The following is a 112,262-nucleotide window of genomic DNA, read 5'->3' as shown; positions in this document are numbered from 1 at the left end:
TGTCCTCCGGTTCCTGGAGGCATGATCGCGCCGCGTCGTACAGCCGCTGGAAGCGGAACCAGCCCCGCTCGTCCGTCGCCCGCAGCTTCGGGGACTCCCCGCGGCCCAGCGCCTCGGTCAGCGTCTCGGGCAGACGCACGCCGTGCTTGTCGGCCAGTTCCAGCAGGGTCGCGGGCCGCATCGACCCGGTGAAGTGCAGGTGGAGATGGGCTTTCGGCAGTTCAGAGACATCACGTACACGCTCCATTCCGTGATCCTGCCGCACGACACGCCCGGCCCGACAGCACTTTCCCCGTACGTGGTCTTGCTCGCACAAAGAAACAGGGCCACACCTCGACGTCGAGGTGTGGCCCTGCTCAAGGAGCGGCGGTCAGTCCCGCGCCTCCGCCAGCAGCTTCTGGATCCGGCTCACGCCCTCGACGAGGTCCTCGTCCCCGAGCGCGTACGACAGCCGCAGGTACCCGGGCGTGCCGAACGCCTCGCCGGGCACCACCGCGACCTCCGCCTCCTCCAGGATCAGCGCGGCCAGCTCGACCGTGTCCTGCGGACGCTTGCCGCGGATCTCCTTGCCGAGGAGCGCCTTCACCGACGGGTACGCGTAGAACGCGCCCTTGGGCTCCGGGCACAGCACGCCGTCGATCTCGTTGAGCATCCGCACGATGGTCTGACGGCGCCGGTCGAAGGCCTCCCGCATCTTCGCCACGGCGTCCAGGTCGCCGGAGACCGCGGCGATCGCCGCCGCCTGGGCCACGTTGGACACGTTGGACGTGGCGTGCGACTGGAGGTTCGTCGCGGCCTTGACGACGTCCTTCGGGCCGATGACCCACCCGACCCGCCAGCCGGTCATCGCGTACGTCTTCGCGACACCGTTGACCACGATGCACTTGTCGCGCAGCTCGGGCAGCAGCGCGGGCATGGACACGGAGAAGGCGTCGCCGTAGACGAGGTGCTCGTAGATCTCGTCGGTCAGCACCCACAGACCGTGCTCGACGGCCCACTGGCCGATCGCCTCGGTCTCGGCCTCGCTGTACACGGCACCCGTCGGGTTCGACGGCGACACGAAGAGGACGACCTTCGTCTTCTTGGTGCGCGCGGCCTCCAGCTGCTCCACGCTCACCCGGTAACCGGTCGTCTCGTCGGCGACGACCTCGACGGGGACACCGCCGGCCAGCCGGATCGACTCCGGGTACGTCGTCCAGTACGGCGCCGGGACGATGACCTCGTCGCCCGGGTCGAGGATCGCGGCGAAGGCCTCGTAGATCGCCTGCTTGCCGCCGTTGGTGACCAGGATCTGCGACGGGTCGACCTCGTAGCCGGAGTCGCGCAGCGTCTTCGCGGCGATCGCGGCCTTCAGCTCGGGCAGGCCGCCGGCCGGCGTGTAGCGGTGGAACTTCGGGTTCTTGCAGGCCTCGATCGCGGCCTCGACGATGTAGTCCGGCGTCGGGAAGTCGGGCTCACCGGCGCCGAAGCCGATCACCGGTCGCCCGGCGGCCTTGAGGGCCTTGGCCTTGGCGTCCACGGCGAGGGTGGCGGACTCGGAGATCGCGCCGACTCGGGCGGAGACCCGGCGCTCGGTGGGAGGGGTTGCAGCGCTCATGACCCCATCGTTTCAGACCGGAAACCTCCCCGGCACAGCGGTTTCACGGACTGGGCAGGAGCGGGTCAAGCCCTGAACATCAGTCCGGATGTGCTTTCTGTTCGACGCCCGGCCCGGGAGCACGTACACTCTCACCTCGTTGGCCTTCAGCGGCCCGCGATCATCCGGTGCACTCCAAGCACCCGGGCGGATGCGGTACGTTGGGGGACACACAAAGGGTCGTAGCTCAATTGGTAGAGCACTGGTCTCCAAAACCAGCGGTTGGGGGTTCAAGTCCCTCCGGCCCTGCTACACACACCTTCGCCAGGATGTGTGCGCATGTACGTACAGCAATGCACCGCCGTGCGGCTCCAACCGGGCGCGGCACGGCCACGACCCGGAATCAGGTGAGGACGAGTGACGGACGCCGTGGGCTCCATCGACATGCCTGATGCCCAGGACGAGGCGCCGGACTCCAAGAAGTCGCGCAAGGGTGGCAAGCGCGCCAAGAAGGGCCCGCTGAAGCGCCTCGCGCTCTTCTACCGCCAGATCGTCGCGGAGCTGCGCAAGGTTGTCTGGCCGACCCGCAACCAGCTGACGACGTACACCACCGTCGTGATCATCTTCGTGGTCATCATGATCGGTCTGGTGACTTTGATTGACTATGGCTTCTCTCACGCCGCCAAGTACGTCTTCGGCTGAGTCGAGAGCGAAGGGCGCCGAGGTACCCGGCGCCCCTTTCGCGTGTTCCACCCCTATGTATCCAGGAAGAAGCAGCCACCGTGTCTGACCCGAACGTGAACGACGCCATCGAGCCGGTCGAGTCCGTCGAGGACGAGCCCGGCATCGTCGAGGGCGCCGACAACGAGGACACCGAGGCCTCCGCCGAGGCCGAGGCTGCCGACGACGCCGTCGTCGCGGACGCGGACGAGACCGCCGAGGCCCAGGAAGAGACCGCCGAGCAGGCGGGCGAGGACGCGGAGGCCGAGGACGCCGACGCGGAGACCGCCGAGGCCGCGGAGCCCGAGCCCGAGATCGACCCGATCGAGAAGCTCCGCCAGGAGCTGCGCGTCCTGCCCGGCGAGTGGTACGTGATCCACACGTACGCCGGTTACGAGAACCGCGTGAAGACCAACCTCGAGCAGCGCGCCGTCTCGCTCAACGTCGAGGACTACATCTTCCAGGCCGAGGTGCCGCAGGAAGAGGTCGTCCAGATCAAGAACGGCGACCGCAAGACGATCCGGCAGAACAAGCTGCCCGGCTACGTCCTCGTCCGCATGGACCTGACCAACGAGTCCTGGGGTGTCGTCCGCAACACCCCCGGCGTCACCGGCTTCGTCGGCAACGCCTACGACCCGTACCCGCTGACGCTGGACGAGATCGTCAAGATGCTCGCCCCGGAGGCCGAGGAGAAGGCCGCCCGCGAGGCCGCCGAGGCCGAGGGCAAGCCGGCGCCGCAGCGCAAGGTCGAGGTCCAGGTGCTGGACTTCGAGGTCGGCGACTCGGTCACCGTCACCGACGGCCCGTTCGCGACGCTGCAGGCCACGATCAACGAGATCAACGCAGACTCGAAGAAGGTCAAGGGCCTCGTCGAGATCTTCGGCCGCGAGACCCCGGTCGAGCTGAGCTTCGACCAGATCCAGAAGAACTAGTACCTCTCGCCGGTACTTCTCTGGACGTACTGCTTCCGAGCAGGTCAGGCACCCGCGTGAGCGGGTGCCTGACCTGCTCGGTTTTGGCCGCACATCCATACCCGTTATCGTTGTGCGGTATGCCTGTGTCCGGGTCGCCCCCGGATGCGGGCAGGACCCGAATCGAAAGGACCCGGAGAGCTATGCCTCCCAAGAAGAAGAAGGTCACGGGGCTCATCAAGCTCCAGATCCAGGCCGGTGCCGCGAACCCGGCCCCGCCGGTCGGCCCCGCGCTGGGTCAGCACGGCGTCAACATCATGGAGTTCTGCAAGGCCTACAACGCCGCGACCGAGTCGCAGCGTGGCTGGGTCATCCCGGTGGAGATCACGGTCTACGAGGACCGCTCCTTCACCTTCATCACCAAGACGCCGCCGGCCGCCAAGATGATCCTCAAGGCCGCGGGCGTGGAGAAGGGCTCCGGCGAGCCGCACAAGACCAAGGTCGCGAAGATCACGCGTGACCAGGTCCGTGAGATCGCCACCACCAAGATGCCCGACCTCAACGCCAACGACCTGGACCAGGCGGAGAAGATCATCGCCGGTACCGCGCGTTCCATGGGCGTCACGGTCGAGGGCTGACCTCCACCTCCGTAAGCAAGCAGAAGTGGCGGGGCCTGCTCGGCCCGGACCACGACTCCTAAGAAGCAACAGGAGCAGTAGTGAGCAAGCGCAGCAAGTCTCTCCGCGCTGCGGACGCCAAGATCGACCGGGACAAGCTCTACGCCCCGCTCGAGGCCGTCCGTCTCGCCAAGGAGACCTCCACGACCAAGTTCGACGGCACCGTCGAGGTCGCCTTCCGCCTGGGTGTCGACCCGCGCAAGGCCGACCAGATGGTCCGTGGCACCGTGAACCTCCCGCACGGCACCGGTAAGACCGCCCGGGTCCTGGTCTTCGCGACCGGTGACCGTGCCGAGGCCGCGACCGCCGCGGGCGCCGACATCGTCGGCTCCGACGAACTGATCGACGAGGTGTCGAAGGGCCGTCTGGACTTCGACGCCGTCGTCGCCACCCCGGACCTCATGGGCAAGGTCGGCCGCCTCGGCCGCGTCCTCGGCCCGCGTGGTCTGATGCCGAACCCGAAGACCGGCACCGTGACCCCGGACGTGGCCAAGGCCGTGACCGAGATCAAGGGCGGCAAGATCGAGTTCCGCGTCGACAAGCACTCGAACCTGCACTTCATCATCGGCAAGTCGTCCTTCGACGACACCAAGCTGGTGGAGAACTACGCCGCGGCGCTGGAGGAGATCCTCCGTCTGAAGCCGTCCGCGGCCAAGGGCCGTTACATCAAGAAGGCCGCCATCAGCACCACGATGGGCCCCGGCATTCAGATCGACTCCAACCGCACCCGGAACCTCCTCGTCGAGGAGGACCCGGCGGCGGTCTGAGCCCACGGCTCGCCCAACCGGTTCACGGGCCCCGCACCTTCCGAGGTGCGGGGCCCGTTCCCTTTTCCCGTACGGGTGTCGCGGCGCTGGGTTAGCGTGCGGGCAGCGCGGAATCGCGCGCGGGGGCACACGGGGACAAGGGGTGGGCGCATGACGGGCACGACGGCACGCCGTACGGTCGCCTCGATCGCGGTGACGGCCGCGCTGGCGTGCGTCACCGCCTGCACCTCGGCCGACGGGCCGACCGACGCCACCGACGCCACCGACCCGTCGACGCGGTCGCTTCGCTCCGTTGAGCGGGCCACCGGACGGGCGGGCTCGGCGAGGGTCGAGTCCACGACCGTCATGGGGCGCGAGCTGTCCCTGGAGGCCGTCGGCGCCCTCGGCTGGCGCGACGGCCTCACCGGCACGCTGACGATCACGTACACCGGCGGGACGACCGCCGAGACCATGCGCCGGCTCGGCACCACCGCCATGGAGGCCCGGTACCTGCCCGACGCCTACTACGCCAGGATGGGCGACGAGTTCGCCGACCAGGTGGGCGGCAGACACTGGATCAAGTACGTCTACGCCGACCTGGAGGGCCTCGGCGGCGGCACGGGCGCCGGTTTCGCGGACCAGATGCGCAAGACCACGCCCCACCAGGCGGTGAAGCAGCTGATCGCCTCCGACGACGTACGCAGGGTCGGGGAGGAGACGACCCGCGGCCGGCGCACCACGCACTGGACCGGCACGGTCGGCGGCGCCACCGAGCAGACCGTCGACATCTGGGTCGACGACCGCGATCTGCTGGTGAAGAAGGTCGAGCGGGGGCGGACGGAGACCGGGGAGCTGAGCCAGACCGCGTACTACAGCGACTACGGCGTCGCCGTCTCCGCCGAGCGTCCTCCGGCCGCCGACACGGCGGACTTCAGGGAGCTGCTGAAGGCGCAGGAGAGCGGCTGATCCACAGAATTCACAAGACCGTTCGAACCGTCTTGGGTACGCTCGCGTCCTGCTGTGTAAATGCTGTTTCTTTCTGTGTTCCGTGGGGGGACTCCATGAAGAATTCCGTGCGCATGCCCGTGGGTGCCGGGCTGGCCGCGCTGCTGCTCGCCGCCGGCGCGGTGGGCTGCTCCAAGGGTGACGGGGCCGAGGAGTCCCCGAAGATGACTCCGGCGGCGGCCGTCGCCAAGGCGGCGAAGAACACGGAGGAGATCGATTCCCTCCGCTACCGCATGACCGGACGGACCCCGGAGGAGGGCCGGATCAAGGCCGAGGCCGAGATGCAGATCAAGCCCACGCTCGCCATGAGCATGAAGATGACGGCACTCGACCAGGGCGCCGACGCCAAGGGGGAGATCCGGCTCGTCGACAAGGCCATGTACATCGGCGGTGGCGCCGAGGCGGCCAAGGAGATGGACGGCAAGAGCTGGATCAAGTTCGATCTGGCCGCGCTGGGCGCCGACAAGGAGCTGAACCAACTCGGCGGCGCCTCCCAGGCGGACAAGAACCCGGCGACCGAGTCCACCTTCCTCACCGGCGCCAAGGACGTGGAGAAGGTCGGCACCGAGACCGTCGACGGTGTGAAGACCACCCACTACAAGGGCACGGTCACTCTCGCCGACCTGGAGAAGTCCATCGGGGACGAGGGCGCGGCCACCCGGGAGAAGCGCCAGAAGAGCCTTGAGCAGTACGAGAAGATGGGCCTCGACAAGCTCACGATGGACATGTGGGTCGACGGCGACGACCAGACCAAGCAGTTCCGCATGCGCGGCGACGCCGACAAGGGCCCGCTGGACATGACCATCACCTTCCTCGGGGTCAACGAGCCCGTGAAGGTCACCGCCCCGCCCGCCAAGGACACCGTCGACCTGGCCGAGATGATGCAGGAGTCCCAGCAGGGCTGAGTCGCCGTACGGGTGGATTTGCTTGACACTGCCCCGTTCACGTACGCTCTCCCAGAAGCCAAAGACCGCTGGTCGTTGCCGTGTGCTCGCGAGAGTCACGGTGGCCGAAGGATCCGCTGAACTGCGGACGACCCGCGCAGGTGACTGTGGATGAGCTCCCTTCAGTCCGCGCCTCGTGCGTGTGACCGACGGTCGAGCCACGCCCCGTGCGCCTGCGCCGGGGCGTTTCGTATTCCCCAGTCCTCCTTCGGGTCCGCGCGGTCCGAATCACCCGGAAGGAGGCCGAGGCTCTATGGCGACGCCCGAAAAGGCTGCCGCGGTTGCCGAGCTGACGGACAAGTTCCGCAGCTCCAACGCCGCTGTGCTGACCGAGTACCGCGGTCTCACCGTGGCGCAGCTCAAGACGCTGCGCCGGTCGCTCGGTGAGAACGCCCAGTACGCCGTGGTGAAGAACACGCTGACCAAGATTGCGGCCAACGAGGCCGGGATCACGCTCGACGACCAGCTCTTCGCTGGTCCGACGGCCGTCGCCTTCGTCACCGGTGACCCGGTGGAGTCGGCGAAGGGTCTGCGCGACTTCTCCAAGGACAACCCGAATCTCGTCATCAAGGGCGGTGTCCTTGACGGCAAGGCGATGACCGCCGACGAGATCAAGAAGCTTGCGGACCTCGAGTCCCGCGAGGTTCTGCTCTCCAAGCTGGCGGGTGCCTTCAAGGGCAAGCAGTCCCAGACTGCGCAGCTCTTCCAGGCGCTTCCCTCGAAGCTCGTCCGCACCGTGGACGCGCTCCGTGCCAAGCAGGACGAGCAGGGCGGTGCCGAGTAATTCGGCTCGCTTTCCGATCCTCGCCGCATGAACCGCATGAGGTGAGGGTCGACGCGGGCCCGACGTACGCCCGCCTCACCCCGTACATCCGGCACCTGCCGAATTAGTGGAAGGACCGCCATCATGGCGAAGCTCAGCCAGGACGACCTGCTCGCCCAGTTCGAGGAGATGACCCTCATCGAGCTCTCCGAGTTCGTGAAGGCCTTCGAGGAGAAGTTCGACGTCACCGCCGCCGCGGCCGTCGCCGTCGCCGGCCCGGCCGGCCCGGCCGCCCCGGCCGAGGCCGCCGAGGAGAAGGACGAGTTCGACGTCATCCTCACCGGTGCCGGCGACAAGAAGATCCAGGTCATCAAGGTCGTGCGCGAGCTGACCTCCCTGGGTCTGAAGGAGGCCAAGGACCTCGTGGACGGCGCCCCGAAGCCCGTCCTCGAGAAGGTCGCCAAGGACGCCGCCGAGAAGGCCGCCGAGTCCCTCAAGGGCGCCGGCGCCTCGGTCGAGGTCAAGTAAGACCGCGAAGGCTCCACGGATCCGTCAGGATCTGTAACGCCACAGCACCGAAGAGCGATCATCCATCCGGGTGGTCGCTCTTCGGCGTATCAGGGGGTCCGGCGGTGGCTGCCTTGCACGCGCGACGGCGAAGAGTATGGTGATCTTCGTCGTGCCGTCGCCGAGGCCCTGAGAGCCCCCAGGCGGCAGGCGGTTCGGGCAAGGGGGGCCTTGACGAACCGCACGCAGCGCGCGATTCTCAGGACGCGTCGTCACACGGATCCGAATCCGAGGCATGGATCCACGGCGAAGAGGGCAGTATCACGGTGCGTTGAGGGCGAGGCCTTGCCGCAGGTGGTGAGAACAACGAGGAGCGAACACGGTCATCGAGACCCGCACTGGACATCAGTGTGCCATGTGGCTACACTGACCCTTTGCGCTGCCTGTTAGTTGCCCCCTGCCCGTCACCAGGGGTCTGCCCTCGCCCGAGCACCGACGACCAGAGCCTGCCTGACCTGGCTTTACAGCCACATCAGGCGCCCCCTGTCTTCGTGCACGGAAGAGGGGCCGGTACGCGCGTAGTGAGTCCGAGCCCTCGGAAGGACCCCCTCTTGGCCGCCTCGCGCAATGCCTCGACCGCGAATACGAACAACGCTGCCAGCACCGCCCCGCTGCGCATCTCCTTTGCAAAGATCAAGGAGCCCCTCGAGGTTCCGAACCTTCTCGCGCTGCAAACCGAGAGCTTTGACTGGCTGCTCGGCAACGACGCGTGGAAGGCTCGCGTCGAGTCGGCTCTGGAGTCCGGACAGGACGTCCCCACCAAGTCCGGTCTGGAAGAGATCTTCGAGGAGATCTCGCCGATCGAGGACTTCTCCGGGTCGATGTCGCTGACGTTCCGCGACCACCGCTTCGAGCCCCCCAAGAACAGCATCGACGAGTGCAAGGACCGCGACTTCACGTACGCGGCCCCGCTCTTCGTCACCGCCGAGTTCACCAACAACGAGACCGGCGAGATCAAGTCCCAGACGGTCTTCATGGGCGACTTCCCGCTCATGACCAACAAGGGCACCTTCGTCATCAACGGCACCGAGCGTGTCGTGGTGTCGCAGCTGGTCCGTTCGCCGGGTGTCTACTTCGACTCCTCCATCGACAAGACGTCCGACAAGGACATCTTCTCCGCCAAGATCATCCCGTCCCGGGGTGCCTGGCTGGAGATGGAGATCGACAAGCGCGACATGGTCGGTGTCCGCATCGACCGCAAGCGCAAGCAGTCCGTGACCGTCCTCCTCAAGGCCCTCGGTTGGACCACCGAGCAGATCCTCGAGGAGTTCGGCGAGTACGAGTCCATGCGCGCCACCCTGGAGAAGGACCACACCCAGGGCCAGGACGACGCGCTGCTCGACATCTACCGCAAGCTGCGTCCGGGCGAGCCCCCCACGCGTGAGGCCGCGCAGACGCTGCTCGAGAACCTCTACTTCAACCCGAAGCGCTACGACCTCGCCAAGGTCGGCCGCTACAAGGTGAACAAGAAGCTCGGCGCCGACGAGCCGCTGGACGCCGGCGTCCTCACCACCGACGACGTCATCGCCACCATCAAGTACCTGGTGAAGCTGCACGCCGGTGAGACCGAGACAGTCGGCGAGTCGGGCCGGGAGATCGTCGTCGAGACCGACGACATCGACCACTTCGGCAACCGCCGCATCCGCAACGTCGGCGAGCTGATCCAGAACCAGGTCCGTACGGGTCTCGCCCGTATGGAGCGCGTCGTGCGCGAGCGCATGACGACCCAGGACGTCGAGGCGATCACGCCGCAGACCCTGATCAACATCCGGCCGGTCGTCGCCTCCATCAAGGAGTTCTTCGGCACCAGCCAGCTGTCCCAGTTCATGGACCAGAACAACCCGCTGTCGGGGCTGACGCACAAGCGTCGTCTGAACGCCCTCGGCCCGGGTGGTCTCTCCCGTGAGCGGGCCGGCTTCGAGGTCCGTGACGTTCACCCGTCGCACTACGGCCGCATGTGCCCGATCGAGACGCCCGAAGGCCCGAACATCGGTCTGATCGGCTCGCTCGCCTCGTACGGCCGGATCAACCCGTTCGGCTTCATCGAGACGCCTTACCGCAAGGTCGTCGACGGCCAGGTCACGGACGACGTGGACTACCTGACCGCCGACGAGGAGGACCGCTTCGTCATCGCGCAGGCCAACGCCACGCTCAACGACGACATGCGCTTCTCCGAGGCCCGCGTCCTGGTCCGCCGCCGTGGCGGCGAGGTCGACTACGTCCCCGGTGACGACGTCGACTACATGGACGTCTCGCCGCGCCAGATGGTGTCGGTCGCGACCGCCATGATCCCGTTCCTCGAGCACGACGACGCCAACCGTGCCCTCATGGGCGCGAACATGATGCGTCAGGCGGTGCCGCTCATCAAGAGCGAGTCCCCGCTGGTCGGCACCGGCATGGAGTACCGCTCCGCCGCCGACGCCGGCGACGTGGTCAAGGCCGAGAAGGCGGGTGTGGTCCAGGAGGTCTCCGCGGACTACATCACCACCACCAACGACGACGGCACGTACATCACGTACCGCCTGGCCAAGTTCTCCCGGTCCAACCAGGGAACCTCGGTCAACCAGAAGGTCATCGTCGCCGAGGGCGACCGGATCATCGAGGGCCAGGTCCTGGCCGACGGTCCGGCCACCGAGAACGGCGAGATGGCGCTCGGCAAGAACCTGCTGGTCGCGTTCATGCCGTGGGAGGGCCACAACTACGAGGACGCGATCATCCTGTCGCAGCGCCTCGTGCAGGACGACGTCCTCTCCTCGATCCACATCGAGGAGCACGAGGTCGACGCCCGTGACACCAAGCTCGGCCCCGAGGAGATCACCCGGGACATCCCGAACGTCTCCGAGGAGGTCCTCGCCGACCTCGACGAGCGCGGCATCATCCGCATCGGTGCCGAGGTCGTCGCCGGCGACATCCTCGTCGGCAAGGTCACGCCCAAGGGCGAGACCGAGCTGACGCCGGAGGAGCGCCTGCTCCGCGCGATCTTCGGTGAGAAGGCGCGCGAGGTGCGCGACACCTCCCTGAAGGTGCCGCACGGCGAGATCGGCAAGGTCATCGGCGTCCGCGTCTTCGACCGCGAAGAGGGCGACGAGCTGCCGCCGGGCGTGAACCAGCTGGTCCGCGTCTACGTCGCGCAGAAGCGCAAGATCACCGACGGTGACAAGCTCGCCGGCCGGCACGGCAACAAGGGCGTCATCTCCAAGATCAACCCGATCGAGGACATGCCGTTCCTTGAGGACGGCACCCCGGTCGACATCATCCTGAACCCGCTGGGTGTCCCGTCCCGAATGAACCCGGGACAGGTCCTGGAGATCCACCTCGGCTGGCTCGCCAGCCGCGGCTGGGACGTCTCCGGCCTCGCGGAGGAGTGGGCCGAGCGCCTGCAGGCCATCGGCGCCGACAAGGTCGAGCCCGGCACCAACGTCGCCACCCCGGTCTTCGACGGTGCGCGTGAGGACGAGCTGGCCGGTCTGCTCCAGCACACCATCCCGAACCGCGACGGCGAGCGCATGGTGCTCCCGTCCGGCAAGGCACGGCTGTTCGACGGCCGCTCCGGTGAGCCGTTCCCGGAGCCGATCTCGGTCGGCTTCATGTACATCCTCAAGCTCCACCACCTGGTCGACGACAAGCTGCACGCCCGGTCGACCGGTCCGTACTCGATGATCACCCAGCAGCCGCTGGGTGGTAAGGCCCAGTTCGGTGGCCAGCGCTTCGGTGAGATGGAGGTGTGGGCGCTGGAGGCTTACGGCGCCGCGTACGCCCTCCAGGAGCTGCTGACCATCAAGTCCGACGACGTGACCGGCCGCGTGAAGGTCTACGAGGCCATCGTCAAGGGCGAGAACATCCCTGAGCCCGGCATCCCCGAGTCCTTCAAGGTGCTCATCAAGGAGATGCAGTCCCTGTGCCTCAACGTGGAGGTGCTGTCCTCGGACGGCATGTCCATCGAGATGCGTGACACCGACGAGGACGTCTTCCGCGCAGCGGAGGAGCTCGGCATCGACCTGTCCCGGCGCGAGCCGAGCAGCGTCGAAGAGGTCTGACGGGAGTCCGGCGGGGCTCATGCCCATGAGGTCCATGAGCCCCGCCGGCCCCAGGACCCCCGTTTCAGACCCCAAGACTTACAACCCTGAGAGGGATTGACGCATAGTGCTCGACGTCAACTTCTTCGACGAGCTCCGGATCGGTCTGGCCACCGCTGACGACATCCGTCAGTGGAGCCACGGCGAGGTCAAGAAGCCCGAGACGATCAACTACCGCACGCTCAAGCCCGAAAAGGACGGACTCTTCTGCGAGAAGATCTTCGGTCCGACCCGGGACTGGGAGTGCTACTGCGGCAAGTACAAGCGTGTCCGCTTCAAGGGCATCATCTGTGAGCGGTGTGGCGTCGAGGTCACGCGCGCCAAGGTGCGCCGTGAGCGGATGGGCCACATCGAACTGGCCGCCCCCGTCACCCACATCTGGTACTTCAAGGGCGTTCCGTCGCGGCTGGGCTACCTGCTCGACCTCGCCCCGAAGGACCTGGAGAAGGTCATCTACTTCGCGGCGTACATGATCACGTACGTCGACGAGGAGCGCCGCACCCGCGACCTGCCCTCGCTGGAGGCCCACGTCTCCGTCGAGCGCCAGCAGATCGAGCAGCGCCGCGACTCCGACCTGGAGGCCCGCGCCAAGAAGCTCGAGACCGACCTGGCCGAGCTGGAGGCCGAGGGCGCCAAGGCCGACGTGCGCCGCAAGGTGCGCGAGGGTGCCGAGCGTGAGATGAAGCAGCTGCGCGACCGTGCGCAGCGCGAGATCGACCGCCTCGACGAGGTGTGGAGCCGGTTCAAGAACCTCAAGGTCCAGGACCTGGAGGGCGACGAGCTGCTCTACCGCGAGCTGCGCGACCGCTTCGGCACCTACTTCGACGGCTCCATGGGTGCGGCTGCCCTGCAGAAGCGCCTGGAGTCCTTCGACCTCGACGAGGAGGCCGAGCGCCTCCGCGAGATCATCCGTACCGGCAAGGGCCAGAAGAAGACCCGTGCGCTCAAGCGCCTCAAGGTCGTCTCCGCGTTCCTGCAGACCAGCAACAGCCCCAAGGGCATGGTGCTGGACTGCGTGCCGGTCATCCCGCCGGACCTGCGTCCGATGGTGCAGCTGGACGGTGGCCGCTTCGCGACCTCCGACCTGAACGACCTGTACCGCCGCGTGATCAACCGCAACAACCGCCTGAAGCGGCTTCTCGACCTCGGCGCGCCCGAGATCATCGTGAACAACGAGAAGCGCATGCTCCAGGAGGCCGTCGACGCGCTCTTCGACAACGGCCGTCGTGGCCGCCCGGTGACGGGCCCCGGCAACCGTCCGCTGAAGTCGCTGTCCGACATGCTCAAGGGCAAGCAGGGCCGCTTCCGTCAGAACCTGCTCGGCAAGCGAGTCGACTACTCGGCGCGTTCCGTCATCGTCGTCGGTCCGCAGCTGAAGCTGCACCAGTGCGGTCTGCCCAAGGCCATGGCGCTGGAGCTCTTCAAGCCGTTCGTGATGAAGCGCCTGGTCGACCTGAACCACGCGCAGAACATCAAGAGCGCCAAGCGCATGGTCGAGCGCGGCCGCACGGTCGTGTACGACGTGCTGGAAGAGGTCATCGCGGAGCACCCGGTTCTGCTGAACCGTGCGCCCACGCTGCACCGCCTCGGCATCCAGGCCTTCGAGCCGCAGCTGGTCGAGGGCAAGGCCATCCAGATCCACCCGCTCGTCTGCACCGCGTTCAACGCGGACTTCGACGGTGACCAGATGGCCGTGCACCTGCCGCTCTCCGCGGAGGCGCAGGCCGAGGCCCGCATCCTGATGCTGTCCTCGAACAACATCCTGAAGCCGGCCGACGGCCGTCCGGTGACGATGCCGACCCAGGACATGGTCCTCGGTCTGTTCTTCCTCACCACCGACGGCGAGGGCCGCGACCTCAAGGGCGAGGGCCGCGCCTTCGGGTCCGCCGCCGAGGCGATCATGGCGTTCGACGCGGGCGACCTGTCGCTCCAGTCGAAGGTCGACATCCGCTTCCCGGTGGGCACCATCCCGCCCCGCGGCTGGGAGCCCCCGGCCCGCGAGGAGGGCGAGCCGGAGTGGCAGCAGGGTGACACCTTCACCCTGAAGACCACGCTGGGCCGCGCGCTCTTCAACGAGCTGCTGCCCGAGGACTACCCCTTCGTCGACTACGAGGTCGGCAAGAAGCAGCTCTCCGAGATCGTCAACGACCTCGCCGAGCGCTACCCGAAGGTCATCGTGGCGGCGACGCTCGACAACCTGAAGGCGGCCGGCTTCTTCTGGGCGACCCGTTCCGGTGTCACCGTGGCCATCTCCGACGTCGTCGTTCCCGAGGCGAAGAAGGAGATCGTCAAGGGCTACGAGGCGCAGGACGAGAAGGTCCAGAAGCAGTACGAGCGCGGTCTGATCACCAAGGACGAGCGCACGCAGGAGCTCATCGCGATCTGGACCAAGGCGACCAACGAGGTCGCCGAGGCGATGAACGACAACTTCCCGAAGACCAACCCGATCTTCATGATGGTGAACTCGGGTGCACGAGGCAACATGATGCAGATGCGTCAGATCGCCGGTATGCGTGGTCTGGTGTCGAACGCGAAGAACGAGACGATCCCGCGTCCCATCAAGGCCTCCTTCCGTGAGGGCCTGTCCGTGCTGGAGTACTTCATCTCCACGCACGGTGCCCGTAAGGGTCTGGCGGACACCGCTCTGCGTACCGCCGACTCGGGTTACCTCACGCGTCGTCTGGTCGACGTCTCCCAGGACGTCATCATTCGCGAGGAGGACTGCGGCACCGAGCGCGGTCTCAAGCTGCCGATCGCCTCGCGTGACGCCGACGGGACGCTGCGCAAGACGGAGGACGTCGAGACCAGCGTGTACGCCCGCATGCTCGCCGAGGACGTCGTCATCGACGGCAAGGTGATCGCGCCGGCCAACGTCGACCTCGGTGACGTGCTCATCGACCAGCTCGTGCGCCACGGTGTCGAGGAGGTCAAGACCCGTTCGATCCTGACCTGCGAGTCCCAGGTCGGCACCTGCGCCATGTGCTACGGCCGCTCGCTGGCCACCGGCAAGCTGGTCGACATCGGTGAGGCGGTCGGCATCATCGCCGCCCAGTCCATCGGTGAGCCCGGTACCCAGCTGACGATGCGTACCTTCCACACCGGTGGTGTGGCCGGTGACGACATCACCCAGGGTCTGCCGCGTGTCGTCGAGCTCTTCGAGGCCCGTACCCCGAAGGGTGTCGCCCCGATCTCCGAGGCCTCCGGCCGCGTCCGGATCGAGGAGACCGAGAAGACCAAGAAGCTCGTCGTCACCCCGGACGACGGCAGCGACGAGACGGCGTTCCCGATCTCGAAGCGCGCCCGTCTGCTGGTCGGCGAGGGCGATCACGTCGAGGTGGGCCAGAAGCTCACCGTGGGTGCCACCAACCCGCACGACGTGCTGCGCATCCTGGGTCAGCGTGCCGTCCAGGTCCACCTGGTCGGTGAGGTCCAGAAGGTCTACAACTCGCAGGGCGTGTCGATCCACGACAAGCACATCGAGATCATCATCCGGCAGATGCTGCGCCGCGTGACGATCATCGAGTCCGGCGACGCCGAGCTGCTGCCCGGCGAGCTGGTCGAGCGTACGAAGTTCGAGACCGAGAACCGTCGTGTGGTCCAGGAGGGCGGTCACCCGGCCTCCGGTCGTCCGCAGCTGATGGGTATCACCAAGGCCTCGCTGGCGACGGAGTCCTGGCTGTCGGCCGCCTCCTTCCAGGAGACGACCCGAGTCCTGACGGATGCGGCGATCAACGCCAAGTCCGACAGCCTCATCGGCCTCAAGGAGAACGTCATCATCGGTAAGCTCATCCCGGCCGGTACGGGTCTGTCCCGCTACCGCAACATCCGGGTGGAGCCGACCGAGGAGGCCAAGGCCGCGATGTACTCGGCCGTCGGCTACGACGACATCGACTACTCGCCGTTCGGCACGGGCTCCGGCCAGGCCGTTCCGCTGGAGGACTACGACTACGGTCCGTACAACCAGTAAGCGAGTCGCCTGAGAAGGCCGCTACGACCGAAGGGCGGTCACCCCGTGGGGTGGCCGCCCTTCGGCGTGCGTGCGGAGGGGGGCTACGGCACGCCCAGCTCGAAGATGACGTAGTGCGCGTACCAGCCGGAGGCGAGCGCGGCCGTGGAGAAGAAGACCACCAGGCTCGGGAGCTTCAGGCGGCTGAGGGCCGCGGCGGGGGCGAGGAGCAGGGGGAAGGCGGGCAGCAGGTAGCGCATCGTGTTGCCGAACATCTGCTGGGTGCCGAGGACGGTGACGATCGTCGCCAGGGTGTACGCGACGAGCACCAGCGGGGGCTTCTTGCGCAGCATCAGGGCGATGAGGAACGGCAGCGCCAGGACCAGCTGGAGGGAGAGCAGGTCCGGGGTGGAGAAGGCGAAGTGGTAGTCGCCCCTGCCCACCGCGAGGTTGCGCAGCACGTCCAGGGTGTAGGCGCCGTAGTCGAAGAAGTGCGCCCAGCCCTCGCGCTGGAGCGTGAAGTACGCCGTGGCCTCACCGGTGCTGTAGCCGACCCAGGCGATGTAGGAGAGCAGGCCCAGGGGAGCGACGACCATCGCGTACACGGGGCCGCGCACGCCGTGCTCGCGTCTGGTCGCGGGGCGGGCGAGCGTCACCAGCGCGGCGAGTCCCACGGCGCCTATGAGCACGGCGGACGTGGGGCGGTTCAGGCCCGCGGTGAAGGCGAGCAGGCCGGCCACCACCCAGCGCTTGGTCATGACGGCGTAGCAGGCCCAGGCGGCGATGGCGACGAACAGGGACTCGGAGTACACCGCCCACTCGACGCCCGCACCCGGTGCCACGGCCCACAGCCCCGCGGCGATGGTGCCCGCGCGGGCGCCGGCGACGAGGCGGACCACGGCGAAGATGCCCGCCGCCGCGACGAACGAGAAGACGACGGAGACGAGGATGCCGGAGCCGTACAGGCCGAGGCCCGTGGTCTCCGAGACCATGCGGATCAGCGCCGGGTAGAGCGGGAAGAAGGCGACCGAGTTCTGCTGGACGGTGAACAGGCCGTCCGAGTCGAGCCGCACCAGGGAGGGGCTGTAGCCGTGCTCGGCGACCTGGAGGTACCACCAGCCGTCCCAGGTGGCCAGGACGTCCCACCAGTGGGCGCCGCCGCCGAAGCGCGGGTTCTTCCCCCTGTAGTCCCCGGCGTACTTCAGCAGGGAGGCGAAGACCGTGAGGCCGACGAGTTTCGTGGTGCCGTAGAGGACGAGCGCGGGCAGGTAGGGGCGGGCGCCGTCCGGCAGCGTCGGACGCCAGGTCCGCCAGGTCTGCCAGGTCCGCCAGGAGCGTTCCGGGCGGTCGTCGGGCTGCCCGTCCGGTGCGCCGCGCGACCCGTCGGTCACCGTGTCGTCGGCAGCCGTGTCCATGGCTGTCATCCCCCTCAGTCCACCCTCAACCGTCAATTGCTGCCATAAGATCGCACAAGAGTCGCACATCTGTGCTCGGTGTTCGGGGGAGGGGAGGCGCGGTGCCCGAGGAACGGGACGAGGAACTGCACGAACCGATCGTGCTGTCGGTCGTCATTCCGATGTACAACGAGGAAGAGGTCCTGCCCGCGCTGGTCAGCAGGCTGCGGCCGGTCCTGACGGAGCTGGGCGTCCCCCACGAGGTCGTGGCGGTGGACGACGGCAGCGGGGACCGTACGGCGGAACTGCTCGCCGCCTTCCGGCTGGGCTGGCCGGAACTGCGCGTGGTCGCGCTGCGGCGCAACTCCGGCCACCAGGCCGCCCTCACCGCCGGTCTGGACCGGGCGTCCGGGGCCTACGTGGTGAGCCTGGACGCCGACCTCCAGGACCCGCCGGAGAAGATCCCCGACATGCTGGCGCTGGCCCGCGCCGAGGGGCTCGACATCGTGTACGGCGTCCGCGCCGACCGCAGCAGCGACACCGGGTTCAAGCGCTGGAGCGCGGGCCTCTACTACCGCCTCATGCGGCGCCTGGCGGGCCCGTCGGTCCCCGCGCAGGCGGGCGACTTCCGGCTGCTCAGCCGAGCCGCGGTGGACGCCCTGAAGGCTCTGCCGGACCAGCAGCGGGTCTACCGGCTCCTCGTGCCCTGGCTGGGCTTCCCGAGCGGGCAGGTGACGTACGAGCGCGCGCCGCGCACCGCGGGCCGCACCAAGTACCCGCTGGGCCGGATGATCCGCCTCGCGGTCGACAGCGTCACCGGCTTCTCCGCGGCCCCGCTGCGCATCGCCACCTGGCTGGGCGCCGGCGCCTTCGTGGTCTGCCTGGCGCTGCTCGTCTACACCCTCACCGCCTTCGCCCTGGGCCGCACGGTGCCCGGCTGGACGTCGCTCTTCACCGGCATCGTCTTCATCGGCGGCGTGCAGCTGATCTGCGTGGGCCTGCTCGGCGAGTACGTCGGCCGCATATACACGGCCGTGCAGAACCGGCCCACGTACTTCGTCCGCGACGACACGGCAGCCCGGCCACCGGTCGGGGACGCCGCCACCGACGCGGCCTCGGGCGGGGCGTCCGACCGGCGGTCCGAGTCGGCCGGCGCTGTCTCGGGCGGGGTGTCCGACCGGCGGTCGGAGTCGGCCGGTGGGGCTTCGGGTGGGGCTTCCGACCTGCGGTCCGAAGCGGCCCGCGCTGTCTCGGGTGGGACGTCCGACCGGCGGTCCGAGCCCGCCCCTGGCGCCCCGGGTGCGACGTCCGGCCCGCGATCGGAGTCGGCCGGCGGCGCTTCGGGTGGTGCTTCCGACCGGCGGTCCGAGTCGGTCCGCGCTGTCTCGGGCGGGGTGTCCGACCGGCGGTCGGAGTCGGCCGGCGGCGCTTCGGGTGGTGCTTCCGACCGGCGGTCCGAGTCGGTCCCCGGCGTCACGGACGGCGCCTCCGCCTCGCGGTCCGAGCCCGTCCCCGGCGGCACCGCGGAGTCCGCGTCGGCCGGTGCCGGGCGGGCCGCCGGCGATGCGGACGGCGCCGGCGGCTTCGCGGTCGAGGCGTCCGCACGCGGCGCCGCCACCCGCTCGCCGGGGCCTCGGGAGGCCCCGGCCGTCCCGGCGGCGGGAGCGCGCGTTCCGGTGCCGCGGGTCTGAGGCACGAGGCGGCGGCGCCCGCGTTCCGGCGCCCGGCCCCGTGCGGGACGAGGGCGCCGTCCGTCGTGGCCGGTGCGCGCGTGGCGAAGGGCCCGCGTGGCGGAGAGGCGGCGTGGTGGAGGGCCTGCGTGGTGGAGGGTCCGGGTGGCGGAGGGCCTGCGTGGTGAAGGGTCCGGGTGGTGGAGAGGCCGCGTGGCGGAGGGCCTGCGTGGTGAAGGGCCCGCGTGGTGGAGAGGCCGCGTGGCGGAGGGCCTGCGTGGTGAAGGGCCCGCGTGGTGGAGAGGCCGCGTGGCGAAGGGCCCGCGTGGTGATGGGCCCGCGTGGTGGAGAGGCCGCGTGGCGAAGGGCCCGCGTGGCGGAGAGGCCGCGTGGCGGAGGGCCTGCGTGGTGAAGGGTCCGCGTGGCGGAGAGGCCGCGTGGCGAAAGGCCCGCGTGGCGGGGGGCCGCGCGGGATCCTGGTGGCGCCGGCGGAGCTCCTCGTGTCGAACGGGCGAAACCGGGGCGATCCGGGCGCGGCTGCCGGTCTCGCCCATTTGTTTTGACCGCAGCGAATGCGATAGGTACGCTCAGACCTTGTGCCTGGGGTGTGCCCTGGCCCTCGTGCGTGCCTTCAACCGCAGTGAGGGTCGTGACCGGCCACCGCAATCCGCGCTTTCCTCCGCCTGGCGGCAGGGGTTCGCGGCTTCGACACACCCGACCGCGTGGGTCGGAGATGTTCCAGGTTAGCTTCACCATTCGGCACACAGAAACCGGAGAAGTAGTGCCTACGATCCAGCAGCTGGTCCGGAAGGGCCGGCAGGACAAGGTCGAGAAGAACAAGACGCCCGCACTCGAGGGTTCGCCCCAGCGTCGCGGCGTCTGCACGCGTGTGTTCACGACCACCCCGAAGAAGCCGAACTCGGCCCTGCGTAAGGTCGCGCGTGTGCGTCTGACCAGCGGGATCGAGGTCACCGCTTACATTCCGGGTGAGGGGCACAACCTGCAGGAGCACTCCATCGTGCTCGTGCGCGGCGGCCGTGTGAAGGACCTGCCGGGTGTTCGCTACAAGATCATCCGCGGTTCCCTCGACACCCAGGGTGTCAAGAACCGCAAGCAGGCCCGCAGCCGCTACGGCGCCAAGAAGGAGAAGTAAGAATGCCTCGTAAGGGCCCCGCCCCGAAGCGCCCGGTCATCATCGACCCGGTCTACGGTTCTCCTCTGGTGACCTCCCTGATCAACAAGGTGCTGCTGAACGGCAAGCGCTCCACCGCCGAGCGCATCGTCTACGGCGCCATGGAGGGCCTGCGCGAGAAGACCGGCAACGACCCGGTCATCACGCTGAAGCGCGCTCTTGAGAACATCAAGCCGACCCTCGAGGTCAAGTCCCGCCGTGTCGGTGGTGCGACGTACCAGGTGCCGATCGAGGTCAAGCCCGGTCGCGCCAACACCCTCGCGCTGCGCTGGCTGGTCGGTTACTCCCGCGCCCGTCGCGAGAAGACCATGACCGAGCGTCTGCTCAACGAGCTCCTCGACGCCTCCAACGGCCTCGGCGCCGCTGTGAAGAAGCGCGAGGACACGCACAAGATGGCCGAGTCCAACAAGGCCTTCGCGCACTACCGCTGGTAGTCGCTACCCACATCGAGACCGAGAGAAGACTGAAGCCTTATGGCTACCACTTCACTTGACCTGGCCAAGGTCCGCAACATCGGGATCATGGCCCACATCGACGCGGGCAAGACGACCACCACCGAGCGGATCCTGTTCTACACGGGCGTGTCGTACAAGATCGGTGAGGTCCACGACGGCGCCGCCACGATGGACTGGATGGAGCAGGAGCAGGAGCGTGGCATCACGATCACGTCTGCTGCGACCACCTGTCACTGGCCGCTCGAGGACAACGACTACACGATCAACATCATCGACACCCCGGGGCACGTCGACTTCACCGTCGAGGTGGAGCGCTCCCTGCGTGTGCTCGACGGTGCCGTGACCGTGTTCGACGGTGTCGCCGGTGTCGAGCCGCAGTCCGAGACGGTGTGGCGCCAGGCCGACCGTTACGGCGTGCCGCGTATCTGCTTCGTGAACAAGCTGGACCGTACCGGCGCCGAGTTCCACCGCTGCGTGGAGATGATCTCGGACCGCCTGGGCGCCCAGCCGCTCGTCATGCAGCTCCCGATCGGTGCCGAGGCCGACTTCAAGGGCGTCGTGGACCTGGTCCGCATGAAGGCGCTCGTGTGGTCCGCCGAGGCCGCCAAGGGCGAGATGTACGACACCGTCGACATCCCGGCCACGCACACCGAGGCCGCCGAGGAGTGGCGCGGCAAGCTGGTCGAGGGCGTCGCGGAGAACGACGAAGAGATCATGGAGCTGTTCCTGGAGGGCCAGGAGCCCACCGAGGAGCAGCTGTACGCCGCGATCCGTCGCATCACCATCGCCTCCGGCAAGTCCAGCGACACCACGGTCACCCCGGTGTTCTGCGGCACCGCGTTCAAGAACAAGGGCGTCCAGCCCCTGCTCGACGCGGTCGTGCGCTACCTGCCGACCCCGCTCGACGTCGAGGCCATCGAGGGCCACGACGTCAAGGACCCCGAGGTCGTCGTCAAGCGCAAGCCGTCCGAGGACGAGCCGCTGGCCGCGCTCGCGTTCAAGATCATGAGCGACCCGCACCTCGGCAAGCTCACCTTCGTCCGGGTCTACTCGGGCCGCCTGGTGTCCGGCACCGCGGTGCTGAACCCCGTCAAGGGCAAGAAGGAGCGCATCGGCAAGATCTACCGTATGCACGCCAACAAGCGTGAGGAGATCGAGTCGGTGGGCGCCGGTGACATCGTCGCCGTCATGGGCCTGAAGCAGACCACCACCGGTGAGACGCTGTCCGACGACAAGAACCCGGTCATCCTGGAGTCCATGGACTTCCCGGCGCCGGTCATCGAGGTCGCCATCGAGCCCAAGTCGAAGGGCGACCAGGAGAAGCTCGGCGTCGCTATCCAGCGCCTGGCCGAGGAGGACCCCTCCTTCCAGGTCCACTCCGACGAGGAGACCGGCCAGACCATCATCGGTGGTATGGGCGAGCTGCACCTCGAGGTGCTGGTCGACCGTATGCGCCGTGAGTTCCGGGTCGAGGCCAACGTCGGCAAGCCCCAGGTCGCGTACCGTGAGACGATCCGCAAGGCCGTCGAGCGCGTGGACTACACCCACAAGAAGCAGACCGGTGGTACCGGTCAGTTCGCCAAGGTGCAGATCGCGATCGAGCCGATCGAGGGTGGCGACACCTCGTACGAGTTCGTGAACAAGGTGACCGGTGGCCGTATCCCGAAGGAGTACATCCCTTCGGTGGACGCCGGTGCCCAGGAGGCCATGCAGTTCGGCATCCTGGCCGGCTACGAGATGACGGGCGTCCGCGTCACGCTCATCGACGGTGGCTACCACGAGGTCGACTCCTCCGAGCTGGCGTTCAAGATCGCCGGTTCGCAGGCCTTCAAGGAGGCCGCGCGCAAGGCTTCGCCGGTGCTCATGGAGCCGATGATGTCCGTCGAGGTCACCACGCCCGAGGACTACATGGGTGAGGTCATCGGCGACATCAACTCCCGCCGTGGCCAGATCCAGGCCATGGAGGAGCGGGCCGGTGCCCGTGTCGTGAAGGGCCTCGTGCCCCTCTCGGAGATGTTCGGCTACGTCGGCGACCTCCGCAGCAAGACGTCGGGTCGCGCAAGCTACTCGATGCAGTTCGACTCCTACGCCGAGGTTCCCCGGAACGTCGCCGAGGAGATCATCGCGAAGGCCAAGGGCGAGTAACGGACTACTCCGTTTAACGGACCCCGTTCTCACGCTTTAGGCTTGACCCCGGAGCCTGCATGGGGCATTCCGCCGTAAACCCGGCGGAATGCCCCCGGCACCCGGGCTTTCCAGCAAAGATCACCTGGCGCCGATGAGTAAGGCGTACAGAACCACTCCACAGGAGGACCCCAGTGGCGAAGGCGAAGTTCGAGCGGACTAAGCCGCACGTCAACATCGGCACCATCGGTCACATCGACCACGGTAAGACGACCCTCACGGCCGCCATTACCAAGGTGCTGCACGACGCGTACCCCGAGCTGAACGAGGCCTCGGCCTTCGACCAGATCGACAAGGCTCCCGAGGAGCGCCAGCGCGGTATCACGATCTCGATCGCGCACGTCGAGTACCAGACCGAGACGCGTCACTACGCCCACGTCGACTGCCCCGGTCACGCGGACTACATCAAGAACATGATCACGGGTGCGGCGCAGATGGACGGCGCCATCCTCGTGGTCGCGGCCACCGACGGCCCGATGCCGCAGACCAAGGAGCACGTGCTCCTGGCCCGCCAGGTCGGCGTTCCGTACATCGTCGTCGCCCTGAACAAGGCCGACATGGTGGACGACGAGGAGATCCTGGAGCTCGTCGAGCTCGAGGTGCGCGAGCTCCTCTCCGAGTACGAGTTCCCGGGCGACGACCTGCCGGTCGTCAAGGTCTCCGCTCTGAAGGCCCTTGAGGGCGACAAGGAGTGGGGCAACTCGGTCCTCGAGCTCATGAAGGCCGTGGACGAGTCCATCCCGGAGCCCGAGCGCGACGTCGACAAGCCGTTCCTGATGCCGATCGAGGACGTCTTCACGATCACCGGTCGTGGCACCGTCGTCACCGGCCGCATCGAGCGTGGTGTCCTCAAGGTCAACGAGACCGTCGACATCATCGGCATCAAGACCGAGAAGACCACCACCACGGTCACCGGCATCGAGATGTTCCGCAAGCTGCTCGACGAGGGCCAGGCCGGTGAGAACGTCGGTCTGCTCCTCCGTGGCATCAAGCGCGAGGACGTCGAGCGCGGCCAGGTCATCATCAAGCCCGGTTCGGTCACGCCGCACACCGAGTTCGAGGCCCAGGCCTACATCCTGTCGAAGGACGAGGGTGGCCGTCACACCCCCTTCTTCAACAACTACCGTCCGCAGTTCTACTTCCGTACGACGGACGTGACCGGCGTCGTGACCCTCCCCGAGGGCACCGAGATGGTCATGCCGGGTGACAACACCGAGATGAAGGTGGAGCTCATCCAGCCCGTCGCCATGGAAGAGGGCCTGAAGTTCGCCATCCGCGAGGGTGGCCGGACCGTGGGCGCCGGCCAGGTCACCAAGATCAACAAGTAAGCTCCGCTTGCTTGTCGGTCGACTGACCTGACATGGGTTGATGCCTGAACAGAGGGGCCCGTACGACTTCGGTCGTACGGGCCCCTCTGCCATGCCCCGTTGCCGTGGTCACTCCCGCACGCCCGCGGACTCCACCGGGCGGCGCCGCAGATGGCGTCGGGGCCCGCTCCGGTCGGCCCGCCGTCCAGCCGGCCGTTGACGGGGAAGACCACCCGGTCGGCCTCGGACGGCGCAGCAGTTCTGTCACGAATTCCCCACGGCGGTGCACTCCTCCGCCACGCGACGCCACCATTGATCGTCAGATCGTCGAAAACCCCAGCCCCGCGCCGCCACCCGGAAGTGAGTCCGTGAGTACCGTTCCGCCCTCCGACCGCCCCGACGACGAGTCGGCCTCCTCCCTGTCCGACGAGGAACTGGAGTCGTTCCTGCGGGAGGCCGCCGAGGGCGGTGGCACCTCCGCGCCCAAGGAACCATCCGCGCGGGCGCGGATGGTGGCCCGGCGGTTGCGGGAGGAGGACGAGGCGGCGCGGCGCGCTCACCCCGGCGGCGGTCGTGGTGGCCGGAAGGGGAAGGCCCAGGGGCCGCCGCCCGGCACCCCGCCGGGATGGCGTACGGGCCCGGCAACGCGGGTAGGGAAGGGCGGCGGCTCGCGCCGGCGCCGCTTGGGCGTGGTCGCCGGCGTGGCGGCGCTGGTGGCGCTCGCGGTCGTCGCCGTACGGCCCTCGCTGGTGCTGGACCGGCTGCCCGGCGGGGACGGCGGATCCGAGCAGCCGTTGGCGGCCGAGACCGCGCGACCGACCGGTGCCCCGGGCGACCCCGCTCAGTCCGGGCGGGCCACGCTCGAGCACCCCTTCCGCGGCTCGCCGGCCGAGCGGTGGGCCGAGGGCGCCGACGCCATCGAGATACCGGAGGCGAAGGCACTCTCCGGCATGAGCGAGGAGGACGTGGCGTTCGCGCTGCGCCGCACCAAGGAGCTGCTGGTCGCCGCCAACCTCGACCCCGGCGTACTGCGCGGGGAACGGCCGGACAAGGCGCTGGCCGTCCTCGACCCGAAGCAACCGGAGCTGCTGCCCAAGCTGCGCCGGTCGCTGCGCGCACCGGACGAGGAGCACGACCCGCTCAAGCTCTTCACCCGCTTCGACCCGGACGAGACCCGCCTGGCCGGCGACGTGGTCAAGGTCCGTGGCCGGATGACGTTGGCCGCGGGGAAGCCGGGCGTGGTGAAGGTGAACGCGGACTACACCTTCGTCTACCCGCTGGTGCGGGCGGAGGGAGGCGACGGGGAGGTGGCGCGCACGATCGTCCGCCGCGTGCTCACCCTGACGCTGAACGACCCGGCCACGTGGGACGTGACCGAGGGCAAGCTCCTGCTGGAGAAGTACTTCACGGAGCACGGCAACACCGCCTGCGGCGTCCACGACGGCTTTCTGCACCCCGGGTTCGCCGACGACGGTCCCAGCGGTGAGCGGCCGACCGGGCCTCTGACGGACCCCTACGACCGCAGTCAGCCCCTCACCGGGTCCGAGTCGGAAGACTGCGGGCGGGTCACCCGCACCTGACCCGGACGCCTCCCGCGTACCCGACGACGTGCCCGGGCCCGGGTGCTCTCCCACTGCGCACCCGGGCCCGTCCCGTCGTCCCCGTGGGACGCCCCCCGCGGGTCGTCCCGGGGGCCGTCCCCCGTGGGTCCCTCAGCCGCTCAGACCCGCTGCCACAGCGCCGGGACGTTCGACGGCTCCCAGCCCTGCTGGGCCTGGTGGCCCTGGAGGCAGCGGTAGGTGGCGCCGCCGTACGTCACGGTGTCGCCCGGCTGGTAGACGGTGCCGGCCGCCCAGGTGCCGCCGGGCTCTCCGGGCTCGCCCGGGTCCTCGCCGCCGTCACCGTTCGTCTTCAGGGTGAGGCCGTAGTTCTGGAGCAGCGGGTTGATCGGCTGGTAGAACGTCGTACCGCCGCTGCGGCAGTTGCCCGAGCCGCCCGAGGTGACGCCCTGCGCCTGGCTGCCCGAGATGTACGAGCCACCCGAGTCGCCGGGCTCGGCGCACACCGTGGTGCGGGTGACGCCGCTGATGGTGCCCTCGGGGTAGGTCACGCTGGTGTTGTGCTGCTGGATGGTGCCGCAGTGCCAGCCGGTGGTGGAACCGGAGCGGCACACGGACGCGCCGACCGGGGCCTGGGTGGACCCGGTGACCTGGACGTTCTGGCCTCCGGCGCCGCTGACGTACGGAGTCGCGGTCCACTGGGAGTTGGTCGCCACCCACGCCATGTCACGCCCGGGGAATATGGACCCCTGGAAGGTCCCCTGCGCCACTCGGTTGGCGCCGCTCGTGCTCGCCCCGGCCCGCCCGCAGTGACCGGCGGTGGCGAAGCCCTGCTGGCCGCCCTTGGTGACGGGGAAGCCGATCGAGCAGCGCCCGCTGTTGTTGATGTAGTACGCCTCGCCGCCCCGCAGGTCGTAGAACGGACGGGGCTTCTCGGCCGACTTCTCGACCCGGGCGAGCCCGGCGTCGACACCGGCCGCGTCGAGGAGCGTGCGTGCCGCGGACGGGCGTACGGCCTGCACGGTGACGGTGTTCGTCCGCACGTCGACGTACCGGACCGGCGCGTCGGTGGTGTTCCGGTCGGCGGCGGCCCGGTCCAGCCGGGACTTGGCCGCGTCCAGGTCGGCCAGCGAGTGCCGCACGACCTTCGCCACGGCGCCCTCGGCCTCGATCGTCGCGGCGTCGCCCGCGTCCGTCGTCGCCACGGTCAGCGTGCCGGACTCGGCGCCCCGCACCCACGCGCCCGCGAAGTCGCCGCCGAGCGCGGCACGCAGCCGGCCCGCCGTGGCGCCCGCGTCGGCCTCGTTGACGAGACGGCGTTCGGCCTGCTCCCGGTCGAGGCCGAGGTCGCGCTGCATGGCCCGGAGCAGAGCGGGCGGCGCGGCGTCGGCACGGAGGCTCTCGGCGGCGGTGGGGGCGGTGGGGGCGCCGGATGCGGGGCCGGTGGGTGCCGTCCCGGCGCTCGCGGAGCCGCTGAGCCCGGCCACGAGCAGGGCGGCCGTCGCGGCGACGGCGGCACCCATGGCTCTGGTGTGTCGGTGTCGGTGGGGCATGGGGGATCTCCTCGGTCTCGGTGGGGAGGTGCCGAAACCGTAGGGAGGGACGACCGGCGGCCATAAGACGTCGGTTGGCCCTCTCCCCGGCGTTATGGAAGGCGGGCGAGGGAAGCCAGGGGGGTGATGGGTTGATCAGGGCACGCGGTGCGCCGCCATCCACTCCGTGTAGCTGTCGCTGCTCGCCGCCACCCCCGCGTGCGCCATGCGCGCCTGCGCCAGCACGGTCGCGGCGGTGTCCTGCCGCTGCGTCACGGCGTGCCAGCCGAGCAGGTGCCGCCAGGCCAGCGGCGTGCCGGTGAGCGGCCGGGTGACGATGCCGGGCGTGGTCGGGAACGTCGCCCGGCACAGCCCGACCGCCCGTCCCACCTGCACCAGATGCACCAGGGACGCGGTGTCGGTCTCGTACATGCGGCGCGGGGTGAACCCGGCGCGGGCGCACGACGCGGAGAAGCAGTCGCCGAAGCAGCCGTCGCCGGGTACGCAGGCCCACTCCTCGCCCGCCAGCTCGGTCAGGTCCACCTCCGGCCGGTGGGCGAGCGGATGACCGGCGGGCATCATCACGAACACCGGGTCGACGGCGACCTCCCGCCAGACCAGCCCCTCGGCGCCGGGCGGGGCGGCGGAGCCGCAGGTCCCGGCGAGCGCGAAGTCCAGCCGTCCCTCGGCGAGCTGCTCGGCCAGCTCCCGCTCCGACCAGGAGGTGCAGGTCGTCATCCGGGCGTCGGGCGCCACATCGGCCAGCCGGTCGACCAGCGCGCCCAGCAACGGACCGTGCGTACCGCCCAGCCGAAGCCGCTCGGCGGTGCGCGGCGCCCGCGCGAACCGGGCCGCCTCCTGCTGCAACTCGGTCACCGCGGGCAGCACGATCCGGCTGCGCTCCAGCACCAGCTCGCCCAGCGCGGTGGCCCGCACGCCGTGCCGGCCGCGCACGAACAGCGGGCCGCCCAGGGCTCGTTCGATCCGCTTGAGCTGTGCGCTCAGCGCGGGCTGCGCGAGCCCGAGAGCCGTCGCCGCCCTGGTGAGGCTCCCGGCGTCGGCGATGGCCCGTACCGTCTTGAGATGCCGCAACTCCAGCTCCATGAGGGGAGCTTGCGACGAGGTAGGGGCGGGGGCAAGAGGTTGGTCCGGACCTGTGACGGTGAGGCCCCCCTGCCAGGGGGCCGGCTCAACCGCGTACTGCCTTCATCGCCTCGTCGCGCGGCCCTCAGAGCGTCCGGGGTCTGCTCGGGACCGCCACGCGGGCTCATTCCTCTTCGATCGAGGATCTCTTCGGCCTTCGGCGCGGTGACGGCGCGGGTGAGCCAGTGGCGGAGGACCTCGGGGTCGTCGCAGTCGGTGACGCGCCTGCGGACATCGTCGGAGACGTCGAGGCCCCGCTGCTCCAGGACGAGGAGGATGTCCTCGGCGCGGCCCTGGGCGCGCCCCTGCTCACGGCCTTCGTCGCGGATCTCTTCGGAGATGTAGGACTTGTAGGACGAGAGGTCCACGGCCACCAGTTTCCTCCAGAGATATTGGGCCGGGCGGTTACCCAGGCCTTGAGCGGTGAATTCGACGAGGGGGTCGGCCACGTCTTCGGGAACGTCCCGCAGCGCGGTGGACAGGGCTTTCTGTATGGCACCGATGTCCGGGTCCGCCGCGTGCGTGATGGCCGCCAAGGCGGTCGGAGCGAGGTCGGTACGTGCCTCGTCGGGGTCGGTGATCACCGGCATGTTGTGGGGTCCGGCGACGATGGGCCGTACGGTCAGAGAGGGCCACGAACAGAACCCCATGGGCTGCGGCCGGGTCGCCCACTCGGCCGTGGCGCGGTCCTGGCAGACCACGAGCAGCAGTGGCGGCAGTCGGTACTTGCTGCGCAGGTACGCGAGGTAGTAGCCCCAGCCGGCCGGTTTCTCCGGGTCCTTCTTCCTCTGCGCCTCGACCGCGAGGAGAATGGGTACCCATCGGGAAGGTCCGTTCGTCCTTGGTGATCAGGCCCTCGCATTGGGATGGCAGTCCCGGCGAGGGCCGATGCATGTCTGCGGTTGTTTGCGCTGGGCGTAGGGGAGTTGAGAGTTCCTAAATCCAGCTGAGCCGGTGATGTTTACCCGCCCGAGTGATTACGTGCCTCGGGCGGAAAGGTTGGGCCTGGTCGGGTTCTTTCTCCCGAGTTCTTTCCTTGGTAGGGCGCCGGCGGCACCGAAACCTCAGAAGGTGGGTTCCGGTGGTGTGCAGCGCAGTTCGGCCCACACGGTTTTGCGCGGGAAGCGGCCCTCGGTCACTCCCCAACGGCCCGCCAACGCCTCGACGAGCAGCAGGCCACGGCCGGATTCCGCGTCGGGCGGGGGTGTCCGGACGTCGGGGAGCCGCTCACCCCGGGTGTCGGTGACCTCGATACGGAGGGTCTCGCCGACGACGTAGAGCGTGAGCCGGAAATCGCGGCCGGGGACGCGTCCGTGGGCCGCCGCGTTGCTCGCCAGTTCGGCGACGAGTTGGCGGGCCGGGTCCAGAGGGAGGCCCCAGGTGCGGAGCTGCTCGGTCGCGAGCAGGCGGGCGAGGCGGGCGCCGCGTGGCGTGGGGGAGAGCTGCACGCTGAAGTTGCGGACGGGCGTCGTGAGTTCGGCGGATTTCTGGTTCACGTCACTCAGCGTGGTGGTGCTTGCGTACGGTGAGAAGTGACTCAGCGGGTACGTACGGTGACTGTCCGGTTGTTGTCCGGTGGTGTCGGTGCTGTCGGGAGGGGCCTGCGGGTAGGGCGCTGGGGCAACGCCGTGAGTACGACGAAGGGGCGCGGGATGACGGTCGAGACGGATGAGCCGGGGTGGGAGGTGGACCCTGACGACGAGTGGGGCGTCGCGGTCATCGCCACGGTGGGACGACAGTTGAAGCTCCGCCGTGAGGCGGTGGGGATGCGGGCTGCCGACTTCGGAGTGGCGGTCGGTTACGGGGAGGATCTCGTCTACAAGGTCGAGGGTGGCAAGCGGATCCCCCGGCAGGAGTACCTGGACAGGGCCGACGAGGTTCTGGAGGCGGATGGGCTGATCTCGGCGGCCTGGGAGGACGTGAAGAAGGTCCGGTACCCGAAGAAGGTGCGGGAGCTTGGGAAGCTGGAGGCGAAGGCGGTTGAGATCGGTGTGTACGAATGCAACATCATCGCGGGCTTGTTGCAGACGCCGGAGCACGCGCGGGTCTTGATCGAGGCGGCACAGCCGCCCTACTCACCCGACGATGTCGAACGCATGGTGGCCGCGCGGTTGGCCCGGCAATCGGTGTACGAGCGCGATCCGGCTCCATCGATGCACTTTGTGCTGGAAGAGGCGCCCCTGCGTCGGCAGGTCGGGGGCACAATGGAGTGGCGACGGCAGCTCGAACGTCTGTTGGAGGTTGGGCGGTTGGCCAGTGTCACGTTGCAAGTCATGCCGACCGACGTTGACGCCCACCCAGGGCTTGACGGCAGGATCGAGTTGCTGAAGTTCCCGGACGGTACAGCGGTGGGGCGCGCCGACGGCTTGTTCAACGGACGTCCCGTCTCTGAACCGAGGCAACTCCGCATCCTGGAGCTGCAGTATGGAACCATCCGGGCGCAAGCGCTCCCCCCTCGGGAGTCGCTGGCCTTCATCGAGAAACTGCTGGGAGAGACATGATCCGCGAGGCCGAACTGGTCTGGTTCAAGAGCAGCTACAGCGGCGGTACCAACGGCGAATCCTGCGTCGAGATCGCGGCCACCCCCGGCACCGTCCACATCCGCGACTCCAAGCACCTGGCAGACGGCCCCCGCCTGGCCCTCACCCCGACCGCGTGGACGAACTTCCTCCCGTACGCCTCGGAGAGCTGACGACCTCCTGCGTCCCGACGACCGCCAGCAGATCCAGCAACCCCGCGCTGTCGGTCCCCACGGCCGGCGTGAACCAGAGCAACCGCTGCCGCCCGTCCTCGCTGAAGAGGTTGAGGCAGTTGACCTCGATGACGCCGAGCGTCGGGTGGACGATCCGCTTGCGGTCGTCCCGGCGGAACGCCACGTCGTGGTCGGCCCACAGCGCGGCGAACTCTGGCGACACGTCGAGCAGCGTACGGATCATGGACCCGGCCTCCGGGTCCTTTGCGTCCCTCCGCGCCGCCGCGGCCCGAAGGTCGGCGACGAAGGCACGGGACTGCCTCTCGTGGTCGGCCTCGGGATGCAGGCGCCGGGCGTCCGGCTCGGTGAACCACCGGTGCACCAAGCTGGCCCGGGGCCCCCGGAGACCGGACTGGTCCCCGACCAGCGCCACGGCCAGCGGATTCTGTACGAGGGTGACGTGCAGGTCGGTGATCACCTGCGCCGGAGTCGAGGGCATCCGCCCGAGCAGGTCGAGCATCCCGGGGTGCACGTGCGAGGCGGCCCCGCCCTGCACCGGCACCGGCCGGTCCGCGAGCCGGTACAGATAGTCCCGCTCGTCGGCGGACAGCCGCAGCGCACGCGCCAGCGCGGCGATCATCTGCTCGGACGGCTGCGACCCGGCCCCGCGCTCCAACTCGTTGTAGTAGTCCACCGACGCCCCGGCGAGCTGGGCGACCTCCTCACGCCGCAGCCCCGGCACCCGGCGCCGAGGCCCGGCCGGAAGCCCGACGTCGGCCGGGCGGATGCGCTCCCGCCGCGACCGCAGGAACGCTCCCAGCTCGGCGTACTTCACAGCGCTCATGCCCCCCATTCTGCGCCGGGCAGGGCCGGTGACCCATGGGATGACATCCCCTGGCTGCGCAGGCGGAGGCGGCGCATCGTGGACGCATGACCACGAACACGAACACGAACACAGCGGCGGGCACTCGCGTCGCCGTCGTCACCGGCGGATCACGAGGCATCGGCCGCGCGGTCTCCGAGAAGCTCGCCCAGGACGGCCTGGCGGTCGTCGTGAACTACGCCCGCGACGAGGCCTCCGCCAAGGAGACGGTGGCGGCGATCACCGAGGCCGGCGGACGGGCGGTCGCCGTAGCGGCGGACGTGGCGGAGGAGAAGCAGGTCGCCGCGCTGTTCGACCGCGCGGAGGAGGAGTACGGCGGCGTCGACGTGGTGGTGAACTCGGCCGGCCGGATGACCCTGTCACCCATCGCCGACCTGGACCTGACCGCCCTGGACGCAATGCACCGCACCAACATCCGCGGCACTTTCGTGGTCGCCCGGGAGGCGGCCCGGCGGCTGCGGGCGGGAGGAAGCTTCGTAGGCTTCTCGACCTCCGTGGTCGGCACGCAGTTCCCGACCTACGGGGCGTACGCGGCGAGCAAGGGCGCGGTGGAGGCGATGACCCTGATCCTCGCCCGTGAACTGCGCGGACGGGACATCACCGTGAACACGGTCGCGCCCGGCCCCACGGCCACGGATCTCTTCCTCACGGGCAAGACCGCCGAGCAGATCGACCAGCTCGCGAAGACCCCGCCCCTGGAGCGGCTCGGCACCCCCGAGGACATCGCCGCCGTGGTCGCCTTCCTCGGCAGCCCCGCCGGTCACTGGGTGAACGGCCAGGTCCTGCGGGCCAACGGAGGGATGATCTGACATGCCCTTCGCCCACTTCAAGGTCCCCGAGGGCACCCTCACCCCGGAGGACAAGCAGAAGATCATCGAACGCACCACCGACCTCTACGCGGAGATCTACGGCGACCGGGCCCGCCCCACCACCGTCGTACTCGTCGACGAAGTCGCCGACGGCGGGTGGGGCGTCGCCGGGAACGTCCTCACGGCTGCGATGCTGAACGGCGACGCGTGATGCCTGACGCCTCATGCCTGACGTCTGACGTCTGACGTCTGACGCCTTTCGCCTGACGCCTGTCGGAGCAGCCCGAGCCATCCGGGTGACCTTCGTCTCATACGTCACGAAAGCCCCCGAAATGCGAAAGCGCGGTCTCACATAGTGGTCGCACGGGGCGCCCGGTGCTGGCCAGGTCGTTTACATGCGCGTAACACTGAGGTGTCCCGCGCGCGGCAACGGCGCCGAGCGCCCACCACCGGACCGACCGGACCGCGGCCTGCCCCGGGCCCCGCCCCCGTCTCCGGTGTCAGCCGTGCCAGAAAGGGCCTTTGTGACGACGCGAAGCGAGACCAGGACCGCGCTCGACCACCTGCTCACAGAGATCGAACACCGCAATCCGGCCCAGCCCGAGTTCCACCAGGCCGCCCACGAGGTCCTGGAAACGCTGGCGCCGGTGCTCGCGGCCCGCCCCGAGTACGCCGAGCCGGGGCTGATCGAGCGGCTGGTCGAGCCGGAGCGGCAGGTCGTCTTCCGGGTGCCGTGGCAGGACGACAGGGGGCGGGTCCACGTCAACCGCGGCTTCCGGGTCGAGTTCAACAGCGCGCTGGGCCCGTACAAGGGCGGCCTGCGCTTCCACCCGTCCGTCAACCTGGGCGTCATCAAGTTCCTGGGCTTCGAGCAGATCTTCAAGAACGCGCTGACCGGCCTCGGTATCGGCGGCGGCAAGGGCGGCAGCGACTTCGACCCGCACGGGCGGAGCGACGCGGAGGTCATGCGGTTCTGCCAGTCGTTCATGACGGAGCTGTACCGGCACATCGGCGAGCACACGGACGTCCCGGCCGGGGACATCGGCGTCGGCGGCCGGGAGATCGGCTACCTGTTCGGCCAGTACCGCCGCATCACCAACCGCTGGGAGGCCGGCGTACTCACCGGCAAGGGCGCGGGCTGGGGCGGCTCGCTGATCCGCCCGGAGGCGACCGGCTACGGCAACGTCCTCTTCGCGGCGGCGATGCTGCGCGAGCGCGGCGAGGACCTGGAGGGCCAGACGGCGGTCGTCTCCGGCTCCGGCAACGTGGCGATCTACACCATCGAGAAGCTGACCGCCCTCGGCGCGAACCCCGTCACCTGCTCGGACTCCTCGGGCTACGTCGTCGACGAGAAGGGCATCGACCTCGACCTGCTCAAGCAGATCAAGGAGGTCGAGCGCGGCCGCGTCGACGCGTACGCCGAGCGCCGCGGCTCCTCGGCCCGCTTCGTGCCCGGCGGCAGTGTCTGGGAGGTCCCGGCCGACCTCGCCCTTCCGTCGGCCACACAGAACGAGCTGGACGAGAACGCCGCCACCGCCCTCATCCGCAACGGCGTCAAGGCGGTCTCCGAGGGCGCGAACATGCCGACGACCCCCGAGGCCGTCCACCTCCTCCAGCGCTCCGGCGTCGCCTTCGGCCCCGGCAAGGCCGCCAACGCGGGCGGCGTCGCGGTCAGCGCCCTGGAGATGGCGCAGAACCACGCCCGCACGTCGTGGACGTCGGCACGGGTCGAGGAAGAGCTGACGGACATCATGAACAACATCCACACCACCTGCCACGAAACCGCCGAGCGCTACGACGCCCCCGGCGACTACGTCACCGGCGCGAACATCGCGGGCTTCGAGCGCGTGGCGGACGCGATGCTGGCGCAGGGGGTCATCTGACGGGTCCGGCGTCCCGGTCTCCCTGTTCGCCATTCGTTCGATGGGACGATGTCGGAAAACCTGATCGAGTGACGAACGGGGAGACCGGGAACGACATGGCCCGTTACACGGAGGCACTGACCGTCGAGCGCGGCGGATTCCGCATCAAGGTGCCGGAATCGTGGTGGGAGTTCGACGTACGCCCGGAGTCGCGGGACGACTCGATCCGCCGCATGGTCGACGACCGCGTCCGCCGGCACCCGGAGTTGGAGCCCTCCCGCTCCGCCTACGTCACCTTCCTCCAGAAGGCGGCCTCCGACGCGTGGAAGTCCGGCGCGCTGTACTGCGGTTGCATGGCGGAGAGCTTCGGCGGCGACACCCCGATCACCGGCTCGGTGACGGTGTCGCTGGTCGGCGGCCGCACGTCGTCCGGCGACCCGCTCCCCACCGAACCGGCCGCCATCGCCGGCCAACTCGCCGTCAAGGAGGCGAAGAAGCCCGGCGACTCCTGGCGCAAGGTGACGACGGTCGACATCCCCGGGGTGGGCCCCGCCGCCCGCACCCAGGGCATCGAGGACATCCCGGTCCCCGGCGACGCCCTGAACCGCACCGTCCGCGCGGTCCTGATGCAGACGTACATCCCGGTCCCCGGCCAGGAGGGCAAGGTCGCCCTGGTCGCGGGCAGCAGCCAGGTCCTCGACCTCGCGGACTCCTTCTTCGACATCTTCGACGCGATCACGTCGACGTTCCGGTTCGTGGGCTGAGGGCGGAAGGGGGCCCTGGCGCGCCGTGACCGCCGAGTTCGTGCTCGACCTCGACGAGGGGATGCTGGAGTACTTCCGGGAGGTGGCGAACGTACTCGGCGATCCTCTGACCAGTTCGGCGCGACAGTGATCCGATCGGTGCCTCAGCGCTCCGTCTCGGGACCGGACGCCTCCACCGTCTCGGGACCGGACGCCTCCGCCAGGCGGGACAGCAGCTTGGCGTAGACCGTCGTCGCCGCCGCGACCACGGTCGCGATGCTCGACAGGGCCAGGATGCCGAGGAGTGCCGGCCATTGGCGTAGCTCGCTGTCACAGAAGTAGCCGTCCCGCTGAAGCGGGGCGATCAGCGGGCCCTCGCAGCGCGGCACACCGTCGTAGGACTCGGGGCCGTACGAGGAGAGCATCAGGAACGCGAACCACATCCACAGCCCGACCGCCACCAGGATCCACCCGACCGACCACTTGTCCGCACGGCCGGCGTCCCGAAGCGTCTGGGACTCCTGGTCCCCGTCGGCCTTCGCCCCACCTGGGTCCACTGCCGTCACGTCATCCCCCACTTGTTCGACGGTCCCCTGCCGGAAGACCCTAATCCGAGGGCGCGGTCGTCGAAGCTCAGCGGGCTCTGCGCAAGCACTGAAGGCCGTGGACGTGAACAGGCGGCTCCCGTCGATCGTGGAACGACTCCTGGAATCCGTCTGACAGAAGTACGTCCATGCCGCCCTCCGCGCTGATCACGCAGCGAGCCGGTCCGAGCGGCCACGCCCCGGCCTTTTCGTCGAACGCTCGTGCCTTGTAAGTTCACGTGTGCATACGGGCTGTTGATGATGCGTAAGTGGCGACGGGGGTTGCGGGATGGCGGGCCACAGGCCGAGTGACTGGCATGTCCTGGACCTGGACAAGGATCCGACCCCGGGTGACCCGCAGCGGGTTCGCACGCTCGCCAAGACGCTGCACGACTTCGCGGACGACGTGTCGGACGCGCTGCGTCTGGTCAAGGGCATGGCGGGGGAGACCACGCTGGCGGAGTGGGCGGGCAAGTCCGCGACGGTCTTCAAGGAGGAGTTCTCGGGCGTACCGAAGAATCTCACCAAGCTCGAGAAGTCGTACGGGATGTGCGGCGACGCCCTCGCGGACTTCTGGCCGAAGCTGGAGCGTGCGCAGGCCCTGGCGGACAAGGCGTTGCGCAAGGCGCGGGAGGCGCGTGAGGACCTGTCCTCGGCGCAGTCGAAGCTGACCTCGGCGGACTCGTGGGTGACGCGGGCGTCGAAGGAGGCCGACAAGTACAAGGACGACCCGACGGGCAGCAAGTCGGACGCGGACAAGCCGGACGAGGGCAAGGTCCGCGCGGCCACGCGGGACGTCCAGCACGCCAAGACCGCGCAGTCCAACGCCCAGTCGGCCGTCGACTCCGCGCAGAGCGCGCTGGACGCGGCGAAGAAGATGGCCGAGGACGCGCGCAAGATGCGCGAGGACGCGGCCCGGGAGGCCAAGAACAAGATCGACGAGGCGTCGGACGCCGGTATTCAGAACCGGTCGTGGTGGGAGGACATCGGCGACTGGTTCACTGACAACTGGGACTCGATCGTCACCGTGTGCAAGGTCGTCGTCGCGATCGTCGGTATCGTGGCGATGATCATCGGCGGGCCGATCCTGGGCGCGATCGTGCTGGTCGCGGGGCTCATCGTGCTCGCCGACTCGCTCTACAAATACAGCAAGGGCCAAGCGTCGCTATGGGACGTGGGACTGGCCGCGCTGGACTGCATACCCGGCATGAAGGGCCTGACCACCCTCGGCGGACTCGCCAAAGGGCTGAAGGCTCTTGGGAAGACCGGCCTGAAAGGAATGGCCTTCGGCGTCAAGGGCCTCGGTAAGAGCGCCAGGGGCATGCTGGCCGATGCGGCCAAGGGCTCCTACAACCGTCTCAAGACCAAGATCTTCGGATGCGGTGACCCGGTGGACGTCGCCACCGGGGCGATGTATCTCGACCAGACGGACCTGGAACTACCCGGTGTGCTGCCTCTGGCATTCACTCGTCGCGCCGCCTCGAACTACCGTTGCGGCTGGTGGTTCGGCCCGTCCTGGGCGTCGACGCTCGATCAAAGACTGGAGACGACAGACGACGGTCTCGTGTTCGTCACCGAGGACGGCATGCTGCTCGTCTATCCGGACTCGTCGGCGACGAGCGCCCGCTGTCCAACGCAGGGTCCACGCTGGCCACTCAGCGAGCTGGACGGTGGTGGGTACGAGGTTCACGATCCCGAGTCCGGGAACACGCGGACCTTCGGACCTGTGGTGAATGGCTTGGCACCGCTGGTGTCCATCACTGACCGTAACGGCAACTCGATCACCGTGGAATACGGTCCGGACGGCACCCCGCAGGGCATGCGCCACTCCGGTGGCTACCGTCTCCTGTTCGACGTGGCCGACGACAGGGTGACCGCACTGCGTCTCACCGACGCGGCCGACGACGGGACCAGTCACGCGGTCAAGCATTTCACCTACACAGACGGCCACCTGACAGGAATAGCCGGGTCGTCCGGCGCACCGGTGCGCCTCTCCTACGACACGCGGTCACGCATCACCACATGGACCGACACCAACGGCAGTTCCTACCAGTACGCGTACGACGAACGAGACCGCTGCACCGCCCAGGGTGGCGACGCAGGGCACGTCGCCTTCGATTTCACCTACGACGGCTCCGACGACGACTGGCCTGGCCACCGGCTCACCACGGCGACCAGTGGCACGGGCACCGTCACCCGGTACGCGATCAACGCGAATTGTCAGGTCGTCGCCGAGTGGGACCCGGTCGGCGGTCTCACCAGGATGACGTACGACGCCGATCACCACGTGCTCTCCCACACCGATGCCCTGGGACGCACAACGCGGGTGGACTACGACGACCACGGGCGACCCAAGACGGTCATACGCCCCGACGGCGCTCGCACCGAGTACACGTACAACGCACTCGGCCTGCCCGTGAGTATCGTCCTGCCCGACCTCGGCACCGTCCGGTGTACCTATGACGAGAGAGGAAATCGCACCGCGATCACGGACGCCGACGGCGCCGTGTTCCGTTACGCCTACACGGCCGAGGGGCACATGTACGCCCTGACGGACCCGTTGGGCCACGCGACCACTATCCGCACCGACGGCGCCGGACTGCCGCTTGTGATCACGGACCCGATCGGTGGCACCGTCCGGCATGAACGGGACTCCTTCGGCCGCACGGTGAGGCTCACGGATCAGCTGGGCCACCAGACCCGGCTCGAGTGGACGGTGGAAGGGAATCTGACACGCCAAGCCGATGCCGACGGCGACGAGACGTGGGAGTACGACGGCGAGGGAAACTGCCGACGCCACGAGGACAGCGCCGGCAACGTCACCACGTACGAATACACACACTTCGACCTGCTGGCGGTCAGAACCGACCCGTCGGGAGCCCGCTTCACCTACGCCTACGACGCCGACCTCCGTTTGATCGAGGTCGGCGCCCCGACCGGCGAGGCATGGCGGTACTCATACGACGCCGCAGGTCGCATGGTTTCCGAGACCGACTTCGACGGCGTAACGACTCACTACACCTACGATCTCGCCGGTCAGCTGGTCATGCGGACCAACGCCCTCGGACAGACCGTATGCACCGAGCACGACGTACTGGGCCGCGTGGTCCGCAAGCGGGTCGACGGATCGGACATGGCGTTCCGATACGACCTTGGCGGCCGACTCGTCGAGGCAGTCGGCCCTCATGCGACGATCACCATGACCCGGGACGGAGGAGGTCGGCTCCTCGCGGAGACGACGAACGGTCGATGCCTGGCGCATACCTTCGACCCGGCAGGGCGTCGACTCACCCGCGTCACTCCCGGCGGAGCGGAGAGCCGCTGGAGCTATGACGCCGCGGGCAGTGCCGTGCAACTCGTCAGTTCCGGGCGGACCGTCCGGTTCGACCGGGACGGAGCGGGGCAGGAACTCGCCCGTCATGTCGGCGGCAACGTCGTCTTGACACAGACGTACGATCCGCTCGGGCGCCTGCTTTCCCGCTCGCTCGCCCACGGGCGGAGCCAGGACCTCCTGCGCCGGTACAGCTACGGGTCCGACGGGCACCTGCGCGCCGTCGACGAGGCCGGCGGGGCGTCCAGCCGCTACGAGTCGGATCCGGTGGGACGTGTCACCACCCTCCACGGACCGCACGGCACCGAGCGATACAGCTACGACCCGAACGGCAATCAGACACGCGGGCACTGGCCTGAGCGCTTCCCGGGGCGGGAAGCGGTGGGCGAGCGCACATACCGGGGGACGCGGTTGGACCGAGCCGGCGCGGTGCGCTACGAGTACGACGCACAGGGCCGCGTCACCCTTCGGCAGAAGACACGGCTGTCGCGCAAACCGGATACCTGGCGCTACGAGTGGGACGCGGAAGACAGGCTGACGGCGGTCACGACGCCGGACGGAACACGATGGACGTACCTCTACGACCCACTCGGACGCCGTATCGCCAAACGGCGCCATGGCGCGGACGGCGCCACGGTCGTCGAGGAGACCGTCTTCGTCTGGGACGGCACCGCTCTTTGCGAACAGACGACCACCTCTGTACAGCAGCCCTGCCCAGTGACGCTGACCTGGGAGCACCAAGGCCTGTGCCCCCTCACCCAGGCCGAGCGCATCACTAGCTCAGATGCCTCACAGGAAGAGATCGATCAGCGCTTCTTCGCCATCGTCACCGACCTGGTGGGGACCCCCACGGAGCTCGTCGACGAAAGCGGGGAGATCGCTTGGTACGGGCGATCGACGCTGTGGGGCAGCACGATGTGGAGTCGCTCCGCGCGGGCGTACACGCCGCTTCGCTTTCCAGGCCAGTACGCCGACCCGGAAACAGGTCTTCATTACAACCTGTTCCGCCACTACGACCCCGAGACCGCGCGCTACCTCACTACCGATCCGCTCGGACTCGCGGCAGGCGGAAATCCTGTTGCCTACGTGCACAACCCGCTTACCTGGGCCGACCCCCTGGGGCTGACTCCGTGCGAGGCGGCGGCCAAACTGGCGGCGGCCCGGAAAGAGACAGTTCTGGGTAAAGACGTCCCGACGCGAGCTGATGCTGCCGTCGGAAAAACAACGAGTCACAATTACAAGAAGACGTTTTTCGCGGCACACCCCGGTCTGAAGGGTAAGGTGGTTGTCCACCACGCCATCGAGCAGCAGGTTCTCAAGCGGTACCCGGGGCTGTTCTCCGCCGATGAAATGCACTCCCTGGAAAATCTGCGCGGTATTCCCAAGGGGGATATCAACAGCAGAATCCATCTCAGTCAGATACGCGTTGAATGGAATAAGTTCTATGACGCTAATCCGAACCCCACGCGGCAGGAGGTACTCAAGCAAGCGACACTTGTCGATGATATGCTCGGCAACTGGTTCAGTCCGCGGATAAGATAGCGGTACTCGAAGAGATTGGTTCACACGATGTGGCGCGAGATCATCGCCGAATTCCCGTCGGCGGAGCCTCGTCAACCTGCGGCGCCTCAGAAAATCGAGAGGATCGAGGCGGCACTCGGACTGGCCTTGCCGGCTGAACTCCGCTCGCTTCTGCTTGAGAGTGACGGGGTGCTGGACGAATACGGCACCGAAGTCATCTGGTCCGCAGAACGGGTCCTCGATGACAATGTGGTCTTCCGCAGTGATGAGCAGTACCGGTCGCTGTACATGCCCTTTGATCCACTTGTGTTCTTCGGTGACAACGGGGGCGGCGACCAGTTTGCCTTTGTCTGTCGGCCATCACGGAAGGAGGTCTTCGTGTGGGACCACGAAACGGACAGTCGCAATCTCGTGGCGCCGACCCTGGAATCCTATGTGCGCAGCGCATTGGGGAGTGATGGGGAAGACTGGTACCGGTAGGCCCCGCAGGCACTCCGCCACGTGTACCCCCCACGGTGACGTGGGGTACAGTCATCCGCCCCGATTCGCCAGCCCCCCGCCCCGTATGGCAGACTAACGGGGTTGCTCGGTCGAGTGCCGATGCTGCGCGCCTCCCGCCGGGAGGACCGGAAGCGAGTCCCACAGTACTCGTCGCCCCTGATCAGGGGCGGACGTACGGGAATCTTCCGGGAAGTGTCAGCGGGGTGCAGACCAGGCACCCGGTGGGCCTCTCGCCCCCGGTCCGCGGTTCCGGAAGGGCCCGCACTCCCCATGCAGGGAAGTCCCGAAGAGGGACATCCATGTCAGCGAGAGTGCGACACGCCCGACCGCGTGGGTCGGAGGGGGAGTGGAATGACAAGGGATCACCGGGTCCAGAGCGTTTCGAGAGACAGGACTACTGAGTAGCCATGGCGGGACAGAAGATCCGCATCCGGCTCAAGGCCTACGACCACGAGGTCATCGACTCTTCGGCGAAGAAGATCGTCGAGACGGTGACTCGCACTGGTGCGTCGGTCGCGGGCCCGGTGCCGCTGCCCACTGAGAAGAACGTGTACTGCGTCATCAAGTCGCCGCACAAGTACAAGGACTCGCGCGAGCACTTCGAGATGCGCACGCACAAGCGCCTGATCGACATCCTCGACCCGACCCCCAAGACCGTTGACTCTCTGATGCGACTCGACCTCCCGGCCGGTGTCGACATCGAGATCAAGCTCTGAGGGCGGTGATCTGAAGATGACCAAGCAGATCAAGGGCATCCTGGGCGAGAAGCTCGGCATGACGCAGGTGTGGGACGAGAACAACCGCGTTGTTCCGGTCACCGTCGTCAAGGCCGGCCCCAACGTCGTCACCCAGGTCCGTACGAACGACGTCGACGGCTACGAGTCCGTCCAGATCGCGTTCGGCGAGATCGACCCGCGCAAGGTGAACAAGCCCCTCAAGGGCCACTTCGCCAAGGCCGACGTCACCCCCCGCCGCCACCTCGTCGAGATCCGCACGGCCGACGCCGCCGAGTACACGCTCGGTCAGGAAGTCACCGCCGAGGTCTTCGAGTCCGGCGTGAAGGTCGACGTCACCGGCAAGAGCAAGGGCAAGGGCTTCGCCGGTGTCATGAAGCGTCACAACTTCAAGGGCCTCGGCGCCGGACACGGCACCCAGCGCAAGCACCGCTCCCCCGGTTCCATCGGTGGCTGCGCCACCCCGGGCCGCGTGTTCAAGGGCCTCCGCATGGCCGGCCGCATGGGCAACGAGCGGGTCACCACCCAGAACCTGACCGTCCACGCCGTTGACGCGGAGAAGGGCCTGCTGCTCATCAAGGGCGCGGTTCCCGGTCCGAACGGCGGCCTCGTCCTGGTCCGCACTGCGGCCAAGGGGGCCTGAGGTAACCGATGAGCACTGTTGACATCCTTTCGCCTGCCGGCGAGAAGACCGGAAGCGTCGAGCTCCCCGCGGAGATCTTCGGCGTGGAGAAGATCAGCATCCCGCTGATCCACCAGGTCGTCGTCGCGCAGAACGCCGCTGCCCGCCAGGGCACGCACAAGACCAAGCGTCGTGGCGAGGTCCGTGGTGGCGGCAAGAAGCCGTACCGCCAGAAGGGCACCGGCCGCGCCCGCCAGGGTTCGACCCGTGCGCCGCAGTTCGCCGGCGGTGGCGTCGTCCACGGCCCGCAGCCGCGTGACTACTCGCAGCGGACCCCGAAGAAGATGAAGGCCGCGGCCCTGCGCCACGCCCTCACCGACCGGGCCCGCCACAACCGCATCCACGTCGTCTCCGGCGTCATCGAGGGCGACAGCCCGTCGACGAAGGCCGCCCGGACGCTGTTCGGCAAGATCTCGGAGCGCAAGAACCTGCTCCTGGTCGTCGACCGCGCCGACGAGGCCGCGTGGCTGTCCGCCCGCAACCTGCCCCAGATCCACATTCTGGAGCCGGGCCAGCTGAACACGTACGACGTTCTCGTCTCGGACGACGTGGTCTTCACCCAGGCCGCTTTCGAGTCCTTCGTGTCTGGCCCCAAGGCCGCTGACACCGAAGGGAGCGAAGCCTGATGGCTACGCGTCACCCGAGCATCGCCTCCAAGGCGGCCAAGGCCGCCAAGGCCGCGCGCGTCGCCAAGGCGCGTCGCCACGAGGCCGAGGGCAAGAACACCGTCGTCACCCCGGCCAGCAAGGCGTTCACGGACCCCCGTGACGTGCTGCTGAAGCCGGTCGTGTCCGAGAAGAGCTACGCGCTCCTCGACGAGAACAAGTACACGTTCATCGTCGCGCCGGGCTCCAACAAGACCCAGATCAAGGAGGCCGTCCAGGCGGTCTTCTCGGTCAAGGTCACCGGGGTCAACACGATCAACCGCCAGGGCAAGCGCAAGCGGACCCGCACCGGCTTCGGCAAGCGTGCCGACAGCAAGCGCGCGATCGTGACCCTTGCCGAGGGCGACCGTATCGACATCTTCGGCGGTCCGACCTCCTGACGGAGGTCCGGATCGTCCGGAATCGGACGAGGACTGAGAAATGGGAATCCGCAAGTACAAGCCGACTACGCCGGGCCGTCGTGGCTCGAGCGTCGCCGACTTCGTCGAGGTCACGCGGTCCACGCCGGAGAAGTCGCTGGTCCGCCCGCTGCACAGCAAGGGCGGCCGTAACAACGCCGGTCGTGTGACCGTTCGCCACCAGGGTGGCGGACACAAGCGCGCCTACCGCGTGATCGACTTCCGTCGTCACGACAAGGACGGCGTGCCGGCGAAGGTCGCGCACATCGAGTACGACCCCAACCGCACCGCGCGCATCGCGCTGCTGCACTACGCCGACGGCGAGAAGCGCTACATCCTCGCCCCGCGCAACCTGCAGCAGGGCGACCGCGTCGAGAACGGTCCCGGGGCCGACATCAAGCCGGGCAACAACCTGGCCCTCCGCAACATCCCGGTCGGTACCACGATCCACGCGATCGAGCTCCGTCCCGGTGGCGGTGCCAAGTTCGCCCGCTCCGCCGGCGCCTCCGTGCAGCTGCTCGCGAAGGAGGGCTCGATGGCCCACCTCCGCATGCCGTCCGGAGAAATCCGCCTGGTCGACGTGCGCTGCCGCGCCACCGTCGGCGAGGTCGGCAACGCCGAGCAGAGCAACATCAACTGGGGCAAGGCAGGCCGCAAGCGGTGGCTGGGCGTTCGCCCGACCGTCCGTGGTGTGGTCATGAACCCGGTGGACCACCCGCACGGTGGTGGTGAGGGCCGGACCTCCGGTGGTCGCCACCCCGTGTCCCCGTGGGGCAAGAAGGAAGGCCGTACTCGTTCGCCCAAGAAGGCGTCGAACAAGTACATCGTCCGCCGCCGCAAGACGAACAAGAAGCGCTAAGGACGGGTTGAGATGCCTCGTAGCTTGAAGAAGGGACCCTTCGTCGACGACCACCTGATCAAGAAGGTGGACACGCAGAACGAAGCCGGTTCCAAGAACGTCATCAAGACCTGGTCCCGTCGCTCGATGATCGTCCCGGCGATGCTCGGCCACACGATCGCGGTGCACAACGGCAAGACCCACATCCCGGTGTTTGTCACCGAGTCCATGGTCGGCCACAAGCTCGGCGAGTTCTCGCCGACGCGCACCTTCCGGGGTCACGTCAAGGACGACCGGAAGTCGAAGCGCCGCTAGTCAGCGGGGTGTGAAAGATCATGACAAACACTGAAGGGACAACCATGGAAGCCAGGGCCCAGGCGCGGTACATCCGCGTCACGCCCATGAAGGCCCGCCGCGTGGTGGACCTCATCCGTGGCATGGATGCCACGGAGGCTCAGGCGGTCCTGCGTTTCGCCCCGCAGGCCGCGAGCGTGCCGGTCGGCAAGGTGCTGGACAGCGCCATCGCCAACGCCGCGCACAACTACGACCACACCGACGCCGACAGCCTCTTCATTTCCGAGGCCTACGTCGACGAGGGCCCGACCCTGAAGCGGTTCCGGCCGCGCGCCCAGGGCCGCGCCTACCGGATCCGCAAGCGGACCAGCCACATCACCGTGGTCGTCAGCAGCAAGGAAGGAACCCGGTAATGGGCCAGAAGGTAAACCCGCACGGGTTCCGGCTCGGTGTCACGACCGACTTCAAGTCGCGTTGGTACGCCGACAAGCTGTACAAGGACTACGTCAAGGAAGACGTCGCCATCCGTCGGATGATGACGTCCGGCATGGAGCGCGCCGGCATCTCGAAGGTGGAGATCGAGCGCACCCGTGACCGCGTGCGTGTGGACATCCACACCGCTCGTCCGGGCATCGTCATCGGCCGCCGCGGCGCCGAGGCCGACCGCATCCGCGGTGACCTGGAGAAGCTGACCGGCAAGCAGGTCCAGCTGAACATCCTCGAGGTCAAGAGCCCGGAGACGGACGCTCAGCTGGTGGCCCAGGCCGTCGCCGAGCAGCTCTCCTCCCGCGTCTCCTTCCGTCGTGCCATGCGCAAGAGCATGCAGGGCACGATGAAGGCCGGCGCCAAGGGCATCAAGATCCAGTGCGGTGGCCGCCTCGGTGGCGCCGAGATGTCCCGCTCGGAGTTCTACCGCGAGGGCCGTGTGCCCCTGCACACCCTCCGCGCGAACGTGGACTACGGCTTCTTCGAGGCCAAGACGACCTTCGGCCGCATCGGTGTGAAGGTCTGGATCTACAAGGGCGACGTCAAGAACATCGCCGAGGTCCGCGCCGAGAACGCAGCTGCCCGCGCCGGCAACCGCCCGGCCCGTGGTGGCAACGACCGCCCGGCCCGTGGTGGCCGCGGTGGCGAGCGTGGCGGTCGCGGTCGCAAGCCGCAGCAGCAGTCCGCGCCGGCTGCCGAGGCCCCCAAGGCCGAGGCTCCCGCCGCCGCTGCCGCTCCGGCTGAGAGCACCGGAACGGAGGCCTGACCGAAATGCTGATCCCCCGTAGGGTCAAGCACCGCAAGCAGCACCACCCGAAGCGCCGTGGTCAGGCCAAGGGCGGTACGACGGTTGCGTTCGGCGAGTACGGCATCCAGGCCCTCACGCCGGCGTACGTGACCAACCGCCAGATCGAGGCGGCCCGTATCGCGATGACCCGCCACATCAAGCGTGGCGGCAAGGTCTGGATCAACATCTACCCGGACCGCCCGCTCACGAAGAAGCCGGCCGAGACCCGCATGGGTTCCGGTAAGGGTTCCCCCGAGTGGTGGATCGCGAACGTGCACCCGGGCCGGGTCATGTTCGAGCTGTCCTACCCCAACGAGAAGATCGCCCGTGAGGCGCTGACTCGTGCGGCCCACAAGCTGCCGATGAAGTGCCGGATCGTCAAGCGCGAGGCAGGTGAAGCGTGATGTCGGCCGGTACCAAGGCGTCCGAGCTGCGCGAACTGGGTGACGAGGAGCTTCTGGCGAAGCTCCGCGAAGCCAAGGAAGAGCTGTTCAACCTCCGCTTCCAGGCGGCGACGGGTCAGCTCGAGAACCACGGTCGGCTCAAGGCCGTCCGCAAGGACATCGCGCGGATCTACACCCTGATGCGTGAGCGCGAGCTGGGCATCGAGACGGTGGAGAGCGCCTGATGAGCGAGAGCAACGTGACTGAAGAGACGAAGGCCGGCCGCGGCTTCCGCAAGACCCGTCAGGGTCTGGTCGTCAGCGACAAGATGGACAAGACCGTCGTCGTCGCCGTCGAGGACCGCGTGACCCACGCGCTGTACGGCAAGGTCATCCGCCGTACCAACAAGCTCAAGGCTCACGACGAGCAGAACGCCGCGGGTGTCGGCGACCGTGTCCTCCTCATGGAGACCCGGCCGCTGTCCGCGACGAAGCGCTGGCGCGTCGTCGAGGTCCTCGAGAAGGCCAAGTAGGTAATTCGCGCAAGCGAATTCCAAAAGATCCGCCCTGCGGGCAAACCCGCAGGTCAGTTCCGCCAGGCTCGGCGAGAAGCGTGAGTACTTCACGCTTCTCGCCGGGAACCGGCAGACAATCAGGAGATAGACGTGATCCAGCAGGAGTCGCGGCTTCGTGTCGCCGACAACACGGGTGCGAAGGAAATTCTCACCATCCGTGTGCTCGGTGGCTCGGGCCGCCGCTACGCGGGTATCGGTGACGTCATCGTCGCCACCGTCAAGGACGCGATCCCCGGTGGCAACGTGAAGAAGGGTGACGTCGTCAAGGCGGTCATCGTTCGCACCGTCAAGGAGCGCCGCCGTCCCGACGGCTCGTACATCCGCTTCGACGAGAACGCCGCCGTCATTCTGAAGAACGACGGCGACCCTCGCGGCACCCGTATCTTCGGCCCGGTGGGCCGTGAGCTGCGCGAGAAGAAGTTCATGAAGATCATCTCCCTCGCGCCGGAGGTGCTGTGAGCATGAAGATCAAGAAGGGCGACCTGGTCCAGGTCATCACCGGTAAGGACAAGGGCAAGCAGGGCAAGGTCATCGCGGCCTTCCCCCGTGAGGACCGTGTCCTGGTCGAGGGTGTCAACCGGGTCAAGAAGCACACCAAGGCCGGGCCGACCGCTCGCGGTTCGCAGGCCGGCGGCATCGTGACCACCGAGGCCCCGATCCACGTCTCCAACGTCCAGCTGGTCGTGGAGAAGGACGGCAACAAGGTCGTCACGCGCGTCGGTTACCGCTTCGACGACGAGGGCAACAAGGTTCGCGTTGCCAAGCGGACGGGTGAGGACATCTGATGGCTACCACCACCACTCCGCGTCTGAAGACGAAGTACCGCGAGGAGATCGCGGGCAAGCTGCGTGAGGAGTTCTCGTACGAGAACGTCATGCAGATCCCCGGCCTCGTCAAGATCGTGGTCAACATGGGTGTGGGCGACGCCGCCCGCGACTCCAAGCTGATCGACGGCGCGATTCGCGACCTCACCACGATCACCGGTCAGAAGCCGGCCGTCACCAAGGCCCGCAAGTCCATCGCGCAGTTCAAGCTGCGTGAGGGCCAGCCGATCGGTGCCCACGTCACGCTCCGTGGCGACCGCATGTGGGAGTTCCTGGACCGCACCCTGTCGCTCGCGCTGCCGCGCATCCGCGACTTCCGTGGTCTGTCCCCCAAGCAGTTCGACGGCCGTGGCAACTACACCTTCGGTCTCACCGAGCAGGTCATGTTCCACGAGATCGACCAGGACAAGATCGACCGCACCCGGGGTATGGACATCACCGTGGTGACCACGGCGACCAACGACGCTGAGGGCCGCGCGCTCCTTCGTCACCTCGGCTTCCCCTTCAAGGAGGCGTGAGCGAGATGGCGAAGAAGGCTCTGATTGCCAAGGCTGCTCGCAAGCCCAAGTTCGGTGTACGTGGCTACACGCGCTGCCAGCGCTGCGGCCGCCCGCACTCCGTCTACCGCAAGTTCGGCCTGTGCCGCGTGTGCCTTCGTGAGATGGCTCACCGTGGCGAGCTGCCGGGCGTGACCAAGAGCTCCTGGTAATCCGGTAATTCCGGGTTATTCAGGCTCTCGGTAAGCATCTGGGTCGGCAGGGGCCCACCCTCGCATGCATTAGGCTTGTGGGGTTGGGCGTCTGCCGCCCGTACGACTTACTACGCCGTAGGTCCACCGCGCCGCACCCGTCCCGTCTCGGATCGGGGAGAGGGATGGCGCACCAGGAAACCCCGGCGAGAGAGGCCGAAGGCCAATTCATGACCATGACTGATCCGATCGCAGACATGCTTACGCGTCTGCGGAACGCGAACTCGGCGTACCACGACTCCGTGACGATGCCGGCGTCCAAGATCAAGTCTCACATCGCGGAGATCCTCCAGCAGGAGGGCTTCATCACGGGCTGGAAGACCGAGGACGCCGAGGTTGGCAAGAACCTCGTCCTCGAGCTGAAGTTCGGCCCGAACCGTGAGCGCTCCATCGCGGGCATCAAGCGGATCTCCAAGCCCGGTCTCCGGGTGTACGCGAAGTCCACCAACCTGCCCAAGGTGCTGGGTGGCCTCGGCGTGGCGATCATCTCCACGTCGCACGGGCTCCTCACCGACAAGCAGGCCGGCAAGAAGGGCGTGGGTGGGGAAGTCCTCGCCTACGTCTGGTAGCGGAAGGGAACGGAGGAAACAGCTATGTCGCGCATCGGCAAGCTCCCCATCGCGGTTCCCGCCGGCGTGGACGTCACCATCGACGGCCGTACGGTTTCGGTCAAGGGCCCGAAGGGCTCGCTGACTCACACCGTCGTGGCGCCGATCGACATCGCCAAGGGTGAGGACGGCGTTCTGAACGTCACCCGCCCCAACGACGAGCGTCAGAGCAAGGCCCTGCACGGCCTGTCCCGCACGCTGGTGGCGAACATGATCACCGGCGTGACCCAGGGTTACGTGAAGAAGCTCGAGATCAGCGGTGTCGGTTACCGCGTGCTCGCCAAGGGTTCGAACCTGGAGTTCTCCCTCGGCTACAGCCACCCGATCCTGGTCGAGGCCCCCGAGGGCATCACCTTCAAGGTGGAGAACCCGACCCACTTCTCGGTCGAGGGCATCGACAAGCAGAAGGTCGGCGAGGTTGCGGCCAACATCCGCAAGCTGCGCAAGCCTGACCCGTACAAGGCCAAGGGCGTCAAGTACGAGGGCGAAGTCATCCGCCGCAAGGTCGGAAAGGCGGGTAAGTAAGCCATGGCATACGGACAGAAGATCCTCAAGGGCGACGCCTACAAGCGCGCCGCGATCAAGCGCCGTCACATCCGGATTCGCAAGAATCTCTCGGGTACGGCGGAGCGTCCCCGTCTGGTCGTTACCCGCTCGAACCGCCACATCGTGGCCCAGGTGATCGACGACATCAAGGGTCACACCCTTGCGTCGGCGTCCACCCTGGACACCTCGATCCGTGGCGGCGAGGCCGACAAGTCGGCGCAGGCCAAGCAGGTCGGCGCCCTGGTCGCCGAGCGCGCCAAGGCCGCGGGTGTCGAGGCCGTGGTCTTCGACCGCGGTGGCAACCAGTACGCCGGGCGCATCGCCGCCCTGGCGGACGCCGCCCGCGAAGCCGGTCTGAAGTTCTGACCCGGTTCCGTATCGCTAGCGGAAACAGAGAGAGGTAATTCCAATGGCTGGACCCCAGCGCCGCGGTGGCGGTGCCGGTGGCGGCGAGCGGCGGGACCGGAAGGGCCGTGACGGCGGCGCAGCTGCCGCCGAGAAGACCGCTTACGTTGAGCGCGTCGTCGCGATCAACCGCGTCGCCAAGGTTGTGAAGGGTGGTCGTCGCTTCAGCTTCACCGCGCTGGTCGTGGTGGGCGACGGTGACGGCACCGTGGGTGTCGGTTACGGCAAGGCCAAGGAGGTGCCGGCCGCCATCGCCAAGGGTGTTGAGGAGGCCAAGAAGCACTTCTTCAAGGTCCCCCGTATCCAGGGCACCATCCCGCACCCCATCCAGGGTGAGAAGGCTGCCGGCGTCGTGCTGCTCAAGCCCGCGTCCCCGGGTACCGGTGTTATCGCCGGTGGTCCGGTGCGTGCCGTGCTCGAGTGCGCCGGTATCCACGATGTGCTGTCGAAGTCTCTCGGCTCCGACAACCAGATCAACATCGTGCACGCGACCGTGGAGGCCCTCAAGGGTCTGCAGCGTCCCGAGGAGATCGCGGCCCGCCGTGGTCTGCCGCTCGAGGACGTCGCCCCCGCGGCTCTTCTCCGTGCACGTGCCGGGGCGGGTGCGTAATCATGGCGCAGCTCAAGATTACGCAGGTCAAGTCCTACATCGGCAGCAAGCAGAACCACCGTGACACCCTGCGTTCCCTTGGTCTCAAGGGGATCAACACGCAGGTCGTCAAGGAGGACCGCCCCGAGTTCCGCGGCATGGTGCACACCGTCCGCCACCTCGTGACGGTCGAGGAGGTCGACTGATCATGGCGGAGAACAACCCGCTCAAGATCCACAACCTCCGTCCCGCCCCGGGCGCCAAGACCGCCAAGACCCGTGTGGGTCGTGGTGAGGCGTCGAAGGGTAAGACGGCCGGTCGTGGTACCAAGGGCACGAAGGCCCGTTACCAGGTTCCGGAGCGCTTCGAGGGTGGCCAGATGCCCCTCCACATGCGTCTTCCGAAGCTGAAGGGCTTCAAGAACCCGTTCAAGACCGAGTTCCAGGTCGTGAACCTCGAGAAGCTGGCCGCGCTCTACCCCGAGGGTGGCGAGGTCACCGTCGAGGGTCTGGTGGCCAAGGGTGCGGTTCGCAAGAACAGCCTCGTCAAGGTCCTCGGCCAGGGCGAGATCTCCGTGGCGCTGCAGGTGACGGTCGACGCCGTCTCCGGCTCCGCCAAGGAGAAGATCACCGCCGCTGGCGGTACCGTCACCGAGCTCGTCTGAACCCTTCAGGCGTCTCGATGACTTGAGCAATCCCGACCGGGGATACCCCACAAAAGGGGTATCCCCGGTTGGTCGTTCCAAGGGAAGTGCTCCCGCCGGTAAGGTGGCCTGCGCTGCCCTCTTTCACGGGTGCGTCACATGGGGCACCCTGGGCGGCAGTTGACCGTTACTTACTTAGTCGTCAGTCGAATCCTCAAGACCGTCACCCTTGACGCAGTAGCGCGGGGGTCGCAGGAGGCACCGTGCTCACCGCGTTCGCCCGGGCGTTCAAGACGCCCGACCTGCGCAAGAAGCTGCTCTTCACGCTCGGCATGATCGTGGTCTACCGGCTCGGTACCCACATCCCCATCCCAGGCGTCGATTACAAGAACGTCCAGGAGTGTGTGGACCAGGCGTCCGGCAGCCAGGGTCCCCTCGGCATGATCAACATGTTCAGCGGTGGCGCGCTGCTGCAGATCACGGTCTTCGCGCTCGGCATCATGCCGTACATCACGGCGAGCATCATTCTGCAGCTGCTCACCGTCGTGATCCCGCGTCTGGAGGCCCTGAAGAAGGAGGGCCAGGCGGGTACGGCGAAGATCACGCAGTACACCCGCTACCTGACCATCGCGCTGGCCATCCTGCAGGGCACCGGCCTGGTGGCCACCGCCCGCAGCGGTGCCCTGTTCTCCGGCTGCACCGTCGGCGGTCAGATCGTCCCCGACCAGGCGATCTTCACCACCGTCGTCATGGTCGTCACCATGACCGCCGGTACGGCCGCCGTCATGTGGCTCGGTGAGCTGATCACCGACCGCGGCATCGGCAACGGCATGTCGATCCTGATGTTCATCTCGATCGCCGCGACCTTCCCCTCCGCTCTGTGGGCCATCAAGGAGGAGGGCACCCTGGCGGGCGGGTGGATCGAGTTCGGCACCGTCATGCTCGTCGGCTTCGTCATGATCGGCCTGGTGGTCTTCGTGGAGCAGGCCCAGCGCCGCATTCCGGTGCAGTACGCGAAGCGCATGATCGGCCGCCGTTCCTACGGTGGTACGTCGACGTACATCCCGCTCAAGGTGAACCAGGCGGGCATCATCCCCGTCATCTTCGCCTCGTCGCTGCTCTACATCCCGGCGCTGGTCGTCCAGTTCTCGAACTCGACGTCGGGCTGGGCCACCTGGATCAACAAGAACCTCGCGGACACCGGGGCGGCGCCGCACATCATCCTGTACTTCCTCCTGATCGTCTTCTTCGCCTTCTTCTACGTGGCCATCACGTTCAACCCCGAGGAAGTCGCGGACAACATGAAGAAGTATGGTGGGTTCATCCCGGGCATCCGGGCTGGCCGACCGACCGCTGAGTATCTGAGCTACGTACTCAACCGGATCACCTGGCCGGGTTCGCTGTATCTGGGCCTGATCTCTCTCGTACCGACAATGGCGTTGGCCGGTTTCGGGGCAAACCAGAACTTCCCGTTCGGCGGGACCAGCATCCTCATCATCGTGGGTGTGGGTCTTGAGACGGTGAAGCAGATCGAGAGCCAGCTCCAGCAGCGCAATTACGAAGGGTTCCTCCGCTGATGCGAATCGTCCTCGTCGGGCCGCCGGGTGCCGGTAAGGGAACGCAGGCCACCCGCCTTGCCGAGACGCTGCACATTCCGCACATCTCCACGGGTGACCTGTTCCGCGCCAACATCAGCCGGCAGACGGAGCTGGGCAAGCTCGCCAAGTCGTACATGGACGCCGGCAACCTCGTACCGGACGAGGTGACCATCGCCATGGCGAAGGACCGCATGGAGCAGCCCGACGCCGAGGGCGGCTTCCTGCTGGACGGTTTCCCGCGCAACGTCTCCCAGGCCGAGGCGCTGGACGAGCTCCTCGAGACCGAGGACATGAAGCTCGACGCGGTGCTGGACCTGGAGGCCCCGGAGGACGAGGTCGTCAAGCGGATCGCCGGCCGGCGCGTCTGCCGCAATGACTCCGCCCATGTCTTCCACGTGGCGTACACGCCGCCGAAGAAGGAAGGCGTCTGCGACGTCTGCGGCGGCGAGCTGTACCAGCGGGATGACGACTCCGAGGAGACGGTCCGCAAGCGGCTGGAGGTCTACCACACGCAGACCGAGCCGATCATCGACTACTACAAGGCCCAGGGCCTTGTGACCACGGTCTCCGCGATGGGGAAGGTGGCGGACGTCACGAAGCGCGCCATGTCGGCGCTGTCCGGTTCGTAACAGCTTGTAAAGGAAGGCAGCGGCCCCCCGGCGGGGGCCGCTGCCTTGCTTCTTGGGGACCCCAAAAGTGCTCTGCCGAGGAGGTATGGCCATCAAGCTCGAACAGTCGCCACGGTCCGACGATTCGACCGAGCGGGAGCAGCCGTCGCTGCTCCGCCGCAGGAGTCGCAGCCTGGCGGTCGCCGCGGTCGCCGTGGTCGCCGCAGTCATCGGGGTGTCGTTGGCCCTGACGGGCGGTGGCCCGGAAGGGCAGTCCGAGCCCTCGGACGTGGTGGCCCGTCCGGACCAGTCCCCGCCGCGCGAGCTGATAGCCGCTGGGCAGGTCGCCGTCTCGTCGTACTACACGACGAAGCTCGTGCAGCAGCCGGACGGGGATGCGGTGAACGCGCGTGAGTGGAGTCTGTACAACGCCGCGACCAAGCGGTACGAGAAGACCGACTGGGCCTGGCTCGATGTCGCTCCCGGAATGAAGACGGCCGCGGTGCTGGAGGGCGATCTGCCCGTCAACCGCATAGGCCTGATGAGTCTGTCGACGGGCAAGGTCCAGCGCTGGATCGAGGTCGACAAGGGCGTTGGCGGTGTGCAGTTCTCGCCGGACGGCGAGCGCCTGGTGGCGACGACGTACAGCCACAACCCGGACGGCCTCTTCCAGGACGCGCCGGTGCGTGTGGAGGGCGCGTCGGAGGGTGGCGACGGTCAGGAGATGCCGGGGCCGAAGCAGAGCCGTACCGGCTTCTATGTCATCGATGTCGACTCCGGCCAGGCGGAATTCAGTGAGCGGCCGGCCAAGAAGGACAGTCTTGCGGCCATGGCCGGCACCGGGCGTCAGGACTTCAGCTGGAGCCGTGACGGCGAGCTGCTGTGGGAGCAGCGGCTCGACCAGCCGGGCAGGAACTACTACGACGTGGACGGCAGGCTGAAGCCGCTTCCGCAGCAGAAGACTGATCTGATCTTTCCGCCGGTGGCTACGTCCCCGGACGGAAAACTTGTGACTGGCGGCTTCGCGGGGGGTAAGGACGGCCAGATCGTTTCCGCGGTTCTGGACGCGAAGACCGGCAAGCGGAGCGCAGTCGTACCCGGACAGCAGCTTCTCGCGTGGGCGGACAACACCCACCTCATCGCCTGGCGGTGTGAACCCAGCCAGTGCCAACCCGGCAAGGGTGAGTTCCGCAACCAGCTGGTCCTGGTCAGCCTGGACGGCGACAAGGTGACACCGCTCTCGGGCTTCCGTAAAGCCGAAGTCGACTACGCCGGCCGCTGGAACCCGGTCTTCACCAAGCGCTGACCGTCTTTGCGGTCCCAGGCGGATGTGCACCTGGGACCGGCCACACCAAGAGCTCCGGCCGGTGCAGACGAATTTGCTTGATCGTCTGCACCGGCCGGAGCGTCTGGGTAGATATGTGGCGTGCGTACACACCGTCACACGGTCGAAATCTCCGTAGAGACCTCAAACCTCTCGGTGCCAAACGGGCCTACTCGTCGAAGTACCAGTTCGAGCGGACGCAGGAGTTGGTGCCGTGCCAGCAGACGGCCAGACCGTGCGAGATGTTGCCTATCATGTCGTAGCCATTGTTGGACCGGTCGCAGCCGGCGTCTCCGCCGTCGTCTTCCTTGATGACATAGACCAGGCCGGTGCCATTGCTGTTGAGTCGCTCCAAGTACCCCGTGACGCCGTAGCCGTCAGCCAGTTTGTCGCAGACCGTGATGTCGTCACCGTCGTCGTTGAACGTCACCGTGCCCCGGTTGCCGTACCAGAGGGGCCCCTCGTCGCCGGCCAGGGCGGGCGAGGCTGCGGTAAGGCCGATCAGAGTGGCGGCGGCACCGGTCACGGCCAGGCGGGACAGAGTTCTCTTGATCACTTATACCTCTGTTTCTGGGGACCGTGTATCCGGTCCGGAGCGTAGGGAGCTGCGTGCTGGCACCCGACATCGCCAGGTAGCAACTGCGAGGCTAGGGTGGCTAATTGGGTTCGTCAACGGCTTTTGTCGCTGACGGTGCGGGTGCGACTACAGCCACGGTGACCCTGGCAGGCCGACCGGAGGACGGTCGTGCGGGGCCTGTCCGGGGTGGCCGCCACCCCGGCTTCGGCTCGCGTGGACGCGTATCGTGGAGGGGATAGACGTAAACCCGCGGCAGGAGGCGGCAGCCCAGATGGTGGAGATCAAGAACCCCGAGCAGATCGCCAAGATGCGTGAGGCGGGGCTGGTCGTCGCCGCCATCCACGCTGCCACGCGCGAGGCGGCCGTGCCCGGTGCGACCACCAATGACCTGGACCAGGTCGCCCGCAAGGTCCTCGCGGAGCACGACGCCAAGCCGAACTTCCTCGGGTACGGCGGCTTCCCCGCCACCATCTGCACCTCGGTGAACGAGGTCGTCGTCCACGGCATCCCGTCCGACGACGTGGTCCTCAAGGACGGCGACGTCATCTCCATCGACTGCGGCGCGATCATCGACGGCTGGCACGGCGACGCCGCGTACACGGCCTTCGTCGGCTCCGGCCACTCCCCGGAGGTGGTCGAGCTCTCCCGGGTGACCGAGGAGTCGATGTGGGCGGGCATCGCGGCCATGAAGCAGGGCAACCGGCTCGTCGACGTCTCCCGGGCCATCGAGACGTACATCCGCCGCCAGCCCAAGCCCGGTGGCGGCAAGTACGGGATCATCGAGGAGTACGGCGGTCACGGCATCGGCACCGAGATGCACATGGACCCGCACCTGCTGAACTACGTCGAGCGCCGGCGCGGCAAGGGCCCGAAGCTGGTGCCCGGCTTCTGCCTGGCCATCGAGCCGATGGTGTCCCTCGGCACACCGCGCACCGAGGTCCTGGAGGACGACTGGACGGTCGTCACGACCGACGGGACCTGGTCCTCGCACTGGGAGCACTCGGTGGCTCTCACGGAGCAGGGGCCGCTGGTTCTGACGGCCCCCGACGGCGGCAAGGCGAAGCTGGCGGAGCTGGGCATCATGGCGGCCCCGGACCCGCTGGCCTGACGGCGACGGCTGCCGTGCCCGCCGGCCGGAGGTCGGCGCAGCCGCTCGAAGCCAGTGAGGCGCCCTCGGTGCCGAGCCCGCGACGAGGGGCGTGAAGGATCGGTCGACTGGACGGTCGTCACGACCGACGGGAGCTGGTCCTCGCACTGGGGGCACTCGGTGGCTCTCACGGAGCGGGGGCCGCTGGTTCTGACGGCCCCCGACGGCGGCAAGGCGAAGCCGGCGGAGCTGGGCAGCACGGCGGCCCCGGGCCCGGCGGCCTGACGGTCACCGCATAACGATCGCCCGAGTGGGGCAGACTTCCTCGTTTCGCCTTTCCGGGTGTGCTGACGTAGACTGACTCGTCGGATCTCGTGCACCCGTATGCCTGCATGCACTCGTGCGGCGTACGAGATCCGATCAAGGTAGTCGATTCGAAGGGCGAAGCGTGGCCAAGAAGCAAGGTGCCATCGAGATCGAGGGCACTGTCGTCGAGTCTCTCCCCAACGCGATGTTCAGGGTCGAGCTCCAGAACGGCCACCAGGTCCTGGCACACATCAGCGGCAAGATGCGCATGCACTACATCCGCATCCTCCCTGACGACCGGGTCGTGGTGGAGCTGTCTCCGTACGACCTGACGCGTGGCCGGATCGTCTACCGGTACAAGTGAGCTTGGGCGGGTCCCGTACCCGCCCCGGCGGCCGGGAGGGTCGTCGTCGGACAGGCTCGCCCTGTCAAACGTCCCGGAGCGATCCAGGGGTGTTTCTCCAACGGTACAAGTAGATCTTTCCCCTGCCCCGGCTCCGTATGACGCGGGGGCACTGAGCCCGGAGAACTTCACTCAATGAAGGTCAAGCCGAGCGTCAAGAAGATCTGCGACAAGTGCAGGGTGATCCGCCGTCACGGTCGGGTCATGGTTATCTGCGACAACCCGCGCCACAAGCAGCGCCAGGGCTGACGCACAACCTTCCCTCCGCGATTCGCAGGACTTCGCGCGACGCGAGCTGAATATGTTCATACGCAGGACCCGGGCGCCCAGGCGTCCGACACCCCCGGTTCGGAGGCCGGGGACCCGATCCGTACCTGACACGGCGGCGCGGGAACCGGTCCTGTGGAAGACCTCCGAAGATCAACTGGAGCCATTGAATGGCACGCGTTTCCGGTGTTGACATCCCGCGCGAAAAGCGCGTCGAGATCGCCCTCACCTACGTGTTCGGCATCGGCCGGACTCTCTCGCAGCAGACGCTGGCTGCCACCGAGGTGGACCCGAACACCCGTGTTCGTGACCTCACCGAGGAGCAGCTCGTCGCGATCCGCGAGTACGTCGACAACAACATCAAGACCGAGGGTGACCTCCGTCGCGAGGTCCAGGCCGACATCCGCCGCAAGGTCGAGATCGGCACGTACCAGGGTCTCCGCCACCGCCGCGGCCTGCCCGTCCGCGGTCAGCGCACCAGCACCAACGCCCGCACCCGCAAGGGCCCGCGTCGCGCCATCGCCGGTAAGAAGAAGCCGGGCAAGAAGTAGTCCACAGCGGACTCGCCGTCCAGCGGTCTTCGCTGTAGGACCGACCACCTCCCCTGTAGGAGAACGACATGCCCCCCAAGGGACGTCAGGGCGCTGCCAAGAAGGTGCGCCGCAAGGAAAAGAAGAACGTCGCTCACGGCCACGCGCACATCAAGAGCACGTTCAACAACACGATCGTGTCCATCACGGACCCGACCGGCAACGTGATCTCCTGGGCCTCCGCCGGCCACGTCGGCTTCAAGGGCTCCCGGAAGTCCACGCCGTTCGCCGCGCAGATGGCCGCCGAGTCGGCTGCCCGCCGCGCCCAGGAGCACGGCATGCGCAAGGTCGACGTCTTCGTCAAGGGCCCGGGTTCCGGTCGTGAGACCGCCATCCGTTCGCTCCAGGCGACCGGCCTCGAGGTCGGCTCGATCCAGGACGTCACCCCGACGCCGCACAACGGCTGCCGTCCGCCGAAGCGCCGTCGCGTCTGATCCGTCGCGTCTCCCGCGACGCGTCTGATCTCGCTTCACCAGGGTTTTCACGGGCGGTACGGCTCTTTCGGTCGTATCGCCCGTACCCTTGCAGTATTAGTCGGGCGTCAAATAGCGGGCGCCCCTGACTGAAGGATCACCACATGCTGATCGCTCAGCGTCCCTCGTTGACCGAAGAGGTCGTCGACGAGTTCCGCTCCCGGTTCGTGATCGAGCCGCTGGAGCCGGGCTTCGGCTACACCCTCGGCAACTCCCTGCGTCGTACGCTCCTCTCCTCGATCCCGGGTGCGGCGGTCACGTCCATCCGCATCGACGGTGTCCTGCACGAGTTCACCACCGTGCCGGGCGTCAAGGAGGACGTCACCGACCTGATCCTCAACATCAAGCAGCTGGTCGTGTCGTCCGAGCACGACGAGCCCGTGGTGATGTACCTGCGCAAGCAGGGCCCGGGTCTGGTCACCGCCGCCGACATCGCGCCCCCGGCCGGTGTCGAGGTGCACAACCCCGACCTCGTCCTCGCCACGCTCAACGGCAAGGGCAAGCTGGAGATGGAGCTGACCGTCGAGCGCGGTCGCGGCTACGTCTCCGCCGTGCAGAACAAGCAGGTCGGTCAGGAGATCGGGCGCATCCCGGTCGACTCGATCTACTCGCCGGTTCTCAAGGTCACGTACAAGGTCGAGGCCACGCGTGTCGAGCAGCGCACCGACTTCGACAAGCTGATCGTCGACGTCGAGACCAAGCAGGCCATGCGTCCGCGCGACGCCATGGCGTCGGCCGGCAAGACCCTGGTCGAGCTGTTCGGTCTCGCCCGCGAGCTGAACATCGACGCCGAGGGCATCGACATGGGTCCGTCCCCGACGGACGCCGCGCTCGCCGCCGATCTGGCGCTGCCGATCGAGGAGCTGGAGCTCACCGTTCGGTCGTACAACTGCCTCAAGCGTGAGGGCATCCACTCCGTGGGTGAGCTGGTCGCCCGCTCGGAGGCCGACCTCCTGGACATCCGTAACTTCGGTGCGAAGTCCATTGACGAGGTCAAGGCCAAGCTGGCCGGCATGGGCCTCGCGCTCAAGGACAGCCCGCCCGGATTCGACCCGACCGCTGCGGCGGACGCGTTCGGTGCCGATGACGACGCGGACGCGGGCTTCGTCGAGACCGAGCAGTACTGAGAGCTCGGTTCGACGGTTCGTTTTCGGCTGCCGGCCGGCTGTGGCTGGTCGCGCAGTTCCCCGCGCCCCTTTGGGGCGCGGGGTCTCCGACAGGCGACCGCCTGCTCGGATACTGACTTCGGTACCTGATACGGCCGGGGCAGACACCTAGGAGAAACACCATGCCGAAGCCCACCAAGGGTGCCCGTCTGGGCGGCAGCGCCGCGCACGAGAAGCTGCTCCTCGCGAACCTCGCGAAGTCGCTCTTCGAGCACGGCCGCATCACCACCACCGAGGCGAAGGCGCGCAAGCTGCGTCCGTACGCCGAGCGTCTGGTCACCAAGGCGAAGAAGGGCGACCTTCACAACCGCCGTCAGGTGCTCCAGGTGATCACGGACAAGAGCATCGTGCACACGCTCTTCACCGAGATCGGCCCGCGCTACGAGAACCGTCCCGGTGGCTACACCCGGATCACCAAGATCGGCAACCGTCGTGGCGACAACGCGCCCATGGCGGTCATCGAGCTGGTCGAGGCGCTGACCGTGGCGCAGGAGGCGACCGGCGAGGCCGAGGCCGCGACGAAGCGCTCCGCCAAGGACGCCGAGGCTGCCGAGGCTGCTGAGACCAAGGTCGACACGACCAAGGCCGACGACGAGGCTGCCGCCGAGGAGTCGAAGGACGCGTAAGCGTTCCGCGTTCGCGGGTCCGTTCCTTTCGAGGGGCGGGCCCGCTTTCGTTTCGCTGAGAGGATCTCTGGGTGAGTGACGAAGTGGAGCCCGGGTTCGTACGGGTGCGGCTGGACCTGTCGTACGACGGGAGCGAGTTCTCCGGCTGGGCCAAGCAGGCCGGTGGGCGGCGGACCGTGCAGGGTGAGATCGAGGACGCGCTGCGGACGGTCACGCGGTCCCGTGAGACGTACGAGCTGACCGTGGCGGGGCGGACCGACGCCGGGGTGCACGCCCGGGGCCAGGTCGCCCATGTCGACCTGCCGCGCGAGGTCTGGGCCGAGCACAACGTGAAGCTGCTCAAGCGGCTCGCCGGTCGGCTGTCCAGGGACGTGCGGGTGTGGGCCCTGCGCGAGGCGCCCGACGGCTTCAACGCCCGGTTCTCCGCGATCTGGCGGCGCTACGCCTACCGCGTCACCGACAATCCCGGCGGCGTCGACCCGCTGCTGCGCGGCCACGTCCTGTGGCACGACTGGCCCCTCGACGTGGACGCCATGAACGAGGCCGCCCGCGCACTGCTGGGCGAGCACGACTTCGCCGCCTACTGCAAGAAGCGGGAGGGGGCCACGACCATCCGGACCCTCCAGGAGCTGAGCCTGGTGCGCGGTGCGGACGACGGGATCATCACCGCCACGGTCCGGGCCGACGCCTTCTGCCACAACATGGTGCGCTCCCTGATCGGGGCGCTGCTCTTCGTCGGCGACGGGCACCGGGGGCCGGACTGGCCGGGGAAGGTGCTCGCGGCCGGCGTACGGGACTCGGCCGTGCACGTCGTACGGCCGCACGGGCTGACGCTGGAGGAGGTCGGCTACCCGGCCGACGAGCTGCTGGCGGCCCGGAACAAGGAGGCGCGGAACAAGCGGTCCCTGCCGGGGGCCGGCTGCTGCTGAACGGACGGCCGTCCGCGGGCGCCGGTCAGTCGCTCGCCCAGGTGCTTAGCAGTCCGGCCACGGCGTCCGCGGCCTCGTCGGCGTCCCGGCCGTCGCCCCGGGCGTCGGGCGCCAGCTCCAGGTGGACGAAGGTCGCGTGCTGCCGCTGGGCCGCGCGGCCCTGGACGTTGGTCGTGCCCTCCAGCGGACAGCGCGCCGACCAGCCCCGGCAGACCCGCAGCCCCTCCGACTCCATCCGGTCGGCCAGGGCGGAGACCTCGCCGGGGGCGCTCTCCGCGGCGCCCGTGGACAGCACGGCGTCGTAGCGGTCCGTGGTGGACTCGGCGAAACCGTGCAGCTGGATGCCGGGCACACCCCGTTCCTGCAGCTCCAGGACGATGCCATGGAAGGCGCTGTCCTCGCGGTGGGCGACGTCGGCGGCGTCCCCGCGTCCGGCCCGCCGGTGGGCGCCGGCCAGGACCAACGCGCCGCCCGGGGTGTCCTCCAGCAGGCGCACGCCCAGCTCCTCGGTGTCCCGGTCGGAGACGGGGTGCGGCACCTGTGCGCTCCAGCGGACGCGGGAGTCGGCGTTCAGGTACAGCCGGCCCCACCGGGCGCTCTCGCCGGAGCCGGTGGCCGCGACCTCGTCGTAGCGTCGGCCGGACTCGGTGTCGGTGAGCCGGGTGACGCCGAGACCGACCGGGGCGAGCAGCCGCTCGGCCTCGCGCGCGTCGCCCTCCAGCAGGCTGCCGACGCCTCGGGCCAGCTGGGCGCGCTCCTCCTCGTCGGGCGGCGAATAGGGACCGTCGGGGTCCAGATCCTTCGTGTACGACAGGACGCGGCTGCGCAGGTCGACCAGTTCACGGGCCGTCGGGTCCGAGTCCTGCGCGGAGGAGTCGGAGGACGCCTGACACCCGGTCAACACCAGGAAGACACCTATCAGACCGAAAACGCACACAAAGCGTGACTGTCTTGTAATGGTAAAGACAGGGTGAGTTGTGAGGCCCATGTGAACATGTTTCGGTGACATTCCGTAAGTCTCTCCGTATGGGTCGTGCCGTGGCGATCCTGGTGGTTACCGCCACTCTGGCCACCGCGTGCGCCTCCGGGTCCGTGGAGCCGCAGGCGAAGCCTGGCGGACGCTCGTTCACCGTGGCCGCCGCGGGTGACGTACTGATCCACCCCGAGCTGGTGGAGCAGGCGGCCAAGGACGCCGAGGAGACCGGCGAGGGCGAGGCCGGGCTGGATTTCGGTCCGCTGCTCGCCGGGGTGAAGCCGGTCATCAGCGAGGCGGACCTGGCGATCTGTCACATGGAGACACCCGTCGGGAAGCCCAAGGGCCCCTTCCAGGGATACCCCGAGTTCCTGGTGCCGCCACAGATTCTGACGGCTCTGAAGGACGTGGGGTACGACACCTGCTCCACGGCCTCCAATCACACCTTCGACCACGGCCTCAAGGCCGTACGGCGGACGCTGGACGCCATGGACGAGGTGGGCCTCGGGCACGCCGGGTCGGCGCGTACGTCCGAGGAAGCAGAGCAGATCAACATCCGGGACGTCAACGGCGTCAAGGTCGCGCATCTCGCGTACTCCTGGGAGTCCTTCCTCAACCCCACGCCCGAGAAGCAGAGCTGGGCCTTCAACCGGAGCAGCACCGAGGAGATCAAGAAGGACGAGAGCCAGGCCCGGAAGGCGGGGGCCGAGGTGGTGATCCTCTCGGTCCACTGGGGCCTGGAGCACTACAACGAGCCGAGCGTGCCGCAGCTGGAACTGGCCCGGCGGATCACCGAGGAGACCGGCATCGACCTGGTGATCGGACACCACGCCCACGTGGTCCAGCCGATCCAGAAGGTGAACGGCACCTGGGTCGCCTACGGCCTCGGCAACCAGGTGGCCCGGCACTCCTCCCCGACCGGGCTGACCGAGGAGGGGGCCATCGGCTGGTTCGAGTTCCGGGAGACGGCCGAGGGCGGCTGGGACGTCACCGCCCGCCACCGCACCACGCTGGTGGACATCCCGCCCGAGGCGGAGCCCGGTGAGGAACTGCCCGACGGCGCCGTCGAGGACCACCGGCTGGTGGACGTGCAGCACCAGCTCGACCACCCGGACGGCCTGTCCGAAGAGCGGCTCGCCCGTTACCGGCTGGCCGCCGACCGCACGCGCGGCTTCCTCTACAACCGGGGCGCTCCCGGCGGTGACGGTCTGGAGCCGCTGTCCCTGGAGGAGTGAGCAGCGCCACAACGTCTTCCGCGTCGAGGCCACAACCTTGACAGCATTTATCAGTCTTTGCAGTGACGGCGTCGCACGACCGCGGCAGCGGTGCGTCCAGCGCGCTGGGCTCCCCGTAGCAACCAAGGAAGAAGACCGGTGACATCGAGTCGTGCCGCGAACTCCGGGCGGAAAGGGCGGCGACGCAGCCGCAGGCGCGCGGACATGCCCCTCCTGGGCGGCATCCGCCCCCCGATCGCGGTGCTGTGCCTGCTGATCGTCGCCCTGGCGGCTCTCACCGCGAAGGTGCTCGGTCCCGGCGAGGACACCGTGGTGCCCAAGGCCGTGCTGTCCTCGCAGCAGCACTTCGCGGAGGACGGCGCGATCGCGCTGCGCGCCTCGATCGACGAGCGGGTCACGGACCTGGAGCGCACCGCCGCCGCGCTGAACGCCAAGAAGCCCGAGGAGCCGGAGCGCGTCCTGTCCGACCTGGGCCGGACCTACCAGAAGTGGACCGGCACCACCGTGGTCGACCTGGAGAGCGGCAAGGTGCTCGCCGCGCGTGGCGAAAGGATCCCTCTCGCCTGGCTCGACAAGGACGTCCTCACCGGCGAGCACGCCCTCACGCCCCGCATGGTGCGGCTGGAGACCGGTGACGTCCGGCTGATGACGATGGCGCTCCTCGACGCGAAGGACCGGCCGCAGCAGCTGCTGATCGCCTCCAACAGCCTGTCCGTGCCCGCCATCAACCTGGGCCCGTTCCGCAGCATGGCGGTCGTCGCCCGGGACGGTGAGGTCCTCGCGACCGAGGGATTCGAACAGTCCGAGGCCCTCAACTCCGACCAGGAGCGCAAGGAACTCGTCTTCCTCCAGAAGCAGATGTCCCGCCTCTCCGGCCAGGCCGCCGAACGCACCGAGGAGCACCCCGTCACCGCCAGGGAGCCCGGCTCCCGGGGCTACCCCGGCGTCAGCGGGACCCTGCTGGGCGACGACTACAACGGCCGGATCACGACCGCCGGGTACGCCTCCCTCGCCCCCTCCGACCCGGAGGAGAAGGACAGCGTCGCCGCCGGCCTCGGCCTCACCGTGGTGGCGATGCTGCCCGTGGTCCAGCAGCAGGGTGCCGCCGAGACGGGCCGGGAACTGTACGGGCTGGTCGCGGCCGGGGCGCTGGTCGTGCTCGGGCTGCTGGCCGCGGCCGTGCTGTGGGCGGCCGTGCAGCGCCCGCTGCTGCGGCTGTTCCTGGAGTCCCGCCGGCTCGCCCGCGGCGATCTGACCCGGCCCGTCGCGGTGCCCCGCTGGGGCGAGGCCGCACGGATCGGCGCCGCGCTGGAACGCCTGCGGGCACAGCTCAACGGCACCGATGAGGGCCCCGGCGCCAAAAGCGGCAAGGTCCGCCTCGGCATGCGCGTGCCGCTCGCGGCGACCGCCGTTGTGCTGCTCCTGTGGTGCGTGCCGGTCGGCCTGCTGCTGAACCGCACCGACGGCTCGGTCAGCGTGCCCGCCACCATCGTCAACGACCAGCGCGACCGCACCGACCTGATCGCCGACCGCGTCCGCCGGGCGCTCAACGAGGCCCAGGCCGACCTCGTCTCCACCTCCCGGCTGATCGACGCGGACGACCCCGACGCCGCCGAGACCCTGCTGACGGACGCCCTGGAGGAGCACACCCGCTACCAGGCCCTGTACGTCGTGGACGCCGACGGCGATGTCGTCGCCCGTGCCGGGGGAGACCCGCACCACTGGAGCGACGACGAGGACCTGCCGTTGGTCCGCGTCTCCGGCAAGGGCGACAGGAAGCCGGTGATCCAGGCCGCCGCCCCCGTGCCGGAGCACAAGGGCACCACCCTGGTCGGCGAGGTACGGGTGGAGTTCCTCAACTCGCTGCTGAAGCGGCCCGGCCTCGGCGAGGTCCGTGTGGTGAACGCCGACGCGCGGACCGTCGCCGCCAGCGACGGCTTCCTGGCCTTCGAGAAGCTGCCCGGCGACGCCCTGACCGACCTGGTCCGCGCGGGCAACGTGCCGGTCGGCGCCGGCCCCGTCGAGAACGGCCTGCTCATCCGGGACGGCGGCGACGTCACCGTGGCCGCCGCGGCCCCCTTCTCCGGCGGCGGCATCGCCTCCGACATCGGCTGGACCGTGGTCAGCAGCCAGGACGCCGACCACTTCGAGATCGCCGCCTACGAGCGTGAGGACCGCAGCGTGCTCGCCGGGATGCTGGGCCTCGCCGCGATCGTCGTCTGCCTGGGCTGGGTCTACCTGGTCGTGGCCCGGCCACTGCGAGCCCTGGCCACCAGTGCCGAGAAGCTCGCCGACGGAGACCTCAAGACCGTGCACTACCCCCGCTACCAGGACGAGGTCGGGGCCGTCGTCCGCAGCCTCGAACTGCTCCGCCAGCAGTTGCAGGCCCGCCGACAGAACCAGGCCCGCCGGTCGGCCGAGTCCCGGCCCGCCGCCGGAGGAAGGTGATCCCGAGTGCTCTACCTGTACTTCGTCCTGCTGGCCGGCAGCCTGTTCCTGCTCGTCGCGGGCATCGTGGAGCAGCGCCGGCACTACGCGGCCCTGCACTCCATCCCCTCCCGCGTGCTCGTCAACGGCATCCGCGGCAAGTCCTCCATCACCCGGCTGTGCGCGGGCGCGCTGCGCGGCGGTGACCTGGTCACCGTGGCCAAGACGACCGGTACCGCCGCGCGCTTCATCCACCCCGACGCCACCGAGGAGCCGGTCTACCGCAAGTTCGGCATCGCCAACGTCGTCGAGCAGATCGGCATCGTCCGCCGGGCCGCCACCTACCGTCCCGACGCGCTGGTCATCGAGTGCATGGCGGTCATGCCGGCCCTCCAGGAGGTCAACCAGAGCAAGCTGATCCGCTCCACGATCGGCGTGCTGTGCAACGTCCGCGAGGACCACCTCGCCGAGATGGGCCCGACCCTGGACGACGTGGCGCGCTCGCTGTGCCGCTCGATGCCCGAGAACGGCATCTGCGTCACCGCCGAGAAGGAGCGCTTCCACATCCTCCAGGAGGAGGCGGACGCCCGTAACTGCCGACTGGTCTACGCGGACCCCGAGATGGTCACCGACGACGAGCTGCGCGGCTTCAGCTGGTTCACCTTCAAGGAGAACGTCGCGATCGCCCTGGTCGTCGCCGAGCTGGTCGGCGTGGAGCGGCAGGTCGCCCTCCAGGGTATGTACGACGCCCCGCCGGACCCGGGCGTGCTCTCCGTGGAGCGCTACGTGGCGCCCGAGGGCAAGCGCCTCGCCTTCGCCAACGTCTTCGCGGCCAACGACCCCGAGTCGACGCTGATGAACATCAACCAGCTGCTCGACCTCGGTGCCATCCGCCGCCCGCTCAACGTCGTGATCAACTGCCGTCCGGACCGCGTCGAGCGCAACGGGCAGATGGGCGAGATCATCCCCGACCTGGAGCCGGACAACGTCTTCGTCATCGGGCACCCGTCCAAGAGCGCCATCGACGCCATCCCCGCCCAGTGGCGGGAGAGGGCGGTCGACCTGGGCGGCGAACGACGGTCCGCCGACGAGTTCATGCCTGAGCTGCTCGGCCGGATGTCCGACGGCTCCTCCCTGGTCGCCATCGGCAACATCCACGGCCAGGGCGAGGAGCTCCTGGAGTTCCTGGCCGAGCTCCCGGCGGACGACAGCGACAGCGACACCGGCGCGGCGGCGCCGAGCCTGGACCCGTTCGCCTCGTACCCGACGGCGTACGAGGAGCGCTATCAGGCCTCGCAGACCCAGGAGATCCCGGTGGTCCGCATCCCGGCCCAGCCGACGGGACCGTACGGGCAGCAGCACGGTCAGTACGAGCGGCAGCAGTACGAGCAGCAACAGCAGCAAGAGCAGCAAGAGCAGTACGAGCAGCCCCGGTACGGACAGCGGTACGAGCAGCAGTACGGGCAGTACGCCCCCGACCGGGAGCCCTGGCCGCCCCACGACGAAGCGCACGACGACCCCTACGGCGGGACCCCCCGCCCACCTGCCCGGAGACCCCGTTGACCACCGCCGCACTCACCCCCGAGATGGCCGCCCTCGGCATCGCCATAGGCCTGTTCTTCTCGCTGCTGTGCTACCTCACCACCAATCTGTCCCCCGGTGGCATGATCACGCCGGGCTGGATCGCGCTGACCCTCATCGAGGACCTCCAGCGCGCGGCCATGATGGTGGGCGTCACCGCGCTGACCTATGCGGGCACCAAGATCATGCAGCGGCTGGTGATCCTTTACGGCAAGCGGCTGTTCGCCGCGGTGGTGCTGCTGGGCGTGCTGCTCCAGGCCACGGTGATGATCGTGCTCTCGATCGAGTTCCCGCTCCTCTACGGCAACCAGACCCTCGGGTTCATCGTGCCCGGCCTCGTCGCCTACCAGATGGTGCGCCAGCCCAAGGGCGCCACCCTGCTGGCCACCGGCACGGTCTCCCTCATGGCCTACATCGTCGTCGCCGCCGGCCTGCTGCTCGGCGTCATGCCCACCGTCTGAGAACGAGCCCGCGAACGAGTCCGCGAACGAGGAGGAGCAAACCATGGCGGCGAAAGCCAAGAAGAAGTCGCGTCCGGTCGTCTCGGGCCTGGTGGTGCTGGCGCTCGTCGGCACGTCCGGCTACCTCACCCTGGAGCTGCGCAAGCAGGAGGAGACGGGCGTCACGGAGGTCAGGAACGTCGGCGTCCTGGACGGGTCCCGCGGCTCCGGGAGTGGCGGCACCTCGAAGGACGACGGCGAGGAGAGCTGGTCGCGGCTGGAGAACCCGGCGCGCTCCGTGCTGCGCGACGCGGACGGCCGGATCAGGGCCGTGCTCACCGACGGGGCGCGCACCGCCACCCTGACCGGACCGGCGCGCACCTTCGAGGAGCCCGCCTCGACCTCCTCCAAGGTCTCCACCACGGACTGGGTCCGCCTCATGCCCGAGCCCTGGACGAAGGGCGCCGAGAAGAAGAAGTGGTTCAAGGAGTGGTACGCCGAATACCAGGACAGCAAGGAGGACGACCTGTTCGCCTTCGCCTTCCAGTACGTGGCGGGCGCGCCGCAGAAGAAGGACGAGCAGGGCATCGCCTACGCCGGTGACGCGAACTTCGGCCCGCTGAACACCACCGGTGCCGAGGACGGCGACCTGCGCCTGGAGCAGTCCGACTTCTACGACTACCTCGGCGTCCCGTACCCGTTCCGCGACGGCTCGACCGGCACGCCGGAGGCCATGCGCGCCAGGTCCCTGGACTGCTCCGGCTTCATCCGCATGGTGCTCGGCTACCGCGCCCGCTACCCGCTGATGTCCTCCGACACCTCCGGCGACGGCCTGCCGCGCACCGCCAACGGCATGGCCCGCTCCAATGAGGGCGTCGACGTGCTCCCGCTGGCCGGAGTGTCGCCGGACGACCGGCCGTCCGCCATCGACCAGCTCCAGCCCGGCGACCTCGTCTTCTTCAAGCTCGACACGCGCACCAAGGAGCGGCTGGACCACGTGGGCATGGTGCTCGGCTACGACACCGAGGGCCACCTGATCTTCGTCTCCAGCCGGGAGGAGGTCAACGGACCGACCATCGGCGACATGGGCGGCGTCTCCCGCCTGGACGGCAACGGCTACTACGCGAAGACGCTGCGCAGCGCCAAGCGGCTCTGACGGCGGGCGGGGGCAGCGGGTGCGGCGGGTGCAGCCGGATCAGCCCTCCGCCGCCGCCGAAGCCTGGGCCTCGCCGCGCCTGCGGATCTGCCGGAAGGCGAACTCGGCCAGGTCGTCGCCGGCCCGGAACACCGCCGTGGACTTCTCCGTGACGTTCTTGCCGTTCGTGAAGCCGGCGACGGTGAAGTAGGCGTAGCGGCCGTAGGAGTTGGTGGTGGAGCGGCAGACGGCGCCGGTGCAGAAGGACTTGACGCCGCCGCCGGACAGGGAGCGCACGATGCTCTTCTTGTCGGCCTGCTTCTTGGCCTTGGCGGCCTGCGCCTCGGTGTCGAAGACGGCCACGCCGACCGTCACGGCGGTGTCGCCCTTGGTGTAGGTGACGCGGAGCAGCCGGGTGCAGTCATTGGCGTCGAGGACCTTGGGCAGGGTGCCCTGGGCGGCGGAGCCGCAGGTGCGGGTGTCGGCCATCGGGCCCTTCTTGTAGACCGTGTCGCCCATGGTCAGCTGGGTGCCGGGGAAGAGCAGGTCGGGGCTGAGCGGGGCCTTGTCCTTCTTGGCGCTGGAGACGAAGTCCTTCGGGTCCAGCGGCGGCGGGGCGCTGGTCGGGGCGAAGGACGGCTCGGTGGCCGTCGCGCTGGGTATGTCCGCCGTCGCGGGGAGCTGCGAGGAGGGGCCGTCGGACGCCTGGCCGGAGCCGTTCGCCGAGACCACGGCCACGGCGACGGCACTGGCTATCGCCACGGTGGCCAGCGCGCCGCCACCGATGAAGAGCAGCCGGCGCCGCTTGGCGCGGGCCTCGGATGCCTCGGCCAGAGCGGCCCAGTCCGGGGTGTTGTCGCCGTCTCCACTGTTCCAGGGCTGCTGCTGCGATTGCGGTTTCCAGGGATCCCACTGCGACTGAGGTCCCCCCTGCCCAAAGCTCATGGGCCGCATCTTAGACGGGCCAAGTGGCGTGCTGGTGCGTCTCCGAAGGCCGCGCAGCACCTAGCGTTCCGTTCATGCGGACGGGCAAAAACGACATCTCCGGGTGGTTGGTGCGACCGGCGGGCGGGCCAGCGTGGGCGGTGCTGGTCGTGGTGCTGGCGGCGTCCGCGGTGCATGCGGGCCGTGTGACCTCGGACGGCGGGATGGACAACGCGATCGTCGTGCGGGCCGCTCGCACCTGGCTGGCCGGCGGCTCCCCGTACGACGACCCGCACTTCCTCTACTTCCCGAGCGCGGTGCTCGCCGCCGCCCCGCAGGCAGCGCTGCCTCCGGAGGTGCTGCGGGTGCTGGTGCCGTGCGTGGTGACGGCCCTGCTGGCGCTGGGCTGGGCCTGTGCGCTGCGGCTGCACCGCGTGCCGCTCGGCAGCCGGCTGGCGGTGCTCGGGCTGACCGGGCTCGCGGTGGGCTTCGCGCCGTTCGGGCACCTGGTGCGCCTCGGCAACTGGACCGTGACGGCGGCGGTGGCCCTGCCGCTGGCCCTGCTGCTGGCCGGCCGGGGGCGGTGGACGGCGGCGGGCGTGGTCATCGGCGCCGCCGTGGCGCTCAAGCCGCTGCTCGCGCCCGTCCTCCTGCTCTTCCTGTTCGCCGGGCGGTGGCGGGCGCTGGCGGCGGCCGTCCTGGTGCCCGCGCTGGCCTGCGGGGCGGCGGCGCTGCTGATGCCCGACCCGGCGGGCTTCTTCACTCGCACCCTGCCGTTCCTGCTGCACGGCGACGACGGCTTCGTACGGCTCTACGAGGCATCCCCGGCGGCCGTGCTGCCCCGGCTCGGGGTGCCGGGGGCGCTCGCCCAGGGGCTCGCGGTGGCGGCGGCCGGGGCCGGGGTGCTGTGCGCGTACGTCCGCTGGCGCCGTGCCGACCCCGGGCCGCTGCGGCTTTCGGAGACCGGCGCGGGCCTGATGCTCTCGGCGTTCCTCGTCTCCCGGCCCTCCTACGACCACTACCTCCTGGTCGCCCTGCCGCTGCTGCTCGCCGGGCTGCCGTACGCCGGCTCGGTGGCCCGCGGGGCCTGGTTCTGGATCGCCCTGGTGCCGCAGGTACCGGGGCTGACCTGGCCCTGGCTGGAGTCGGAGCGGCGGCGGGCCTTCAAGGACGCCTTCACGCTGTGCGTGCTGGCGGTGACGGTCGCGCGGCGGTCCCGGGCCGGCGCGGCGGCCGCCGGCGATCACGCGCGCGCGAGGCCCGAGCCGGAGCCCGCCCCGGCCCCGGCGACTTCGTTTTGACCCGGCTATGGGACCCCGGGTACTCTGCACAGTCGTATGTGTATTGGCTTGCTCATTCTCACGTGAGGGGCCCTTACACCGGTCCACCGGGACCGATGACCAGCGACCTGCACGCGGTATGCGTCACCGCGGTGCGGTCAAGGCTGTCGTGATCGTCTTCGGTGACCATGTCAGGACCACTCACTGAAGAAGCGAAGGCTACGAACCGTGCGTACGTACAGCCCCAAGCCCGGCGATGTGACGCGCCAGTGGCACGTCATCGACGCTCAGGACGTCGTCCTGGGTCGTCTGGCCACCACTGCGGCCTCCATCCTGCGCGGCAAGCACAAGCCGATCTACGCGCCCCACGTCGACACCGGTGACTTCGTCATCATCATCAACGCCGACAAGGTGCACCTCTCCGGCAACAAGCGGACCCAGAAGATGGCGTACCGCCACTCCGGGTACCCGGGCGGCCTGCGCTCCGTGCGCTATGACGAGCTGCTGGACAAGAACCCCGAGAAGGCCGTCGAGAAGGCCATCAAGGGCATGCTCCCGAAGAACTCCCTGGGCCGTCAGATGCTCTCGAAGCTGAAGGTCTACAAGGGTGACCAGCACCCGCACGGCGCGCAGCAGCCGCAGCCGTTCGAGATCACCCAGGTCGCGCAGTAGTTCCGGCCACCCCCTAAGACTGAAGAGAATCTGAGGAGCATCGTGGCCGAGACCACTGCCGAGCAGCCGCTCGAAGAGATCGACATCGACAGCTACACCACCGAGTCCGAGGTGCCCGTCGAGGGCGAGTACACCTCGGAGTCCATGGCCTCCGCCTTCGGCGAGCCCCAGCCGGCCGCCGGCCTGGGCCGTCGCAAGAACGCCATCGCCCGTGTCCGGATCGTCCCGGGCACCGGCAAGTGGAAGGTCAACGGGCGCACGCTCGAGGACTACTTCCCGAACAAGGTCCACCAGCAGGAAGTCAACGAGCCCTTCAAGGTGCTCGAGCTGGACAACCGCTACGACGTCATCGCCCGCATCTCGGGTGGCGGCGTCTCCGGTCAGGCCGGTGCGCTCCGTCTCGGTGTCGCCCGCGCCCTGAACGAGGCCGACGTCGACAACAACCGCGGTCCGCTCAAGAAGGCCGGTTACCTCAAGCGCGACGACCGTGCGGTCGAGCGCAAGAAGGCCGGTCTGAAGAAGGCCCGCAAGGCTCCGCAGTACAGCAAGCGCTAAGTCGCACCGGCTGTACTCCGAACGCCCCGGCGGCACGCCACTGTGCTGCCGGGGCGTTCGTTTATCCCCGTCGTTGGGCGTATAACGGCACAAGACGTTCAGACGCTCAGAGGTTCAGAAGCTCAAAGGCTTGTGTGATCGGATGGCCGGGCGGTGCGTTGCGACGCGGGTCCGTGACCACGGGAGCCGGCTGTGTGGGCCGCACCGGCAGCCGCTTCCGGAATTGACGTTTCCTCAGGAGGACAAGTGGGACGACTCTTCGGCACGGACGGCGTGCGCGGTGTCGCCAACGCGGATCTGACGGCCGAGCTGGCGCTCGGTCTCTCCGTCGCCGCGGCGCACGTACTGGCGGAGGCGGGCACCTTCGCCGGGCACCGCGCGACCGCGGTGGTCGGACGGGACCCGCGCGCCTCCGGGGAGTTCCTGGAGGCCGCCGTGGTCGCGGGCCTGGCCAGCGCCGGTGTGGACGTGCTGCGGGTCGGCGTGCTGCCGACGCCCGCGGTGGCCCACCTCACCGGCGCGCTCGGCGCCGACCTCGGCGTCATGCTCTCCGCGAGCCACAACGCCATGCCCGACAACGGCATCAAGTTCTTCGCCCGCGGCGGCCACAAGCTCGCCGACGAGCTGGAGGACCGCATCGAGGCCGTCTACGCCGACCACCGCACCGGTGCCCCCTGGGACCGCCCGACCGGCGCCGGTGTCGGCCGCGTCCGCGACTACGACGAGGGCCTCGACCAGTACGTCGCCCACCTCGTCGGCGTCCTGCCCAACCGCCTCGACGGGCTGAAGATCGTCCTCGACGAGGCGCACGGCGCCGCCCACCGGGTCTCGCCCGAGGCGTTCGCGCGGGCCGGGGCCGAGGTCGTCACCATCGGCGCGGTGCCGGACGGCCTCAACATCAACGACGGCTGCGGCTCCACCCACCTCGACCTGCTCAAGGGCGCCGTCGTCGAGCACGGTGCCGACCTGGGCATCGCCCACGACGGCGACGCCGACCGCTGCCTGGCCGTGGACCACACCGGCGCGGAGGTGGACGGCGACCAGATCCTCGCCGTGCTCGCGCTGGCGATGCGGGAGCGCGACGCGCTGCGGTCCGACACCGTCGTGGCGACCGTCATGTCCAACCTGGGCTTCAAGCTCGCCATGGAGCGCGAGGGCATCCGGTTCGCGCAGACCGGGGTGGGCGACCGGTACGTCCTGGAGGAGATGAAGGAGCACGGCTACGCCCTCGGCGGCGAGCAGTCCGGCCACGTCATCATCCTCGACCACGCCACCACCGGCGACGGCACGCTGACCGGCCTGATGCTGGCCGCGCGGGTCGCGCAGACCGGCCGTACGCTCCGGGACCTCGCGTCCGTCATGGAGCGGCTGCCGCAGGTCCTGATCAACGTGCCGGACGTGGACAAGTCCCGGGTGACGACCTCTGCCGAGCTGGCGACCGCCGTCGCGGAGGCCGAGCGGGAGCTGGGCAGCACCGGGCGGGTACTGCTGCGGCCCTCCGGGACCGAGCCGCTGGTGCGGGTGATGGTGGAGGCGGCGGACATCGAGCAGGCTCGGTCTGTCGCGGGGCGGTTGGCCGATTCGGTGAAGTCCGCGCTGGGGTAGTTCTGCGAGCCGGGTCGGGGGCGGGGGTTCTGTGTCGTCGCGGGCTGCGGCGCCGTCGTGGCCGATCGCGCAGTTCCCCGCGCCCCCAGGCAGGTCTCCTCATCCGGCGTTGTCCGGTTTGGTCAATCGGTTGCGCTGAGTCGCCCACAGAGCCTTCTGAGCCAGCAGCGTGAGAGTGCCGGCCAGGACGATGCCCCCCAGGTTCAGCAGGAGCTGCTCGGTGGAGCCCACCGTCTGCTTGGTGTCCTCGTAGCTCAGGGCGACGGCCGCGTTCGCGGCGGCCGGGACCGTGGTGACGGAGATGGCGACGCCGACCAGGGCGCCGGACTTGGCGGAGGTCAGCGAGAGCGTGCCCGCCACTCCGGCGAGGAGGGCCACCACGAACGAGAACCAGTCCGGGGCGTAGACGAACCCGGTGTTGGGCCGGTCGGCGTCGAGCTTGCTCTCGCTGAAGAGGCCGAAGGCGTCCATCACCCAGCTGAACGCCACCGTCACCGCCATCGCCGCCGCGAATCCCACCAGCAGTGCGATCGCCGACCGCAGGGCCAGTCGCGGGGTCCGCTGCACGATGGCCGTGCAGACGCCGGCCAGCGGGCCGAACTCCGGTCCGACCGCCATCGCGCCCACGATCAGGATGGCGTTGTCGAGCACCACGCCGCAGGCCGCGATCATCGTGGCGAGGGTGATGAAGGCGACGTAGGTGATGGAGAGGGTCGACTCCTCGTGCGTCGCCTCCTCCAGCTGCTCCCACAGCACCGCGTCGGCGGGCTCGCCCGGCGCGTCCCGCTCCGCCTTGTCGGCGTGCTCGGACAACGACAGGTCGATGTTCTCCGCGGTGATGGCGCCGCTGCTGTCGATGCCCAACCCCCGGAGCCGGCTGATGAGTTCGTCGCCGGCCTCGCGGGCCACGTCGCACATGACGACGTCGCCCTCGGGCTCGCGGGCGGCGCCCGGCAGGACGACGAGGTGGGTGGTGCCGACCGTCCGGTCGATCAGCCGGACCACCTCGTCGGTGCGGTCGGCCGGGGTGATCAGGCGCAGATGCAGCATCCGGCATTTCTACCGGCTGGGACGGGCGCCGTCACAGTTTGCGCAGGCTCAGCCGCTGCACCTTGTGGTCGGGGCCCTTGCGCAGGATGAGGGTGGCCCGGCCGCGGGTGGGGGCCACGTTCTCCACCAGGTTGGGCTTGTTGATGGTGCGCCAGGTGGTGCGGGCGTAGTCGAGGGCCTCCTCCTCCGACACCTGGGTGTACTTGCGGAAGTACGAGGACGGGTTCTGGAAGGCGGTCTCGCGCAGCTTGCGGAAGCGGCTGAGGTACCAGTGCTCGATGTCCTCGATGCGGGCGTCGACGTACACGCTGAAGTCGAAGTAGTCGGCGAGACCGACCCTGGTGCGGCCGTCCTTGCCGGGCAGCGCGGGCTGGAGCACGTTGAGGCCCTCGACGATCAGGATGTCGGGGCGGCGGACGACGAGCTTCTGGTCCGGGACGATGTCGTAGATGAGGTGGGAGTAGACCGGGGCGGTCACCTCGCCCTTGCCCGCCTTGATGTCGGCGACGAAGCGGGTCAGCGCCCGGCGGTCGTACGACTCGGGGAAGCCCTTCCGGGACATCAGGCCGCGGGCCTCCAGCTCCTTCGTGGGCAGCAGGAAGCCGTCGGTCGTGACCAGCTCGACGCGCGGGTGCTCGGGCCAGCGGGACAGCAGCGCCTGGAGCAGGCGGGCGACGGTGGACTTGCCGACCGCGACCGAGCCGGCGACCCCTATGACGAAGGGGGTGCCGGACTGCGAGCCCTGTTCACCGAGGAAGGTGTTCAGCGCCCCGCGCAGGCCGTCGGTGGCGCCGACGTAGAGGTTGAGGAGCCGGGACAGCGGGAGGTAGATGTCCCGCACCTCGTCGAGGTCGATGACGTCGCCGAGGCCGCGCAGCTTTTCGACCTCCTCGGCGGTGAGGGGCAGCGGCGTCTTGTCGCGCAGCGCGCTCCACTCGGGGCGGGTGAGGTCGACGTAGGGAGTCGCCTCCGGCCGCTGCCGGTGGGCGCTCCGGGGCATCGAGGAGACCGGAGAGATCACAGTCCATTGTTAACGGAGTTCGAACGGGGCGGCGGGTGGGGTGTGTCACTCTGCCCGCCGCACCTAATGGCGGAAGATCACGTCGGCGTCACGGTCGGATACCGGGTGGCGCATCACTGATCATCTGTCAGTCGGCTGTGAATACAGTGCTCGCACATACGTGCGGAACCTCCGCCGTCTGGAAGAGAGAGCCCAACGTGAGACTGACCGCCGTCCGCCGTACCGCCCTCGCGGCCTCCGCCGCCGCCCTGGCCCTCCTCGTCACCGCTTGCGGCGGCTCCTCCGACGACGACAAGAAGGCCGGCGACGGCAAGGCCGAGGGCGGCGCGGCCGCCTCGGCGGCCCCCGCGGCCGCCAAGGCGCTCACCGCCGCCGAGCTGGAGAAGGCCGCGCTGGCGCAGGCGGACGTCGACAACGGCAAGGTCACCAAGACGTCCGCGGCGGACGACGTGAGCAAGGACAAGGTGAAGGGCGGCGACAAGGCCTGCGAGCCGCTCGCCTTCGCCGAGACCGGCGTCCCGCTGGGCGAGCCGGCGGCGACCGCGAAGCGGAGCTGGACGGAGGGCCCGAAGAAGCCGTCCGGCGACGAGACCACCGAGGAGGCCATCGGTGCCGCCTTCGACCTGGACAAGGCCCTGGTGACGCTGGCCACCTACGACGACGGCGGCGCGGAGGCCGTCCTGAAGGACGTGAAGGAGGCCGCCGGCAAGTGCGCCGGAGGCTTCACCTTCACCGCGGTCGGTGAAACGGCCAAGATCGCCAAGGTGGTCGAGGGCAAGGCGCCCGGCGGCGCCGACGAGGCGGTCGCGATGACGATGACGATGGTCGGCGATGACGGCGACGAGTTCCCGGTCAAGGTGGTCGTCACCCGCAAGGGCTCCACCGTCGCCTCCTTCACCGTCCTCAACCTCGCCGCCGCCGGAACCGGCAAGGACTTCCCGTTCCCGACGGAGATCAGCGACGCCCAGCTCGCCAAGCTCGGCTGAGTCCAGCGTCGACGCTCCGCCGAAGTTCCCACCGGGACGTTCGTACCCCGGTGGGAATTTCCGATTTCGGGCACGGGAAGGCCGGTTCGCGACCGGATCTGATCGTAGGCTGCCCGTCATGTGCGGAATCGTGGGATACGTGGGATCTCAGTCGGCGCTCGATGTCGTGATGGCCGGGCTGAAGCGGCTCGAATACCGGGGATACGACTCGGCGGGCGTCGCCGTGCTCGCCGACGGCGGCCTCGCCACCGCCAAGCGCGCCGGAAAGCTCGTCAACCTGGACAAGGAACTGGCCGAACGGCCACTGCCGACCGCCGTCACCGGCATCGGCCACACCCGCTGGGCCACACACGGCGGCCCTACCGACGCCAACGCCCACCCGCACCTCGACAACGCGGGCCGGGTGGCCGTGGTCCACAACGGCATCATCGAGAACTTCGCCCCCCTGCGGGCCGAGCTGGCGGAGCGCGGCCACGAGCTGGCCTCCGAGACCGACACCGAGGTCGTCGCCCACCTGCTCGCCGAGGAGTTCTCCGGCTGCGCCGACCTCGCCGAGGCGATGCGGCTGGTGTGCCGGCGCCTGGAGGGCGCGTTCACGCTGGTCGCGGTGCACGCGGACGCGCCGGACGTGGTCGTGGGCGCGCGCCGCAACTCGCCGCTCGTGGTGGGTGTGGGGGAGGGCGAGTCCTTCCTCGCCTCGGACGTGGCGGCCTTCATCGCCCACACCCGGGACGCCATCGAACTCGGCCAGGACCAGGTCGTCGAGCTGCGCCGGGACGGCGTGACGGTCACCGGCTTCGACGGCACCCCGGCCGACGTCCGCTCCTACCACGTCGACTGGGACGCCTCGGCCGCCGAGAAGGGCGGCTACGCCTCCTTCATGCTCAAGGAGATCGCCGAGCAGCCGAAAGCGATCGCCGACACCCTCCTGGGCCGCATCGACGGCTCGGGCACGCTCAGCCTCGACGAGGTGCGCATCCCTCCAGAGGTACTCCGGGAGGTCGGCAAGGTCGTCGTCATCGCGTGCGGTACGGCCTTCCACGCCGGGCTGATCGCCAAGTACGCCATCGAGCACTGGACGCGGATCCCCTGCGAGGTGGAGCTGGCCAGCGAGTTCCGCTACCGCGATCCGATCCTCGACCAGCAGACCCTGGTCGTCGCGATCTCCCAGTCCGGCGAGACCATGGACACCCTCATGGCCCTGCGCCACGCCCGCGAGCAGGGCGCCAAGGTGCTGGCCATCTGCAACACCAACGGCTCCACCATCCCCCGCGAGTCCGACGCCGTGCTCTACACGCACGCCGGCCCCGAGGTCGCCGTCGCCTCCACCAAGGCCTTCCTCACCCAACTGGTGGCCTGCTACCTCGTCGCCCTCTACCTGGGGCAGGTGCGCGGCACGAAGTACGGCGACGAGATCCGCGACGTCGTCCGCGACCTCTCCCGTATCTCCGGCGCGGTCGAACAGGTCCTGGAGACGATGCGGCCCGTGCGCGAACTGGCACGCTCCCTCGCCCACAAGAACACGGTGCTGTTCCTGGGCCGGCACGTCGGCCACCCGGTCGCCCTCGAAGGCGCCCTCAAGCTCAAGGAGCTGGCGTACATGCACGCCGAGGGCTTCGCGGCGGGCGAGCTGAAGCACGGGCCGATCGCGCTGATCGAGGAGGACCTGCCGGTCGTCGTGGTCGTCCCGTCCCCGCGCGGGCGCTCGGTCCTCCACGACAAGATCGTGTCCAACATCCAGGAGATCCGGGCCCGCGGCGCCCGCACCATCGTCATCGCCGAGGAGGGCGACGAGGCGGTCGTCCCCTACGCCGACCACCTCGTCCGCGTCCCAGTGACCCCGACGCTGCTCCAACCGCTGGTGGCGACGGTGCCGCTGCAGGTCTTCGCGTGCGAGCTGGCGACGGCCCGGGGGAACGAGGTGGACCAGCCGCGGAACCTGGCGAAGTCCGTGACGGTGGAGTAGGTCTCGGTCGGCCGTCGGTGGGCGGAGTGCCGAGGGGGCGGAACCGGGGGCGTTTCGTCGTCCCTACGGCGCTCCGTCCCACGGGCCCCGGAAAGCGCCGCCGCACCATGCCCCTGGCTCAGACCCCCCGCACGCCCCGCCACGCCAGGGGAATCGCCTCCGCGACATCATGTGCCCCCACCGGCGCCCCCTCCGCCGCGAAACGTCCCGCCAGGCCGTGGACGTACGCCGCCACGCTCCCCGCGTCCCGCGCCGACAGTCCCGCCGCCAGCAGCGACCCCGCCAGGCCGGACAGCACGTCCCCGCTGCCCGCCGTGGCGAGCCACGACGTCCCCGTCGAGTTGACCCGTACCGGACCTCCCTCCGACCCGGCCACCACCGTCGTCGACCCCTTCAGCAGCACCGTCGCCCCGTACCGCTCCGCCAGCTCCCGTGCCGAGGCCAGACGCGACCCCTCGACCTCCTCCCGACTCACCCCGAGCAGCGCCGCCGCCTCCCCGGCATGCGGCGTCATCAGCGTCGGCGCCGTACGCCCCCGCACGGCCCCCGCGTCGGCCAGCCGCAGTCCGTCCGCGTCGATCAGCACCGGCACCTCCGCGCCGAGCACCTCCGCCACGGTCCCGGCGTCGTCACCGGCCCCCGGCCCCACGACCCACGCCTGGACCCGCCCCGCCCGCTTCGGCCCCTGGTCCGACACGAGCGTCTCCGGATAGCGGGCGATCACCGCGTCCCCGGCCGGACCGACGTACCGCACCGCCCCGGCCCCGCCCCGCAGCGCCCCGGCGACGGCGAGCACGGCCGCGCCCGGATAACGGGCCGAACCGGCGGCGATGCCCACGACCCCCCGCCGGTACTTGTCGCTCTCGGCCCCCGGCACCGGCAGCAGCCGCGCGACGTCCGCGTGCTGCAAAGCCTCCAGCCCGGCCGCGTCGTTCGGCAGCGGCAGCCCGATGTCCACCAGCCGCACCGCCCCCGCGTACTCCCGCGCCGGGTCGACCAGCAGCCCCGGTTTGTGCGTCCCGAACGTCACCGTCAGGTCGGCCCGTACGGCCGCCCCCCGCACCTGCCCGGTGTCGGCGTCGACCCCGCTCGGCAGGTCGACGGCGACGACGGCGGCCCGCGACCGGGCGGCCGCGTCGGCGAGCGGCACCGCCTCCTCGCGCAGCCCGCCCTTGCCGCCGATCCCGACGATGCCGTCGACGACGAGATCGGCCCGCGCGATCAACTCCCCGGCGGACCCGGACCCGGCCTCGGACCCGGACCCGGCCTCGGACCCGGACCCGGACCCGGCTCCGGAGTCCACGACCCGTCCGCCCGCCCGGCGCAACGTGGCCAGCCCCCCGCCGTGCGCGCGCTCCGGCGTGAGCAGCACCGCCGTCACGCCCGCCCCGCGCCGGGCGAGCCGTGCCCCGGCGTACAGGGCGTCGCCGCCGTTGTCCCCGCTCCCGACCAGCAGCACCACCCGGCTGCCGTAGACCCGGCCGGCCACTCGTCCGAGCACCTCGGCGCAGGCGGCGGCGAGCCCGGCCGCGGCCCGTTGCATCAACATCCCCTCCGGGAGCCGTGCCATCAGCTCCCGTTCGGCGTTCCTGACCATCTCCACGCTGTACGCAGTCCGCATGCCGTCGAGTCTTCCCCGTACACCGTGGACGTTCACGACCCCGTACCCCGCAGTACCCATTGACGCTCCCGCGCCCCGTTGCCACACTCCACCCACCCCACACGATGAATCGATTCAGTCGAATGGCGTTCGACTTGATCGCTTCGACGAGAGGACGAATCCCCCCATGAGTCGCAGCATGAGACGCTCCATGAGACGCAGATCCGCACTCCTCGCCACCGCGGGCGCCGTCGCCCTCCTCACCACGGCCGGCACCCTCACCACCCCGGCCGCCGTCCCCGCGACCGCCGCCCCCGCCCGCGCCACCGCCGCCTGCGGTGAGGGCTCGTACCAGGCCGAGGCCGTACGCAGCGGCAGCACATGGACCGCCCGCCGCGGCGGCACCGTCGTCCACACCGGCGGTGACATGCGAGCCGCCGTCCAGGCGGCGGTGAACAGCCTCACCTCCGGACGGACCGCCAAGGAACGGGTCGTCGTCCGCGGCTCCGGCACCGTCTCCGCCGGCTCGCGCATCTCGCTGCCGAGCTACACGGTCCTCGACGTCTGCGGCACCATCGACGTCACCGGCAGCGGCTCCGGCGACCAGGCGCCGGTCTACTCCCGCGGCACCCGGGACGTGGAGGTCCAGCACCTCAACGTCACGGGACGCCCGCTCTACGGCGTCTTCATGCGCAACGTGCAGAACGTCGTCCTCGGGCAGATCGACATGCGCCTCTCCTCGGGCCTCGGCGTACGGATCGACAACCGCGGCGACACCAGCCAGTGGACCCGCAACGTCCGTATCGACGACGTCTACGTCTCCGGCGCCTCCAGCCACGCCGTGGAGACGTACGGCGTGGACGGCCTCGCCATCGGCACGGTCACCGCCCGGAACGTGGGCGAGTCGGGCCTGCTCCTCAACCAGACGATCAACGCCACCGTCACCAAGGTCGACGCGGACGGCGCGGGTACCGGTACCGGCTACGCGGCCTTCCGCATGGCCAACCGCAACGGCCGGGTCGGCAACGGTTACCCGACCAACATCCGCGTCGGCGAGGTGATCGCGCGCGGCGGCGGACGGGGCGTCTTCTGCGTCTCGGAGAGCGGCGGCGCGGTCATCGACCGGGTGAACATCTCGAACACCGGCAACAACTCGGTCCTGATCGAGAACTGCCACAACGTCACCCTCGCCGCCCGGAGCGGCAGCGTGACGGGCGGCGGCGAGATCCGGCTCGCGGCCCGTTCCGAGTTCGCCAACAACTCGGACATCACCGTCCAGAACCTGACGGTGACGAACTCCGCCGTCCGCGAGAGTCCCTGCGGCACGAACACGACGTTCCGCAACATCACCCTGGTGAACAGCAGCCAGTCGACCTGCTGAAGCCCCGCACGGGCCGCATGGGGGAAAGTTGTCCCATGGGCGACGACGAGACGGCCGAGACGATGCGCGTGATGACCTCACTCGGGGCCCGCCTGCGCGCCATCCGGCAGGCCCGCGGTCTCACGCTGGCCCAGCTCGGCACCGCCACCGGCATCTCCGTGTCCACGCTGTCCCGGCTGGAGTCGGGACAGCGTGAGCCGGGGCTGCGGCACCTGCTGCCGCTGGCCAGGGCGCACCGCCTGCCCCTGGACGAACTGGTCGGCTCCCGGACCGGCGACCCCCGCGTCCACCCGCGCCCCTTCACCCGGCACGGCCAGACCTGGATCCCCCTCACCCGCAACCCCAACGACGGGCTGCACGCGTACAAGCAGATCCTCCCCGCCCCGCCGGCCGCGCGGACCGAACCGGTCCCGCGCCCCGACCAGGGCTCCCACGAGGGCCACGAGTGGATCTACGTCCTCTCCGGGCGCCTGCTCCTCGCCCTGGGCGAGCACGACCTCGTCCTGACGGCCGGTGAGACGGCGGAGTTCGACACCCGCGTCCCGCACGGCATCGCCAACGCCGGGGACAGGCCCGTCGAGTGGATCGCCCTGTACGGGGCACAGGGCGAGCGGATGCACATCCGGGTTCAGCCGACGGGCGACTGACCTCCGCCGGCCGAACGGGCGACGCGGAACCCCACGTCGTCCACCCGGAACGTCGGGTGGCTGCGGCGCCGTACGGAGGCCCGGCAGCTCCAGTGCTCGTCGAACCAGCCGCCGCCGCGCAGTACCCGGTAGGTGCCGTAGACCTCGGCGTCGTAGACGTCCCAGCACCACTCCCAGACGTTGCCGAGCATGTCGTACAGGCCCCAGGCGTTGGGCCGCCTGCCGCCCACCTCGTGGACGCGCTCCCGCGAGTTGCCCCGGTACCAGGCGATGTCGTCCAGGTCGCCGTAGCGCGGTCCGTCCGTCCCGGCGCGGCAGGCGTGTTCCCATTCGGCCTCGGTCGGCAGCCGGTACCCGTCGGCGGAGGTGTCCCAGGCGGCGCCGCCGTCGCCGGTGACGCGGTAGGCCGGGCGGAGCCCCTCGCGCCGCGACAGGGAGTTGCAGAAGCCGACCGCGTCCGCCCAGGAGACTTCCGCGACGGGCAGCCGCTCCTCCCGCGGGGCGGGCCGCTGCCCGGTGACCCGCGCGTACTCGGCCCGCGTGACCGGGAACGCCGCCAGCCGACACGACGCGACCTCCACCGGCCAGCTGCGCCGCGTCCGCCGGTCCGACAGGGTCACCCGTCCCGGCGGAACGGAGACCATCCCGATCTCCGCCTCCGCCCATGCGTCGCCGGTTCCCGCATCCATGTCCATGGACAGATGATCGTACTGATCCCCGCCGCGCCTCGGGACGAGGCGATCCGCGCCCACCGCCGAGCCCTCTGCCCACCGCCGAGCCCTCTGCCCACCGCCGAGCCCTGCCCACCGCCGAGCCCTGCCCACAGCCGAGCCCTGCCCACAGCCGAGCCGTGCCCGCCCCTGTCGCGCGCCCACCGCTGACCGCGGCAGCGCGCCCTACCCCTCCGCGATCACCACCGCCGACGCCACCCCCGCGTCATGGCTCAGCGATACGTGCCACGACGTCACGCCCAGCTCCGCCGCCCGCGCCGCGACCGTCCCCGCCACCCGCAGCCGCGGCTGTCCGCTGTCCTCGACGTACACCTCGGCGTCCGTCCAGTGCAGCCCCGCCGGCGCGCCGAGTGCCTTGGCCAGAGCCTCCTTCGCCGCGAACCGGGCGGCGAGCGAGGCGATGCCCCGGCGCTCCCCGCTCGGCAGCAGCAACTCGCTCTCCAGGAAGAGCCGTCGTGCCAAGGCCGGCGTGCGTTCCAGCGACTGCCCGAACCGTTCGACCTCGGCCACGTCGATCCCGACCCCGATGATGCTCATGCGAGGCACCCTAACGACTGGTGGGCGCACGCGAACGACCGGCGGGCGCCGCGGGCCCGGGCGCGCTGCGGCGGAAGCGGGGCGCGGGTGCTCTGAGACACTGGGGGCACGATGAGTGAGACAGCTGCTCGGCGGGCCGCGGTGACGCGGGCCCGTGCCGAGATCGACCTGGCCGCCCTGCGGGCCAACGTCCGCGCACTGCGCGAACGGGCCCCCGGGGCGGCTCTCATGGCCGTCGTCAAGGCCGACGCCTACGGCCACGGCGCGCTCCCGTGCGCCCGCGCGGCCGTCGCGGCGGGCGCGACCTGGCTGGGCACCGCCACCCCGCAGGAGGCCCTCGCGCTGCGCGCGGAGGCGGGACTGCCGGACGACGTGCGGATCATGTGCTGGCTGTGGACGCCGGGCGGCCCCTGGCGGGAGGCCGTCGAGGCGGATCTCGACGTGTCCGTCAGCGGGATGTGGGCCCTGGACGAGGTCACCGAGGCCGCACGGCGTGCCGGGCTCCCCGCGCGCGTGCAGCTCAAGGCCGACACCGGGCTCGGCCGCGGTGGCTGCCAGCCCGGCGAGGACTGGGAGGAACTGGTCCGGGAGGCCCTGCGGGCCGAGAGCGAGGGGCTGCTCCGCGTCACCGGTCTCTGGTCGCACTTCGCCTGCGCCGACGAGCCCGGGCACCCCTCCATCGCCGCCCAGCTCACCCGCTTCCGGGAGATGACGGCCTACGCCGAGCAGCAGGGCGCGCGTCCCGATGTGCGGCACATCGCCAACTCCCCGGCCACGCTCACCCTCCCCGAGACCCACTTCGACCTCGTACGGCCGGGCATCGCGATGTACGGCGTCTCGCCCAGCCCCGAGATCGGCACCCCCGCCGACTTCGGACTGCGCCCCGTGATGACGCTGGCCGCCTCGCTCGCCCTGGTCAAGCAGGTCCCCGGCGGTCACGGCGTCAGCTACGGGCACCACTACACCACCCCCGGCGAGACGACCCTCGGCCTCGTCCCGCTCGGCTACGCGGACGGCGTCCCCCGCCACGCCTCCTCCACCGGTCCCGTCCTGGTCGACGGCAAGTGGCGCACGGTGGCGGGGCGGATCGCGATGGACCAGTTCGTCGTCGACCTGGGCGGGGACCGGCCGGAGCCGGGCACCGAGGCGGTGCTGTTCGGGCCCGGCGACCGCGGCGAACCCACGGCCGAGGACTGGGCGCAGGCGGCGGGCACCATCGGCTACGAGATCGTCACCCGGATCGGATCCCGCGTGCCGCGCGTCTATCTGAACGAGTGACGCGCCCCCACACGGCGTGACGCGCGTTCAGGTGAATCGGCAACCAGCGGGTATCCGCACAGCGGCCCGGCGAAGAGGAGCGGTGTACGTGAGCGAGAGCAACGCGGAGGCCGTCGTGTCGGCCGTCGCCTCCGCCACGGAAGCGGCCACCGAGGTCGCCGCCGGCGGCTGGCGCCGGGCGACCGGCATCGCCGGTGTCGCGATAGGCGTGGTCGCGGCGGGCGCCGCGGCCGGCGTGGCGATAGAACGGCTCACCGTCGGCCGCGGGATGCGCCAGAAGGCACGGCTCGCCCTCGACTCGACAGGTCCCTACGGCGGGCTGCGCGGCACTCCCGGCAAGGCGTACGCCGACGACGGCACCGAGCTGTACTACGAGGTCGACGACGTCGAACCGGAGGCGGAGTCCGCGCTCACCCGGCGCAGGCGGCGGCTGTTCGGCCGCAAGGCGCCCGCCCCCGTGACCGTCGTCTTCAGTCACGGCTATTGCCTCAACCAGGACTCCTGGCACTTCCAGCGGGCGGCCCTGCGGGGCGTCGTCCGCACCGTGCACTGGGACCAGCGCAGCCACGGCCGTTCCGGGCGGGGCGTGTCCCAGGTGCGGGACGGCCGGCCGGTCACCATCGAGGACCTGGGCCGCGACCTGAAGGCCGTCATCGACGCGGCCGTGCCCGACGGCCCGATCGTGCTGGTCGGGCACTCCATGGGCGGCATGACCGTGATGGCGCTGGCCGACGCGCTCCCCGACCTGGTCCGCGAGCGGGTCGTCGGCGTCGCCCTCGTCGGCACGTCCTCCGGCCGGCTCGGCGAGGTCAACTTCGGGCTTCCGGTGGCCGGCGTCAACGCGGTCCGGCGGGTGCTGCCGGGCGTGCTCAAGGCGCTGGGGCAGCGGGCCGACCTGGTGGAGAAGGGGCGGCGGGCGACGGCGGACCTGTTCGCCGGGATCATCAAGCGGTACTCGTTCGCGTCCCGGGACGTCGACCCGGCCGTGGCCCGCTTCGCCGAGCGGATGATCGAGTCCACGCCGATCGACGTGGTCGCCGAGTACTACCCGGCCTTCAACGACCACGACAAGACCACGGCCCTCGCCCACTTCGCCGGCCTGCCGGTCCTCGTGCTGGCCGGGGTGCGGGACCTGGTCACGCCGAGCGAGCACAGCGAGGCGATCGCCGACCTGCTGCCGGACGCGGAGCTGGTGCTCGTCCCCGACGCGGGGCACCTGGTGATGCTGGAGCATCCGGAGTTGGTCACCGACCGCCTCGCCGACCTGCTCGCCCGCGCGGGCGCGGTGCCGGCAGCGGCTACCGTTGATGGCTATGGAAGCACCAGCAGCACCGCAGGGCCCGGCTGAACCCTCCGAGCCCGCACCCGGCGTCGAGATCACCGTCACCTCCCCCGAGCAGATGCGGGAACTGGGCCGCAGGCTCGCCAAAGTGCTGCGTGCCGGGGACCTGCTGATGCTCAGCGGGGAGCTGGGCGCGGGCAAGACGACACTGACCCGGGGGCTCGGCGAGGGCATGGGCGTCCGTGGCGCCGTCACGTCCCCGACCTTCGTGATCGCGCGCGTGCACCCCTCCCTCGGCGACGGTCCGCCGCTCGTCCACGTCGACGCCTACCGGCTGTCGGGCGGTCTGGACGAGATGGAGGACCTCGACCTCGACGTTTCCCTGTCCGACTCGGTGATCGTCGTCGAGTGGGGGGAGGGCAAGGTCGAGGAGCTGACCGACGACCGGTTGCAGCTCCGGATCCACCGGGCCGTGGGCGACACCACCGACGAGGTGCGGCACGTGACGCTGACGGGTATCGGCGAGCGCTGGGCAGCGGCCGACCTCAGCGTGCTCGCCGTCTGAGCCGGCGCCCCGGGCCCGAGCCGGCGCCCCGGGCCCGAGCCGGCGCCCCGGGTCGAGCCGGCGCCCCGGGTCGAGCCGTCGCCCCCGGTCAGAGCCGAGGCCCCTCGTCCGGGGGACGTTCCGACAAGACGTCGGGAAGATATTGCGTTTGGGGTCTCGCGCGTGGTCACATGGTATCCAGCTCGTAGTTAGGCATGCCTAACTACGCCCGCCCCCGATCTTCAGGAGGCGTCCATGCCGGAGACCGAGCCGCAGCCGCAGCCGCAGGCCCGACGGCGGCCGCAGTCGCCCGCGCTCACCGGGGTGTCCATGCACGATCTGCTCGCGTCCTGCGCCGCCGCGGCGGCGGTCTCGACGCCGCCACGCGCGCCCGAGCCGGAGACGTGCCACCCCGTCCGGGAGCACCGCGAGGCCGCCTGACCCGCACGGCCGCGGCGCTTCAGTGCTTCGGCGTTTCGTCGCTTCGTCAGGGAACGACGACGACCCGCTGCCCGATCGTCGCGAACTGCCACATCGCGTCGCCGTCCGCGCGCGTCTCCCGGATGCCGCCGGTGCGCTCGCCCGCGTCGGGCTTCGCCGTGGAGCCGTCCACCGCGGCGCTGAACCCGATGACCACGCCCTCGACGCTGGTGAAGCGCACGACGTGCTCGACCGGGATGCCGTCGGACCCGGTGACCCGGTTCGAGCGGGACGTGACCGCGTAGGTGCCCGGCGCCGGGTCGACCGTGCTGGGCGTGACCTTGAAAGTGCGCTCGACCTTGTTGCCCGCGCCGACCAGCCACACCCGGTCGTCGTCCACCGAGTACACCACCCGTTCACCCCTTCCGGAGCCTGCGGGAAGGGCGTTCGGGTGTCGCCGGTCGCGGGGGGCCTTGGAGGCGCCGGGGGCGGGCGTGCTGCTCGCGTGGGTCCCGCCGAGGTCGGCCGGGGCGTTGGCCGACGCCTGGTAGCCGAGGACGCCGATCGTGGCGAGGGCCGCCGCGGTGAGGCCGGTGACGAGACCGGCGCTGCTGCTTGCCACTGGCGACCACCTTGTCGTCGTAGGTCGTGCGTCCGCTCCCGGCGACCGTAGCAGTCCGTGACCGTACGAACGCGGTGCGCGACACGGGGTGCCGGTGCCGGTGCCGGTACCGGTACCGGTACGGGTGCCTGGCCCGCCGACCGGGCGTCCGACACGGGCCCGCGGCGCCGTAGGCTGTTTGCGTGCTCTTGCTCGCTCTGGATACCGCCACGCCCGCCGTGACCGTCGCGCTGCACGACGGTACGGACGTCATCGCCTCGTCGAGCCAGGTGGACGCACGCCGGCACGGTGAGCTGCTGCTGCCCGCCGTCGACCGGGTGCTCGCCGAGGCCGGCCTGCGGCTCGACGCCGTCACGGGCATCGTCGCCGGGATCGGCCCCGGCCCGTACACGGGACTGCGCGTCGGCCTGATGACCGCGGACACCTTCGGCCTCGCGCTCGGCGTGCCCGTGCACGGCGTGTGCACGCTGGACGGCCTCGCCCGGGCCGCCGACCTGGAGGGCCCCTTCGTGGTGGCGACCGACGCCCGCCGCAAGGAGGTCTACTGGGCCCGGTACGCCGACTCCCGCACCCGGCTCACCGACCCGGCGGTGGACCGTCCCGCCGACATCGCCGAGCAGGTGGCCGGGCTCCCGGCCGTCGGCGCGGGCGCGCTGCTCTACCCGGACACCTTCCCGAAGGCGCACGAGCCCGAGCACGTGTCCGCCGCCGCCCTGGCCTGCCTGGCCGCGGAGACCCTCGCGGCGGGCGGGGAACTGCCCGCGCCCCGGCCGCTGTACCTGCGCCGCCCCGACGCCCAGGTCCCCAAGAACTACAAGGTGGTCACCCCCAAGTGACCGAGTCAGCCACAGCCGCGTCAGCCACTGCCGTACTGCGCGAGATGCGCTGGTGGGACATCGACCCCGTGCTCCGGATGGAGCGGGAGCTGTTCCCGGAGGACGCCTGGTCGCGGGGGATGTTCTGGTCCGAGCTGGCCCACGCGCGCGGGCCCGGGGCGACCCGGCGGTACCTGGTCGCCGAGGAGGACGGTCGGGTCGTCGGCTACGCGGGCCTCGTCACCTCCGGGGACCAGGCCGACGTGCAGACCATCGCCGTCGCCCGCGACCACTGGGGCACCGGCCTCGGCGCGCGACTGCTGACCGAACTGCTGCGGGCGGCGACCGCCTTCGAGTGCGCCGAGGTGCTGCTGGAGTGCCGGGTGGACAACACCCGCGCCCAACGACTGTACGAGCGCTTCGGCTTCGAGCCCATCGGCTTCAGACGCGGCTACTACCAGCCGGGGAACGTGGACGCCCTGGTGATGCGCCTGACCGACCCTTCCACCTCCGTACCGGGAACCGAACGAGGAACCGACAACCATGGCTGACTCACGCGACGAGCCTCTCGTTCTGGGGATCGAGACCTCCTGCGACGAGACCGGTGTCGGTGTCGTCCGCGGCACCACCCTGCTGGCCGACGCCGTCGCGTCCAGCGTCGACGAGCACGCCCGCTTCGGCGGCGTGGTGCCGGAGGTGGCGAGCCGCGCCCACCTGGAGGCGATGGTCCCCACCATCGACCGCGCCCTGAAGGAGGCGGGGGTCGGCGCCCGCGACCTCGACGGCATCGCCGTCACCGCGGGCCCCGGCCTCGCCGGCGCCCTGCTGGTCGGCGTCTCGGCGGCGAAGGCGTACGCCTACGCCCTCGGCAAGCCCCTGTACGGCGTCAACCACCTCGCCTCGCACATCTGCGTCGACCAGCTGGAGCACGGCGCGCTGCCCGAGCCGACGATGGCGCTGCTGGTCTCCGGCGGACACTCCTCGCTGCTGCTGTCGACGGACATCACCTCCGACGTCCGACCGATGGGCGCCACCATCGACGACGCGGCCGGCGAGGCCTTCGACAAGATCGCCCGCGTGCTGAACCTGGGCTTCCCCGGCGGCCCGGTCATCGACCGGTACGCGCGCGAGGGCGACCCCGACGCGATCGCGTTCCCGCGCGGACTGACCGGCCCGCGCGACCCGGCGTACGACTTCTCCTTCTCCGGGCTGAAGACGGCCGTGGCCCGCTGGATCGAGGCCAAGCGGGCGGCGGGGGAAGAGGTTCCGGTGCGCGACGTGTCGGCCTCCTTCCAGGAGGCGGTCGTGGACGTGCTGACCCGCAAGGCGGTGCGGGCCTGCAAGGACCAGGGCGTCGACCACCTGATGATCGGCGGCGGCGTGGCCGCCAACTCCCGGCTGCGGGCCCTGGCCCAGGAACGCTGCGAGGCGGCCGGCATCCGGCTGCGGGTACCCCGCCCCAAGCTGTGCACGGACAACGGCGCGATGGTGGCGGCGCTCGGCGCGGAGATGGTCGCCCGGGGGCGGGCCGCCTCCGACTGGGACCTCTCGGCCGACTCCTCCCTGCCGGTGACGGAACCGCACGTGCCGGGCCACGGCCACACGCACGCGCACGACCACGTCCACGAGGTCAGCAAGGAGAACCTGTACTCGTGACCGTCGCGCTGATGTGGGAGGCGAGGGCCGTGTCCGGCCGGGGCGAGGAGTTGCTGGCCTGGGCACGGGCACAGCCGCTCGACGGCACCCCCCTGCGCAGGGAGGTCCTGCGTGCCCCGCAGGACCGGATCCTCGTCATCACCTGGTGGGACGCCGACTACGACGCCGAGCTGCCGGAACTTCCCGAGCCGGACGGGGACCTGGTCACGCGGGCGGCCCACCGGTGGCGCTTCGAGTCGGTGGCCGCCCACTGACCGGGGAGGTCACGAGCCCCACGTTCCCCATCGTGGACTTCCGCCACAGCAGCAGGCCCGTCCGGCGCTCCCAGACGGCGATGACCACGGCCTGCAGACCCCAGTCGACGACCCATGTCAGGGGCAGTACGGCGACCCAGGGCTCCCACACCAGCGCCGGTACCAGCGAAGTCAGGGCGAGCACCGGAAAGAGGCCCGGGAGGAACAGGCGCCGGCGCAGCGGGATGTCCGGCGGCAGCTCCACGCCGTCCGCGAGCGGCGCGGCCCTGCGGAACCGCCGTACCTCCAGAGCCAGCTCTCCGACCGCCCACAACGCCAGGAAGCCGAGCAGTGCCCAGAGGAACCTCCGGGTGTCCCAGCCGGGAAGCGGCGGAATCCCGTGCACGGCACCCGTCACGGCCACGCAGACGGCGGCGGCGGCCAGCGCCGTACCGGTGGATCTGGTCTCGTGGTACAGCTTCCTGTCCATCGTGCCCCCGTACGTCCGCGCCCCCGCGCCCCCGTCGCGGCGGCCTCGGCCGCCGCCGTCACCGGCAAACCGTAGTTCCGGGGCGTCGGGTCCGACTCCCCGGCGCTCTGAACGCCCGGTGAACGCCGAGAGATCGAATGTTTCGGCATTGAAAACGAACGATCCGAGAGTCCGTGACTCATCGAAGACTGCGTCAAGAAGGCCCACGGGGATACGATCGCCGCCATGACATCCCCGCAGCCCGCTGAAACCCGCACGCAAAGGCGGTCCGCGCAGACCGCGACCCTCGCCGAGATCGCGCGTGAGGCCGGTGTGTCGGCGCCGACTGTTTCGAAGGTCCTCAACGGCCGCGCCGATGTCGCCCCCGGGACCCGGGCCCGCGTGGAGGAGCTGTTGCGCACCCACGGCTACCGGCGACGGCGGGCCGAGGCGAGCCGCTCCCCGCTGATCGACCTGGTCTTCCACGAGCTGGAGAGCGCCTGGGCGATGGAGGTCATCCGGGGCGTCGAGAACGTGGCGCGGGACGCGGGGCTCAGCGTCGTCCTCTCCGAGAGCGCGGGGCGCCTCACGCCCGGCCGGACCTGGGCCGACCAGGTCGCCGCCCGCCGTCCGCACGGCGTGATCCTCGTCCTGTCCGGCCTCGACGAGTCCCAGCGCGCCCTGCTCACCAGCCGCTCCATCCCGTTCGTGGTGATGGACCCGGCCGGCGACCCGGGCGCCGACGTGCCGTCCATCGGCGCCACCAACTGGCAGGGCGGACTCGCCGCCACCCGGCACCTGGTCGACCTCGGCCACACCCGCATCGGCGCGATCAGCGGGCCCACCCGGATGATGTGCAGCCGCGCCCGTGTCGACGGCTACCGGGCCGCCCTGGAGACGGCCGGGCTGCCCGTCGACCCGGATCTCATCATGACCGGCGACTTCCACCACGAGGCCGGCTACCGGCAGGGCCTGGAACTGCTGCGCCGTCCCGACCGGCCGACCGCCGTCTTCGCCGGCAACGACCTCCAGGCGCTCGGGCTGTACGAGGCCGCGCGCGAGCTGGGGCTGCGCATCCCGCAGGACCTGAGCGTGGTCGGGTTCGACGACCTGCCGGTGGCCCGCTGGGTGGGGCCGCCGCTGACGACCGTACGGCAGCCGCTCATGGAGATGGCCGAGGCGGCGGCCCGGCTGGTCCTGGACCTCGGGCGGGACGACGGGTCCGCGGCGGCGACCCGGGTGGAGCTGGCCACAAGCCTGGAGGTGCGCAGCAGCACGGGGGTGCCTGCGGTCGCCTAATCTGAGAATTTCCGCAGAATAGCGACCCACGTATGTCCGCTCCCAACAATTCGGACTTATGTTCCTTCCGACGGGGCATTCGGGTGGGGACGTGGACGGGACCGGCAGGGGCGGGGGCGGACGCATGACTGCGCGGGGCGGGCGCTCGAGGGGGCTGAAGGCGGCAGGCCTCGCCCTGGTCGGTGCCCTGTTGCTCGGGGTCGCCGCGGCGGGGTGGGCCTACTGGCACCTGAACGGCAACATCAGAAGCGTCGACATCAACGGCGCGCTCGGCGACGACCGCCCCGCGCGGCCGGTCACGGCCCCCTCCGCCTCGCCCTCGGCGTCCCCCGTGCCCACCGGCGCCCTGAACATCCTGGTCCTCGGCTCGGACTCGCGCAGCGGCGAGGAGAACCAGGAGCTCGGCGGCGGCGACAGCGAGGGCGCCCGTTCGGACACCGCGATGGTCGTCCACCTCGACCCGGGCCGGACCGCCGCCACCGTCGTGAGCATCCCGCGCGACACGCTCGTCACCCGCCCGTCCTGCCCGCTGCCGTCCGGCGATGGGACCCGGGAAGCGGGCGGCGCGATGTTCAACACCGCCTACGCCCTGGGCGGTCCGGTCTGCGCGGTCAAGACCGTCGAGTCGATGACCGGCGTCCGCATGGACCACTACATCGAGATCGACTTCTCCGGCTTCGCCAAGCTGGTCGACGCCCTCGGCGGGGTCACGGTCACCACGGACGTGGACATCGACGACGACAAGAGCCACCTCCACCTGGACGCCGGCACCCACCACCTCGACGGCACCGAGGCCCTCGGTCTGGCCCGCACCCGGTACGGACTTCAGGGCGGCAGCGACCTCGCCCGCATAGAGCTCCAGCAGAAGCTGGTGAAGGCGCTGTTGGAGCAGATCTCCGCCACCGACCTGCTCACCGACCCCGCGCGGCTGTACCAGGTCACCGACGCGGTCACCGGCAGTCTCACCACCGACACCGGCCTGGACTCGCTGGGCGAGCTGATGAGCCTCGGCCGCAGCCTCGGGGGCCTGTCGGCGGACGACGTACGCACGGTGACGATGCCCGTCGTACCGGCGCCCTGGGACGGCAACCGGGTGGTGGCCGAGGAGCCGGAGGCCGGTGACCTGTGGGAGTCGCTGCGGCGCTGAGGAATCTCCGGGAGATCTCGAAGGGTGTGTCGATCCACGGCCCGCCCGTTCGACGCACGGGGTGAGAGGCCGGGAAGGACCCGGCCCGACCCACCCCGAGGAGTCACCATGCCCCGCTACCTTTCGCTGATCCGGATCGAGGAGAGCGACGCCCTCTCCGGCGGCCCCAGCCCCGAGCTGGTGCAGCGTATGGAGAAACTGATGGAGGAGATGACGAAGGCCGGCGTCCTGCTCGACACCGCCGGGCTGACCCCGACGGCCCAGGGCACCCGCGTCCACTACGAGGGCGGGCGGCTGTCCGTCACCGACGGGCCCTTCACCGAGTCCAAGGAGGTCATTGGCGGCTACTCGCTCCTGCAGGCCAAGGACAAGGCCGAGGCGATCGAGTGGACCAAGCGGTTCCTGAAGGTGCACGAGGAGCACTGGACGGTGACCTGCGAGGTGCGGGAGCTGATGGAGGGCTGATCGGAGTTTCGCCCCGCGGGCCCGAGGGTGTTGCATGGTGGGCTGTGGAACCACAGCCCACCGAGGCCCTCGAAACCGTCTTCCGCATCGAGTCGCCCCGTGTCATCGCCGGCGTCGCCCGCCTGGTCCGGGACGTCGGCATCGCCGAGGAACTCACGCAGGACGCCCTGGTCGCGGCCCTGGAGCAGTGGCCCCGGGACGGCGTGCCCGACAACCCGGGCGCCTGGCTCATGGCCACCGCCCGGCGCCGCGCCGTCGACCTGATCCGGCGCCGGGAGAACTACGCCCGCAAGCTGGCGGAGATCGGCCGGGACCTGCCCACCGCGGCCGCACCGCCCGAGGAGCCCGCCGGTCCCGACGACATCGATGACGACCTGTTGCGGCTGGTCTTCACCGCCTGCCACCCGGTGCTGTCCGCCGAGGCCCGCATCGCCCTCACCCTGCGCCTGCTGGGTGGCCTCACCACACCCGAGATCGCCCGCGCCTTCCTCGTCCCGGAACCGACGGTCGCACAGCGCATCGTGCGCGCCAAACGCACCCTGGCCACGAAGAACGTCGCCTTCGAGGTGCCGTACGGCCCGGACCGCGCGGCCCGCCTCGGCTCGGTCCTGGAGGTCATCTACCTGATCTTCAACGAGGGGTACGCGGCCACCGCCGGCGACGACTGGCTCCGCCCGGCCCTGTGCGAGGACGCCCTTCGCCTGGCCCGCGTGCTCTCCGCCCTGATGCCGAAGGAGCCGGAGGTCCACGGTCTGACCGCCCTGCTGGAGTTCCAGGCGTCCCGCACCGCCGCCCGCACCGGCCCCGACGGCGCGCCGGTGCTCCTCGAGGACCAGAACCGCCGCCGCTGGAACCGCATGCTCATCGCCCGCGGCATCACCGCCCTCGACCGCGCCCACACCACCGGCTCCGGCGCGCCGGGCCCGTACGTCCTCCAGGCCGCGATCGCCGCCTGCCACGCGACGGCGTACACGTACGAGGAGACCGACTGGCCGCGCATCGCCACGCTCTACGGCCTGCTCGCGGCCCGTGCCCCGTCCCCGGTCGTCGAACTCAACCGCGCGGTCGCCGTGTCGATGGCCGAGGGCCCCGCCCCGGCACTCACCCTCGTCGACACCCTCGCCGCCGAACCGGCTCTGCGCGACTACCACCTGCTCCCCAGCGTCCGCGGCGACCTCCTGCTCCGCCTGGGCCGCACGGCGGAGGCACGGACGGAGTTCGAACGCGCCGCGTCCCTGACCCGCAACGAACGCGAACGCGAGCTGCTGACGCGCCGGGCGCGGGGCTGTGGTTGAGCGGGGCGCGGGGCTGTGGTGGAGCGGGGTGGTGGGCTGTGGTTGAGCCGGGCGCGGGGCTGTGGTTGAGCGGGGCGCGCGGGCTGTGGCTGAGCCGGGTGGAGGGCTGCGGCCGAGCCGGGCCCGCCCGGCGGTGACGGTGGGGCCTCCGGCGGGATGGCGGGACGGCCGGCGGGGCGGCGGGGCGGCGTGCCGGTCCCGACCTCCCCGGCATGCACCGTCGGTCCGGCCTCAGCGCACCGGATGCCCGATCAGCATCGTCGGCGCCCCCGCGACCCGGGTCATGAACACCGTCGCCGCGTTCGGCCCCTGGGGCTTGACCTTCTTCCGCAGTTCCTCCGGCTCGACCGCCGAGCCCCGCTTCTTCACGGTCAGGGTGCCGACCCGGCGCTCCCGCAGCAGTGCCTTCAGCTTCTTGACGTTGAAGGGCATCCGGTCGGTGATCTCGTACGCCGTGGCGTACGGCGTCGGCAGCAGCTCGTCCGCGGTGACGTAGGCGATGGTCGCGTCGAGCAGCCCCCCGCCGACCTGTTCGGCGACCTCGGCGACGAGGTGGGCGCGGATGACGGCGCCGTCCGGCTCGTAGAGGTACCGGCCGGGCGTGCGGACCTCCGGGTCGGGCAGGCCGGTGCCGAGCAGGGTGCGGGGCCCCGGCAGCAGCGTGGCGCGCACCGCCCCCGGCACCGTGCCGAACCACAGCACGGCCTCCTTCACGTCCCCGCCGTCCGAGATCCACTCCGCCTCGGCGCCGTCCGGCACCGCCTCGTGCGGAATGCCGGGCGCGACCTTCAGCGCGGCGGCGCGGGGAGCCGTACGGGCCGCCTCGACCGCCCATGACAGCGGCGGCGAGTACGCCTCCGGATCGAAGATCCGGCCGCGCCCGCCCCGTCGCGCGGGATCGACGAACACGGCGTCGTACCCGCTGGTGTCGACTTCCGTGACATCCGCCTCGCGCACCTCGATCAGATCGTCCAGCCCCAGCGCCCCGGCGTTGGCACGGGCGGCGGCGGCCGTCGCCGGGTCCCGGTCCACGGCCAGCACCCGGATCCCGGCCCGGGCCAACGCGATCGCGTCGCCACCGATCCCGCAGCACAGGTCGGCGACCGAGGTCACGCCCAGGGCCGACATCCGCTCGGCCCGGTACGCGGCCACGCTCGCCCGCGTCGACTGCTCGACCCCGCCCGGCGTGAAGAACATCCGCCCCGCGTCCTCGGCCCCGAACTTCGCCACCGCCCGCTGCCGCAGCCGCGCCTGCCCGAGCGCGGCCGACACCAGCTCGGCGGGACGCGTGCGCCGCAGCCGGGTCGCGACCGCCAACTCCTGCGCGGGGTCGGTGTCGCGCACCTCGTCGAGGAGGGCGCGGCCCTCGGGGGTGAGCAGGGCGAGGAGGGCGTCGAGGTCGTTCACCGGAACATTGTGGGCCAGTCGGTGGATGGTGCGCCTCCGGCGCGGTGTCGGGCCGGGTTCGGCGGCCGGGGACTGCGAGGATCCCGCACCATGCGAGCAGTCGTACAAAATGACAAAATCCGGGCGCCCAGGGTGTTCCGGCCGTCCTCCCCGGGGCTCCGGATGCGCGGCGGTGTCGCCGCGCTCGCCGTCGCCGCCCTCGCCTCCGGCTGTGCGCAGGACGCCTCCGAGGTGCGGGGCGCCGCCGGCCGGCAGCCCCTCCAGGCGCCCCCGGCCCGCGCGCTCGACGCCTACGCGTCCAAGCTGCGCGCGGCCCAGGCCGCCCGGGCCGCCGCCGCCAAGCGCTGGAACCTGAAGAAGGTCCCGCTGACGGCCCCGCCACCCCCCGCGAAGAAGCCGGAGATCAAGGCACGCGAGGGCTTCGAGGTGAGGGGCCAGAAGAACCTCCCGCCGGTCTTCACCTCGATCCCCACCAAGGAGAAGATCGTCTTCCTCACCATCGACGACGGCGCCGAGAAGGACCCGGCGTTCCTGCGGATGATGAGCGAGCTGAAGATCCCGTACACCGCCTTCCTCAGCGACTACCTGGCGAAGGAGGACTACGGCTACTTCAAGAAGATGCAGGACCGGGGCGTCACCCTCAACAACCACACCCTCCACCACCCTTACCTGCCCGGCCTGTCCTACGCCGAGCAGAAGCGCGAGATCTGCGGCATGCAGGACGTGATCGAGAAGCGCTACGGCAAGCGCCCCACCCTCTTCCGCCCGCCCTACGGCAACTACAACCGCGACACCCTGCGCGCCGCCAAGGCCTGCGGCATCGAGTACGCCCCGATCTGGAACGAGGAGGTCTTCGCCGACCACTGGGACTACCGCGAGTGGGACCGGGAGATCCACCCCGGCGACATCGTCCTCACCCACTTCCGGGGCGAGGACGACTGGGGCGGCACCATGCGCGACATGGTCCGCGAGTTCCTCGACAAGGTCACCGCCGAGGGATACGCCGTGGCCCGGTTGGAGGACTACCTGTGAGGCGCGGGCGGTTCCGGCCGGCCGGGGCCGCCCTGGCAGCCGTACTGCTCACCGGCTGCGCCCAGTTCGCCGGCCCCGCGCAGCAGCCGGCGGCGGGAGAGCCCGCTCAGGGCAGCGACCGGGGGCAGAACCTGCCGCCCGTCGTGGACCACGTCCGCACCACGGACCGGGTCGTCTTCCTCACCTTCGACGACAGCGCCGAGCGGGACCCGCACTTCGCCGACCTGGTCCGCGAACGGCGGCTCCCCGTCACCCTGTTCCTCACCGACAACGTCGCCGGACCCGCGTACGGCCACTTCGCCCGGCTCCGCTCGGTCGGCGCGAGCCTGCAGAACCACACCCTGGACCACCGCTCCCTGCGCGGACTGCCCTACGCCGGCCAGCGCGCCGAGATCTGCGGCCAGCAGACCAAGCTCAGGTCCCGCTTCGGCGTCCGCCCCCACCTCTTCCGCCCGCCCTACGGCACGTACGACCCCACGACCCTGCGCGCCGCCGCCGACTGCGGTATCGCGACGGTCGTCCTGTGGCGGGCGACCCTGAACGCCGACGGCGGCCTGAGCTACACCCGCGGCGAGCACCGCCTCCACCCCGGCGACATCGTGTCCGTCGACCCGGACCACCCGACGGGCCTGGGCCTGAGCACCCGCACGGAACGTCTGCTGGAGACGATCGAGGAGCAGGGGCTGAGGGCGGGCCGCCTGGGGGACTACCTCTGACGCCGGGTGGACAAGTCAGCCCGTCCGGCGTTTGAGGGCGAGGCCGTTCAGGCCGAAAGCCGGGGTCTGGGGGCGGCCGTACCCGGCGGGTTCCGCGCCGACGCGGGGTGCGCCACCCGGCCCGGCGTTCACTGAAATACCCCCGACGCGCCGCCGGCATTGGCACTCCGCTTGACCGAGTGCTAATCGCGGTCATAGTCTCGGCCTTGGCACTCCCCACTGGAGAGTGCCAACTACGCGACGGGCAGGTCCGGCACCCGCGACGACGGATCCACCTGGTCGCCACCTCAGACAGTTAACCCCGTGAGATCTCCGAAGGGGGAGGTCGGATCGTGACGACCACCAGCTCCAAGGTTGCCATCAAGCCGCTCGAGGACCGCATCGTGGTCCAGCCGCTCGACGCCGAGCAGACCACGGCTTCGGGCCTGGTCATTCCGGACACCGCCAAGGAGAAGCCCCAGGAGGGCGTCGTCCTGGCCGTTGGCCCGGGCCGCTTCGAGGACGGCAACCGTCTTCCGCTCGACGTCAGCGTCGGCGACGTCGTGCTCTACAGCAAGTACGGCGGCACCGAGGTGAAGTACAACGGCGAGGAGTACCTCGTCCTCTCGGCCCGCGACGTGCTCGCGATCGTCGAGAAGTAGTTCACCGAAGCACCGAAGCACCTTGCTTTACTGCTGCGCCCCTGGCCCCCGCAATCGATATGAAGCCGGGCGCCCGGGGCGCAGTGCCGTTTAACCCCAAGATTTCCGAGAGGGCTCACGCTCCCATGGCGAAGATCCTGAAGTTCGACGAGGACGCCCGTCGCGCCCTCGAGCGCGGCGTCAACAAGCTCGCCGACACGGTGAAGGTGACGATCGGCCCCAAGGGCCGCAACGTCGTCATCGACAAGAAGTTCGGCGCCCCGACCATCACCAACGACGGTGTCACGATCGCCCGCGAGGTCGAGATCGAGGACCCGTACGAGAACCTCGGCGCCCAGCTGGTGAAGGAGGTGGCGACCAAGACCAACGACATCGCGGGTGACGGCACCACCACCGCCACCGTGCTGGCCCAGGCGCTGGTCCGCGAGGGCCTGAAGAACGTCGCCGCCGGTGCCTCCCCGGCGCTGCTGAAGAAGGGCATCGACGCGGCCGTCGCCGCCGTGTCCGAGGACCTCCTCGCCACCGCCCGCCCGATCGACGAGAAGTCCGACATCGCCGCCGTGGCCGCGCTGTCCGCCCAGGACCAGCAGGTCGGCGAGCTGATCGCCGAGGCGATGGACAAGGTCGGCAAGGACGGTGTCATCACCGTCGAGGAGTCCAACACCTTCGGTCTGGAGCTGGACTTCACCGAGGGCATGGCCTTCGACAAGGGCTACCTGTCGCCGTACTTCGTGACGGACCAGGAGCGCATGGAGGCCGTCCTCGAGGACCCGTACATCCTCATCAACCAGGGCAAGATCTCCTCCATCGCGGACATGCTGCCGCTGCTGGAGAAGGTCATCCAGGCCAACGCCTCGAAGCCGCTGCTGATCATCGCCGAGGACCTGGAGGGCGAGGCGCTCTCCACCCTCGTCGTGAACAAGATCCGCGGCACGTTCAACGCGGTGGCCGTCAAGGCTCCCGGCTTCGGCGACCGCCGCAAGGCGATGCTGCAGGACATGGCCGTCCTCACCGGCGCCACGGTCATCTCCGAGGAGGTCGGCCTCAAGCTCGACCAGGTCGGCCTGGAGGTGCTCGGCACCGCCCGCCGCATCACCGTCACCAAGGACGACACCACGATCGTCGACGGTGCCGGCAAGCGTGACGAGGTCCAGGGCCGCATCGCCCAGATCAAGGCCGAGATCGAGAACACGGACTCCGACTGGGACCGCGAGAAGCTCCAGGAGCGCCTCGCGAAGCTGGCCGGCGGCGTGTGCGTGATCAAGGTCGGCGCCGCCACCGAGGTGGAGCTGAAGGAGCGCAAGCACCGTCTGGAGGACGCCATCTCCGCGACCCGCGCCGCGGTCGAGGAGGGCATCGTCTCCGGTGGTGGCTCCGCGCTGGTCCACGCCGTCAAGGTCCTCGAGGGCAACCTCGGCAAGACCGGCGACGAGGCCACCGGTGTCGCGGTCGTCCGCAAGGCCGCCGTCGAGCCGCTGCGCTGGATCGCCGAGAACGCCGGCCTGGAGGGCTACGTCATCACCTCCAAGGTCGCCGAGCTCGACAAGGGCCAGGGCTTCAACGCCGCCACCGGCGAGTACGGCGACCTGGTCAAGGCCGGCGTCATCGACCCGGTGAAGGTCACCCGCTCGGCCCTGGAGAACGCCGCCTCCATCGCCTCCCTCCTCCTGACGACCGAGACCCTGGTCGTCGAGAAGAAGGAAGAGGAAGAGCCGGCCGCCGCGGGCCACGGCCACGGCCACGCCCACTGAGCGCTGCGCTGAGCTGAGCTGAGCCGACGGTGCCCAGTGCCCCCGCAGGGGTGCTGGGCACCGTGCGTTGTCGTGGGGACGGGATCGCGGTTGTGGGGACGGGATCGCGTCTGCCCCGGCGGGTTCGTCGCCGGGTGCGACGTCGTTGTGGTTGCTCGCGCGGTCCCCGCGCCCCTTCGGGGACGCTTCTCGCTACTGAGGCCCGTACTTCCGCCCCGTCCGTGAGGAGATCCCGCCCAGCATCCCCCGCGGCACCAGCTTCGCCGCGCCCATCAGGGCCTTGTAGCGCGGGTCGGGGATGGACAGGGACTTGCCCCGGGCCAGGTCGTCCAGGGCCGCGGCGACCAGCTTGTCGGCGTCCAGCCACATCCAGTTCGGGATGTTGTCCGTGCCCATCCCGGCCCGCTGGTGGAACTCCGTGCGCACGAAGCCGGGGCACAGGGCCATCAGGCGTACGCCGCTGCCGGCCAGGTCCTTCGCCACGCCCTGGGTGAACTGCACGACCCACGCCTTGGAGGCGCCGTAGGTGCCGCGCGGCACGAAGGCCGCGACCGAGGCCACGTTGACCACGCCGCCCCGGCCCCGCTCCCGCATCGCCTCCGTCGCCGCCGAGGTCAGCCGGAGCACCGCCTCGCAGTGCACCTTGAGCATCGTCAGCTCGTCGGCCATGGAGACGTCGAGGAAGCGGCCCTTGTTGCCGAAGCCGGCGTTGTTGATCAGCAGGTCGACGGGGCTCCTGCGCTCACCGAGCCGGGCGGCCACCGCCTCGATGCCGGCGTCCGTGGCCAGGTCGGCCGTCAGGACCTCCGCCTCGATGCCGTGCCGGTCGTGCAGCTCGGTCGCCTGTTCGCGCAGCCGCTTGGTGTCGCGGGCCACCAGGACCAGGTTGTGTCCGTCGGCCGCCAGCCGCCGCGCGAACGCGGCGCCGATGCCCGCCGTCGATCCCGTAATCAATGCCGTTGTCATGGCGCAAGGTTATGGGCCCGGGCCGAGCAGGTCCGCTTGGCTCAGGCGCCGTACGTCTCCACGTACTTCCGCGCCGTCGCCAGCGCCTCCGGATGCAGCGCCTCACCCGCCGCGAGCAGCCGGGGCAGCAGCTCCCGCTCCCTCGTCACCGCCCGGAACTGCAACGCCACCGTCACCTCGTGGGCGGGCCGGTGCACGATCTCGACGGCGTCGCCCGCCCGTATCCCACCGGGTTCGATCACCCGCAGGTACGCGCCCGACGCGCCCTTCTCCGTGAAGCGCCGCACCCACCCCTTCTCACCCAGATGGCCCTGGAAGGTGCGGCAGGGGATACGGCCGCTGGTGACCTCCAGCACCAGACCGGGGCCGATCCGCCAGCGCTCGCCGATCAGGGTGCCGGAGACGTCCAGGCCCGTCGTCGTGAGGTTCTCGCCGAACGCGCCGTTCGGCAGTGGGCGGCCCAGCTCGCGCTCCCAGTCGTCCATGTCCTCGCGCGCCATCGCGTACACGGCCTGGTCGGCGCCGCCGTGATGCCGGGTGTCGCACACCGTGTCACCGGCCAGTCCGCTCGCCCCGGCGCCCTTCGGCCCGGGCGCGGCCACGCGCACCGTCCCGTCGGCCGGCTGCTTGTCGATGCCGGTGACGCCCTCGGGATGGTCCGTGTACGGCACCGCCTTCGCGCGGCCCAGATTGACAGAGAGAAGCTTCATGGCGGAACGGTAGGACAGCCTTCGTGAAAGCGTCGACGCATTATTCGGCGTTCGGTCAAAGAGTCACTTATCCTCGGAGCCGTGATCGAGGCTCGTCATCTCCGTGTCCTGCGCGCCGTGGCATCGACCGGTTCCTTCTCCGCCGCGGGGCGCGAGCTGGGCTGTACCCAGCCCGCCGTCAGCCAGCAGATGAAGGCCCTGGAGGCCTCCGTCGGCACACCCCTGCTCGTGCGCGCCGGGCGCGAGATGCGGCTGACCCAGGCCGGTGAGGCACTGGTGCGGCACGCCGCCGGCATCATCGCCGGACTGACCGCGGCCGAGGAAGAGGTCGCCGCCATCGCCGGACTGCGCGCCGGACGGGTCCGCCTGGTCTCCTTTCCCAGCGGCAGCTCCACCCTCGTACCGACCGCCCTGGCCGCGCTGCGCGCCGCGCACCCCGGCACCCGGGTCTTCCTGGAGGAGGCCGAGCCGCCGAAGTCCGTCGGGCTGCTGCGCGAGGGCGACTGCGACGTGGCGCTCGCCTTCCGCTATGAGGGCGCGGCCGGCGCGGAGGAGTGGGACGACCTCGTCGTGCGGCCGCTGCTGACCGACCGCCTCGTGGCGCTGGTGCCCGAACGGCACCGGCTCGCGCGCACGGAACCCGGCGGTTCGGTGGCCATCGGGGAGCTGGCCCGGGACCCGTGGATCGCGGGCTGCCCGCGGTGCCGGGGGCAGTTGGTCGAGGTGTGCGAAGGGGCCGGCTTCACGCCCCGCATCGACTTCGCGACCGACGACTACCCGGCGGTCGCCGGCCTGGTGGGGGCCGGATTGGGGGTGGCCGTCCTGCCCCAGCTCGCCGTCGAGTCCGTACGGCCCCGGGGGGTGCGCACGGTGGCGTTGGAGCCGGCGGTGCGGCGGGAGATCGTCGCGCTCACCCTGCCCGACCTGGCCCAGGTGCCGGCGGTGGCGGCGACGCTGGACGAGCTGGCTCGGGCGGGGGCACGCCAGTCGGCGACGCGCTGAGGGTACGGGCGCACCTACGTGCCCGCGCGTTTCACAGAAACGTTCCTTCAGTGATGTGCGGCTTCAGTGATGCGCGGCCGCCTCCCCACCTGTCGATGCCGTCGCCGCCACCAGGCGGTTGCGGGCGCGTCCCATGAGCTCCTCGCGCTCGTCCTCGGTGAGCCCGCCCCACACGCCGTACGGCTCACGCACCGCCAGCGCGTGCGCCGCGCACTCGGCGCGGACCGGGCACCTCATGCAGACCTCCTTGGCCGAGTTCTCGCGAGCACTCCGCGCCGCACCGCGTTCGCCCTCCGGATGGAAGAAGAGCGAGCTGTCCACCCCGCGGCACGCGGCCAGGAGCTGCCAGTCCCACAGGTCCGCGTTCGGTCCGGGAAGGCGGGAGAAATCTGCCATTGCGTGACCCCTTGTAGCCGATATGGGTAGATGCCGGTGACGCAGCGTCCACGACCGTACAACTACGATCTAAGGAGATGAAAATATGACTCATTGCGAATCTAGCCGCAGACACCAGCGAAGCGGAAGAAAAGCGGCTAAATGGGGCACCGGTTGTGATGAAACGGGGCGGGTCCGACGCCCATGTCTGCTGCGTGGCCGCCCCCTCACGTAGAGTGCCGAAGACGACACACAGCCCCGTAACTCTTTCGAGTGACCGTCGTTGAGAGTGCGGAGGCGGTTGAAGGAACAAGTGCTCGGGCGGGCGTCCGGGACGGTCGACCGCACAGGTGACGATTTCGTACCAGCCTGGAGGCTCAACGTGACGCGCATCAGCTGCGGAGGACGGCCATGACTTCCGTCCTCGTCTGCGACGACTCCCCGCTTGCCCGAGAGGCGCTCCGCCGGGCGGTCGCGACCGTGCCCGGCGTCGAGCGCGTGACGACGGCCGCCAACGGCGAGGAAGTCCTCCGCCGCTGGGGTGCCGACCGCTCGGACCTGATTCTGATGGACGTGCGCATGCCCGGCCTCGGCGGCGTCGAGACCGTCCGGCGGCTGCTGTCCGCCGACCCCGGCGCACGCATCATCATGCTCACCGTCGCCGAGGACCTGGACGGCGTGGCCCTCGCCGTCGCCGCCGGTGCCCGCGGCTACCTGCACAAGGACGCCTCGCGCGCCGAACTGCGCGCCACGGTCACGCAGGCCCTCGCCGACCCGACCTGGCGGCTCGCCCCGCGCCGGCTGCGCTCGGCCGAGATGGGTGCCGCGCCCACGCTCACCGCGCGTGAGATCCAGGTCCTGGAGGGCATGAGCCACGGCCGCTCCAACGCGGAGATCGGCCGCGAGCTGTTCCTCTCCGAGGACACCGTCAAGACCCACGCCCGGCGGCTCTTCAAGAAGCTCGGCGCCTCGGACCGGGCGCACGCGGTCGCGCTCGGCTTCCGATGGGGCCTGGTCCGCTAGGGCACCCCGTGCGGTGGAGGCCGGCAGGGCCCGCAGGGGACGCCACGATCCCCGCTTATCGCGAGGTGGGCGGGGGTGACAAGGCGACCCGCCGGGTGCCCGCTGCTCGTTTCGGCGCGGATGACGCATCCTTGAGGTGTGGAGTTCCTCGGGGACGAGTCGGTCGAGCGGAAGGGGAGGGCGCAGGGGATGAGTTCCGGCGCACCTGCTCATAACGCTTCGGTGCACAACAACGGGCGCGGAGCCACGGATCGGACAGCCGCAAGGCACCATGGACCGATGCGTGACGACGAGGCGGCCCCTGACCAAGGGACGGTCGGTGGGCTCGTCCATCGTGCCGTCGACGGGGACGAGCAGGCCACGCACGACCTGCTCGCCCATGTCCACCCCTTGGCGCTGCGCTACTGCCGCACGCGTCTGTCCCGCCTGCCCGGCGACGCCCGGCACTTCGTCGAGGACCTCGCCCAGGAGGTCTGCGTCGCGGTGCTGCTCGCGCTGCCCCGCTACAAGGACACCGGACGCCCCTTCGAGGCGTTCGTCTTCGCCATCGCCGCCCACAAGGTCGCCGACCTGCAGCGCGCGGCGATGCGGCACCCCGGCTCGACGGCCGTGCCGTCCGACGAGATGCCCGAGCGGCCGGACGACTCACTGGGCCCGGAGGAGCGCGCGCTGCTCAACAGCGACGCCGCCTGGGCCAAGAAACTGCTGGCCAACCTGCCCGAGAACCAGCGCGAGCTGCTCCTGCTGCGCATCGCGGTGGGGCTCACGGCAGAGGAGACCGGGCAGATGTTGGGAATGTCACCCGGCGCCGTGCGGGTCGCCCAGCACCGGGCGCTGAGCCGACTGCGGGCCCTGGCGGAGCAGTAGCGCCGGGCGTGAACGGACGGTGACGGGTGTCCGTACGAAACTACGAAGGTCGCGGGCGTCCCTGATCGTGGAATGAGCCACGTCCACTTCCCGTTAGCATGGACATCCGCACCGATCAAGGCCATTTGGGGAAGGTGTCATGACTGCCAACGTCGACGGAGTGCCCGAGAAGTTCGCGACGCTCGGGCTGACCTACGACGACGTGCTGCTGCTGCCGGGTGCATCCGAGGTGCTCCCCAACGCGGTCGACACCTCGTCCCGCATCTCCCGCAACGTCCGGGTGAACATCCCGCTGCTCTCGGCGGCGATGGACAAGGTGACCGAGTCCCGCATGGCCATCGCCATGGCCCGCCAGGGCGGCGTCGGCGTGCTCCACCGCAACCTGTCGGTCGAGGACCAGGTCAACCAGGTCGACCTGGTCAAGCGCTCCGAGTCCGGCATGGTGACGGACCCGATCACAGTCCACCCCGAGGCCACGCTGGCCGAGGCGGACGCCCTGTGCGCCAAGTTCCGCATCAGCGGCGTCCCGGTCACCGACCCGGCCGGCAAGCTGCTCGGCATCGTCACCAACCGCGACATGGCCTTCGAGTCCGACCGCACCCGCGAGGTGCGCGAGGTCATGACGCCGATGCCGCTGGTCACCGGCAAGGTCGGCATCTCCGGCGTGGACGCCATGGAACTGCTGCGCCGCCACAAGATCGAGAAGCTTCCGCTGGTCGACGACGCCGGCGTCCTCAAGGGCCTGATCACGGTCAAGGACTTCGTCAAGGCCGAGAAGTACCCCCACGCCGCCAAGGACGCCGAGGGCCGGCTGCTGGTCGGCGCGGCCGTCGGCGCCAGCCCGGAGGCCCTGGAGCGCGCCCAGGCCCTGGCCGCGGCCGGTGTGGACTTCCTGGTCGTCGACACCTCGCACGGGCACAACAGCAACGCGCTGAGCTGGATGGCGAAGATCAAGTCGAGCGTCGGCGTGGACGTGATCGGCGGCAACGTCGCCACCCGCGACGGCGCCCAGGCCCTGATCGACGCGGGCGTCGACGGCATCAAGGTCGGTGTCGGCCCCGGCTCGATCTGCACCACCCGCGTCGTCGCCGGCATCGGCGTCCCGCAGGTCACCGCCATCTACGAGGCATCCCTGGCGGCCCGCGCCGCGGGCGTCCCGCTGATCGGCGACGGCGGCCTGCAGTACTCGGGCGACATCGGCAAGGCGCTGGCCGCCGGTGCCGACACGGTGATGCTGGGGAGCCTCCTCGCGGGCTGCGAGGAGTCTCCGGGCGAGCTGCAGTTCATCAACGGCAAGCAGTTCAAGTCGTACCGCGGCATGGGTTCGCTCGGCGCCATGCAGTCCCGCGGCCAGGGCAGGTCGTACTCCAAGGACCGCTACTTCCAGGCCGAGGTGGCCACCGACGACAAGCTCGTGCCCGAGGGCATCGAGGGCCAGGTGCCCTATCGCGGCCCGCTGGCCAACGTGCTGCACCAGCTCGTCGGCGGTCTGCGCCAGACCATGGGGTACGTGGGGGCCGCCACCATCGAGGAGATGGAGTCGAAGGGCCGCTTCGTGCGGATCACCTCCGCGGGCCTCAAGGAGAGCCACCCGCACGACATCCAGATGACGGTCGAGGCACCGAACTACAGCCGCAGCAAGTAAGCAGCAGCCTGCCCGAGGGCGGCCCCGGACCGACCGGGGCCGCCCTCAGCAGTGCCCCGCGATGCCCGTCGGGGATACTGGAAGGCGCTGCAACGCATCAGGGAAAGGCCACAGACGTGACTGAGATCGAGATCGGGCGCGGCAAGCGCGGCCGCCGGGCGTACGCCTTCGACGACATCGCCGTCGTCCCCAGCCGCCGTACGCGGGACCCGAAGGAGGTCTCGATCGCCTGGCAGATCGACGCCTACCGCTTCGAGCTGCCGTTCCTGGCCGCTCCCATGGACTCGGTCGTCTCCCCGGCCACCGCCATCCGCATCGGCGAGCTGGGCGGCCTCGGCGTCCTGAACCTGGAAGGGCTCTGGACGCGGCACGAGGACCCGCAGCCGCTGCTCGACGAGATCGCCGGGCTGGACACGGACAACGCGACCCGCCGCCTCCAGGAGATCTACGCGGCCCCCATCAAGGAGGAGCTGATCGGGCAGCGCATCAAGGAGGTGCGCGACTCGGGCGTGGTCACCGCCGCCGCGCTCTCCCCGCAGCGCACCGCCCAGTTCTCCAAGGCGGTCGTCGACGCGGGCGTCGACATCTTCGTCATCCGCGGCACCACGGTCTCGGCGGAGCACGTCTCCGGTTCGCACGAGCCGCTGAACCTGAAGCAGTTCATCTACGAGCTGGACGTCCCGGTCATCGTCGGCGGCTGCGCCACCTACACCGCCGCCCTGCACCTGATGCGCACCGGCGCGGCGGGCGTCCTCGTCGGCTTCGGCGGCGGCGCCGCCCACACCACGCGCAACGTGCTGGGCATCCAGGTGCCCATGGCGACGGCGGTCGCGGACGTGGCGGCGGCCCGCCGTGACTACATGGACGAGTCCGGTGGCCGGTACGTGCACGTCATCGCCGACGGCGGTGTCGGCTGGTCCGGCGACCTGCCCAAGGCGATCGCCTGCGGCGCCGACTCGGTGATGATGGGCTCGCCGCTGGCGCGCGCGACCGACGCGCCGGGCAAGGGCAACCACTGGGGCATGGAGGCCGTCAACGAGGAGCTGCCCCGCGGCAAGAAGGTCGACCTCGGCACGGTCGGCACCATCGAGGAGATCCTCACCGGCCCGTCCCGCAACCCCGACGGCTCGATGAACTTCTTCGGCGCGCTGCGCCGGGCGATGTCGACCACCGGGTACAGCGAGCTGAAGGAGTTCCAGCGCGTCGAGGTGACGGTGGCGGACTCGCAGCACCGGCGGTAGCAGCCGCTCGACGGCTCCGAGGAGGCCGGCCGCCCTTGACGGGGCGACCGGCCTCTTTCGCGTGCTCAGAGGCTTGCGCGGGGGGGCGCGTGGCGCGGCGCGGGGGCGCACGGTGGCCTTCGGGGGACGGCGGCATCGTGGAAGGGGGCGCGCCATGGGCCGTCACCGCAAGCCCACCTGCTGGGATCGGATCCGTCTGCGGATGGTGAAGTTCCGGAGAAGGTGGATCTTGCGTATTTACGGGAAGTGAGCGGCCACCCCTACAAGAACCAGGGGTGGACACTCCGTTCACTTCTCAGGAGCCTGCCGCAGCGCCCCTGCGGTGGGCTCCACCCGCGTCCTACGGTACCCACGAAGCGGCCCGTCCACCACCGACCCCGTGGCACGGTCACCCCCGCGCGCCCCCCTCTCACAACCGGTGCGCCGCCCCCGTGGGCGTAGCCCCCCGCGTGTCCAGCAGGAGCTGGGCCTTCACCGACAGGCCCTGGAGGTCGTACGTGCGGTGCTGCTGGAGGAGGATCGTCAGGTCGGCGTCGGCGGCGGCCTCGTAGAGGGAGTCGGCGCGGGGGACGGGGCGGTCGGCGACGTTCCAGGACGGGATGTGCGGGTCGTGGTAGCTGACGGCGGCACCCATCGACATCAGGCGGGTGGCGATCTCCTCGGCCGGGGTGGCCTGCTGGTCGGCGAGGTCGGCCTTGTAGGTGACGCCGAGGAGGAGGACGCGGGCGGCGCGCGCGGACTTGCCGTGCTCGTTGAGCAGGGCGGCGGCGCGCTGGACGACGTAGCGCGGCATCTGGGAGTTGACCTGCTGGGCCAGCTCCACCATGCGCAGGTTGTGCGGGGCCTGGCCGGTCAGGTCCTGGGGGACGGAGTGGCCGCCGACGCCGGGGCCCGGGCGGAAGGCCTGGAAGCCGAACGGTTTGCTCTCCGCGCAGCGCAGGACGTCCCACAGGTCGACGCCGAGGTCGTCGCAGAGCACGGCCATCTCGTTGACGAGCGCGATGTTGACGTGCCGGAAGTTGGTCTCCAGGAGCTGGACCGTCTCGGCCTCGCGGGGGCCGCGCGCGCGGACCACCTTGTCGGTGAGCCGGCCGTAGAAGGTGGCGGCCGACTCGGTGCAGGCGGGGGTGAGGCCGCCGATGACCTTCGGCGTGGTGGCCGGGGTGAAGTCGCGGTTGCCGGGGTCGACGCGGCTGGGGGAGTAGGCGAGGTGGAAGTCGCGGCCGGCGCGCAGACCGGAGCCCTGCTCCAGGATCGGGCGCAGGAGATCCTCCGTCGTCCCGGGCCGCACGGGTGACTCCAGGATGACCGTGGTGTGCGGGCGCATGTGGGCGGCCAGGGTGCGGGCGGCCGCCTCCACCTGGGTGAGGTCCAGGCCGCCGTCCGCGCCGGGCGGGGTCGGGGCGCAGATGACGGCGGTGCGGACGCGGCCCAGCTCGGCCGGTCCGGCGGGCGTGCGGAAGCCCGTCGCGAGCATCCTGCGCACCTCGGCGGGGGTGAGCGGGTCGGCCTCGGGGCCGGTGCGGTAGCCGAGGGTGGGGATGCCTGCGGCGACGGCGGCCTGGGCCAGGGGCAGGCCGTACGGGCCGAGTCCGATGACGGCGAGATCTGCGGGCATGGCGTGGGCCGTCCTTCCCAGTAGCCGAAGCGGGACAGGTGCGCAAGCCCGGTGGACAGGATGAGCGAGCACAAGGTCAGACTAGGAGTAAATATGACCGATTTGCGGGATTGGTCGGCCGAGTTTCGGTGGTGTCGACGTGGCCCGGGGTGATGCGCCGGGATTCACGGGAAGAGTTGTCCACAGGCTGGGGGCGTGTGGCGGCCGATGTCGGGCGGGCCGGTCAGAATCTGGGCATGGTGGGTACCAGGAACCGGGCTTCGCCCCCGACGGGTGCGGCCGACGCGACCGACAGCGGGAGGCAGCAGTGAGGACAGCGACCCTGGGGCCGGCGCAGCGCGCCGAGTCACTCGCGGCCATGGCCGAGCGCGAGCTGGACGTACTGGTGGTGGGCGCGGGCGTGGTCGGCGCGGGCACCGCGCTCGACGCCGTGACGCGCGGCCTGTCCACCGGCCTGGTCGAGGCCCGGGACTGGGCGTCGGGCACCTCCAGCAGGTCGAGCAAGCTGATCCACGGCGGTCTGCGCTATCTGGAGATGCTCGACTTCGCCCTCGTGCGGGAGGCGCTGAAGGAGCGCGGGCTGTTGCTGGAACGGCTCGCACCGCACCTCGTGAAGCCCGTGCCGTTCCTGTACCCCTTGCGGCACAAGGGGTGGGAGCGGCTGTACGCCGGGTCGGGCGTCGCGCTCTACGACGCCATGTCGATGGCCCGCGGCCACGGCCGAGGGCTGCCGATGCACCGGCACCTGAGCCGCGGTCACGCCCTGCGGGTAGCGCCCGCCTTGAAGAAGGACGCGCTGGTCGGCGCGCTCCAGTACTACGACGCCCAGATGGACGACGCCCGATTCGTCACGACGCTGGTGCGCACGGCGGCGGCGTACGGCGCCCCGGTCGCCAACCGCGCGCGGGTCACCTCCTTCCTGCGCGAGGGCGAGCGCGTGGTCGGCGCGCGCGTGCAGGACGTCGAGGCGGGCGGGGAGTACGAGATCCACGCCAAGCAGGTCGTGAACGCGACCGGCGTGTGGACGGACGACACCCAGTCGATGGTGGGCGAGCGCGGCCAGTTCCACGTGCGCGCCTCCAAGGGCATCCATCTGGTCGTGCCGAAGGACCGCATCCACTCCAGCACCGGTCTGATCCTGCGCACCGAGAAGTCCGTGCTGTTCGTCATCCCCTGGGGCCGGCACTGGATCATCGGCACCACGGACACCGACTGGGACCTGGACAAGGCGCACCCGGCCGCGTCCAGCGCCGACATCGACTACCTGCTGGAGCACGTCAACTCCGTGCTGTCCGTGCCGCTCACCCGCGACGACGTCGAGGGTGTGTACGCCGGTCTGCGCCCGCTGCTGGCCGGCGAGTCGGACGCCACCAGCAAGCTGTCGCGCGAGCACACCGTCGCGCACCCGGTGCCCGGCCTCGTCGTCGTGGCGGGCGGCAAGTACACGACGTACCGGGTGATGGCCAAGGACGCCGTGGACGAGGCGGTGCACGGGCTCGACCTGCGGGTCGCCGACTGCGTCACCGAGGACACCCCCCTGCTCGGC

The 112,262-nt window shown here is 69.8% G+C and carries 113 protein-coding genes, 1 tRNA gene and 2 pseudogenes (2 of these 116 cut by a window edge); 92 read left to right on the top strand and 24 right to left on the bottom strand.

Annotated features, from left to right (window positions below; all coding sequences use genetic code 11):
- Both ACFW48_RS10575 and ACFW48_RS10570 read right to left on the bottom strand, forming a co-directional pair.
- Positions 1-247, bottom strand: partial view of an adenosine deaminase gene (locus tag ACFW48_RS10575; RefSeq protein ID WP_337304278.1) — the beginning only. It extends 785 nt beyond the left edge of the window; only the first 247 of its 1,032 coding nucleotides appear in the window; its start codon is at positions 245-247; its stop codon lies off the left edge, out of view.
- Positions 248-370: 123 nt separating this feature from the next.
- Entirely contained in the window at positions 371-1,597 is a 1,227-nt protein-coding gene (locus tag ACFW48_RS10570; RefSeq protein ID WP_386312509.1) for a pyridoxal phosphate-dependent aminotransferase, read from the bottom strand.
- A gap of 215 nt (positions 1,598-1,812) precedes the next feature.
- Between ACFW48_RS10570 and ACFW48_RS10565 the strand changes: the two genes are divergently transcribed.
- From ACFW48_RS10565 to ACFW48_RS10515, 11 genes are all read left to right on the top strand, one after another.
- A tRNA-Trp gene (locus ACFW48_RS10565) sits at positions 1,813-1,885 on the top strand.
- A gap of 108 nt (positions 1,886-1,993) precedes the next feature.
- Positions 1,994-2,278: a preprotein translocase subunit SecE gene (secE, locus tag ACFW48_RS10560; RefSeq protein WP_386312507.1), complete on the top strand. Its 285-nt coding sequence runs from the start codon at positions 1,994-1,996 to the stop codon at positions 2,276-2,278.
- Between the two features lie 80 nt (positions 2,279-2,358).
- The gene (nusG, locus tag ACFW48_RS10555) at positions 2,359-3,228 is read left to right on the top strand and encodes a transcription termination/antitermination protein NusG (protein WP_386312505.1); all 870 of its coding nucleotides are present in this window, start codon (positions 2,359-2,361) and stop codon (positions 3,226-3,228) included.
- Positions 3,229-3,410: 182 nt separating this feature from the next.
- Positions 3,411-3,845 (top strand): 50S ribosomal protein L11, encoded by a 435-nt coding sequence (rplK, locus tag ACFW48_RS10550; protein ID WP_003974315.1) that lies wholly within the window; start codon positions 3,411-3,413, stop codon positions 3,843-3,845.
- Positions 3,846-3,925: 80 nt separating this feature from the next.
- Complete coding sequence (rplA, locus tag ACFW48_RS10545; protein ID WP_121748636.1) at positions 3,926-4,651, top strand: 50S ribosomal protein L1; 726 nt, start codon at positions 3,926-3,928, stop codon at positions 4,649-4,651.
- 150 nt (positions 4,652-4,801) lie between these two features.
- Complete coding sequence (locus tag ACFW48_RS10540; protein ID WP_386312502.1) at positions 4,802-5,596, top strand: hypothetical protein; 795 nt, start codon at positions 4,802-4,804, stop codon at positions 5,594-5,596.
- 95 nt (positions 5,597-5,691) lie between these two features.
- Positions 5,692-6,540 (top strand): DUF1396 domain-containing protein, encoded by an 849-nt coding sequence (locus tag ACFW48_RS10535; RefSeq protein ID WP_386312499.1) that lies wholly within the window; start codon positions 5,692-5,694, stop codon positions 6,538-6,540.
- Between the two features lie 292 nt (positions 6,541-6,832).
- Positions 6,833-7,363, top strand: a complete 531-nt coding sequence (gene rplJ / locus ACFW48_RS10530; protein WP_386312497.1) for a 50S ribosomal protein L10 — start codon at positions 6,833-6,835, stop codon at positions 7,361-7,363.
- A 123-nt stretch (positions 7,364-7,486) separates the two neighbouring features.
- Positions 7,487-7,870, top strand: coding sequence for a 50S ribosomal protein L7/L12 (gene rplL, locus ACFW48_RS10525; RefSeq protein ID WP_386312494.1), 384 nt, complete (start codon positions 7,487-7,489; stop codon positions 7,868-7,870).
- A gap of 590 nt (positions 7,871-8,460) precedes the next feature.
- Complete coding sequence (gene rpoB / locus ACFW48_RS10520) at positions 8,461-11,946, top strand: DNA-directed RNA polymerase subunit beta (RefSeq protein ID WP_386312492.1); 3,486 nt, start codon at positions 8,461-8,463, stop codon at positions 11,944-11,946.
- A gap of 106 nt (positions 11,947-12,052) precedes the next feature.
- Positions 12,053-15,952 carry a DNA-directed RNA polymerase subunit beta' gene (locus ACFW48_RS10515; protein ID WP_386312491.1) on the top strand — a complete coding sequence of 1,300 codons (3,900 nt, stop codon included), beginning with the start codon at positions 12,053-12,055 and terminating at the stop codon, positions 15,950-15,952.
- A gap of 83 nt (positions 15,953-16,035) precedes the next feature.
- Here the strand turns inward: ACFW48_RS10515 and ACFW48_RS10510 are convergent, their stop codons facing one another.
- Positions 16,036-17,346, bottom strand: coding sequence for a hypothetical protein (locus tag ACFW48_RS10510; RefSeq protein WP_386313051.1), 1,311 nt, complete (start codon positions 17,344-17,346; stop codon positions 16,036-16,038).
- A 101-nt stretch (positions 17,347-17,447) separates the two neighbouring features.
- Here ACFW48_RS10510 and ACFW48_RS10505 point away from each other — a divergent pair.
- From ACFW48_RS10505 to ACFW48_RS10480, 6 genes and pseudogenes are all read left to right on the top strand, one after another.
- Positions 17,448-18,440, top strand: a pseudogene (locus tag ACFW48_RS10505) (glycosyltransferase family 2 protein); the annotation flags it as partial.
- Positions 18,441-19,776: 1,336 nt separating this feature from the next.
- A complete protein-coding gene (gene rpsL, locus ACFW48_RS10500) occupies positions 19,777-20,148 on the top strand; it encodes a 30S ribosomal protein S12 (protein ID WP_003948652.1) in 372 nt (123 codons plus the stop codon).
- A gap of 2 nt (positions 20,149-20,150) precedes the next feature.
- Positions 20,151-20,621, top strand: coding sequence for a 30S ribosomal protein S7 (rpsG, locus tag ACFW48_RS10495; RefSeq protein WP_003974303.1), 471 nt, complete (start codon positions 20,151-20,153; stop codon positions 20,619-20,621).
- Positions 20,622-20,660: 39 nt separating this feature from the next.
- Positions 20,661-22,787 carry an elongation factor G gene (gene fusA / locus ACFW48_RS10490; RefSeq protein ID WP_386312488.1) on the top strand — a complete coding sequence of 709 codons (2,127 nt, stop codon included), beginning with the start codon at positions 20,661-20,663 and terminating at the stop codon, positions 22,785-22,787.
- Between the two features lie 173 nt (positions 22,788-22,960).
- Positions 22,961-24,154: an elongation factor Tu gene (gene tuf / locus ACFW48_RS10485; protein WP_055418382.1), complete on the top strand. Its 1,194-nt coding sequence runs from the start codon at positions 22,961-22,963 to the stop codon at positions 24,152-24,154.
- A 347-nt stretch (positions 24,155-24,501) separates the two neighbouring features.
- Positions 24,502-25,713 carry a hypothetical protein gene (locus ACFW48_RS10480; RefSeq protein WP_386312486.1) on the top strand — a complete coding sequence of 404 codons (1,212 nt, stop codon included), beginning with the start codon at positions 24,502-24,504 and terminating at the stop codon, positions 25,711-25,713.
- Positions 25,714-25,853: 140 nt separating this feature from the next.
- Here ACFW48_RS10480 and ACFW48_RS10475 read toward each other — a convergent pair whose 3' ends face one another.
- From ACFW48_RS10475 to ACFW48_RS10460, 4 genes and pseudogenes are all read right to left on the bottom strand, one after another.
- Positions 25,854-27,245 (bottom strand): carbohydrate-binding protein, encoded by a 1,392-nt coding sequence (locus tag ACFW48_RS10475; protein ID WP_386312484.1) that lies wholly within the window; start codon positions 27,243-27,245, stop codon positions 25,854-25,856.
- Positions 27,246-27,380: 135 nt separating this feature from the next.
- Positions 27,381-28,328 carry a LysR family transcriptional regulator gene (locus tag ACFW48_RS10470; protein WP_386312481.1) on the bottom strand — a complete coding sequence of 316 codons (948 nt, stop codon included), beginning with the start codon at positions 28,326-28,328 and terminating at the stop codon, positions 27,381-27,383.
- Positions 28,329-28,504: 176 nt separating this feature from the next.
- A pseudogene (locus ACFW48_RS10465) lies at positions 28,505-29,179 on the bottom strand (hypothetical protein); the annotation flags it as partial.
- Positions 29,180-29,431: 252 nt separating this feature from the next.
- Positions 29,432-29,863, bottom strand: coding sequence for an ATP-binding protein (locus ACFW48_RS10460; RefSeq protein ID WP_386312479.1), 432 nt, complete (start codon positions 29,861-29,863; stop codon positions 29,432-29,434).
- 156 nt (positions 29,864-30,019) lie between these two features.
- Here ACFW48_RS10460 and ACFW48_RS10455 point away from each other — a divergent pair, with 156 nt between their 5' ends.
- Together ACFW48_RS10455 and ACFW48_RS10450 are read left to right on the top strand one after the other, a co-directional pair.
- Positions 30,020-30,868 (top strand): helix-turn-helix domain-containing protein, encoded by an 849-nt coding sequence (locus ACFW48_RS10455; protein ID WP_386312478.1) that lies wholly within the window; start codon positions 30,020-30,022, stop codon positions 30,866-30,868.
- On the top strand, positions 30,865-31,059 hold the full coding sequence (locus tag ACFW48_RS10450) for a DUF397 domain-containing protein (protein WP_386312476.1): 195 nt from the start codon (positions 30,865-30,867) through the stop codon (positions 31,057-31,059). Before ACFW48_RS10455 ends, ACFW48_RS10450 begins: the two co-directional genes overlap by 4 nt.
- Here ACFW48_RS10450 and ACFW48_RS10445 read toward each other — a convergent pair.
- On the bottom strand, positions 31,010-31,912 hold the full coding sequence (locus ACFW48_RS10445; RefSeq protein WP_386312474.1) for a helix-turn-helix transcriptional regulator: 903 nt from the start codon (positions 31,910-31,912) through the stop codon (positions 31,010-31,012). The genes ACFW48_RS10450 and ACFW48_RS10445 overlap by 50 nt on opposite strands.
- Positions 31,913-31,989: 77 nt before the next feature.
- On the opposite strand from ACFW48_RS10445, the gene ACFW48_RS10440 reads away from it, so the two are divergent.
- The 4 genes from ACFW48_RS10440 (at position 31,990) to ACFW48_RS10425 (ending at position 35,377) form a co-directional block, all read left to right on the top strand.
- On the top strand, positions 31,990-32,751 hold the full coding sequence (locus ACFW48_RS10440; RefSeq protein WP_386312472.1) for an SDR family oxidoreductase: 762 nt from the start codon (positions 31,990-31,992) through the stop codon (positions 32,749-32,751).
- Between the two features lies 1 nt (position 32,752).
- Entirely contained in the window at positions 32,753-32,962 is a 210-nt protein-coding gene (locus ACFW48_RS10435; RefSeq protein WP_345636369.1) for a 4-oxalocrotonate tautomerase family protein, read from the top strand.
- A gap of 313 nt (positions 32,963-33,275) precedes the next feature.
- Positions 33,276-34,634, top strand: a complete 1,359-nt coding sequence (gdhA, locus tag ACFW48_RS10430) for an NADP-specific glutamate dehydrogenase (protein WP_386312469.1) — start codon at positions 33,276-33,278, stop codon at positions 34,632-34,634.
- A gap of 95 nt (positions 34,635-34,729) precedes the next feature.
- Positions 34,730-35,377, top strand: a complete 648-nt coding sequence (locus tag ACFW48_RS10425; RefSeq protein ID WP_386312467.1) for a hypothetical protein — start codon at positions 34,730-34,732, stop codon at positions 35,375-35,377.
- Between the two features lie 143 nt (positions 35,378-35,520).
- On the opposite strand, the gene ACFW48_RS10420 is transcribed toward ACFW48_RS10425, so the two are convergent.
- Entirely contained in the window at positions 35,521-35,922 is a 402-nt protein-coding gene (locus tag ACFW48_RS10420; protein ID WP_386312465.1) for a hypothetical protein, read from the bottom strand.
- A gap of 307 nt (positions 35,923-36,229) precedes the next feature.
- Between ACFW48_RS10420 and ACFW48_RS10415 the strand changes: the two genes are divergently transcribed.
- The 26 genes from ACFW48_RS10415 to ACFW48_RS10290 all read left to right on the top strand — a co-directional run bounded on the left by ACFW48_RS10415 (position 36,230) and on the right by ACFW48_RS10290 (position 55,009).
- A complete protein-coding gene (locus tag ACFW48_RS10415; RefSeq protein WP_386312463.1) occupies positions 36,230-40,813 on the top strand; it encodes an RHS repeat-associated core domain-containing protein in 4,584 nt (1,527 codons plus the stop codon).
- Between the two features lie 27 nt (positions 40,814-40,840).
- A complete protein-coding gene (locus ACFW48_RS10410) occupies positions 40,841-41,272 on the top strand; it encodes an SMI1/KNR4 family protein (protein WP_337304264.1) in 432 nt (143 codons plus the stop codon).
- Between the two features lie 428 nt (positions 41,273-41,700).
- On the top strand, positions 41,701-42,009 hold the full coding sequence (gene rpsJ, locus ACFW48_RS10405; RefSeq protein WP_003948644.1) for a 30S ribosomal protein S10: 309 nt from the start codon (positions 41,701-41,703) through the stop codon (positions 42,007-42,009).
- Positions 42,010-42,025: 16 nt separating this feature from the next.
- Positions 42,026-42,670 (top strand): 50S ribosomal protein L3, encoded by a 645-nt coding sequence (rplC, locus tag ACFW48_RS10400; RefSeq protein ID WP_121748660.1) that lies wholly within the window; start codon positions 42,026-42,028, stop codon positions 42,668-42,670.
- Between the two features lie 8 nt (positions 42,671-42,678).
- Positions 42,679-43,335, top strand: a complete 657-nt coding sequence (rplD, locus tag ACFW48_RS10395) for a 50S ribosomal protein L4 (RefSeq protein WP_386312461.1) — start codon at positions 42,679-42,681, stop codon at positions 43,333-43,335.
- Positions 43,335-43,754 carry a 50S ribosomal protein L23 gene (rplW, locus tag ACFW48_RS10390; RefSeq protein ID WP_007443985.1) on the top strand — a complete coding sequence of 140 codons (420 nt, stop codon included), beginning with the start codon at positions 43,335-43,337 and terminating at the stop codon, positions 43,752-43,754. Before rplD ends, rplW begins: the two co-directional genes overlap by 1 nt.
- A gap of 40 nt (positions 43,755-43,794) precedes the next feature.
- Complete coding sequence (rplB, locus tag ACFW48_RS10385; protein WP_217143312.1) at positions 43,795-44,631, top strand: 50S ribosomal protein L2; 837 nt, start codon at positions 43,795-43,797, stop codon at positions 44,629-44,631.
- A gap of 12 nt (positions 44,632-44,643) precedes the next feature.
- On the top strand, positions 44,644-44,925 hold the full coding sequence (gene rpsS / locus ACFW48_RS10380) for a 30S ribosomal protein S19 (protein WP_055418366.1): 282 nt from the start codon (positions 44,644-44,646) through the stop codon (positions 44,923-44,925).
- Between the two features lie 44 nt (positions 44,926-44,969).
- Entirely contained in the window at positions 44,970-45,317 is a 348-nt protein-coding gene (gene rplV / locus ACFW48_RS10375) for a 50S ribosomal protein L22 (RefSeq protein WP_003974262.1), read from the top strand.
- Positions 45,317-46,156, top strand: a complete 840-nt coding sequence (rpsC, locus tag ACFW48_RS10370; protein WP_121748662.1) for a 30S ribosomal protein S3 — start codon at positions 45,317-45,319, stop codon at positions 46,154-46,156. Before rplV ends, rpsC begins: the two co-directional genes overlap by 1 nt.
- Before the next feature lie 5 nt (positions 46,157-46,161).
- Positions 46,162-46,581, top strand: a complete 420-nt coding sequence (gene rplP / locus ACFW48_RS10365) for a 50S ribosomal protein L16 (RefSeq protein WP_004927269.1) — start codon at positions 46,162-46,164, stop codon at positions 46,579-46,581.
- On the top strand, positions 46,581-46,805 hold the full coding sequence (gene rpmC, locus ACFW48_RS10360; RefSeq protein ID WP_003998824.1) for a 50S ribosomal protein L29: 225 nt from the start codon (positions 46,581-46,583) through the stop codon (positions 46,803-46,805). Before rplP ends, rpmC begins: the two co-directional genes overlap by 1 nt.
- Positions 46,805-47,092: a 30S ribosomal protein S17 gene (rpsQ, locus tag ACFW48_RS10355; protein ID WP_055418364.1), complete on the top strand. Its 288-nt coding sequence runs from the start codon at positions 46,805-46,807 to the stop codon at positions 47,090-47,092. Before rpmC ends, rpsQ begins: the two co-directional genes overlap by 1 nt.
- A 132-nt stretch (positions 47,093-47,224) precedes the next feature.
- Positions 47,225-47,593: a 50S ribosomal protein L14 gene (rplN, locus tag ACFW48_RS10350; RefSeq protein WP_003974257.1), complete on the top strand. Its 369-nt coding sequence runs from the start codon at positions 47,225-47,227 to the stop codon at positions 47,591-47,593.
- A 2-nt stretch (positions 47,594-47,595) separates the two neighbouring features.
- Entirely contained in the window at positions 47,596-47,919 is a 324-nt protein-coding gene (gene rplX / locus ACFW48_RS10345; RefSeq protein ID WP_003974256.1) for a 50S ribosomal protein L24, read from the top strand.
- Positions 47,919-48,476 carry a 50S ribosomal protein L5 gene (gene rplE / locus ACFW48_RS10340; RefSeq protein ID WP_030619154.1) on the top strand — a complete coding sequence of 186 codons (558 nt, stop codon included), beginning with the start codon at positions 47,919-47,921 and terminating at the stop codon, positions 48,474-48,476. The genes rplX and rplE overlap by 1 nt, the downstream gene beginning before the upstream one ends.
- Before the next feature lie 5 nt (positions 48,477-48,481).
- Complete coding sequence (locus tag ACFW48_RS10335) at positions 48,482-48,667, top strand: type Z 30S ribosomal protein S14 (RefSeq protein WP_003948630.1); 186 nt, start codon at positions 48,482-48,484, stop codon at positions 48,665-48,667.
- Between the two features lie 209 nt (positions 48,668-48,876).
- The gene (rpsH, locus tag ACFW48_RS10330) at positions 48,877-49,275 is read left to right on the top strand and encodes a 30S ribosomal protein S8 (protein WP_026248232.1); all 399 of its coding nucleotides are present in this window, start codon (positions 48,877-48,879) and stop codon (positions 49,273-49,275) included.
- Between the two features lie 24 nt (positions 49,276-49,299).
- Positions 49,300-49,839, top strand: a complete 540-nt coding sequence (gene rplF, locus ACFW48_RS10325) for a 50S ribosomal protein L6 (RefSeq protein WP_003974253.1) — start codon at positions 49,300-49,302, stop codon at positions 49,837-49,839.
- A gap of 3 nt (positions 49,840-49,842) precedes the next feature.
- Positions 49,843-50,226: a 50S ribosomal protein L18 gene (gene rplR, locus ACFW48_RS10320; RefSeq protein ID WP_003974252.1), complete on the top strand. Its 384-nt coding sequence runs from the start codon at positions 49,843-49,845 to the stop codon at positions 50,224-50,226.
- A gap of 43 nt (positions 50,227-50,269) precedes the next feature.
- Positions 50,270-50,875 (top strand): 30S ribosomal protein S5, encoded by a 606-nt coding sequence (gene rpsE / locus ACFW48_RS10315; protein WP_004927232.1) that lies wholly within the window; start codon positions 50,270-50,272, stop codon positions 50,873-50,875.
- Positions 50,876-50,877: 2 nt separating this feature from the next.
- Positions 50,878-51,060: a 50S ribosomal protein L30 gene (gene rpmD, locus ACFW48_RS10310; protein ID WP_003974250.1), complete on the top strand. Its 183-nt coding sequence runs from the start codon at positions 50,878-50,880 to the stop codon at positions 51,058-51,060.
- 2 nt (positions 51,061-51,062) lie between these two features.
- Positions 51,063-51,518, top strand: a complete 456-nt coding sequence (gene rplO / locus ACFW48_RS10305; protein WP_055418358.1) for a 50S ribosomal protein L15 — start codon at positions 51,063-51,065, stop codon at positions 51,516-51,518.
- Between the two features lie 242 nt (positions 51,519-51,760).
- Complete coding sequence (gene secY, locus ACFW48_RS10300; protein WP_386312451.1) at positions 51,761-53,074, top strand: preprotein translocase subunit SecY; 1,314 nt, start codon at positions 51,761-51,763, stop codon at positions 53,072-53,074.
- A complete protein-coding gene (locus tag ACFW48_RS10295) occupies positions 53,074-53,724 on the top strand; it encodes an adenylate kinase (protein WP_345636393.1) in 651 nt (216 codons plus the stop codon). The genes secY and ACFW48_RS10295 overlap by 1 nt, the downstream gene beginning before the upstream one ends.
- 85 nt (positions 53,725-53,809) lie before the next feature.
- A complete protein-coding gene (locus ACFW48_RS10290; RefSeq protein WP_386312448.1) occupies positions 53,810-55,009 on the top strand; it encodes a hypothetical protein in 1,200 nt (399 codons plus the stop codon).
- 187 nt (positions 55,010-55,196) lie between these two features.
- Here ACFW48_RS10290 and ACFW48_RS10285 read toward each other — a convergent pair whose 3' ends face one another.
- On the bottom strand, positions 55,197-55,583 hold the full coding sequence (locus ACFW48_RS10285) for a hypothetical protein (RefSeq protein WP_386312445.1): 387 nt from the start codon (positions 55,581-55,583) through the stop codon (positions 55,197-55,199).
- A gap of 292 nt (positions 55,584-55,875) precedes the next feature.
- Between ACFW48_RS10285 and map the strand changes: the two genes are divergently transcribed.
- The 8 genes from map (at position 55,876) to truA (ending at position 61,451) form a co-directional block, all read left to right on the top strand.
- Positions 55,876-56,712 carry a type I methionyl aminopeptidase gene (map, locus tag ACFW48_RS10280; RefSeq protein ID WP_386312442.1) on the top strand — a complete coding sequence of 279 codons (837 nt, stop codon included), beginning with the start codon at positions 55,876-55,878 and terminating at the stop codon, positions 56,710-56,712.
- Between the two features lie 427 nt (positions 56,713-57,139).
- Positions 57,140-57,361: a translation initiation factor IF-1 gene (gene infA, locus ACFW48_RS10275; RefSeq protein ID WP_004927214.1), complete on the top strand. Its 222-nt coding sequence runs from the start codon at positions 57,140-57,142 to the stop codon at positions 57,359-57,361.
- Positions 57,362-57,535: 174 nt separating this feature from the next.
- The gene (rpmJ, locus tag ACFW48_RS10270; protein WP_003974245.1) at positions 57,536-57,649 is read left to right on the top strand and encodes a 50S ribosomal protein L36; all 114 of its coding nucleotides are present in this window, start codon (positions 57,536-57,538) and stop codon (positions 57,647-57,649) included.
- Positions 57,650-57,837: 188 nt separating this feature from the next.
- On the top strand, positions 57,838-58,218 hold the full coding sequence (rpsM, locus tag ACFW48_RS10265; RefSeq protein ID WP_279560360.1) for a 30S ribosomal protein S13: 381 nt from the start codon (positions 57,838-57,840) through the stop codon (positions 58,216-58,218).
- Positions 58,219-58,286: 68 nt separating this feature from the next.
- A complete protein-coding gene (gene rpsK, locus ACFW48_RS10260) occupies positions 58,287-58,691 on the top strand; it encodes a 30S ribosomal protein S11 (RefSeq protein WP_003948617.1) in 405 nt (134 codons plus the stop codon).
- Between the two features lie 143 nt (positions 58,692-58,834).
- Positions 58,835-59,857, top strand: coding sequence for a DNA-directed RNA polymerase subunit alpha (locus tag ACFW48_RS10255; RefSeq protein ID WP_003966937.1), 1,023 nt, complete (start codon positions 58,835-58,837; stop codon positions 59,855-59,857).
- 161 nt (positions 59,858-60,018) lie between these two features.
- On the top strand, positions 60,019-60,522 hold the full coding sequence (gene rplQ / locus ACFW48_RS10250) for a 50S ribosomal protein L17 (protein ID WP_210957933.1): 504 nt from the start codon (positions 60,019-60,021) through the stop codon (positions 60,520-60,522).
- A gap of 71 nt (positions 60,523-60,593) precedes the next feature.
- Positions 60,594-61,451, top strand: coding sequence for a tRNA pseudouridine(38-40) synthase TruA (truA, locus tag ACFW48_RS10245; protein ID WP_386312437.1), 858 nt, complete (start codon positions 60,594-60,596; stop codon positions 61,449-61,451).
- Positions 61,452-61,476: 25 nt separating this feature from the next.
- Here truA and ACFW48_RS10240 read toward each other — a convergent pair whose 3' ends face one another.
- Complete coding sequence (locus ACFW48_RS10240; RefSeq protein WP_386312435.1) at positions 61,477-62,460, bottom strand: hypothetical protein; 984 nt, start codon at positions 62,458-62,460, stop codon at positions 61,477-61,479.
- A gap of 17 nt (positions 62,461-62,477) precedes the next feature.
- Here ACFW48_RS10240 and ACFW48_RS10235 point away from each other — a divergent pair, with 17 nt between their 5' ends.
- The 5 genes from ACFW48_RS10235 (at position 62,478) to ACFW48_RS10215 (ending at position 69,263) form a co-directional block, all read left to right on the top strand.
- Positions 62,478-63,659 (top strand): CapA family protein, encoded by a 1,182-nt coding sequence (locus ACFW48_RS10235; RefSeq protein ID WP_386312433.1) that lies wholly within the window; start codon positions 62,478-62,480, stop codon positions 63,657-63,659.
- Positions 63,660-63,863: 204 nt separating this feature from the next.
- Positions 63,864-66,107 (top strand): HAMP domain-containing protein, encoded by a 2,244-nt coding sequence (locus tag ACFW48_RS10230; RefSeq protein ID WP_386312430.1) that lies wholly within the window; start codon positions 63,864-63,866, stop codon positions 66,105-66,107.
- Between the two features lie 6 nt (positions 66,108-66,113).
- Entirely contained in the window at positions 66,114-67,649 is a 1,536-nt protein-coding gene (gene pgsB / locus ACFW48_RS10225; protein WP_386312428.1) for a poly-gamma-glutamate synthase PgsB, read from the top strand.
- Positions 67,646-68,128: a poly-gamma-glutamate biosynthesis protein PgsC/CapC gene (locus ACFW48_RS10220; protein ID WP_184761006.1), complete on the top strand. Its 483-nt coding sequence runs from the start codon at positions 67,646-67,648 to the stop codon at positions 68,126-68,128. The genes pgsB and ACFW48_RS10220 overlap by 4 nt, the downstream gene beginning before the upstream one ends.
- A gap of 43 nt (positions 68,129-68,171) precedes the next feature.
- Positions 68,172-69,263, top strand: a complete 1,092-nt coding sequence (locus tag ACFW48_RS10215) for a C40 family peptidase (protein WP_386312424.1) — start codon at positions 68,172-68,174, stop codon at positions 69,261-69,263.
- Positions 69,264-69,302: 39 nt separating this feature from the next.
- Here the strand turns inward: ACFW48_RS10215 and ACFW48_RS10210 are convergent, their stop codons facing one another.
- Positions 69,303-70,187, bottom strand: a complete 885-nt coding sequence (locus ACFW48_RS10210; protein ID WP_386312421.1) for a hypothetical protein — start codon at positions 70,185-70,187, stop codon at positions 69,303-69,305.
- 74 nt (positions 70,188-70,261) lie between these two features.
- Between ACFW48_RS10210 and ACFW48_RS10205 the strand changes: the two genes are divergently transcribed.
- The 4 genes from ACFW48_RS10205 to glmM all read left to right on the top strand — a co-directional run bounded on the left by ACFW48_RS10205 (position 70,262) and on the right by glmM (position 74,278).
- Positions 70,262-71,467 (top strand): glycosyltransferase 87 family protein, encoded by a 1,206-nt coding sequence (locus ACFW48_RS10205; protein WP_386312418.1) that lies wholly within the window; start codon positions 70,262-70,264, stop codon positions 71,465-71,467.
- 207 nt (positions 71,468-71,674) lie between these two features.
- Positions 71,675-72,118 (top strand): 50S ribosomal protein L13, encoded by a 444-nt coding sequence (gene rplM, locus ACFW48_RS10200; RefSeq protein ID WP_003974239.1) that lies wholly within the window; start codon positions 71,675-71,677, stop codon positions 72,116-72,118.
- Positions 72,119-72,160: 42 nt separating this feature from the next.
- The gene (gene rpsI / locus ACFW48_RS10195) at positions 72,161-72,673 is read left to right on the top strand and encodes a 30S ribosomal protein S9 (protein WP_310871721.1); all 513 of its coding nucleotides are present in this window, start codon (positions 72,161-72,163) and stop codon (positions 72,671-72,673) included.
- A 246-nt stretch (positions 72,674-72,919) separates the two neighbouring features.
- Positions 72,920-74,278 carry a phosphoglucosamine mutase gene (gene glmM, locus ACFW48_RS10190; RefSeq protein WP_386312414.1) on the top strand — a complete coding sequence of 453 codons (1,359 nt, stop codon included), beginning with the start codon at positions 72,920-72,922 and terminating at the stop codon, positions 74,276-74,278.
- A gap of 99 nt (positions 74,279-74,377) precedes the next feature.
- Here the strand turns inward: glmM and ACFW48_RS10185 are convergent, their stop codons facing one another.
- Both ACFW48_RS10185 and coaA read right to left on the bottom strand, forming a co-directional pair.
- Complete coding sequence (locus tag ACFW48_RS10185) at positions 74,378-75,328, bottom strand: DUF389 domain-containing protein (protein ID WP_386312411.1); 951 nt, start codon at positions 75,326-75,328, stop codon at positions 74,378-74,380.
- A gap of 31 nt (positions 75,329-75,359) precedes the next feature.
- The gene (gene coaA / locus ACFW48_RS10180; protein ID WP_386313048.1) at positions 75,360-76,328 is read right to left on the bottom strand and encodes a type I pantothenate kinase; all 969 of its coding nucleotides are present in this window, start codon (positions 76,326-76,328) and stop codon (positions 75,360-75,362) included.
- 218 nt (positions 76,329-76,546) lie between these two features.
- Between coaA and ACFW48_RS10175 the strand changes: the two genes are divergently transcribed.
- Together ACFW48_RS10175 and glmS are read left to right on the top strand one after the other, a co-directional pair.
- Positions 76,547-77,335, top strand: coding sequence for a hypothetical protein (locus ACFW48_RS10175; protein WP_386312410.1), 789 nt, complete (start codon positions 76,547-76,549; stop codon positions 77,333-77,335).
- A gap of 118 nt (positions 77,336-77,453) precedes the next feature.
- The gene (gene glmS / locus ACFW48_RS10170; protein WP_386312408.1) at positions 77,454-79,301 is read left to right on the top strand and encodes a glutamine--fructose-6-phosphate transaminase (isomerizing); all 1,848 of its coding nucleotides are present in this window, start codon (positions 77,454-77,456) and stop codon (positions 79,299-79,301) included.
- A 118-nt stretch (positions 79,302-79,419) separates the two neighbouring features.
- On the opposite strand, the gene ACFW48_RS10165 is transcribed toward glmS, so the two are convergent.
- Entirely contained in the window at positions 79,420-80,922 is a 1,503-nt protein-coding gene (locus ACFW48_RS10165) for an NAD(P)H-hydrate dehydratase (RefSeq protein WP_386312405.1), read from the bottom strand.
- 190 nt (positions 80,923-81,112) lie between these two features.
- Here ACFW48_RS10165 and ACFW48_RS10160 point away from each other — a divergent pair, with 190 nt between their 5' ends.
- Positions 81,113-82,282 carry a hypothetical protein gene (locus tag ACFW48_RS10160; protein ID WP_386312402.1) on the top strand — a complete coding sequence of 390 codons (1,170 nt, stop codon included), beginning with the start codon at positions 81,113-81,115 and terminating at the stop codon, positions 82,280-82,282.
- A gap of 35 nt (positions 82,283-82,317) precedes the next feature.
- The gene (locus tag ACFW48_RS10155) at positions 82,318-82,929 is read left to right on the top strand and encodes a helix-turn-helix domain-containing protein (protein WP_386312400.1); all 612 of its coding nucleotides are present in this window, start codon (positions 82,318-82,320) and stop codon (positions 82,927-82,929) included.
- Here ACFW48_RS10155 and ACFW48_RS10150 read toward each other — a convergent pair.
- Together ACFW48_RS10150 and ACFW48_RS10145 are read right to left on the bottom strand one after the other, a co-directional pair.
- Positions 82,911-83,618, bottom strand: a complete 708-nt coding sequence (locus ACFW48_RS10150) for a formylglycine-generating enzyme family protein (protein ID WP_386313047.1) — start codon at positions 83,616-83,618, stop codon at positions 82,911-82,913. The two genes, ACFW48_RS10155 and ACFW48_RS10150, sit on opposite strands and share 19 nt — an antisense overlap.
- 207 nt (positions 83,619-83,825) lie before the next feature.
- The gene (locus tag ACFW48_RS10145; RefSeq protein ID WP_386312397.1) at positions 83,826-84,197 is read right to left on the bottom strand and encodes a holo-ACP synthase; all 372 of its coding nucleotides are present in this window, start codon (positions 84,195-84,197) and stop codon (positions 83,826-83,828) included.
- A 111-nt stretch (positions 84,198-84,308) separates the two neighbouring features.
- On the opposite strand from ACFW48_RS10145, the gene alr reads away from it, so the two are divergent.
- The 4 genes from alr to ACFW48_RS10125 all read left to right on the top strand — a co-directional run bounded on the left by alr (position 84,309) and on the right by ACFW48_RS10125 (position 87,742).
- Positions 84,309-85,475, top strand: coding sequence for an alanine racemase (gene alr / locus ACFW48_RS10140; RefSeq protein ID WP_386312395.1), 1,167 nt, complete (start codon positions 84,309-84,311; stop codon positions 85,473-85,475).
- An 88-nt stretch (positions 85,476-85,563) separates the two neighbouring features.
- Positions 85,564-86,823 (top strand): alpha/beta fold hydrolase, encoded by a 1,260-nt coding sequence (locus ACFW48_RS10135; RefSeq protein ID WP_386312392.1) that lies wholly within the window; start codon positions 85,564-85,566, stop codon positions 86,821-86,823.
- Entirely contained in the window at positions 86,789-87,322 is a 534-nt protein-coding gene (tsaE, locus tag ACFW48_RS10130) for a tRNA (adenosine(37)-N6)-threonylcarbamoyltransferase complex ATPase subunit type 1 TsaE (RefSeq protein ID WP_386312390.1), read from the top strand. Before ACFW48_RS10135 ends, tsaE begins: the two co-directional genes overlap by 35 nt.
- A gap of 234 nt (positions 87,323-87,556) precedes the next feature.
- Positions 87,557-87,742, top strand: a complete 186-nt coding sequence (locus ACFW48_RS10125; protein ID WP_386312387.1) for a hypothetical protein — start codon at positions 87,557-87,559, stop codon at positions 87,740-87,742.
- 46 nt (positions 87,743-87,788) lie between these two features.
- Here the strand turns inward: ACFW48_RS10125 and ACFW48_RS10120 are convergent, their stop codons facing one another.
- Positions 87,789-88,343, bottom strand: coding sequence for a hypothetical protein (locus ACFW48_RS10120; protein ID WP_386312385.1), 555 nt, complete (start codon positions 88,341-88,343; stop codon positions 87,789-87,791).
- Positions 88,344-88,525: 182 nt separating this feature from the next.
- On the opposite strand from ACFW48_RS10120, the gene tsaB reads away from it, so the two are divergent.
- From tsaB to ACFW48_RS10100, 4 genes are read left to right on the top strand one after another with little or no spacing between them, the layout of a single operon-like run.
- Positions 88,526-89,179, top strand: coding sequence for a tRNA (adenosine(37)-N6)-threonylcarbamoyltransferase complex dimerization subunit type 1 TsaB (tsaB, locus tag ACFW48_RS10115; protein WP_386312383.1), 654 nt, complete (start codon positions 88,526-88,528; stop codon positions 89,177-89,179).
- A 44-nt stretch (positions 89,180-89,223) separates the two neighbouring features.
- Entirely contained in the window at positions 89,224-89,709 is a 486-nt protein-coding gene (gene rimI / locus ACFW48_RS10110) for a ribosomal protein S18-alanine N-acetyltransferase (RefSeq protein ID WP_386313044.1), read from the top strand.
- Entirely contained in the window at positions 89,702-90,814 is a 1,113-nt protein-coding gene (tsaD, locus tag ACFW48_RS10105) for a tRNA (adenosine(37)-N6)-threonylcarbamoyltransferase complex transferase subunit TsaD (protein WP_386312380.1), read from the top strand. The genes rimI and tsaD overlap by 8 nt, the downstream gene beginning before the upstream one ends.
- Positions 90,811-91,068: a hypothetical protein gene (locus tag ACFW48_RS10100; protein ID WP_386312378.1), complete on the top strand. Its 258-nt coding sequence runs from the start codon at positions 90,811-90,813 to the stop codon at positions 91,066-91,068. The genes tsaD and ACFW48_RS10100 overlap by 4 nt, the downstream gene beginning before the upstream one ends.
- On the opposite strand, the gene ACFW48_RS10095 is transcribed toward ACFW48_RS10100, so the two are convergent.
- The gene (locus ACFW48_RS10095) at positions 91,019-91,537 is read right to left on the bottom strand and encodes a hypothetical protein (RefSeq protein ID WP_386312375.1); all 519 of its coding nucleotides are present in this window, start codon (positions 91,535-91,537) and stop codon (positions 91,019-91,021) included. The two genes, ACFW48_RS10100 and ACFW48_RS10095, sit on opposite strands and share 50 nt — an antisense overlap.
- Positions 91,538-91,762: 225 nt before the next feature.
- On the opposite strand from ACFW48_RS10095, the gene ACFW48_RS10090 reads away from it, so the two are divergent.
- From ACFW48_RS10090 to ACFW48_RS10075, 4 genes are all read left to right on the top strand, one after another.
- Complete coding sequence (locus tag ACFW48_RS10090) at positions 91,763-92,815, top strand: LacI family DNA-binding transcriptional regulator (protein WP_386312373.1); 1,053 nt, start codon at positions 91,763-91,765, stop codon at positions 92,813-92,815.
- A 124-nt stretch (positions 92,816-92,939) separates the two neighbouring features.
- Positions 92,940-93,962 carry an LCP family protein gene (locus tag ACFW48_RS10085; protein ID WP_386312371.1) on the top strand — a complete coding sequence of 341 codons (1,023 nt, stop codon included), beginning with the start codon at positions 92,940-92,942 and terminating at the stop codon, positions 93,960-93,962.
- A 108-nt stretch (positions 93,963-94,070) separates the two neighbouring features.
- Positions 94,071-94,427 carry a YciI family protein gene (locus ACFW48_RS10080; RefSeq protein ID WP_386312369.1) on the top strand — a complete coding sequence of 119 codons (357 nt, stop codon included), beginning with the start codon at positions 94,071-94,073 and terminating at the stop codon, positions 94,425-94,427.
- A 44-nt stretch (positions 94,428-94,471) separates the two neighbouring features.
- On the top strand, positions 94,472-95,722 hold the full coding sequence (locus tag ACFW48_RS10075; RefSeq protein ID WP_386312367.1) for an RNA polymerase sigma factor: 1,251 nt from the start codon (positions 94,472-94,474) through the stop codon (positions 95,720-95,722).
- A gap of 231 nt (positions 95,723-95,953) precedes the next feature.
- Here ACFW48_RS10075 and ACFW48_RS10070 read toward each other — a convergent pair whose 3' ends face one another.
- Positions 95,954-97,129 (bottom strand): methyltransferase domain-containing protein, encoded by a 1,176-nt coding sequence (locus ACFW48_RS10070; RefSeq protein WP_386312364.1) that lies wholly within the window; start codon positions 97,127-97,129, stop codon positions 95,954-95,956.
- A 162-nt stretch (positions 97,130-97,291) separates the two neighbouring features.
- Between ACFW48_RS10070 and ACFW48_RS10065 the strand changes: the two genes are divergently transcribed.
- From ACFW48_RS10065 to groL, 4 genes are all read left to right on the top strand, one after another.
- Positions 97,292-98,161 (top strand): polysaccharide deacetylase family protein, encoded by an 870-nt coding sequence (locus ACFW48_RS10065; protein WP_386312361.1) that lies wholly within the window; start codon positions 97,292-97,294, stop codon positions 98,159-98,161.
- Positions 98,158-98,877, top strand: coding sequence for a polysaccharide deacetylase family protein (locus ACFW48_RS10060; RefSeq protein WP_386312358.1), 720 nt, complete (start codon positions 98,158-98,160; stop codon positions 98,875-98,877). The genes ACFW48_RS10065 and ACFW48_RS10060 overlap by 4 nt, the downstream gene beginning before the upstream one ends.
- Positions 98,878-99,209: 332 nt before the next feature.
- Positions 99,210-99,518 (top strand): co-chaperone GroES, encoded by a 309-nt coding sequence (groES, locus tag ACFW48_RS10055; RefSeq protein ID WP_003974211.1) that lies wholly within the window; start codon positions 99,210-99,212, stop codon positions 99,516-99,518.
- A gap of 125 nt (positions 99,519-99,643) precedes the next feature.
- Entirely contained in the window at positions 99,644-101,269 is a 1,626-nt protein-coding gene (groL, locus tag ACFW48_RS10050; RefSeq protein ID WP_121748717.1) for a chaperonin GroEL, read from the top strand.
- A gap of 192 nt (positions 101,270-101,461) precedes the next feature.
- Here the strand turns inward: groL and ACFW48_RS10045 are convergent, their stop codons facing one another.
- Together ACFW48_RS10045 and ACFW48_RS10040 are read right to left on the bottom strand one after the other, a co-directional pair.
- On the bottom strand, positions 101,462-102,235 hold the full coding sequence (locus ACFW48_RS10045; RefSeq protein ID WP_386312354.1) for an SDR family NAD(P)-dependent oxidoreductase: 774 nt from the start codon (positions 102,233-102,235) through the stop codon (positions 101,462-101,464).
- 41 nt (positions 102,236-102,276) lie between these two features.
- A complete protein-coding gene (locus tag ACFW48_RS10040; protein WP_386312351.1) occupies positions 102,277-102,945 on the bottom strand; it encodes an MOSC domain-containing protein in 669 nt (222 codons plus the stop codon).
- A gap of 81 nt (positions 102,946-103,026) precedes the next feature.
- Here ACFW48_RS10040 and ACFW48_RS10035 point away from each other — a divergent pair, with 81 nt between their 5' ends.
- Positions 103,027-103,947, top strand: a complete 921-nt coding sequence (locus ACFW48_RS10035; RefSeq protein ID WP_386312350.1) for a LysR family transcriptional regulator — start codon at positions 103,027-103,029, stop codon at positions 103,945-103,947.
- A 63-nt stretch (positions 103,948-104,010) separates the two neighbouring features.
- Here ACFW48_RS10035 and ACFW48_RS10030 read toward each other — a convergent pair whose 3' ends face one another.
- Positions 104,011-104,343 carry a WhiB family transcriptional regulator gene (locus ACFW48_RS10030; protein ID WP_386312348.1) on the bottom strand — a complete coding sequence of 111 codons (333 nt, stop codon included), beginning with the start codon at positions 104,341-104,343 and terminating at the stop codon, positions 104,011-104,013.
- Positions 104,344-104,733: 390 nt separating this feature from the next.
- Here ACFW48_RS10030 and ACFW48_RS10025 point away from each other — a divergent pair, with 390 nt between their 5' ends.
- The 4 genes from ACFW48_RS10025 (at position 104,734) to ACFW48_RS10010 (ending at position 109,098) form a co-directional block, all read left to right on the top strand.
- Positions 104,734-105,345 carry a response regulator transcription factor gene (locus tag ACFW48_RS10025; RefSeq protein ID WP_003948568.1) on the top strand — a complete coding sequence of 204 codons (612 nt, stop codon included), beginning with the start codon at positions 104,734-104,736 and terminating at the stop codon, positions 105,343-105,345.
- Positions 105,346-105,624: 279 nt separating this feature from the next.
- Complete coding sequence (locus tag ACFW48_RS10020; protein WP_019329587.1) at positions 105,625-106,212, top strand: sigma-70 family RNA polymerase sigma factor; 588 nt, start codon at positions 105,625-105,627, stop codon at positions 106,210-106,212.
- Positions 106,213-106,351: 139 nt separating this feature from the next.
- Positions 106,352-107,857 (top strand): IMP dehydrogenase, encoded by a 1,506-nt coding sequence (gene guaB / locus ACFW48_RS10015; protein WP_386312346.1) that lies wholly within the window; start codon positions 106,352-106,354, stop codon positions 107,855-107,857.
- Between the two features lie 116 nt (positions 107,858-107,973).
- Positions 107,974-109,098 carry a GuaB3 family IMP dehydrogenase-related protein gene (locus ACFW48_RS10010; RefSeq protein ID WP_375907158.1) on the top strand — a complete coding sequence of 375 codons (1,125 nt, stop codon included), beginning with the start codon at positions 107,974-107,976 and terminating at the stop codon, positions 109,096-109,098.
- A 409-nt stretch (positions 109,099-109,507) separates the two neighbouring features.
- Here ACFW48_RS10010 and ACFW48_RS10005 read toward each other — a convergent pair whose 3' ends face one another.
- On the bottom strand, positions 109,508-110,716 hold the full coding sequence (locus ACFW48_RS10005; protein WP_386312344.1) for a nucleotide sugar dehydrogenase: 1,209 nt from the start codon (positions 110,714-110,716) through the stop codon (positions 109,508-109,510).
- A 307-nt stretch (positions 110,717-111,023) separates the two neighbouring features.
- On the opposite strand from ACFW48_RS10005, the gene ACFW48_RS10000 reads away from it, so the two are divergent.
- A protein-coding gene (locus ACFW48_RS10000; protein WP_386312341.1) for a glycerol-3-phosphate dehydrogenase/oxidase crosses the window boundary here: on the top strand, positions 111,024-112,262 show its 5' portion. It continues 468 nt past the right edge of the window; 1,239 of the gene's 1,707 nt are visible here — the first part of the coding sequence; it begins with the start codon at positions 111,024-111,026; its stop codon lies beyond the right edge, outside the window.

This window comes from Streptomyces sp. NPDC058812 (genome assembly GCF_042744565.1).
In the GTDB taxonomy this organism is placed as follows: Bacteria; Actinomycetota; Actinomycetes; order Streptomycetales; family Streptomycetaceae; genus Streptomyces; species Streptomyces thinghirensis.
This window is presented reverse-complemented; position numbering and strand designations above follow the sequence as displayed.

Coding starts and splice junctions, on each gene's coding strand:
- ACFW48_RS10040 (WP_386312351.1), bottom strand. CDS start 102,945: ATGAAGCTTCTCTCTGTCAATCTGGGCCGCGCGAAGGCGGTGCCGTAC.
- rplJ (WP_386312497.1), top strand. CDS start 6,833: ATGGCGACGCCCGAAAAGGCTGCCGCGGTTGCCGAGCTGACGGACAAG.
- rpsM (WP_279560360.1), top strand. CDS start 57,838: ATGGCACGCGTTTCCGGTGTTGACATCCCGCGCGAAAAGCGCGTCGAG.
- rpsQ (WP_055418364.1), top strand. CDS start 46,805: ATGAGCGAGAGCAACGTGACTGAAGAGACGAAGGCCGGCCGCGGCTTC.
- ACFW48_RS10540 (WP_386312502.1), top strand. CDS start 4,802: ATGACGGGCACGACGGCACGCCGTACGGTCGCCTCGATCGCGGTGACG.
- ACFW48_RS10255 (WP_003966937.1), top strand. CDS start 58,835: ATGCTGATCGCTCAGCGTCCCTCGTTGACCGAAGAGGTCGTCGACGAG.
- guaB (WP_386312346.1), top strand. CDS start 106,352: ATGACTGCCAACGTCGACGGAGTGCCCGAGAAGTTCGCGACGCTCGGG.
- ACFW48_RS10440 (WP_386312472.1), top strand. CDS start 31,990: ATGACCACGAACACGAACACGAACACAGCGGCGGGCACTCGCGTCGCC.
- ACFW48_RS10240 (WP_386312435.1), bottom strand. CDS start 62,460: ATGTCACCGAAACATGTTCACATGGGCCTCACAACTCACCCTGTCTTT.
- ACFW48_RS10030 (WP_386312348.1), bottom strand. CDS start 104,343: ATGGCAGATTTCTCCCGCCTTCCCGGACCGAACGCGGACCTGTGGGAC.
- map (WP_386312442.1), top strand. CDS start 55,876: ATGGTGGAGATCAAGAACCCCGAGCAGATCGCCAAGATGCGTGAGGCG.
- rplB (WP_217143312.1), top strand. CDS start 43,795: ATGGGAATCCGCAAGTACAAGCCGACTACGCCGGGCCGTCGTGGCTCG.
- rplK (WP_003974315.1), top strand. CDS start 3,411: ATGCCTCCCAAGAAGAAGAAGGTCACGGGGCTCATCAAGCTCCAGATC.
- ACFW48_RS10570 (WP_386312509.1), bottom strand. CDS start 1,597: ATGAGCGCTGCAACCCCTCCCACCGAGCGCCGGGTCTCCGCCCGAGTC.
- tsaE (WP_386312390.1), top strand. CDS start 86,789: ATGGAAGCACCAGCAGCACCGCAGGGCCCGGCTGAACCCTCCGAGCCC.
- ACFW48_RS10230 (WP_386312430.1), top strand. CDS start 63,864: ATGCCCCTCCTGGGCGGCATCCGCCCCCCGATCGCGGTGCTGTGCCTG.
- glmS (WP_386312408.1), top strand. CDS start 77,454: ATGTGCGGAATCGTGGGATACGTGGGATCTCAGTCGGCGCTCGATGTC.
- ACFW48_RS10045 (WP_386312354.1), bottom strand. CDS start 102,235: ATGACAACGGCATTGATTACGGGATCGACGGCGGGCATCGGCGCCGCG.
- ACFW48_RS10085 (WP_386312371.1), top strand. CDS start 92,940: ATGACTGCGCGGGGCGGGCGCTCGAGGGGGCTGAAGGCGGCAGGCCTC.
- rplD (WP_386312461.1), top strand. CDS start 42,679: ATGAGCACTGTTGACATCCTTTCGCCTGCCGGCGAGAAGACCGGAAGC.
- ACFW48_RS10025 (WP_003948568.1), top strand. CDS start 104,734: ATGACTTCCGTCCTCGTCTGCGACGACTCCCCGCTTGCCCGAGAGGCG.
- rpsS (WP_055418366.1), top strand. CDS start 44,644: ATGCCTCGTAGCTTGAAGAAGGGACCCTTCGTCGACGACCACCTGATC.
- rplC (WP_121748660.1), top strand. CDS start 42,026: ATGACCAAGCAGATCAAGGGCATCCTGGGCGAGAAGCTCGGCATGACG.
- rpsE (WP_004927232.1), top strand. CDS start 50,270: ATGGCTGGACCCCAGCGCCGCGGTGGCGGTGCCGGTGGCGGCGAGCGG.
- rimI (WP_386313044.1), top strand. CDS start 89,224: ATGCGCTGGTGGGACATCGACCCCGTGCTCCGGATGGAGCGGGAGCTG.
- ACFW48_RS10235 (WP_386312433.1), top strand. CDS start 62,478: ATGGGTCGTGCCGTGGCGATCCTGGTGGTTACCGCCACTCTGGCCACC.
- rpmD (WP_003974250.1), top strand. CDS start 50,878: ATGGCGCAGCTCAAGATTACGCAGGTCAAGTCCTACATCGGCAGCAAG.
- ACFW48_RS10215 (WP_386312424.1), top strand. CDS start 68,172: ATGGCGGCGAAAGCCAAGAAGAAGTCGCGTCCGGTCGTCTCGGGCCTG.
- ACFW48_RS10185 (WP_386312411.1), bottom strand. CDS start 75,328: ATGCTGCATCTGCGCCTGATCACCCCGGCCGACCGCACCGACGAGGTG.
- ACFW48_RS10535 (WP_386312499.1), top strand. CDS start 5,692: ATGAAGAATTCCGTGCGCATGCCCGTGGGTGCCGGGCTGGCCGCGCTG.
- rpsG (WP_003974303.1), top strand. CDS start 20,151: ATGCCTCGTAAGGGCCCCGCCCCGAAGCGCCCGGTCATCATCGACCCG.
- rplR (WP_003974252.1), top strand. CDS start 49,843: ATGGCATACGGACAGAAGATCCTCAAGGGCGACGCCTACAAGCGCGCC.
- ACFW48_RS10290 (WP_386312448.1), top strand. CDS start 53,810: ATGGCCATCAAGCTCGAACAGTCGCCACGGTCCGACGATTCGACCGAG.
- ACFW48_RS10020 (WP_019329587.1), top strand. CDS start 105,625: ATGCGTGACGACGAGGCGGCCCCTGACCAAGGGACGGTCGGTGGGCTC.
- rpsC (WP_121748662.1), top strand. CDS start 45,317: ATGGGCCAGAAGGTAAACCCGCACGGGTTCCGGCTCGGTGTCACGACC.
- rplQ (WP_210957933.1), top strand. CDS start 60,019: ATGCCGAAGCCCACCAAGGGTGCCCGTCTGGGCGGCAGCGCCGCGCAC.
- ACFW48_RS10065 (WP_386312361.1), top strand. CDS start 97,292: ATGCGCGGCGGTGTCGCCGCGCTCGCCGTCGCCGCCCTCGCCTCCGGC.
- ACFW48_RS10435 (WP_345636369.1), top strand. CDS start 32,753: ATGCCCTTCGCCCACTTCAAGGTCCCCGAGGGCACCCTCACCCCGGAG.
- ACFW48_RS10090 (WP_386312373.1), top strand. CDS start 91,763: ATGACATCCCCGCAGCCCGCTGAAACCCGCACGCAAAGGCGGTCCGCG.
- rplV (WP_003974262.1), top strand. CDS start 44,970: ATGGAAGCCAGGGCCCAGGCGCGGTACATCCGCGTCACGCCCATGAAG.
- ACFW48_RS10005 (WP_386312344.1), bottom strand. CDS start 110,716: ATGCCCGCAGATCTCGCCGTCATCGGACTCGGCCCGTACGGCCTGCCC.
- rpmJ (WP_003974245.1), top strand. CDS start 57,536: ATGAAGGTCAAGCCGAGCGTCAAGAAGATCTGCGACAAGTGCAGGGTG.
- ACFW48_RS10125 (WP_386312387.1), top strand. CDS start 87,557: ATGCCGGAGACCGAGCCGCAGCCGCAGCCGCAGGCCCGACGGCGGCCG.
- ACFW48_RS10095 (WP_386312375.1), bottom strand. CDS start 91,537: ATGGACAGGAAGCTGTACCACGAGACCAGATCCACCGGTACGGCGCTG.
- ACFW48_RS10150 (WP_386313047.1), bottom strand. CDS start 83,618: ATGGATGCGGGAACCGGCGACGCATGGGCGGAGGCGGAGATCGGGATG.
- ACFW48_RS10295 (WP_345636393.1), top strand. CDS start 53,074: ATGCGAATCGTCCTCGTCGGGCCGCCGGGTGCCGGTAAGGGAACGCAG.
- groL (WP_121748717.1), top strand. CDS start 99,644: ATGGCGAAGATCCTGAAGTTCGACGAGGACGCCCGTCGCGCCCTCGAG.
- rpsH (WP_026248232.1), top strand. CDS start 48,877: ATGACCATGACTGATCCGATCGCAGACATGCTTACGCGTCTGCGGAAC.
- ACFW48_RS10145 (WP_386312397.1), bottom strand. CDS start 84,197: ATGAGCATCATCGGGGTCGGGATCGACGTGGCCGAGGTCGAACGGTTC.
- rplE (WP_030619154.1), top strand. CDS start 47,919: ATGGCTACCACCACCACTCCGCGTCTGAAGACGAAGTACCGCGAGGAG.
- tsaD (WP_386312380.1), top strand. CDS start 89,702: ATGGCTGACTCACGCGACGAGCCTCTCGTTCTGGGGATCGAGACCTCC.
- rplX (WP_003974256.1), top strand. CDS start 47,596: ATGAAGATCAAGAAGGGCGACCTGGTCCAGGTCATCACCGGTAAGGAC.
- ACFW48_RS10450 (WP_386312476.1), top strand. CDS start 30,865: ATGATCCGCGAGGCCGAACTGGTCTGGTTCAAGAGCAGCTACAGCGGC.
- rplL (WP_386312494.1), top strand. CDS start 7,487: ATGGCGAAGCTCAGCCAGGACGACCTGCTCGCCCAGTTCGAGGAGATG.
- ACFW48_RS10475 (WP_386312484.1), bottom strand. CDS start 27,245: ATGCCCCACCGACACCGACACACCAGAGCCATGGGTGCCGCCGTCGCC.
- ACFW48_RS10415 (WP_386312463.1), top strand. CDS start 36,230: ATGGCGGGCCACAGGCCGAGTGACTGGCATGTCCTGGACCTGGACAAG.
- rpsJ (WP_003948644.1), top strand. CDS start 41,701: ATGGCGGGACAGAAGATCCGCATCCGGCTCAAGGCCTACGACCACGAG.
- ACFW48_RS10425 (WP_386312467.1), top strand. CDS start 34,730: ATGGCCCGTTACACGGAGGCACTGACCGTCGAGCGCGGCGGATTCCGC.
- ACFW48_RS10210 (WP_386312421.1), bottom strand. CDS start 70,187: ATGAGCTTTGGGCAGGGGGGACCTCAGTCGCAGTGGGATCCCTGGAAA.
- fusA (WP_386312488.1), top strand. CDS start 20,661: ATGGCTACCACTTCACTTGACCTGGCCAAGGTCCGCAACATCGGGATC.
- ACFW48_RS10155 (WP_386312400.1), top strand. CDS start 82,318: ATGGGCGACGACGAGACGGCCGAGACGATGCGCGTGATGACCTCACTC.
- ACFW48_RS10470 (WP_386312481.1), bottom strand. CDS start 28,328: ATGGAGCTGGAGTTGCGGCATCTCAAGACGGTACGGGCCATCGCCGAC.
- rplP (WP_004927269.1), top strand. CDS start 46,162: ATGCTGATCCCCCGTAGGGTCAAGCACCGCAAGCAGCACCACCCGAAG.
- rpmC (WP_003998824.1), top strand. CDS start 46,581: ATGTCGGCCGGTACCAAGGCGTCCGAGCTGCGCGAACTGGGTGACGAG.
- rplF (WP_003974253.1), top strand. CDS start 49,300: ATGTCGCGCATCGGCAAGCTCCCCATCGCGGTTCCCGCCGGCGTGGAC.
- coaA (WP_386313048.1), bottom strand. CDS start 76,328: ATGCCCCGGAGCGCCCACCGGCAGCGGCCGGAGGCGACTCCCTACGTC.
- rpsK (WP_003948617.1), top strand. CDS start 58,287: ATGCCCCCCAAGGGACGTCAGGGCGCTGCCAAGAAGGTGCGCCGCAAG.
- rplW (WP_007443985.1), top strand. CDS start 43,335: ATGGCTACGCGTCACCCGAGCATCGCCTCCAAGGCGGCCAAGGCCGCC.
- ACFW48_RS10510 (WP_386313051.1), bottom strand. CDS start 17,346: ATGGACACGGCTGCCGACGACACGGTGACCGACGGGTCGCGCGGCGCA.
- rplO (WP_055418358.1), top strand. CDS start 51,063: ATGGCGGAGAACAACCCGCTCAAGATCCACAACCTCCGTCCCGCCCCG.
- alr (WP_386312395.1), top strand. CDS start 84,309: ATGAGTGAGACAGCTGCTCGGCGGGCCGCGGTGACGCGGGCCCGTGCC.
- ACFW48_RS10165 (WP_386312405.1), bottom strand. CDS start 80,922: ATGCGGACTGCGTACAGCGTGGAGATGGTCAGGAACGCCGAACGGGAG.
- ACFW48_RS10445 (WP_386312474.1), bottom strand. CDS start 31,912: ATGGGGGGCATGAGCGCTGTGAAGTACGCCGAGCTGGGAGCGTTCCTG.
- ACFW48_RS10455 (WP_386312478.1), top strand. CDS start 30,020: ATGACGGTCGAGACGGATGAGCCGGGGTGGGAGGTGGACCCTGACGAC.
- ACFW48_RS10080 (WP_386312369.1), top strand. CDS start 94,071: ATGCCCCGCTACCTTTCGCTGATCCGGATCGAGGAGAGCGACGCCCTC.
- ACFW48_RS10335 (WP_003948630.1), top strand. CDS start 48,482: ATGGCGAAGAAGGCTCTGATTGCCAAGGCTGCTCGCAAGCCCAAGTTC.
- ACFW48_RS10160 (WP_386312402.1), top strand. CDS start 81,113: ATGAGACGCAGATCCGCACTCCTCGCCACCGCGGGCGCCGTCGCCCTC.
- ACFW48_RS10410 (WP_337304264.1), top strand. CDS start 40,841: ATGTGGCGCGAGATCATCGCCGAATTCCCGTCGGCGGAGCCTCGTCAA.
- ACFW48_RS10205 (WP_386312418.1), top strand. CDS start 70,262: ATGCGGACGGGCAAAAACGACATCTCCGGGTGGTTGGTGCGACCGGCG.